The 108,107-nt window shown below is 61.5% G+C and carries 125 protein-coding genes, 4 tRNA genes and 3 pseudogenes (1 of these 132 cut by a window edge); 43 read left to right on the forward strand and 89 right to left on the reverse strand.

Annotated elements, in window-relative coordinates; translation table 11 throughout:
• Window positions 1–62 precede the first annotated feature (62 nt).
• The 4 genes from nusG to JQ587_RS09110 form a co-directional block, all read right to left on the reverse strand.
• On the reverse strand, window positions 63–617 hold the full coding sequence (nusG, locus tag JQ587_RS09095) for a transcription termination/antitermination protein NusG (RefSeq protein ID WP_092228471.1): 555 nt from the start codon (window positions 615–617) through the stop codon (window positions 63–65).
• Window positions 617–808, reverse strand: a complete 192-nt coding sequence (secE, locus tag JQ587_RS09100) for a preprotein translocase subunit SecE (RefSeq protein ID WP_007611620.1) — start codon at window positions 806–808, stop codon at window positions 617–619. The genes nusG and secE overlap by 1 nt, the downstream gene beginning before the upstream one ends.
• A 407-nt stretch (window positions 809–1,215) precedes the next feature.
• Window positions 1,216–1,674, reverse strand: coding sequence for a hypothetical protein (locus JQ587_RS09105; protein WP_212425069.1), 459 nt, complete (start codon window positions 1,672–1,674; stop codon window positions 1,216–1,218).
• A 309-nt stretch (window positions 1,675–1,983) separates the two neighbouring features.
• Window positions 1,984–2,059: transfer RNA gene (locus JQ587_RS09110), tRNA-Trp, on the reverse strand.
• A gap of 160 nt (window positions 2,060–2,219) precedes the next feature.
• Between JQ587_RS09110 and JQ587_RS09115 the strand changes: the two genes are divergently transcribed.
• Complete coding sequence (locus tag JQ587_RS09115) at window positions 2,220–3,440, forward strand: serine hydrolase domain-containing protein (RefSeq protein ID WP_212425070.1); 1,221 nt, start codon at window positions 2,220–2,222, stop codon at window positions 3,438–3,440.
• A 96-nt stretch (window positions 3,441–3,536) separates the two neighbouring features.
• Here JQ587_RS09115 and JQ587_RS09120 read toward each other — a convergent pair whose 3' ends face one another.
• Both JQ587_RS09120 and JQ587_RS09125 read right to left on the reverse strand, forming a co-directional pair.
• Window positions 3,537–4,304: an SDR family NAD(P)-dependent oxidoreductase gene (locus tag JQ587_RS09120; protein ID WP_212301611.1), complete on the reverse strand. Its 768-nt coding sequence runs from the start codon at window positions 4,302–4,304 to the stop codon at window positions 3,537–3,539.
• Between the two features lie 94 nt (window positions 4,305–4,398).
• On the reverse strand, window positions 4,399–5,097 hold the full coding sequence (locus JQ587_RS09125) for a histidine phosphatase family protein (RefSeq protein WP_212425071.1): 699 nt from the start codon (window positions 5,095–5,097) through the stop codon (window positions 4,399–4,401).
• A 133-nt stretch (window positions 5,098–5,230) separates the two neighbouring features.
• Between JQ587_RS09125 and JQ587_RS09130 the strand changes: the two genes are divergently transcribed.
• Window positions 5,231–6,016 carry an SDR family NAD(P)-dependent oxidoreductase gene (locus JQ587_RS09130; protein ID WP_212425072.1) on the forward strand — a complete coding sequence of 262 codons (786 nt, stop codon included), beginning with the start codon at window positions 5,231–5,233 and terminating at the stop codon, window positions 6,014–6,016.
• Window positions 6,017–6,868: 852 nt separating this feature from the next.
• Window positions 6,869–8,056, forward strand: coding sequence for an acetylornithine deacetylase (argE, locus tag JQ587_RS09135; protein ID WP_212425073.1), 1,188 nt, complete (start codon window positions 6,869–6,871; stop codon window positions 8,054–8,056).
• A 67-nt stretch (window positions 8,057–8,123) separates the two neighbouring features.
• On the opposite strand, the gene JQ587_RS09140 is transcribed toward argE, so the two are convergent.
• The 4 genes from JQ587_RS09140 to JQ587_RS09155 all read right to left on the reverse strand — a co-directional run bounded on the left by JQ587_RS09140 (window position 8,124) and on the right by JQ587_RS09155 (window position 11,672).
• Window positions 8,124–8,750, reverse strand: coding sequence for a LysE family translocator (locus JQ587_RS09140; protein WP_212425074.1), 627 nt, complete (start codon window positions 8,748–8,750; stop codon window positions 8,124–8,126).
• On the reverse strand, window positions 8,747–9,112 hold the full coding sequence (locus tag JQ587_RS09145) for an NIPSNAP family protein (protein ID WP_212425075.1): 366 nt from the start codon (window positions 9,110–9,112) through the stop codon (window positions 8,747–8,749). Before JQ587_RS09145 ends, JQ587_RS09140 begins: the two co-directional genes overlap by 4 nt.
• Before the next feature lie 124 nt (window positions 9,113–9,236).
• On the reverse strand, window positions 9,237–10,295 hold the full coding sequence (locus tag JQ587_RS09150) for a phosphotransferase family protein (protein ID WP_212425076.1): 1,059 nt from the start codon (window positions 10,293–10,295) through the stop codon (window positions 9,237–9,239).
• 141 nt (window positions 10,296–10,436) lie between these two features.
• Window positions 10,437–11,672: an acyl-CoA dehydrogenase family protein gene (locus JQ587_RS09155; RefSeq protein ID WP_212425077.1), complete on the reverse strand. Its 1,236-nt coding sequence runs from the start codon at window positions 11,670–11,672 to the stop codon at window positions 10,437–10,439.
• Window positions 11,673–11,890: 218 nt separating this feature from the next.
• Here JQ587_RS09155 and JQ587_RS09160 point away from each other — a divergent pair, with 218 nt between their 5' ends.
• Window positions 11,891–12,562, forward strand: a complete 672-nt coding sequence (locus JQ587_RS09160) for a TetR/AcrR family transcriptional regulator (RefSeq protein ID WP_212301619.1) — start codon at window positions 11,891–11,893, stop codon at window positions 12,560–12,562.
• Between the two features lie 131 nt (window positions 12,563–12,693).
• Here the strand turns inward: JQ587_RS09160 and JQ587_RS09165 are convergent, their stop codons facing one another.
• From JQ587_RS09165 to JQ587_RS09190, 6 genes are all read right to left on the reverse strand, one after another.
• Window positions 12,694–12,909 carry a hypothetical protein gene (locus tag JQ587_RS09165; protein ID WP_128966853.1) on the reverse strand — a complete coding sequence of 72 codons (216 nt, stop codon included), beginning with the start codon at window positions 12,907–12,909 and terminating at the stop codon, window positions 12,694–12,696.
• A 218-nt stretch (window positions 12,910–13,127) separates the two neighbouring features.
• Window positions 13,128–14,357, reverse strand: a complete 1,230-nt coding sequence (locus JQ587_RS09170) for a CaiB/BaiF CoA transferase family protein (RefSeq protein WP_212425078.1) — start codon at window positions 14,355–14,357, stop codon at window positions 13,128–13,130.
• A gap of 172 nt (window positions 14,358–14,529) precedes the next feature.
• Entirely contained in the window at window positions 14,530–15,735 is a 1,206-nt protein-coding gene (locus JQ587_RS09175) for an MFS transporter (protein WP_212425079.1), read from the reverse strand.
• Between the two features lie 144 nt (window positions 15,736–15,879).
• Complete coding sequence (locus JQ587_RS09180; protein ID WP_212425080.1) at window positions 15,880–16,707, reverse strand: 3-oxoadipate:acetyl-CoA acetyltransferase; 828 nt, start codon at window positions 16,705–16,707, stop codon at window positions 15,880–15,882.
• A 112-nt stretch (window positions 16,708–16,819) separates the two neighbouring features.
• On the reverse strand, window positions 16,820–18,208 hold the full coding sequence (locus JQ587_RS09185) for an MFS transporter (protein WP_212425081.1): 1,389 nt from the start codon (window positions 18,206–18,208) through the stop codon (window positions 16,820–16,822).
• 263 nt (window positions 18,209–18,471) lie between these two features.
• On the reverse strand, window positions 18,472–19,200 hold the full coding sequence (locus JQ587_RS09190) for an NUDIX hydrolase (protein WP_212425082.1): 729 nt from the start codon (window positions 19,198–19,200) through the stop codon (window positions 18,472–18,474).
• A 103-nt stretch (window positions 19,201–19,303) separates the two neighbouring features.
• On the opposite strand from JQ587_RS09190, the gene JQ587_RS09195 reads away from it, so the two are divergent.
• Together JQ587_RS09195 and JQ587_RS09200 are read left to right on the forward strand one after the other, a co-directional pair.
• A complete protein-coding gene (locus JQ587_RS09195; protein WP_212425083.1) occupies window positions 19,304–20,347 on the forward strand; it encodes an SPFH domain-containing protein in 1,044 nt (347 codons plus the stop codon).
• Complete coding sequence (locus tag JQ587_RS09200; RefSeq protein ID WP_212301626.1) at window positions 20,331–21,266, forward strand: diacylglycerol kinase catalytic domain-containing protein; 936 nt, start codon at window positions 20,331–20,333, stop codon at window positions 21,264–21,266. Before JQ587_RS09195 ends, JQ587_RS09200 begins: the two co-directional genes overlap by 17 nt.
• A 5-nt stretch (window positions 21,267–21,271) precedes the next feature.
• On the opposite strand, the gene JQ587_RS09205 is transcribed toward JQ587_RS09200, so the two are convergent.
• The 4 genes from JQ587_RS09205 to gmd all read right to left on the reverse strand — a co-directional run bounded on the left by JQ587_RS09205 (window position 21,272) and on the right by gmd (window position 23,749).
• The gene (locus JQ587_RS09205) at window positions 21,272–21,475 is read right to left on the reverse strand and encodes a hypothetical protein (RefSeq protein WP_212301824.1); all 204 of its coding nucleotides are present in this window, start codon (window positions 21,473–21,475) and stop codon (window positions 21,272–21,274) included.
• 26 nt (window positions 21,476–21,501) lie between these two features.
• Window positions 21,502–21,675, reverse strand: coding sequence for a DUF2231 domain-containing protein (locus tag JQ587_RS09210; protein WP_212425345.1), 174 nt, complete (start codon window positions 21,673–21,675; stop codon window positions 21,502–21,504).
• Between the two features lie 63 nt (window positions 21,676–21,738).
• Window positions 21,739–22,698, reverse strand: a complete 960-nt coding sequence (gene fcl / locus JQ587_RS09215; RefSeq protein WP_283815606.1) for a GDP-L-fucose synthase — start codon at window positions 22,696–22,698, stop codon at window positions 21,739–21,741.
• Entirely contained in the window at window positions 22,679–23,749 is a 1,071-nt protein-coding gene (gene gmd / locus JQ587_RS09220) for a GDP-mannose 4,6-dehydratase (protein ID WP_212425084.1), read from the reverse strand. Before gmd ends, fcl begins: the two co-directional genes overlap by 20 nt.
• Before the next feature lie 241 nt (window positions 23,750–23,990).
• On the opposite strand from gmd, the gene JQ587_RS09225 reads away from it, so the two are divergent.
• Both JQ587_RS09225 and JQ587_RS09230 read left to right on the forward strand, forming a co-directional pair.
• Window positions 23,991–25,124, forward strand: a complete 1,134-nt coding sequence (locus JQ587_RS09225; RefSeq protein ID WP_212425085.1) for a lysophospholipid acyltransferase family protein — start codon at window positions 23,991–23,993, stop codon at window positions 25,122–25,124.
• A 20-nt stretch (window positions 25,125–25,144) separates the two neighbouring features.
• Window positions 25,145–26,329 (forward strand): TCR/Tet family MFS transporter, encoded by a 1,185-nt coding sequence (locus tag JQ587_RS09230; protein ID WP_212425086.1) that lies wholly within the window; start codon window positions 25,145–25,147, stop codon window positions 26,327–26,329.
• Between the two features lie 50 nt (window positions 26,330–26,379).
• Here JQ587_RS09230 and JQ587_RS09235 read toward each other — a convergent pair whose 3' ends face one another.
• From JQ587_RS09235 to xylB, 4 genes are all read right to left on the reverse strand, one after another.
• The gene (locus JQ587_RS09235; RefSeq protein ID WP_212301630.1) at window positions 26,380–27,327 is read right to left on the reverse strand and encodes an ABC transporter substrate-binding protein; all 948 of its coding nucleotides are present in this window, start codon (window positions 27,325–27,327) and stop codon (window positions 26,380–26,382) included.
• 95 nt (window positions 27,328–27,422) lie between these two features.
• Window positions 27,423–28,463, reverse strand: a complete 1,041-nt coding sequence (locus JQ587_RS09240) for an ABC transporter permease subunit (protein WP_212301631.1) — start codon at window positions 28,461–28,463, stop codon at window positions 27,423–27,425.
• Window positions 28,456–29,979 (reverse strand): sugar ABC transporter ATP-binding protein, encoded by a 1,524-nt coding sequence (locus tag JQ587_RS09245; RefSeq protein ID WP_212425087.1) that lies wholly within the window; start codon window positions 29,977–29,979, stop codon window positions 28,456–28,458. The genes JQ587_RS09240 and JQ587_RS09245 overlap by 8 nt, the downstream gene beginning before the upstream one ends.
• Before the next feature lie 103 nt (window positions 29,980–30,082).
• Window positions 30,083–31,528: a xylulokinase gene (xylB, locus tag JQ587_RS09250; protein WP_212425088.1), complete on the reverse strand. Its 1,446-nt coding sequence runs from the start codon at window positions 31,526–31,528 to the stop codon at window positions 30,083–30,085.
• 248 nt (window positions 31,529–31,776) lie between these two features.
• Here xylB and JQ587_RS09255 point away from each other — a divergent pair, with 248 nt between their 5' ends.
• On the forward strand, window positions 31,777–34,152 hold the full coding sequence (locus JQ587_RS09255) for a glucose/quinate/shikimate family membrane-bound PQQ-dependent dehydrogenase (protein ID WP_212425089.1): 2,376 nt from the start codon (window positions 31,777–31,779) through the stop codon (window positions 34,150–34,152).
• 11 nt (window positions 34,153–34,163) lie between these two features.
• Here JQ587_RS09255 and JQ587_RS09260 read toward each other — a convergent pair whose 3' ends face one another.
• From JQ587_RS09260 to JQ587_RS09275, 4 genes are all read right to left on the reverse strand, one after another.
• Window positions 34,164–35,417 carry an acyl-CoA dehydrogenase family protein gene (locus JQ587_RS09260; RefSeq protein ID WP_212301634.1) on the reverse strand — a complete coding sequence of 418 codons (1,254 nt, stop codon included), beginning with the start codon at window positions 35,415–35,417 and terminating at the stop codon, window positions 34,164–34,166.
• A 111-nt stretch (window positions 35,418–35,528) separates the two neighbouring features.
• Window positions 35,529–36,485: a helix-turn-helix domain-containing protein gene (locus JQ587_RS09265; protein WP_212425090.1), complete on the reverse strand. Its 957-nt coding sequence runs from the start codon at window positions 36,483–36,485 to the stop codon at window positions 35,529–35,531.
• 231 nt (window positions 36,486–36,716) lie between these two features.
• A tRNA-Gly gene (locus tag JQ587_RS09270) sits at window positions 36,717–36,790 on the reverse strand.
• A 344-nt stretch (window positions 36,791–37,134) separates the two neighbouring features.
• Window positions 37,135–39,528: an ATP-binding protein gene (locus tag JQ587_RS09275; protein WP_212425091.1), complete on the reverse strand. Its 2,394-nt coding sequence runs from the start codon at window positions 39,526–39,528 to the stop codon at window positions 37,135–37,137.
• Between the two features lie 335 nt (window positions 39,529–39,863).
• Between JQ587_RS09275 and JQ587_RS09280 the strand changes: the two genes are divergently transcribed.
• Window positions 39,864–40,577: a substrate-binding periplasmic protein gene (locus tag JQ587_RS09280; protein ID WP_212301637.1), complete on the forward strand. Its 714-nt coding sequence runs from the start codon at window positions 39,864–39,866 to the stop codon at window positions 40,575–40,577.
• Window positions 40,578–40,587: 10 nt separating this feature from the next.
• Here JQ587_RS09280 and JQ587_RS09285 read toward each other — a convergent pair whose 3' ends face one another.
• Window positions 40,588–40,791 carry a hypothetical protein gene (locus JQ587_RS09285; RefSeq protein ID WP_212425092.1) on the reverse strand — a complete coding sequence of 68 codons (204 nt, stop codon included), beginning with the start codon at window positions 40,789–40,791 and terminating at the stop codon, window positions 40,588–40,590.
• A 28-nt stretch (window positions 40,792–40,819) separates the two neighbouring features.
• On the reverse strand, window positions 40,820–41,005 hold the full coding sequence (locus JQ587_RS09290; RefSeq protein ID WP_212425093.1) for a hypothetical protein: 186 nt from the start codon (window positions 41,003–41,005) through the stop codon (window positions 40,820–40,822).
• Between the two features lie 203 nt (window positions 41,006–41,208).
• Between JQ587_RS09290 and JQ587_RS09295 the strand changes: the two genes are divergently transcribed.
• On the forward strand, window positions 41,209–41,595 hold the full coding sequence (locus JQ587_RS09295) for a YciI family protein (RefSeq protein WP_212301640.1): 387 nt from the start codon (window positions 41,209–41,211) through the stop codon (window positions 41,593–41,595).
• Window positions 41,596–41,604: 9 nt separating this feature from the next.
• Here the strand turns inward: JQ587_RS09295 and JQ587_RS09300 are convergent, their stop codons facing one another.
• A complete protein-coding gene (locus tag JQ587_RS09300; protein WP_212301641.1) occupies window positions 41,605–42,195 on the reverse strand; it encodes a TMEM175 family protein in 591 nt (196 codons plus the stop codon).
• A 125-nt stretch (window positions 42,196–42,320) separates the two neighbouring features.
• On the opposite strand from JQ587_RS09300, the gene JQ587_RS09305 reads away from it, so the two are divergent.
• The gene (locus JQ587_RS09305; protein WP_212301642.1) at window positions 42,321–44,378 is read left to right on the forward strand and encodes an ATP-dependent helicase; all 2,058 of its coding nucleotides are present in this window, start codon (window positions 42,321–42,323) and stop codon (window positions 44,376–44,378) included.
• Between the two features lie 95 nt (window positions 44,379–44,473).
• On the forward strand, window positions 44,474–45,505 hold the full coding sequence (locus JQ587_RS09310) for an LLM class flavin-dependent oxidoreductase (protein ID WP_212425094.1): 1,032 nt from the start codon (window positions 44,474–44,476) through the stop codon (window positions 45,503–45,505).
• A gap of 25 nt (window positions 45,506–45,530) precedes the next feature.
• Here JQ587_RS09310 and JQ587_RS36650 read toward each other — a convergent pair.
• Together JQ587_RS36650 and JQ587_RS09315 are read right to left on the reverse strand one after the other, a co-directional pair.
• A pseudogene (locus JQ587_RS36650) lies at window positions 45,531–45,768 on the reverse strand (GIY-YIG nuclease family protein).
• A gap of 94 nt (window positions 45,769–45,862) precedes the next feature.
• Window positions 45,863–45,948, reverse strand: a tRNA-Tyr gene (locus tag JQ587_RS09315).
• Window positions 45,949–46,155: 207 nt separating this feature from the next.
• Here JQ587_RS09315 and rlmB point away from each other — a divergent pair.
• Window positions 46,156–46,986, forward strand: a complete 831-nt coding sequence (gene rlmB / locus JQ587_RS09320) for a 23S rRNA (guanosine(2251)-2'-O)-methyltransferase RlmB (protein ID WP_212425095.1) — start codon at window positions 46,156–46,158, stop codon at window positions 46,984–46,986.
• A 358-nt stretch (window positions 46,987–47,344) separates the two neighbouring features.
• On the opposite strand, the gene JQ587_RS09325 is transcribed toward rlmB, so the two are convergent.
• Both JQ587_RS09325 and JQ587_RS09330 read right to left on the reverse strand, forming a co-directional pair.
• Complete coding sequence (locus JQ587_RS09325; RefSeq protein WP_212301645.1) at window positions 47,345–47,830, reverse strand: hypothetical protein; 486 nt, start codon at window positions 47,828–47,830, stop codon at window positions 47,345–47,347.
• Window positions 47,831–47,873: 43 nt separating this feature from the next.
• Window positions 47,874–48,359 (reverse strand): hypothetical protein, encoded by a 486-nt coding sequence (locus JQ587_RS09330; RefSeq protein ID WP_212301646.1) that lies wholly within the window; start codon window positions 48,357–48,359, stop codon window positions 47,874–47,876.
• A 269-nt stretch (window positions 48,360–48,628) separates the two neighbouring features.
• Between JQ587_RS09330 and JQ587_RS09335 the strand changes: the two genes are divergently transcribed.
• The gene (locus tag JQ587_RS09335) at window positions 48,629–49,063 is read left to right on the forward strand and encodes a hypothetical protein (protein ID WP_212301647.1); all 435 of its coding nucleotides are present in this window, start codon (window positions 48,629–48,631) and stop codon (window positions 49,061–49,063) included.
• 164 nt (window positions 49,064–49,227) lie between these two features.
• Window positions 49,228–49,302, forward strand: a tRNA-Thr gene (locus JQ587_RS09340).
• A 141-nt stretch (window positions 49,303–49,443) separates the two neighbouring features.
• Here JQ587_RS09340 and JQ587_RS37140 read toward each other — a convergent pair.
• The 3 genes and pseudogenes from JQ587_RS37140 to JQ587_RS09355 all read right to left on the reverse strand — a co-directional run.
• Window positions 49,444–49,968: pseudogene (locus tag JQ587_RS37140) on the reverse strand (tyrosine-type recombinase/integrase); the annotation flags it as partial.
• A 281-nt stretch (window positions 49,969–50,249) separates the two neighbouring features.
• Complete coding sequence (locus tag JQ587_RS09350; RefSeq protein ID WP_212425096.1) at window positions 50,250–50,633, reverse strand: hypothetical protein; 384 nt, start codon at window positions 50,631–50,633, stop codon at window positions 50,250–50,252.
• 316 nt (window positions 50,634–50,949) lie between these two features.
• Complete coding sequence (locus JQ587_RS09355) at window positions 50,950–51,486, reverse strand: hypothetical protein (RefSeq protein ID WP_212425097.1); 537 nt, start codon at window positions 51,484–51,486, stop codon at window positions 50,950–50,952.
• Window positions 51,487–51,625: 139 nt separating this feature from the next.
• Between JQ587_RS09355 and JQ587_RS09360 the strand changes: the two genes are divergently transcribed.
• Together JQ587_RS09360 and JQ587_RS09365 are read left to right on the forward strand one after the other, a co-directional pair.
• Window positions 51,626–52,390, forward strand: a complete 765-nt coding sequence (locus JQ587_RS09360) for a ribbon-helix-helix domain-containing protein (protein WP_212425098.1) — start codon at window positions 51,626–51,628, stop codon at window positions 52,388–52,390.
• 97 nt (window positions 52,391–52,487) lie between these two features.
• Entirely contained in the window at window positions 52,488–53,831 is a 1,344-nt protein-coding gene (locus tag JQ587_RS09365) for a MobA/MobL family protein (protein ID WP_212425099.1), read from the forward strand.
• Here JQ587_RS09365 and JQ587_RS09370 read toward each other — a convergent pair.
• Window positions 53,825–55,318, reverse strand: coding sequence for a type IV secretory system conjugative DNA transfer family protein (locus JQ587_RS09370; protein ID WP_212425100.1), 1,494 nt, complete (start codon window positions 55,316–55,318; stop codon window positions 53,825–53,827). The two genes, JQ587_RS09365 and JQ587_RS09370, sit on opposite strands and share 7 nt — an antisense overlap.
• 62 nt (window positions 55,319–55,380) lie before the next feature.
• On the opposite strand from JQ587_RS09370, the gene JQ587_RS09375 reads away from it, so the two are divergent.
• Window positions 55,381–56,304, forward strand: a complete 924-nt coding sequence (locus JQ587_RS09375) for an ArdC family protein (protein ID WP_212425101.1) — start codon at window positions 55,381–55,383, stop codon at window positions 56,302–56,304.
• A gap of 47 nt (window positions 56,305–56,351) precedes the next feature.
• Window positions 56,352–56,582 carry a hypothetical protein gene (locus JQ587_RS09380; RefSeq protein WP_212425102.1) on the forward strand — a complete coding sequence of 77 codons (231 nt, stop codon included), beginning with the start codon at window positions 56,352–56,354 and terminating at the stop codon, window positions 56,580–56,582.
• A gap of 332 nt (window positions 56,583–56,914) precedes the next feature.
• On the opposite strand, the gene JQ587_RS09385 is transcribed toward JQ587_RS09380, so the two are convergent.
• The 19 genes from JQ587_RS09385 to JQ587_RS09475 form a co-directional block, all read right to left on the reverse strand.
• Window positions 56,915–57,112 carry a hypothetical protein gene (locus JQ587_RS09385; RefSeq protein WP_212425103.1) on the reverse strand — a complete coding sequence of 66 codons (198 nt, stop codon included), beginning with the start codon at window positions 57,110–57,112 and terminating at the stop codon, window positions 56,915–56,917.
• 144 nt (window positions 57,113–57,256) lie between these two features.
• The gene (locus JQ587_RS09390; RefSeq protein WP_212425104.1) at window positions 57,257–57,664 is read right to left on the reverse strand and encodes a DUF5675 family protein; all 408 of its coding nucleotides are present in this window, start codon (window positions 57,662–57,664) and stop codon (window positions 57,257–57,259) included.
• Window positions 57,640–57,918 carry a hypothetical protein gene (locus JQ587_RS09395; protein ID WP_212425105.1) on the reverse strand — a complete coding sequence of 93 codons (279 nt, stop codon included), beginning with the start codon at window positions 57,916–57,918 and terminating at the stop codon, window positions 57,640–57,642. Before JQ587_RS09395 ends, JQ587_RS09390 begins: the two co-directional genes overlap by 25 nt.
• A gap of 8 nt (window positions 57,919–57,926) precedes the next feature.
• Complete coding sequence (locus JQ587_RS09400; protein WP_212425106.1) at window positions 57,927–60,506, reverse strand: serine-rich family protein; 2,580 nt, start codon at window positions 60,504–60,506, stop codon at window positions 57,927–57,929.
• Window positions 60,503–60,871 carry a hypothetical protein gene (locus JQ587_RS09405; protein ID WP_212425107.1) on the reverse strand — a complete coding sequence of 123 codons (369 nt, stop codon included), beginning with the start codon at window positions 60,869–60,871 and terminating at the stop codon, window positions 60,503–60,505. The genes JQ587_RS09400 and JQ587_RS09405 overlap by 4 nt, the downstream gene beginning before the upstream one ends.
• A gap of 53 nt (window positions 60,872–60,924) precedes the next feature.
• The gene (locus JQ587_RS09410; RefSeq protein ID WP_212425108.1) at window positions 60,925–62,385 is read right to left on the reverse strand and encodes a glycine zipper 2TM domain-containing protein; all 1,461 of its coding nucleotides are present in this window, start codon (window positions 62,383–62,385) and stop codon (window positions 60,925–60,927) included.
• Entirely contained in the window at window positions 62,385–63,629 is a 1,245-nt protein-coding gene (locus JQ587_RS09415) for a hypothetical protein (protein WP_212425109.1), read from the reverse strand. The genes JQ587_RS09410 and JQ587_RS09415 overlap by 1 nt, the downstream gene beginning before the upstream one ends.
• Complete coding sequence (locus tag JQ587_RS09420) at window positions 63,629–64,426, reverse strand: hypothetical protein (protein WP_212425110.1); 798 nt, start codon at window positions 64,424–64,426, stop codon at window positions 63,629–63,631. Before JQ587_RS09420 ends, JQ587_RS09415 begins: the two co-directional genes overlap by 1 nt.
• A complete protein-coding gene (locus tag JQ587_RS09425) occupies window positions 64,427–64,855 on the reverse strand; it encodes a GNAT family N-acetyltransferase (RefSeq protein ID WP_212425111.1) in 429 nt (142 codons plus the stop codon).
• Entirely contained in the window at window positions 64,855–65,733 is an 879-nt protein-coding gene (locus tag JQ587_RS09430) for a hypothetical protein (RefSeq protein ID WP_212425112.1), read from the reverse strand. Before JQ587_RS09430 ends, JQ587_RS09425 begins: the two co-directional genes overlap by 1 nt.
• 4 nt (window positions 65,734–65,737) lie before the next feature.
• Entirely contained in the window at window positions 65,738–67,630 is a 1,893-nt protein-coding gene (locus tag JQ587_RS09435; protein WP_212425113.1) for a hypothetical protein, read from the reverse strand.
• On the reverse strand, window positions 67,567–68,205 hold the full coding sequence (locus tag JQ587_RS09440) for a phage adaptor protein (RefSeq protein WP_212425114.1): 639 nt from the start codon (window positions 68,203–68,205) through the stop codon (window positions 67,567–67,569). Before JQ587_RS09440 ends, JQ587_RS09435 begins: the two co-directional genes overlap by 64 nt.
• A 45-nt stretch (window positions 68,206–68,250) precedes the next feature.
• A complete protein-coding gene (locus tag JQ587_RS09445) occupies window positions 68,251–68,637 on the reverse strand; it encodes a hypothetical protein (RefSeq protein ID WP_212425115.1) in 387 nt (128 codons plus the stop codon).
• Window positions 68,638–68,641: 4 nt separating this feature from the next.
• A complete protein-coding gene (locus tag JQ587_RS09450; protein ID WP_212425116.1) occupies window positions 68,642–69,757 on the reverse strand; it encodes a phage capsid family protein in 1,116 nt (371 codons plus the stop codon).
• A gap of 26 nt (window positions 69,758–69,783) precedes the next feature.
• A complete protein-coding gene (locus JQ587_RS09455) occupies window positions 69,784–70,548 on the reverse strand; it encodes a hypothetical protein (RefSeq protein WP_212425117.1) in 765 nt (254 codons plus the stop codon).
• A 28-nt stretch (window positions 70,549–70,576) separates the two neighbouring features.
• Window positions 70,577–72,409, reverse strand: a complete 1,833-nt coding sequence (locus JQ587_RS09460; protein ID WP_491524938.1) for a portal protein — start codon at window positions 72,407–72,409, stop codon at window positions 70,577–70,579.
• 6 nt (window positions 72,410–72,415) lie between these two features.
• Complete coding sequence (locus JQ587_RS09465; protein WP_212425119.1) at window positions 72,416–72,733, reverse strand: hypothetical protein; 318 nt, start codon at window positions 72,731–72,733, stop codon at window positions 72,416–72,418.
• Window positions 72,734–72,793: 60 nt separating this feature from the next.
• A complete protein-coding gene (locus tag JQ587_RS09470) occupies window positions 72,794–74,065 on the reverse strand; it encodes a PBSX family phage terminase large subunit (protein ID WP_212425120.1) in 1,272 nt (423 codons plus the stop codon).
• On the reverse strand, window positions 74,062–74,424 hold the full coding sequence (locus JQ587_RS09475) for a DUF5681 domain-containing protein (RefSeq protein ID WP_212425121.1): 363 nt from the start codon (window positions 74,422–74,424) through the stop codon (window positions 74,062–74,064). The genes JQ587_RS09470 and JQ587_RS09475 overlap by 4 nt, the downstream gene beginning before the upstream one ends.
• Window positions 74,425–74,595: 171 nt before the next feature.
• Here JQ587_RS09475 and JQ587_RS09480 point away from each other — a divergent pair, with 171 nt between their 5' ends.
• Complete coding sequence (locus JQ587_RS09480) at window positions 74,596–75,126, forward strand: helix-turn-helix domain-containing protein (RefSeq protein ID WP_212425122.1); 531 nt, start codon at window positions 74,596–74,598, stop codon at window positions 75,124–75,126.
• Between the two features lie 962 nt (window positions 75,127–76,088).
• Here JQ587_RS09480 and JQ587_RS09485 read toward each other — a convergent pair.
• The 5 genes from JQ587_RS09485 to JQ587_RS09505 all read right to left on the reverse strand — a co-directional run bounded on the left by JQ587_RS09485 (window position 76,089) and on the right by JQ587_RS09505 (window position 77,871).
• The gene (locus tag JQ587_RS09485; RefSeq protein ID WP_212425123.1) at window positions 76,089–76,556 is read right to left on the reverse strand and encodes a hypothetical protein; all 468 of its coding nucleotides are present in this window, start codon (window positions 76,554–76,556) and stop codon (window positions 76,089–76,091) included.
• On the reverse strand, window positions 76,556–76,834 hold the full coding sequence (locus JQ587_RS09490) for a hypothetical protein (RefSeq protein ID WP_212425124.1): 279 nt from the start codon (window positions 76,832–76,834) through the stop codon (window positions 76,556–76,558). Before JQ587_RS09490 ends, JQ587_RS09485 begins: the two co-directional genes overlap by 1 nt.
• Window positions 76,835–76,921: 87 nt before the next feature.
• Window positions 76,922–77,152, reverse strand: coding sequence for a hypothetical protein (locus JQ587_RS09495; RefSeq protein ID WP_212425125.1), 231 nt, complete (start codon window positions 77,150–77,152; stop codon window positions 76,922–76,924).
• Window positions 77,149–77,463, reverse strand: a complete 315-nt coding sequence (locus tag JQ587_RS09500) for a hypothetical protein (protein ID WP_212425126.1) — start codon at window positions 77,461–77,463, stop codon at window positions 77,149–77,151. The genes JQ587_RS09495 and JQ587_RS09500 overlap by 4 nt, the downstream gene beginning before the upstream one ends.
• Complete coding sequence (locus JQ587_RS09505) at window positions 77,464–77,871, reverse strand: hypothetical protein (RefSeq protein WP_212425127.1); 408 nt, start codon at window positions 77,869–77,871, stop codon at window positions 77,464–77,466.
• 263 nt (window positions 77,872–78,134) lie between these two features.
• On the opposite strand from JQ587_RS09505, the gene JQ587_RS09510 reads away from it, so the two are divergent.
• From JQ587_RS09510 to JQ587_RS09530, 5 genes are read left to right on the forward strand one after another with little or no spacing between them, the layout of a single operon-like run.
• Window positions 78,135–78,353 (forward strand): hypothetical protein, encoded by a 219-nt coding sequence (locus JQ587_RS09510; RefSeq protein WP_212425128.1) that lies wholly within the window; start codon window positions 78,135–78,137, stop codon window positions 78,351–78,353.
• 15 nt (window positions 78,354–78,368) lie between these two features.
• The gene (locus JQ587_RS09515) at window positions 78,369–78,977 is read left to right on the forward strand and encodes a phage replication initiation protein, NGO0469 family (protein WP_212425129.1); all 609 of its coding nucleotides are present in this window, start codon (window positions 78,369–78,371) and stop codon (window positions 78,975–78,977) included.
• 21 nt (window positions 78,978–78,998) lie between these two features.
• The gene (locus JQ587_RS09520) at window positions 78,999–79,502 is read left to right on the forward strand and encodes a hypothetical protein (protein WP_212425130.1); all 504 of its coding nucleotides are present in this window, start codon (window positions 78,999–79,001) and stop codon (window positions 79,500–79,502) included.
• Entirely contained in the window at window positions 79,502–79,693 is a 192-nt protein-coding gene (locus JQ587_RS09525) for a hypothetical protein (RefSeq protein WP_212425131.1), read from the forward strand. The genes JQ587_RS09520 and JQ587_RS09525 overlap by 1 nt, the downstream gene beginning before the upstream one ends.
• A gap of 13 nt (window positions 79,694–79,706) precedes the next feature.
• Window positions 79,707–79,952 carry a hypothetical protein gene (locus JQ587_RS09530; protein WP_212425132.1) on the forward strand — a complete coding sequence of 82 codons (246 nt, stop codon included), beginning with the start codon at window positions 79,707–79,709 and terminating at the stop codon, window positions 79,950–79,952.
• Here the strand turns inward: JQ587_RS09530 and JQ587_RS09535 are convergent.
• The 9 genes from JQ587_RS09535 to JQ587_RS09570 all read right to left on the reverse strand — a co-directional run bounded on the left by JQ587_RS09535 (window position 79,928) and on the right by JQ587_RS09570 (window position 84,822).
• On the reverse strand, window positions 79,928–80,428 hold the full coding sequence (locus JQ587_RS09535) for a hypothetical protein (protein WP_212425133.1): 501 nt from the start codon (window positions 80,426–80,428) through the stop codon (window positions 79,928–79,930). The two genes, JQ587_RS09530 and JQ587_RS09535, sit on opposite strands and share 25 nt — an antisense overlap.
• A gap of 21 nt (window positions 80,429–80,449) precedes the next feature.
• Window positions 80,450–80,842 carry a RuvC family protein gene (locus JQ587_RS09540; protein ID WP_212425134.1) on the reverse strand — a complete coding sequence of 131 codons (393 nt, stop codon included), beginning with the start codon at window positions 80,840–80,842 and terminating at the stop codon, window positions 80,450–80,452.
• Window positions 80,843–81,112: 270 nt separating this feature from the next.
• Window positions 81,113–81,235: a hypothetical protein gene (locus JQ587_RS36880; protein ID WP_283810509.1), complete on the reverse strand. Its 123-nt coding sequence runs from the start codon at window positions 81,233–81,235 to the stop codon at window positions 81,113–81,115.
• A gap of 255 nt (window positions 81,236–81,490) precedes the next feature.
• Window positions 81,491–81,871 carry a hypothetical protein gene (locus JQ587_RS09545; protein ID WP_212425135.1) on the reverse strand — a complete coding sequence of 127 codons (381 nt, stop codon included), beginning with the start codon at window positions 81,869–81,871 and terminating at the stop codon, window positions 81,491–81,493.
• 61 nt (window positions 81,872–81,932) lie between these two features.
• Window positions 81,933–82,160 carry a hypothetical protein gene (locus JQ587_RS09550; protein ID WP_212425136.1) on the reverse strand — a complete coding sequence of 76 codons (228 nt, stop codon included), beginning with the start codon at window positions 82,158–82,160 and terminating at the stop codon, window positions 81,933–81,935.
• Window positions 82,161–82,468: 308 nt separating this feature from the next.
• A complete protein-coding gene (locus tag JQ587_RS37145) occupies window positions 82,469–82,903 on the reverse strand; it encodes an HNH endonuclease (RefSeq protein WP_212425137.1) in 435 nt (144 codons plus the stop codon).
• Complete coding sequence (locus tag JQ587_RS09560; RefSeq protein WP_212425138.1) at window positions 82,904–83,152, reverse strand: hypothetical protein; 249 nt, start codon at window positions 83,150–83,152, stop codon at window positions 82,904–82,906.
• A 55-nt stretch (window positions 83,153–83,207) separates the two neighbouring features.
• Window positions 83,208–84,062 carry a hypothetical protein gene (locus JQ587_RS09565; protein WP_212425139.1) on the reverse strand — a complete coding sequence of 285 codons (855 nt, stop codon included), beginning with the start codon at window positions 84,060–84,062 and terminating at the stop codon, window positions 83,208–83,210.
• A 382-nt stretch (window positions 84,063–84,444) separates the two neighbouring features.
• A complete protein-coding gene (locus JQ587_RS09570) occupies window positions 84,445–84,822 on the reverse strand; it encodes a hypothetical protein (RefSeq protein ID WP_212425140.1) in 378 nt (125 codons plus the stop codon).
• A 102-nt stretch (window positions 84,823–84,924) separates the two neighbouring features.
• On the opposite strand from JQ587_RS09570, the gene JQ587_RS09575 reads away from it, so the two are divergent.
• The 5 genes from JQ587_RS09575 (at window position 84,925) to JQ587_RS09595 (ending at window position 87,210) form a co-directional block, all read left to right on the forward strand.
• The gene (locus JQ587_RS09575; RefSeq protein ID WP_212425141.1) at window positions 84,925–85,113 is read left to right on the forward strand and encodes a hypothetical protein; all 189 of its coding nucleotides are present in this window, start codon (window positions 84,925–84,927) and stop codon (window positions 85,111–85,113) included.
• Complete coding sequence (locus JQ587_RS09580; RefSeq protein WP_212425142.1) at window positions 85,103–85,318, forward strand: hypothetical protein; 216 nt, start codon at window positions 85,103–85,105, stop codon at window positions 85,316–85,318. Before JQ587_RS09575 ends, JQ587_RS09580 begins: the two co-directional genes overlap by 11 nt.
• A gap of 228 nt (window positions 85,319–85,546) precedes the next feature.
• On the forward strand, window positions 85,547–85,837 hold the full coding sequence (locus tag JQ587_RS09585; RefSeq protein ID WP_212425143.1) for a hypothetical protein: 291 nt from the start codon (window positions 85,547–85,549) through the stop codon (window positions 85,835–85,837).
• Window positions 85,838–86,213: 376 nt separating this feature from the next.
• On the forward strand, window positions 86,214–86,519 hold the full coding sequence (locus tag JQ587_RS09590; protein ID WP_212425144.1) for a hypothetical protein: 306 nt from the start codon (window positions 86,214–86,216) through the stop codon (window positions 86,517–86,519).
• A 487-nt stretch (window positions 86,520–87,006) separates the two neighbouring features.
• Entirely contained in the window at window positions 87,007–87,210 is a 204-nt protein-coding gene (locus JQ587_RS09595) for a hypothetical protein (RefSeq protein WP_212425145.1), read from the forward strand.
• Here the strand turns inward: JQ587_RS09595 and JQ587_RS09600 are convergent.
• Window positions 87,207–87,506, reverse strand: a complete 300-nt coding sequence (locus tag JQ587_RS09600; protein WP_212425146.1) for an H-NS family nucleoid-associated regulatory protein — start codon at window positions 87,504–87,506, stop codon at window positions 87,207–87,209. The two genes, JQ587_RS09595 and JQ587_RS09600, sit on opposite strands and share 4 nt — an antisense overlap.
• Before the next feature lie 83 nt (window positions 87,507–87,589).
• Here JQ587_RS09600 and JQ587_RS09605 point away from each other — a divergent pair, with 83 nt between their 5' ends.
• The gene (locus JQ587_RS09605) at window positions 87,590–88,231 is read left to right on the forward strand and encodes a hypothetical protein (RefSeq protein ID WP_212425147.1); all 642 of its coding nucleotides are present in this window, start codon (window positions 87,590–87,592) and stop codon (window positions 88,229–88,231) included.
• 9 nt (window positions 88,232–88,240) lie between these two features.
• Here the strand turns inward: JQ587_RS09605 and JQ587_RS09610 are convergent, their stop codons facing one another.
• Together JQ587_RS09610 and JQ587_RS09615 are read right to left on the reverse strand one after the other, a co-directional pair.
• On the reverse strand, window positions 88,241–88,435 hold the full coding sequence (locus JQ587_RS09610; RefSeq protein WP_212425148.1) for a hypothetical protein: 195 nt from the start codon (window positions 88,433–88,435) through the stop codon (window positions 88,241–88,243).
• A complete protein-coding gene (locus tag JQ587_RS09615; protein ID WP_212425149.1) occupies window positions 88,432–88,788 on the reverse strand; it encodes an H-NS family nucleoid-associated regulatory protein in 357 nt (118 codons plus the stop codon). Before JQ587_RS09615 ends, JQ587_RS09610 begins: the two co-directional genes overlap by 4 nt.
• Before the next feature lie 213 nt (window positions 88,789–89,001).
• Here JQ587_RS09615 and JQ587_RS09620 point away from each other — a divergent pair, with 213 nt between their 5' ends.
• Genes JQ587_RS09620 through JQ587_RS09635 form a run of 4 tightly spaced genes read left to right on the forward strand, consistent with a single transcriptional unit; the run spans window position 89,002 to window position 90,363 of the window.
• Window positions 89,002–89,295, forward strand: coding sequence for a hypothetical protein (locus JQ587_RS09620; protein ID WP_212425150.1), 294 nt, complete (start codon window positions 89,002–89,004; stop codon window positions 89,293–89,295).
• Between the two features lie 15 nt (window positions 89,296–89,310).
• Window positions 89,311–89,622 carry a hypothetical protein gene (locus JQ587_RS09625; protein ID WP_212425151.1) on the forward strand — a complete coding sequence of 104 codons (312 nt, stop codon included), beginning with the start codon at window positions 89,311–89,313 and terminating at the stop codon, window positions 89,620–89,622.
• A gap of 1 nt (window position 89,623) precedes the next feature.
• Window positions 89,624–90,022 carry a hypothetical protein gene (locus tag JQ587_RS09630; protein WP_212425152.1) on the forward strand — a complete coding sequence of 133 codons (399 nt, stop codon included), beginning with the start codon at window positions 89,624–89,626 and terminating at the stop codon, window positions 90,020–90,022.
• Window positions 90,019–90,363 carry a hypothetical protein gene (locus JQ587_RS09635; RefSeq protein ID WP_212425153.1) on the forward strand — a complete coding sequence of 115 codons (345 nt, stop codon included), beginning with the start codon at window positions 90,019–90,021 and terminating at the stop codon, window positions 90,361–90,363. The genes JQ587_RS09630 and JQ587_RS09635 overlap by 4 nt, the downstream gene beginning before the upstream one ends.
• Window positions 90,364–90,389: 26 nt before the next feature.
• On the opposite strand, the gene JQ587_RS09640 is transcribed toward JQ587_RS09635, so the two are convergent.
• From JQ587_RS09640 to JQ587_RS09670, 7 genes and pseudogenes are all read right to left on the reverse strand, one after another.
• Window positions 90,390–90,914, reverse strand: coding sequence for a hypothetical protein (locus JQ587_RS09640; protein WP_212425154.1), 525 nt, complete (start codon window positions 90,912–90,914; stop codon window positions 90,390–90,392).
• A gap of 7 nt (window positions 90,915–90,921) precedes the next feature.
• Complete coding sequence (locus JQ587_RS09645; RefSeq protein ID WP_212425155.1) at window positions 90,922–91,128, reverse strand: hypothetical protein; 207 nt, start codon at window positions 91,126–91,128, stop codon at window positions 90,922–90,924.
• Between the two features lie 740 nt (window positions 91,129–91,868).
• Window positions 91,869–91,973: pseudogene (locus tag JQ587_RS37150) on the reverse strand (PEPxxWA-CTERM sorting domain-containing protein); the annotation flags it as partial.
• Window positions 91,974–92,799: 826 nt separating this feature from the next.
• Window positions 92,800–93,489, reverse strand: coding sequence for a class I SAM-dependent methyltransferase (locus JQ587_RS09655; RefSeq protein ID WP_212301649.1), 690 nt, complete (start codon window positions 93,487–93,489; stop codon window positions 92,800–92,802).
• Between the two features lie 80 nt (window positions 93,490–93,569).
• Window positions 93,570–94,289 (reverse strand): class I SAM-dependent methyltransferase, encoded by a 720-nt coding sequence (locus JQ587_RS09660; protein ID WP_212301650.1) that lies wholly within the window; start codon window positions 94,287–94,289, stop codon window positions 93,570–93,572.
• A gap of 270 nt (window positions 94,290–94,559) precedes the next feature.
• Complete coding sequence (locus JQ587_RS09665) at window positions 94,560–96,257, reverse strand: methyl-accepting chemotaxis protein (RefSeq protein ID WP_212425156.1); 1,698 nt, start codon at window positions 96,255–96,257, stop codon at window positions 94,560–94,562.
• A 313-nt stretch (window positions 96,258–96,570) separates the two neighbouring features.
• Window positions 96,571–96,735: a hypothetical protein gene (locus tag JQ587_RS09670; RefSeq protein ID WP_212301652.1), complete on the reverse strand. Its 165-nt coding sequence runs from the start codon at window positions 96,733–96,735 to the stop codon at window positions 96,571–96,573.
• Between the two features lie 105 nt (window positions 96,736–96,840).
• On the opposite strand from JQ587_RS09670, the gene JQ587_RS09675 reads away from it, so the two are divergent.
• Complete coding sequence (locus JQ587_RS09675) at window positions 96,841–97,233, forward strand: hypothetical protein (RefSeq protein ID WP_212301653.1); 393 nt, start codon at window positions 96,841–96,843, stop codon at window positions 97,231–97,233.
• A 287-nt stretch (window positions 97,234–97,520) separates the two neighbouring features.
• The gene (locus tag JQ587_RS09680; RefSeq protein WP_212301654.1) at window positions 97,521–97,775 is read left to right on the forward strand and encodes a hypothetical protein; all 255 of its coding nucleotides are present in this window, start codon (window positions 97,521–97,523) and stop codon (window positions 97,773–97,775) included.
• Window positions 97,776–97,854: 79 nt separating this feature from the next.
• Here the strand turns inward: JQ587_RS09680 and JQ587_RS09685 are convergent, their stop codons facing one another.
• The 4 genes from JQ587_RS09685 to JQ587_RS09700 all read right to left on the reverse strand — a co-directional run bounded on the left by JQ587_RS09685 (window position 97,855) and on the right by JQ587_RS09700 (window position 100,379).
• A complete protein-coding gene (locus tag JQ587_RS09685) occupies window positions 97,855–98,097 on the reverse strand; it encodes a DUF6719 family protein (protein ID WP_212301655.1) in 243 nt (80 codons plus the stop codon).
• A gap of 245 nt (window positions 98,098–98,342) precedes the next feature.
• Entirely contained in the window at window positions 98,343–99,050 is a 708-nt protein-coding gene (locus JQ587_RS09690; protein WP_212301656.1) for an outer membrane protein, read from the reverse strand.
• 287 nt (window positions 99,051–99,337) lie between these two features.
• The gene (locus tag JQ587_RS09695; RefSeq protein ID WP_349629493.1) at window positions 99,338–99,733 is read right to left on the reverse strand and encodes a hypothetical protein; all 396 of its coding nucleotides are present in this window, start codon (window positions 99,731–99,733) and stop codon (window positions 99,338–99,340) included.
• A 223-nt stretch (window positions 99,734–99,956) separates the two neighbouring features.
• Entirely contained in the window at window positions 99,957–100,379 is a 423-nt protein-coding gene (locus tag JQ587_RS09700) for a His-rich protein BRANT (protein WP_212425158.1), read from the reverse strand.
• Between the two features lie 250 nt (window positions 100,380–100,629).
• Here JQ587_RS09700 and JQ587_RS09705 point away from each other — a divergent pair, with 250 nt between their 5' ends.
• A complete protein-coding gene (locus JQ587_RS09705; protein WP_212301659.1) occupies window positions 100,630–101,172 on the forward strand; it encodes a tetratricopeptide repeat protein in 543 nt (180 codons plus the stop codon).
• A gap of 107 nt (window positions 101,173–101,279) precedes the next feature.
• The gene (locus JQ587_RS09710) at window positions 101,280–102,665 is read left to right on the forward strand and encodes a serine hydrolase domain-containing protein (protein ID WP_212425159.1); all 1,386 of its coding nucleotides are present in this window, start codon (window positions 101,280–101,282) and stop codon (window positions 102,663–102,665) included.
• Here the strand turns inward: JQ587_RS09710 and JQ587_RS09715 are convergent.
• A complete protein-coding gene (locus tag JQ587_RS09715) occupies window positions 102,655–104,214 on the reverse strand; it encodes a S10 family peptidase (RefSeq protein WP_212425160.1) in 1,560 nt (519 codons plus the stop codon). The genes JQ587_RS09710 and JQ587_RS09715 overlap by 11 nt on opposite strands.
• Window positions 104,215–104,447: 233 nt before the next feature.
• On the opposite strand from JQ587_RS09715, the gene JQ587_RS09720 reads away from it, so the two are divergent.
• The 3 genes from JQ587_RS09720 (at window position 104,448) to JQ587_RS09730 (ending at window position 106,481) form a co-directional block, all read left to right on the forward strand.
• Window positions 104,448–105,227, forward strand: a complete 780-nt coding sequence (locus JQ587_RS09720) for an NAD kinase (RefSeq protein ID WP_212425161.1) — start codon at window positions 104,448–104,450, stop codon at window positions 105,225–105,227.
• A gap of 99 nt (window positions 105,228–105,326) precedes the next feature.
• The gene (locus JQ587_RS09725) at window positions 105,327–105,872 is read left to right on the forward strand and encodes a response regulator (protein WP_008133731.1); all 546 of its coding nucleotides are present in this window, start codon (window positions 105,327–105,329) and stop codon (window positions 105,870–105,872) included.
• Window positions 105,873–105,902: 30 nt separating this feature from the next.
• Window positions 105,903–106,481 carry an Hpt domain-containing protein gene (locus tag JQ587_RS09730; protein WP_212425162.1) on the forward strand — a complete coding sequence of 193 codons (579 nt, stop codon included), beginning with the start codon at window positions 105,903–105,905 and terminating at the stop codon, window positions 106,479–106,481.
• 112 nt (window positions 106,482–106,593) lie between these two features.
• Here the strand turns inward: JQ587_RS09730 and JQ587_RS09735 are convergent, their stop codons facing one another.
• Complete coding sequence (locus tag JQ587_RS09735) at window positions 106,594–107,769, reverse strand: DUF2336 domain-containing protein (RefSeq protein WP_212301664.1); 1,176 nt, start codon at window positions 107,767–107,769, stop codon at window positions 106,594–106,596.
• Between the two features lie 150 nt (window positions 107,770–107,919).
• Window positions 107,920–108,107, reverse strand: partial view of a lytic transglycosylase domain-containing protein gene (locus JQ587_RS09740; protein WP_212425163.1) — the 3' portion only. 826 nt of this gene lie beyond the right edge of the window; only the last 188 of its 1,014 coding nucleotides appear in the window; its start codon lies beyond the right edge, outside the window; it ends in the stop codon at window positions 107,920–107,922.

The raw sequence follows: 108,107 nt of genomic DNA on the forward strand, positions 1-108,107 counted from the left end.
CGCCCTCTCCCTCCCACGGCCTCTCTTTGCCGGAAGCCTCATCGGCCTCCCGCGTGACCCGGTCAGACCTTTTCGACCTGACCGAATTCCAGCTCGACCGGCGTTGCGCGGCCGAAGATCGACACCGCGACCTTCACGCGCGAGCGCGCTTCGTCGATTTCCTCGACCACACCCGAGAACGAGGCGAACGGGCCGTCGGCCACGCGCACGTTCTCGCCGATCTCGAACGACACCGACGCCTTCGGCCGTTCCACGCCCTCCTGCACCTGGTGCAGGATGCGCATGGCCTCGTTCTCCGAGATCGGCATCGGCTTGTTCTCGGCGCCGAGGAAGCCCGTGACCTTCGGCGTGTTCTTGATCAGATGAAACGCCTCGTCGGTCAGCTTCATCTTCACCAGCACGTAGCCCGGGAAGAACTTGCGCTCGGCGTCGATCTTGCGGCCGCGGCGCACCTCCGTGACCTTCTCGGTCGGAACCAGCACCAGCTCGAACAGCTCCTCGAGCCCACGCTGCTTGGCCTGCTCGCGGATCGATTCGGCGACCTTCTTCTCGAAGTTCGAATAGGCGTGGACGATGTACCAGCGCTTGTCGGACAGTTGAGCCGTTGCTGTAGCCATCAGTGAATGCCCAAAAGGAAGGTGATGAGGTAGCGGATGATCTGGTCGGCGGCGAAGAAGAAGATCGAGGCCACGGCGACCATCACGAACACCATGATGGTGGTGATCGTGGTCTCACGACGGGTCGGCCAGGTGACCTTGGCGGTCTCCGAGCGCACTTCCTGCAAGAACTTGAACGGGCTGACTGCCATCGTTTGAGGTCCAACGTCCGTCGCCAGACGCCATTTAAAGATTTCAGGGATCCGAACAGCCGCCTGTGGCCCAGCCCTCTGTCTCGAAGGATGAGCCGGAAAACCGGGCTCTGATGTTCGGGGGATTTCAAAGCCGCGCCGGAAATCCGCGTCTAACGGGCCGGCTGCGAGTGCCGGGTATCTACTGCGGATGGGGCCAAAGGTCAAGGTGCGGGCAACCGGCCCCTGAACCGCCCGGCTCCGCGGTACCCCCGCGAGAGCCGATCCGGATCAAGGGCTTATCCGCCCCGGATGAAGCACCAGACGAGCGTCGAACCCGCCGCTCGAATCCGGGTGCCTCACCGGCGCCAGCCGCCAAGGCCGGCGCGGTGCTGGGTGCGACCAAAGCCTACAGGCGCGTTTGACGACTACTGGATCGGAGCTATGAGATTCCCGACGATATGGCAGGTGCCGCCTGTGACGGAGAAATTGTCGAACGCCGCGAATTGTATGAAGGGAAATCTCCCCTGTCCCACGAGGAAGCGGACCGGATGGTTCGTTGAGAAAACAATGTTGAGGGAATTGTATACGTAGGGAAGGGGCAAATACAAAGGAAGTCGACGCTGTAACCCAAAGCCACCAGCCGTAGTCGAAACCTGCAGCAATAATTGCACAAGCTGTTTGTCGGAGTTGCCGTAACAGGCGACATTGGTGATCTCGAGTAGCTTATCGGGCGGCGTCTGAGAGAACGAAGCCCGGCAGCCTGTATTGACGTCGCAACTGACAAACGTCGTCTCGTCGTAATAATTTCCGTAGATCGTCGCAGCGGCATTCGCCTTGGTTCCGAGCACCATGGCAAGAGCGAATAGCCAAATACCAAGCTTCATTTGAACCTCCGAAATCATTCGTTGTTGAAAAGGAACGGAAGGGTTACGTCGATATCTTCATGCCCGCCGCGAGCTAAGGCCGCGCTTCAGGGGTCTACAATCGGCGAATTTGCAGGATCCGTTTCATGATCACCCCCTAGCGACCCCCGCGATTGTTGAAGGCCTCTGTTTCGGGATCATGTCGCCCGCGCGCAGGAATGGTTTCGTGGCCCCTCCGCTCGCGGCGACCACCGCAACGTCTCGCGCAGGGCGCAACGAGGATTGCTGCACCAACAATGCTGGTATCAAATCAATGGGATAAAGCGACGCTGGCAGGAGTGGCAGGGCTCGAACCTGCGACCCCCGGTTTTGGAGACCGGTGCTCTACCAATTGAGCTACACTCCTACGGACCCGCGTCGCCACGAGTCAGGGCGCTTTCAAGCACAGGGGACGGCCCGATTGCAAGGACGGATTGCAGGGGTGAAGCGCGCTGGCCTCGCTTGTTCGTACTGCTGCTTCTGGGCCACTCTCCGTTCCCGATAATCAAGAACAACCGGGAGTGCCCATGACTGCCGCAGCCGCCCAAGCCGCAACCGCGTCGAAAACCCCGCCCCTCCCCGAGGCCAAGCCGGAAACGCTGGGCTTGTCGCGCCCCCGCCTGCAGGCGATGTCGGATGCGTTCAAGCGCGAGATCGACAAGGGAACCGTCCCCGGCGTCACCGTGCTGATCGCCCGGCGCGGCCAGGTCGGCTGGTTCGAGGCGCTCGGCAGGCAGAGCCCCGCGGGCGCGACGCCGATGGCACTTGATTCGATCTTCCGGCTCTTCTCGATGACCAAGCCGATCGTCTCGGTCGGCACCATGGCGCTGGTCGAGGACGGCCACCTCCTTCTCGGCGATCCCGTCGCCAAGTTCATCCCCGAGTTCGCCGACCAGAAAGTCGGTCTCGTCAGTGGCGGCAAGCTCGAGCTGGTTCCCCCGAAGCGGCCGATGACGGTGCAGGACCTGCTCCGCCACACGTCCGGTTTGACGTATGAGCACCAGGGCAGCGGCCCCGTGCACAAGATCTATCAGGACTCTCGCGTCCGCAGCCGCAAGATCACCAACGCCGAGCACGCCGCGCTGGTCGCGAGCTTCCCTCTGGTCTGCCATCCCGGCGACGAATTCAACTACAGCCGCTCCACCGACATTCTCGGCCGCATCATCGAGGTCATCAGCGGCACGTCGCTCGGCGAGTTCCTCGCCGAGCGCATCCTCGCGCCGCTGCAGATGACCGAGACCGGCTTCTCGACCTCCGAGGCCAATGCCAGCAGGCTCGCCCAGCCGTTCGAAGTCGATCCCTGGACCGGCGACAAGGTCGCGCTGTTCAACATGCTCGAGCAGCCGGTGATGGAGTCCGGCGGCGGCGGTCTGGTCTCGACCACGATGGACTATGCCCGCTTCGCGCTGATGCTGCGCAACGGCGGCACGCTCGACGGCAACAGGATCATCGGCCGCAAGACACTGGAGCTGATGGCGTCCGATCACCTCGGGCCGCACGTTATGACCAACGGCACGCTGCTATCGCCCGGCCACGGCTTCGGTCTCGGCTTCGCCGTGCGCCGCGACGCCGGTATCGCGCCCTTCCCCGGCAGCGTCGGCACCTATTTCTGGAGCGGCATCGCCGGCACGTTCTTCTGGATCGATCCGAAGGAGGATCTGGTCGCGGTGTTCATGAGCCAGGGCCCGGGACAACGCGATTTTACGCGGACGCTGGTAAGGGATCTGGTCTACGCGGCGGTGGATTGAGGCGAAGGTCATTCCGGGGCGGTCCGTAGGACCGAACCCGGAATCTCGAGATCCCGGGTTCGCGCTAAGCGCGCCCCGGGATGACGCTCTATCGCCTCAACTAATCGTCGCGCCGCCGTCGATCACCATGGTCTGGCCGGTCATGAAGTCGCCGGCCTTCGAACCCAGGAACACGGCTGCGCCTGCGATCTCGTCGGGGATGCCGATGCGCAAGAGCGGCGAGCGCGCGGTCGAGGCTTTCAGGTTCTCCGGATTGTCCCACAGCGCTTTCGCAAAATCGGTCTTGATCAGGCCGGGCGCGATGCAGTTCACGCGGATGTTGTGCTTGCCATATTCGCAGGCGAGGTTGCGCGCGAGCTGCATGTCGGCGGCTTTCGAAATTGCGTAAGCGCCGAGGATGGTCGACCCCTTCAGGCCACCGATCGAGGAGACGATGATGACCGAGCCATCCTTTCGCTCGATCATCTGCGGCACCACCATCGAGATCAGCCAGTTGTTGGCGACGATATTGTTGTCCAGAATCTTCCTGAACTGATCGTCGGAGATGCCGGCGAGCGGACCGTAATACGGGTTCGACGCGGCGTTGCAGACCAGCACATCGATCTTGCCGAAGGCCCGGTTGCTCTCGTCGACGAGATCTTGCAGATTCTCCTTCGACGAGATGTTGGCCGCGATCGCGACCGCAGTGCTGTGCCCGAACTTGTCGTTGATGCCCTTCGCCACCTCTTCGCACACGTCGGCCTTGCGCGAGGAGATCACGACCTTGGCGCCGTGCTCGGCCATGCGCTCCGCGATCGCGAGCCCGATGCCGCGCGTCGAGCCGGTGATAACGGCAACTTTGCCCTTCATGTCGAACAAGGTCATGTTTCTCTCCCGATTGATCTTCGTATTCAATGTCGTTACGTGGCGATGCGAAGCATCGTCCGGTCCTACGGACCGTCCTGGAATGACAGCTCGCTCAAGCGAGCTTCTTGACTTCCGGCCCCGCCGGCTGATGCATCGCCGCGTGCGCATCATCGGCGATCCACGGCTGCTGATTGACCATCGGCAGGCGCCAGACCTTGCGCTCAGACGCTTCGAAATAATCGAGCCGCGTAACCGAGCAATTGTCGATGTCGAAGGACAGGCCCCGCTCCGGCTGGCCGTCGAGCGCGAGACCGAGCGCAGCCTTGATCGTGCCGCCATGCGCGACAGCGATCACGTCCTGCCCTGCGGCTTCGACATTGATCCGCTCGATGGTTCGGCGAGTGCGATTGTAGAGATCCATAAAACTTTCACCGCCGGGCGCTGGCACGTTGATGTCGGCGAACCAGCTTGAGCCCGGTGGGCGGCCGGCGAGGAACGCGGCGCGGCTCGTGCCTTGCCACTCGCCGAGATGCTGTTCGGCGAGATCCGCTTCCCATTTCATCGTAGCGGGTCTTGGAAATCCCGCCTCCCAGATCGCCTCGGCCGTCTGATGCGTGCGCATCAGATTGCTCGAATACCAGACCGCCTTGCGCGGCAGCACCTTGGCAACAGCGTTGAACACGTAGGTGTCGCTGGTGTCGCAGGCGAGATCGCTCTGCCCGTAGATATTGCCGCCGTCGTTGCGCACCGGCGCATGACGAACCCACCACCAGCGCGTCGTGGTCACATTCGGCTTGTCTGCGGTTGCCATTGAAGCCCTTCCATCCCGTGTGATGTCGCTGTACGTGAGTAGCGAACGTGTCTCAAGACACTTTGCCGTTTGAAATTCTGTTTGAAATTCCGTCGCGCGGCAAGCGCCGCGCGCGTACCAAAGGGAGAAACGCATGGGCCGCCTGCAAGGCAAATCCGCCATCATCACCGGCGCAGGCAGCGGCATCGGCCGCGCGGCTGCCTTGCTCTTCACCAGGGAAGGCGCCAAGCTGATCGCCGTCGATCGCACCGAAGCGGTGAAGGAGACCGTAGACGAGGTCAAGAAGGCCGGTGGTGTTGCGGAGGCGATGATCGCCGACGCGGGCTCCGAGACGGACGTTGCCGCCGTCATCGACAAGGCGGTGAAGACGCACGGCCGGCTCGATGTGATCTGGGCCAACGCCGGCGTCTCCGGCGGGCTCGTTCCGCTCGGCGAGCAGACTGTGGAACAATGGCAGGAAGTGCTGCGCGTCAATCTGATCGGACCGTTCCTCGCGGTGAAGCATGCGATGCCGCACATGGTGAAGCAGCAGTCCGGCGCGATCGTGCTGACCGCGTCCGTCGCTGGCCTCAAGGCCGGCGCGAGCGGACATCCCTATGCCGCGAGCAAGGCCGGCGTGATCTCCCTGGTGCAGACCACGGCCTACTCGCTCACCGGCACCGGCGTGCGCATCAACGCGGTCTGCCCCGGCCTGATCGAGACCGGCATGACCAAGCCGATCTTCGACCGCGCCAAGGAGCGCGGCACCCAAGACAAGATCGGCCAGCTCAATCCGCTGAAGCGCCCCGGCCAGCCGCACGAGCTCGCCGCGATGGGTTTGTTCCTGGCAAGCGATGAGGCGTCGTATGTGAATGGGCAGGCGTTCCCGGTGGACGGCGGCCTCACGGCGTCGATGCCGTATACGGGAAAGCCGGTTTGACGCTTCTCTCGTGTCCCGGACGCGACGCAGCGCGTAGCGGTGCGGCGCGGAGCCGGGACCCAGGAGGCCGCACGGCATATTGATAGATGGGCCCCGGCTCTGCAGCGCACCGTCGAAGAGACGCTGCGCTGCGTCCGGGGCACGAGACCTTTGCTCAACGATAGACACACCTTCGCGTCCTCGCGGCTCATTTCGCCCGAGCGTTGCCTGGTCGCTTCGCCCCCAACTGAAAGAGGGCGCAGGGAAGGCCGGGTGCCCGGCCGGCACCCGCGGTCCACTGTGCTTGGGTTGCGCTACAAGAGGCTGCACAGCGGCATACAGGTGAAGCCGAAACATCCGGCCTTCCCTGCGCAGTGGGGTGACGGCTTATGTCGTGATCTCCCCGGGGAGCGATGCACTATTGCCCCCGTCGCCTTGCAGATGGCTGATACGAGGGCCCGGTTGGGCCATACGCATCACCACAAGACTTGACGCACAGACTCCGGGCGCCAGGACCACACGATTTTGCCGTACGCAGTCACACCGGTCGTGTGCGCGATGGTTTCGCTCACGGTCGCCCGCCCTGCAAAACCGTTCGCGCCGACGTGACCACGTCCACCGCCGCCCGGCCCGCGTCGTGACGATCGCGATACGCCCCTCTTCCATGGGCCGGGTTGCGCGACACATACGCCGTTTCCGAATTTCGGTAAAACGGAATATTTTTAGGTGTGCGGATTGACGAAGATGTTGGGTATTTTGCCCGTCAGGCAACACAAGCTCTCGTAGCAGGAGTTCATTTGCCCAACAGACCGTCACATTGGTATGGTTCATGCAAGCAACCTCAGCCTCTGCAATCTCCGACAAGAAGTGACAATGCCCAATCCGATCTTTCCGAGTTCCCGCGCCGATCGCATCCGCCATCTCCTCGCCGATCTCGTCGGCTTCGACACCATCAGCGATCGCACCAATCTGCCTCTGATCGCGCATATCGAGAGCTACCTCGCCTTCCTCGGCGTCAAGGGTGAGCGCGTCGTCGATGAGACCGGGCAGAAGGCCTCGCTCTGGGTCACGATCGGACCGGAAGATCGGCCGGGTCTCGTGCTGTCGGGCCATACCGATGTCGTGCCGGTCGCCGGTCAGGACTGGAGCCATGATCCGTTCAAGCTGGTCGAACGCGACGGCAAGCTCTACGGCCGCGGCACCACCGACATGAAGGGGTTCGTCGCGGTGTGCCTCGCCATGGTGCCGGAAATGCTCGAGGCGAAGCTGACGACGCCGATTCATCTGGCGATCTCCTATGACGAGGAGATCGGCTGCGTCGGCGTGCGGCCGATGCTCGCCGAGGTCGCGAAGAAAAAGGTCAGGCCGCTCGGCGCTTTCATCGGCGAGCCGACCGAGATGAAGGTCATCATCGGCCACAAGGGCAAGCACGGCGTGCGCGCGACGTTCCGCGGCCTCGCCCGTCACTCCTCGATCGCGCCCGATGGCGTCAACGCCATCGAATATGCCGCCGAGATGATCACCGAGATCCGCCGCCGCGCGGTGAAGCTCGCAGGCGAGGCCGAGCGCAACAGTCTCTACGACGTGCCGCACACGACGCTGCTGACCAGCATCGTGCATGGCGGCGCGGCGCTGAACATCGTGCCGGACACCTGCACCGTGGATTTCGAATGCCGCGGCATCGGCATCACCGAGTCCAAGGAGGTGACCGATGCGATCGTCGCCTGGGCCAAGGCCGAGCTCGAGCCGGCGATGAAAGCGAAGAGCCCCGAATGCGGCATCGATTTCGAGGAGATCCTCGATTATCCCGCCCTCGACACCGCGGCTGACGCGACGATCGTCACGCTGGCAAAGCAGCTCGCGGGGCGCAACGGCCACGCCAAGGTCGCCTTCGGCACCGAAGCGAGCCTGTTCGCCAGCATGGCCGATATCCCCGCGGTCGTGATCGGCCCTGGCTCGATCGCGCAGGCGCACACGCCGGATGAGTTCGTCGCGGTGGCGGAGTTGGAGAAATGCGCGGGGTTTGTGGCGAAACTGATCTCGCATTGCGCGAAAAATTGAAATCGCAGGGCGGACTGCGCTGCGCCAATCCGCCCTACAAATCCGAGCTGCGGGAGCGCGCTGTGCCTTAGCGCTCCTGCAACGCCAGCCGGACGCCTACTGCGCAATAAATGGTGCCAACCACCTTGCCCTGCCATTTCACCACGGCCGGATGACGGCGCAGGAGATTGCCGAGACGGCCGGCGCCGACGGCGAAGACAACGGTGCTGAGCAGGCCGAGCAGAACGAAGACGATGCCGAGGATGGCAAGCTGCACTGTGATCGAACCGTGCTCCGGCCTCACGAATTGCGGCAGGAAGGCGAGGAAGAACAGCGCGGTCTTCGGATTGAGCACTTCAGTCAGCACAGCCTGCCGGAAGGCGCGGCGCGCGCTGATGGCCGGCGCACCGCCGTTCAGCGCGATCGGCGCCTTGTCGATCATGGCGCGAACGCCGAGATAGATCAGGAAGCCGGCGCCAACATATTTGACGATGCTGAACAGCAGCGCCGACGTCGCGATGATCGCCGACAGGCCGACAATCGCCATGCTGGTGTGGATCACGTCACCTGCAGCGATGCCAGCGCCGGTGGCGATGCCGACCCTCGTTCCCGAGCTTGCCGCTCGCGCCATGGTGAGCAACGTTGCCGGGCCAGGAACGAAGACGAAGCCGAGAACGATCAGGACATAGGTGATAAGGGTAGCGTAACCGATCATGCGCGCGGCTCCGAGGCGAATTCGTGCGACAGGCTGCGCGACGGCGAATAGTCCACCGGCACCAGCAGGCGATCCTCGATCTGGCCGACCATCAGGCCGTGCTCCGCGTGGGTCACACGCTTGATCTCGCTCCACTCGGCGTCAGCCATGAAAGCCGTCCACGCCGATGTCTTGGTCGCCTCGTCTGGCCACTCCAGCAAATAGGCGAACTCTGTCCGATCGCCGAATTTCGTTTCCCACATCGCCACGATCTGGAAGCCGTATCTGGTTCGCATGATGCGGGCCGCGTGATCGCGGAAGCGGACGTGGAATGCGGCCTTGTTCTTCTCGAAAATCTCGTAAATGCGCAGTTGCTGGACCATGATTGTTCTCCGTGCAAAGGAGATATGGTCAAGCTCGGTGGCTGAACAAGCTGCCGGCGCTGTCCTGGTCTGCGAGAAGCGAAGCAACGAAAAAGCGCGGTTGTCAGCCGCGCCCTTGTCTCGTCTACACCGCGCCCGCCTTCTGCGCGTAGTCCCATGACGCCTTCGACAGCGGCACGGTGCGCTTGGCGGATTCCAGCGCCTTGGCGTTGGCGGCGGTGCCGTCGCGGACGCGGCCGGCGATTCCCTGCGTGATGCCGGCGAGACGGAACAGATTGTAGGAAAAATACCAGTTGAGATCAGGCACCGTCATCTTGGTGACGTTGCAATAGATCTGCGCGGCTTCCTCCACGCTCGGGATGTTGAGAGCCTTGAGGTCGGCGCCTTCGAGGCCCGGCATGATCCACTGCATCAGGAGATAGGTGAAGTCGGCCATGGGATCGCCGAGCGTCGACAGCTCCCAATCCAGCACGGCCTGCACGCGCGGTTCCGTCGCATGGAAAATCATGTTGTCGAGGCGGTAGTCGCCGTGGACGATCGAGACGCGCGCCTGCTCCGGCACCGTCTTGGGCAGCCATTCGGCGACCTTCTCGAACTCCGGAATGTGCTGGGTCTCGGACGCCCGATACTGCTTGGTCCAGCGGTCGATCTGCCGCGCGAAATAATTGCCGGGCTTGCCGAAATCACCAAGGCCGATCGCGATGGGATCGTACATGTGGAGTTTCGCCAGCGTCTCGATCTTGCTGGTGAAGATCTTGCGCCGCGCGTCGTTGTCCTGGCTCGGCAGCGTCGGATCCCAGAATACGCGGCCCTCCTCCATCGACATGATGTAGAAGGCGGCGCCGATGATGCCGTCGTCCTGGCATAGCGCATAGGCGTGCGCGACCGGAAAACCCTGCTTTCCAAGCGCTGCAATGACGCGATATTCGCGATCGACCGCATGCGCCGAGGGCAGCAATTTGCCGAACGGTTTTCTGCGCATCACGTAGGAGCGCTTCGGCGTGTTGAGCCGGTAGGTCGGGTTGGACTGGCCGCCCTTGAACTGCAGCACGACCAGCGGACCCTCGAAGCCTTCGACGTTGTCGCGCATCCACGCTTCGAGCCGCAGCTCGTCGAAGCGATGACGCTCCTCGACCGGCTTGGTGCCCGAGAACTCTTCGTCTTTCCTGACGCCGTCAGCCACGATGACGCTCCCTCTTTTTTCTTTGTCCGTCATTCCGGGGCGCGCAAAGCGCGAACCCGGAATCTCGAGATTCCGGGTTCGATGCTTGCGCATCGCCCCGGAATGACGATGAGGAGAGCACGCTCGCGCTCTCCGCCGTCATCAATGCTTGGGAGAATTGGCATACTTCCGAACTTCGAGCCTTGCAATGGCGCGATTGTGCACCTCGTCCGGACCGTCGGCGAGACGCAGCGTGCGGATGTGAGCGTAGTCCTTGGCAAGGCCGGCGTCGTCCGAAACGCCCGCGCCGCCAAACGCCTGGATCGCTTCGTCGATGATCTTCAGCGCCATGTTGGGGGCTGCGACCTTGATCATGGCGATCTCGGCCTGCGCGATCTTGTTGCCGACCTTGTCCATCATGTCGGCGGCCTTGAGGCAGAGCAGCCGCGTCATCTCGATGTTGGTGCGGGCTTCACCGATGCGCTGCTCCCACACCGAATGTTCGACGATCCTCTTGCCGAAGGCGGTGCGCGAGGAGAGCCGCTTCACCATCTTCTCCAGTGCCTCCTCGGCCTTGCCGATGGTGCGCATGCAGTGGTGAATACGGCCCGGTCCGAGGCGTCCCTGCGCGATCTCGAAGCCGCGGCCTTCGCCGAGCAGGATGTTCTCCTTCGGCACGCGCACGTTCTCGAGCAGTACCTGGGCGTGGCCGTGCGGCGCGTCGTCGAAGCCGAACACGGGGAGCATCTTCTCGACCTTGATGCCGGGCGTGTCGAGCGGAACCAGGATCTGCGACTGCTGCTGGTGCTTGGCGGCATTGAAATCGGTCTTGCCCATCAGGATCGCGATCTTGCAGCGGGGATCGCCGACGCCGGACGACCACCATTTGCGGCCGTTGATGACGTAGTGGTCGCCGTCCTTCTCGATGCGGGTCTCGATGTTAGTAGCGTCGGACGAGGCCACCGCCGGTTCCGTCATCAGGAAGGCGGAGCGGATCTCCCCGTCCATCAACGGACGCAGCCATTTGCGCTTCTGCTCCTTGGAGCCGTAGCGGATGAACACTTCCATGTTGCCGGTGTCGGGCGCGGAACAATTGAAGACTTCGGACGCCCAGGTGATGCGGCCCATCTCTTCCGACAGCAGCGCGTATTCGAGGTTGCTCAATCCCGCGCCGCGGAATTCGTCATCCTCATGCTCGCTCGGCGGCATGAACATGTTCCAGAGGCCCTCGGCCTTCGCCTTCTTCTTGAGGTCCTCGAGGATCGGGATCACCTTCCAGCGCTCGCCGCTGTGATCCTGCTCGTTATAGATCGGCACCGCCGGACGCACATGCTTGGCCATGAAGGACTGCACGCGGTCGAGCCATTCCTTCTGCCTGGGCGACATATCGAAATCCATGGGACGCTCCTCGTCTCTCTCTCTTTGCGATCTCGTTTTGCGCCGGACTGTCCTCCCACATTGCGCGGCCCGCAAGCGCGAATGCGTGCGCCTTGCGAGCCCTCGACATCGCCTCGCGCGTTGCGAACGAGTTGCGATTGCGGATTGACTTTCTCCGGCCTTCAAACGATAGTTTCATACAAGTGTTTGAATTGCAACTCCCTCCCCTGAGGGCATCCATGGCCAGCGATCATACGAGGTCTGCCATTCTCGCCGCCGCCGAACGGCTCTACGCCGATCGCGGCTTCGGCGACGTCACGCTCCGCGACATCGTCGCGGAGGCCAACGTCAATTTGGCCGCGGTGAATTATCATTTCGGCTCGAAGGACGAGCTGATCGCGGAATTATTTGTCTCGCGCTCGATCGCGACCAACCGCGAGCGTTTGCGCGAATTGAAAGCGGCCGAAGAGCAAGGCGGCGGCCGCGCGCCGATCGAGGTGATCTTGCGTGCACTTGTGGGCCCGACGCTGCGCGGCTGCCTGGGGCCGGAAAACCAGCGCTCCACCGCGGCGCGCTTTATGATCCGGGCCTCCATCGAATCCGTGCCGCCGATCCGCCGCATCAAGAACCGCGAGATCGACCATCTGCGAAAATTCGCAGGCGCGATGCGAAGGGCCCTGCCCGATCGCAGCGACGTCGATATCTACTGGGGCTTGAACTTCGCGCTCGCGATGGCGCACCACACCATCCGCGAAAGCGAACGCCTGACGAAGTTGTCGGAAGGCCAATGCGATCTCGACGACGTCGAGGACGTGGTCGCGCGTGTCGTCAGCGTCGCGACGATGGCACTGAGGGCGGGCAAGGCCGAGGCCAGGGCCCCGGCCCGCGCGCTCGCACGCGACGCGCGCTGAACGTCAAACCATCGCGGTGCAGGCGAACCCGATGGCGGGCCGGTCCATTCGGGGATGCAGACGAAGATGCGCGCCGGCGGCTGGAGGAGCAGCCGGCATGCTTCGCCAAAGCTCGAAGTGTGGTTGCGGGGCTAGCCCCGCTGCGGCATCTCCTCGGCCTCTTCCTTGGCCAGTAGCAGCAGCATCTCGATGCCCATGTCGCCTTCCTGCGGCGAGCGGATGAACTTGATCTCCTCGGCACTTTGCCGCAGCGCGGCAATGATGGCGACCGCCTGGTTGGCCGTTGCCGCCTCTGTCGCCAGAATTGCCTTCTGGTCCTTCGCCTGGAACCCGATCGTGTAGGACATCCATTTCCCTCCCGAACTCAGTGGAGAGATCGAATCAGAGTCGGGCGCGAAGCGAAAGCCTGTGCGACTACGGACCGTGTTTATCTGGGGATTGTGCGCAAGCCCCACACAAGGCCGCATCATCGTCATGCTTCCGTCACCAGTCGATGCGCAGTGAACCGGCTCTGTTCGGGCTTCGTTGTGTCAGCCCCGCCTGCGAGGAGAGGGCGAAGACAGGGCTAGACGATCCCCTGCTTCTTCAGCTCCTCGATCTTCCCCGCATCAAAGCCGAGCTTGCCGCCAAGAATCTCCTGCGTGTGCTCGCCGAGCAGCGGCGGTGCGCGGTAGGTCTTGACCGGGGTCTCCGAGAAGGTCAGCGCGTTCCGGATCAGCGACAGATTGGGTTCGAAGGGATGGTCAACCTTCACCCGCATACCGCGCGACTGAACGTGCGGATCGGAAAACACCTGCTCGAAATTGTTGATCGGACCGGAGGGCACGCCCGCCTCCTCCAGCTTCTCCAGCCAATAGGCCACCGGCTGCTTCAGGAACAGGCCGGCAAAGATCGCCATGATCTCCTTGCCGTGCACGACGCGGTCGTTGTTCTTGACGAAGCGCGGGTCACTGGCGAGTTCCGGCTGGCCGAGCACGGCGCAGGTGCGCTGGAACTGGCCGTCATTGCCGACCACCAGCATCAGTTCGCCATCGGTGCAGCGGAACACGCCGGCCGGCATGCCGCCATTGCCCCAGGTGCCGCGGCGCGGCGGCGTCTTGCCGTTGACGAGGTAGATCTGCAGCCAGTGCGACAGCGAGGCGATGACGGTGTCGAACAGGCAGACGTCGATGTGCTGGCCCTCCCCGCCATTGACGTCGCGATGATAGAGCGCCGACAGAAGCCCGATCGAGGTGTTCATGCCGGTCATGTAGTCGACGATGGACGGGCCGACCTTCATCGGTCCTTCGCCGGGCTCGCCGTCGATATGGCCGGTGACGCTCATCAGGCCGCCCATCGCCTGCAGGATGGCGTCATAGCCGGCCCGCGGCGCGTAGGGACCGGTCTGGCCGAAGCCGGTCACCGAGCAATAGATGATCCTGGGGTTGATCGCCTTGATGGTCTCGTAGTCGAGGCCGTAGCGCTTGAGATCGCCGACCTTGTAGTTCTCCATGAAGACGTCGGCGTCTTTCGCCAACTCGCGAATGATCGCCTGCCCTTCGGGCTTGGCAATGTTGACGGTGACCGACTTCTTGTTGCGGTTGGCGCAAAGATAGAACGAATTGTTGTTGTTCGCCTTGCCCTCCGGATCGGTCAGATAAGGCGGGCCGAAGGCGCGCGCATCGTCTCCGGTGCCGGGCCGCTCGATCTTGATCACCTCGGCGCCGAGATCGCCCAGCATCTGGGCCGACAACGGCCCGGCGAGCACACGCGTGAGGTCAAGGATCTTGATGCCTGAGAGCGGCAGGGCCGACATGTCGATTTCCTCCAGGGAACTGGGTCTTAGAGCTGATTTTGGCGCAGCGGCGAGATCGCGGGCCGCGCTCCCTGCGGATACACCATATTGGCGGCCCGAGCACTGCGCTCTGGGCAATACGGCCATCTCTCACCAGCCGCCGGCGTCCAATTTCCGCATCGCGAATAACCGCTCAGGCCGCACGGGCGACCACAACGCCCGGACGACGCCGTCCGAGCAGGATCAGGATCAGCACCGTCGCGCAGGAAAACACCAGCGTCAGCCCAAGTGCGCCGCGGCTGCCGAACTGGGTGAGCAGGCCGGCCAGCAGCGGAGGCGAGATCGCAGAGGCCAGATTGAGCGGCAATGCGATCATCGACATCGCCTTGGCGAATTCGGCCTGATCGTAGAAGACGAGCGGGATCGTCGCCCGCGCGACGGCCATCGCGCCGCTGCCGGCGCCGTAGAGCAGGATGAAGACCGCAACCGCCCAGGTCGCGCCCTCGCTCAGCATCAGCAGCACCATGGCGACGGGAAGCGCCGTGCCTGCGACGAGCCCGGTCGTGATCCCGTCCCATCGGCCGCCACCGAGGAAGTCGAGACCGCGGGCGCTGACCTGGATCACGCCCAGCATCGAGCCGAAGGCAAGGGCCTGCGCGGGCGCGAGGCCCTCCGCTCGCAACAGCTCGATCAAAATGGCGCCAATGCCGAAATTGACGAAGGCGTTCATCGTTATCACGCAGACGACGAGACCGAAGGTGCTCTTTGGAATCGCAGGCGGCGGCGCAGCCTTGACGGCTCCGCCACGATCGTCAGTCGCAGTTTTCCGGCGCGGCGCAACAAACGCATAGAGCGGAAGGTTGATGGCGAGCATCATCGCCGCATAGACGAGACAGGTCCCGCGCCAGCCGAGCCAATCACTGAGGAACGACGTGGTCGGCCAGAAGATGCTGCTGGAGAGTCCGGTCACGAGCATCAACCCGCCGATGGCATTCTTGGCGCCCCGTCCGGCCACCTCGTTGAGCATGATATACGCGCCGGTCGACAGCGTGGCGCTGCCGCCGATGCCGAGAATGACCCAGCCGGCAAAATAGAGCATCGGCTCGCGCGCGAAACACAGAACGACGTAGCCCGGCGCGGAAACCACAGTGCCGACCATCATCACTCTGCGCGCGCCGTGCCGCGCAAAGGCCTTGGCGAGCCAGGGGGCGCACAGACCCATGGTGACATAGAGCACCGAACTGCCGGCGAACACCGCCGGCAAGCTCAGGCCAAGGTCGGCCCCGAGGTCGCGGCCGACCACGGCCGGAAGGCCGATCGTACCCCATCCAATGAGTTGGGTGATTGCAAGCACCAGCAGGACCCCGATGAGCCTGCTGTCAGATTTCAAGAACCGCATTCCAGTCGTCGCCTGCCCGGCAGGCGCCGATCACGCCTGTGAGCCTGTCTTACCCGGAGACTCGGCGCACGGGAACGCCGACCGCCGAATGGCAGAAGGCAGCCAGGAGCATGTCAGGCAGATGTCAGGTGCAGACGGTCGTCCCTACCCCACGATCCCGAGCAAGGATCGCGCCTCGGCTGCAGTCGCCGCGCGCCGGCCGTGGCGCGCGAGAGCCTCACAGGCGACGGTCACGAGCTCCGCATTGCTGGCAGCGAGGCGCGTCTTGTCGATCCGGATGTTGTCCTCGAGCCCGGTGCGAACTGCGTCGGCGCCCCGCGCCAGCGCCCAATCCATGACCTCGGCCTGGTGGCGTCCGATGCCGGCTGCGGTCCATGTCGCTTTCGGGATCAGCCGCTTGAGCTCTGCCAGCAGGATGTCGAGCACATGCTCGTCGGCCGGCATCGCGTTCTTGACGCCCATGACGAATTGCACGTGCGGGCGCGCGTCCATCAACCCCGCCTCGATCAGGCGGCGGGCGCCGTGCAGATGCGACAGATCGAAGATCTCGATTTCCGGACGAATGCCATTTGCCTTCATGCCGGTGGCGAGAGTCTCGACCAGGGCAGCGCTGTTTTCATAGACGATGGTCGGAAAGTTCACCGAGCCGGTGGAGAGCGACGCCATGTCGGGCTTCAGATAGAGCGACGATCCACGCGCCGAGGGATCGCGGCCGCGCCCGCCGGTCGAGAACTGCACGATCATGCCAGGACAATGCTTCCTGATGCCCTGCTGCACCAGGGCAAAGCGTTCCGGGTCGGATGACGGCGTCTCGTCGTCGTTGCGGACATGGATATGCGCGAGCGCGGCACCGGCCTCGAAGGCTTGTTGCGTCGATTCGATCTGCTCGGCCGGCAAGATCGGCACCGCGGGATTGTCCTTCTTGCGTGGAACGGAGCCGGTGATTGCGACGGCAACAACAGCGGGATTCATCCTGCAACCTCATCATGATCGCGCTCACGCGCTTAAAACTTCAATCGACAGTCACACTATATAGTGAAGCGTTGCCGCTGCGAACATCATCGCAGCGGCCTCTCTCCTGACGTCAGGTCCGAACCGCGGCAGCAGCGCCCGCCGCGCCCGCACGCTGCCGCTCATAGTCGGCCCGCGCCATCGGAACGGCGGTGGGGTTGCCGAGATCGTCGATGCTGATCCGATAGGTCTCCCGGGCCGTGAGGGCCGCCAGCGCCGCGATGACGGTGATGCCGAAGGCGATCGCCCCCACCGTCAACGGAATGTTGGCCGAGCCGGGAGGCGCCACGGTCGCAAACAGGGCCGGAAGCAACGCGGTGATGGTCGTTCCGATGTTCTGCGAGATCGCCATCGCCGACACGCGGGTGCGCGTCGGGAACAGTTCCGGATAGAAGCTCGGGAAGATCGCGTTGTAGCCCTGATAGACGACGCCCCACATCAAGAGCGAGACCAGGATCGCCAGCGGCACGTTCCTGATGCTGATGGCATAGAGATAGAGGAAGGCGAGCACGCCGGACAGGAGCGCACCCACGATGATCGGAGGTTTGCGGCCGATCTTGTCGGACAGACTGCCGACGAAGGGAATGACGAACACGGCCACCATATTTCCGAGAACCGGGATCCACAGATAGACGTCCTTGGCAAAGCCGATGCCGTAAGCCGGCTGGACCGCGTAGGCCGCGCCGAAGATGGTCGCAACCACCGGGATGACGTTCATCAGCGCCATGCAGATGACCCGGAGCATGTCGGGCCAGCTCAGCTTGATGGCCTGAACGATGGGCGCCCGCGGCGTTTCGCCCCGCTCGCCCTCTCGCGCAAATGCCGGGGTCTCGTCGACTTCGCGGCGAATGATGTAGCCCGCGACGATGACGAAGAAGCTGAGCAGGAAGGGAATCCGCCAGCCCCAGCTGTTGAAGGCGTCGGTCGGCATATAGGCCGCCAGCGGCAGGAAGACGGCTGCCGCCAGAATTTGTCCGGCCTGCACGCCCTGGAGGGCGAAGCTTGCATAGAAGCCGCGGCGACCGAACGGCGCGTGCTCCAGGATCATGGAGCTTGCGCCGGAGATTTCACCGGCCACGGCGAAGCCCTGCACCAGGCGAAGGACGACCAAGAGAACCGGCGCGAGGATGCCGACCTGTTGGTAGGTCGGCAGGATGCCCACTGCCATGGTGGAGAGGCCCATCAAGAACATGCAGACGATGAGGACGGTCTTGCGTCCATGGGTGTCGCCCCAATGTCCGAGGACGAAGGCGCCGATGGGCCGGGCCACATAGCCAACGCCGTAAGTCGCCAGCGATGCAACGATGGCGACCGTGGGATTGTCCGACGGGAAAAAGATCTGCGGGAAGATCAGCGACGCAGCGGTCGCATAGATGAAGAAGTCATAATATTCGAGGGCCGACCCGATCCAGCCGCTCGCAGCGGCCTTCCTCGACTGGCTCACGTGATGGATTCCGGTCATCCTGGGTTTCCTCCGAACTGGTTTGCTGGCGTCCCGTGGGCGGGCTTCTTGGAGAAACTGGGCAGCATTCGCCGCGCGCTGTACGGGGTCTCCGCAAGCGTTTGTCACTGCCGACAGGTGTTTGATTGACGCGACAATAGGCTTTCGCCGGGCTAACACAATTACCCAGTTATGCGATAAACCTAACATGATGTTATCTAGGGCAAAGCCCCCGGACTGCGCTCATACGCGCTGACCGAGGGTCCGGCACGCCGCCGCGCAAATCACACCGGCGGATTGAACGTCCGCACGAAATACACGGGCTCCCTGCCCTTCTTCAGACGATAGAGCTGAGCCGGACGGTTCGGGCCGCGCCGCATCTTCGCGACCGGCTCGATCATGTCGGCCGACAGAATGCGGGTGCGGAAAGCGCTCTTCTCAAGAGAACGGTCAAGCACGATCTCGTAGACGCGCTGCAAATCGGGCAGCGTGAATTCCGCGGGCATCAGGAACGCGGGCAGCGAGGTGTATTCGACCTTGTTACGCAGCCGCTGGATTGCGCTGGCCAGGATGTCGCCGTGATCGAAGGCGAGTTTCTCCTTGAGCCTGCCGCCGCCGATCGGAAACCACCGCGCATCGTTCGTCAGTGCGCTTGCATCCGCCTGGATCAGCGCGAAATAGGCGTGGGTCGCCGACCAGCCGCGCGGATCGCGCGCAGCGCTTCCCCAGCTTCCGAGTTGCTCCAGATAAGGGCTGATGACGCCGGTCTTCTCCTTGAGCTTGCGTGCCGCGCAGGCTGCGAGATCGCGATCCTTCGCGACATCGACGAAGCCACCGGGCAGCGCCAAGCTTAGCGGAAATGGTTCGCCCTCGCCGGCCGGACGCTGCACCAGCAATACCTGAAGCCTGTCGTCGCGAATCGCAAAGATCACGACATCGACCGTGGTCAGGGGCCGCGGGAAGTCCAATTGTCCCGCTTTTCCAAGCGCTTCGGCCCGAGCTTCACCCGCCATCGGCGACCTCCCCTGTTCGGCCTTGACAGTAGCATACTTAGTTGTACAGTCCAACTTACTTAGTTGTTCAGACCAACTTATAAGCTAACGACAGGAGTAAGCCATGTTTGGTCTCAGGTTCATCAAGGCGCAGCCCACCACCTACGTGATGAAGTACCGCGCCGGCGCTGTCGTCGCCGAGGGCACCGGCCTCTCCACGTTCTACTACGGCCCGGTGACCACGCTCGTCGCCGTCCCCGTCGGCAGCCGCGACGCCGCCTTCATCTTCCAGCAGATCGCGCGCGACTTTCAGACCCTGACCGTGCAGGGCCACGTCACCTATCGCGTCAGCGAGCCGAAGAAGGCGGCATCGATGCTCAACTTCACACTGAAGTCCGACGGCAAGACCTACGAGACCGACGATCCCGAGAAGTTGCCGGAGCGCATTCTCGGCACGGTCGAGGTGCTGGCGCAGCAGGCCATCAAGGAGCTGACGCTGAAGGATGCGCTGCAGGCTTCCGACCGCATCGCCGACATCATTGCGGGCGGCTTGCGCGGGCGCGCCGACATCGAAGCGCTCGGCCTCGAAATCCTCGGCGTATCGATCCGCGGCATCAAGCCGACGCCTGATACCGCCAAGGCGCTGGAGGCGCAGGCCCGCGAAGCGATCCTGAAGACTGCGGACGAGGCGATCTTCGCGCGGCGCAATTTCGCCGTCGAGCAGGAACGCGCCATTCGCGAGAGCGAGCTCGACACCGAGATCGCGGTGGAGCAGAAGAAGCGCTCGATCCGCGAGACCCAGATGGACGCCGAGGCCAGCGTCGCCGCCAAGCGCAACGAGCTGCGCCAGGCCGGCATGGCCGCGGATATCGTGCTGGAAGGCAAGCGCAAGGATTTTGTCGGCCTCAACGCCGAGAACACCCGGACGCTGGCCGATGCCGAGGCCTATCGCGTCGGCGCGCTGATGAAGATCTTCGAGGGCGTCGACACCCGCGTGATCCAGGCGCTCGCTGCGGCCGGCATGCAGCCGGGCCAGCTGATCGCGCAGGCCTTCTCCGGCATCGCCGAGAAGGCCGAGAAGATCGGCCAGCTCAACGTCTCGCCGGACCTGCTCAGCCAGTTGATCGACAAGCCGAAGCCGGAGGCCGCCAATGCCCGCCGCCAATGACCGCAAGATCGTGCTGGTGACGCGCAAGACCAGGCTGGAGGACCTGGTCGCGCGTTACCTGACGGCCGCGCAGGCGCGCTTCTATGTCGAGCATCTCGGCGCCGACTTCTCCGACTATGAGCGCGAGCACGAGGTCTATCAGGCGCAGCGGCACGCGACGCTGCAGGTGCTGGAGCAATGGGGACGCTATCAAGTCATCGAGCGCGGCTTCCTGCCCAACTTCATCTTCGCGCCCGACGACATCGTGGTCGCGCTCGGCCAGGACGGCGTCGTCGCCAATACGATGAAATATCTCGACGACCATCCGCTGATCGGGCTCAACCCGGACCCTGCGCGCTATGACGGCATCCTGCTGCCCTTCGCACCGCACGACCTCGCGAAGCTGCTGCCGGAGGTCGCCACCGAGAAACGTGGCAGCCAGGCTGTGACCATGGCGGAAGCGCGGCTCAGCGATGGGCAGGTGCTTCATGCCGTGAACGACCTCTTCATCGGCGCCCGCACGCATGTCTCCGCGATCTACGAGATTGCGGCCGGCGGGACGACGGAGCGACAATCCTCGAGCGGGTTGATCGTCTCAACCGGGCTCGGATCGACCGCCTGGTTCAAAAGCATCGTGACCGGCTCGCTCGCGATCGCCGGCAGTTTGGGCTTGCCGCCTCCGCTGGACGGCTATGATGCCCTGCCCTGGGACGCACCCGAGCTGCGTTTCGCCGTGCGCGAGCCCTTCCCGAGCCGTCACTCGCAAACCAATCTCGTCTGCGGCCGGCTCGCTTCCGAGGAGCAGCTGCGCATCCGCTCGCTGATGGCGGAAAACGGCGTCATCTTCAGCGACGGCGTCGAGGCCGACCGCCTCGACTTCAACGCGGGCGCCGAAGTGACGATCGGACTTGCCAAGCGGCGTGGGCGACTGATCGTGTGAGGCTGCTAGCTTCCGAGCGCGTTCTCGCCTGCCTTGCGGCCGGGCACGCTGACATGCACCTCATGTCCCTGACGAAGCGCCAGCGAGGCGGCGGCAACCGCCGATTCGAATGCCGATTCCTTGGTGGCATATTTGCCGTTGACGTTGCCGTCGTGCAGCACGCCCCACTCGTCCTGGACCGGTACGATCGCGTATTGGGCAAGACCCATCATCCCTCTCCTGTCGCTGCGTAACCCTATCGTTGAGTCACCTGCGCATGCGCCGCCGTCACCCGCCACACCGTGTTGCCGCTGTCGTCAGCGACCAGCAGCGCGCCGATGAAGCCGGCGATCGTGATCGGCACCGGCATCGGATGAATGGGATGGCCCGCGATCTGCGCTGTCGAACGCACGCGCACGATGTCTTGCACGATTGGCCTCGTGTGGCATGTCACCCTGCCCCAGCGGCCAACTCGTGCTTGCGGTGATGGTTCCTAGGATTGCGCCGGAACCGGCGTAGCCGCCTGATACGCTTCGTAGGCGCGCTTCAGGCCGTCCTCGAGCGAGGTCGTCGCGCGCCAGCCGAGCTTGTCGAGCCGACTGACATCGAGCAGCTTGCGCGGCGTACCGTCGGGACGCGAGGTGTCATAGGAGATCTCGCCGCGATAGCCGACGATCTCGGCGACCACGCGGGCGAACTCGGCGATGGCGATGTCCTTGCCGGTGCCGATATTGATCAGCTCCGCACCCGAGTAGGTCTTCATCAAGTGCACGCAGGCATCCGCCATGTCGTCGACATAGAGGAATTCGCGCCGCGGCGTGCCGGTGCCCCAGACCGCAACGGTCTTCGCGCCCGCCAGTTTCGCTTCGTGAAAGCGGCGGATCAAGGCGGCGACCACGTGGCTCAATTCGGGATGATAATTGTCACCGGGGCCGTAGAGATTGGTCGGCATCACGCTGATGAAGTCGCTGCCATATTGGCTGCGATAGGCTTCCGCCATCTTGATGCCGGCGATCTTGGCAATCGCATAAGGCTCGTTGGTCGGCTCCAGCGGACCGGTGAGCACGGCATCCTCGCGCAGCGGCTGCGGTGCGAGCTTCGGATAGATGCAGGACGAGCCGAGGAACATCAGCTTCTCGGCACCATTTTGATGCGCAGCGTGTATCACGTTCGACGCAATCGCGATGTTGTCGTAGATGAATTCGGCGCGCAGCGTGTTGTTGGCGACGATGCCGCCGACTTTTGCCGCGGCGAGAAAGATCACTTGCGGCCGCACGCGCGCGAACCAGTCGAACACGGCGGCCTGGTTGCAGAGATCGACCTCGCGCCGGTCGACGGTGACGAGATTCACACTCTCCCGTGCCAGCCGGCGCACGATCGCGCTGCCGACCATGCCGCGATGACCGGCGACGTAGACGCTCTTGCCCTTCAGCTCAAACGGTACGCTTGCCATTCGCGATGTCCCGTTTGGCATCCGCCAGATCGTTCGTCATCATCTCTTCGACGAGCTGCCCAAAGGTCCGCTTCGGCTTCCAGCCGAGCACCTGGCGCGCCTTGCTGGCGTCGCCCACGAGGAGGTCGACCTCGGTCGGGCGGAAATAGGTCGGATCGATCTTCACCACCGTCTTGCCGCTCCTGGCATCGACGCCGGTCTCGTTCACGCCTGCACCGCGCCATTCGACGCGGCGGCCGACCTGCGCAAACGCCAACTCGACCATCTCGCGCACCGAATGCATCTCGCCGGTGGCGAGCACGAAATCGTCGGGCTTGCCGGCCTGCAGGATCATGTGCATGCCCTCGACATAATCCCGTGCGTGGCCCCAGTCGCGCTTGGCCTCGAGATTGCCGAGATAGAGCGTGTCCTCGAGTCCCACCTCGATCCGCGCCACGCCGCGCGTGATCTTGCGCGTCACAAACGTCTCGCCGCGGATCGGGCTCTCATGGTTGAACAGGATGCCGTTGCTCGCGAACATGCCATAGGCTTCGCGGTAGTTCACCGTGATCCAGTAGCCGTAAAGCTTGGCGACGCCGTAAGGCGAGCGCGGATAGAACGGCGTCGTCTCCTTCTGCGGAATCTCCTGCACGAGGCCGTAAAGCTCGGAGGTCGAGGCCTGGTAGAACCGCGTCTCCTTCTCCATGCCGAGGATGCGGATCGCTTCCAGGAGCCGTAGCACGCCGATCGCGTCGGCATTGGCGGTGTATTCCGGACTCTCGAAACTGACCGCGACGTGACTTTGCGCCGCGAGATTGTAGATCTCGGTCGGCCGGATCTGCTGCACCAGGCGGATCAGATTGGTCGAATCCGTCATGTCGCCGTAATGCATCAGGAACGGCACGTTGCCGACATGCGGGTCCTGGTAGAGGTGATCGACGCGTGCGGTGTTGAACGAGGACGAGCGCCGCTTGATCCCGTGCACGACATAGCCGAGCGACAGCAAATGCTCGGCGAGATAAGCCCCGTCCTGGCCCGTCACACCGGTGATCAGAGCGACCCGCTCAGCCATATCCGCAAATGCTCCCAAAAATGCTCCACGGGCAGCCGGCTTCCAGCTCCCGGCCGAGACCTGTCCTTGTCTGACATATCGTTCGCCGGGGTCAACCCACTACGGCGCTAAACCGTTCTTTTTCCGAGGATTCCAGCCGCGAGCCCGAGACCACCGACGATGGCTGAAGGCCAACCTTGAGAAGCTGGTAACTCTTGTGTGGTGTGATTTTCCCGCAATATCTGGCGGGGTTGGGGTTCGCATGACGTTCCGGGAAACAGCAGCAGGCATCGACCCGCGCGAGGCTAATCCGCCGCCCTTTCGCCGTGAGCACGGCGACATTCAGACCGCGGTCGTGAATCTTGTCGACCGCCTGGCCCCCATCGTGCCCGTCGCGCGTCAGGTGGATGTCGCGCGCGAAATCGCAGGTTTGATCGCGCGCATGCCGAGCACGATGGGCAGCAACATGTTCCTGCGCCAGAGCATCATTCGCCGTAGCACCGCGACATCAGATCATGTGATCGACGGTTTGGCGGCCTGGATCACCGTCCTGTTCGACCTTGCCAATCTGCAGCAGGATCGCGGCAGGGCCATGAGCCTCGAAGCCAGGATTCCGAAAAAGGCTCTCGATCGTCTCGCACGGGCGCTCTCGCGATCACGCAACGGCTGCATCATCGCCGTGCCTCACATCGGCAGCCTCGAACTGTTCGCGGCACATCTCAAGGACCGTGGCTTCAACGTCGGCTTCGTCTATTCGATCGGCCGCCAGCCGACACCGACCGAACGGTGGATCTACGCCGGCCGGAGCGCGACTGCTGCTACGCCGATCGCGTTCGCACGACGCAACACCGGAGCCGAGATCTCGCGGATCCTCCAGAACAAGGGCGTCGTCTTCATGGTCGTCGACGTCTACCCCAGCGCCAAATACGCAGGGATCACCGTCAAGACCCACGATTCCGACTTCCGCTACCCACCCGGACCGGCGCGCTATGCGCGGACGGGCACGCTGGTCCTGCCAGGCTTTGCGTCCCGCCGCGATGCGACAGGCTTTTCGATGAACATCCTCGCCCCGATCGAATACCGGACATGGATGCCCGTTGAGGCCGCCGCGTCCGAATTCACACAGGAGATCGCGGCTCAGGTCGATGGCTTCACGGCGGAGCAGCCTGCCGCCTATTGGCTCTGGCATCCGATCCCCAACGATCCCTATTTCGCCATCGCGCAGCGGCAGCGCCCGGATCTCCTGACCGCGATGGCGCCTGAAGATGACGAGGCCGTCGCTCTCGCGGTGGAGGCCGCTGACGCCAAATGGGCGGCATCTGATTTGACCGATCCGATCCGCTGGATGGAGGCTCCGCCTCTTGCAGCGTCCGCGCTGGCGGAAACTGTCGGCTGACTGACAGGCCGCAATATCCCATGAGCCGGCCGCTTGTCGCGATCCTCGCCTGCGCCGCCCTCGAGGCATCGGGCATCGCGCTGATCTTCCCGTCGCTGCCAAATCTGCTGCGTGCCATGGCCGGCACAAATAACGTATCCGCGCTTTACGGGACGCTACTGGCCCTGCACGCACTCACGCAATTCGTCGTCACGCCGGTGCTCGGCGTCATGTCGGACCGGCTCGGCCGCCGGCCGGTGCTGTTGCTCGCCCTTGCCGGATCGACCGTCGACTATCTGATCATGGCCTTCACGCCATATCCGTGGCTGCTCTTCGTCAGCCGCACCATTGCCGGTCTCACGGCGGCGGGCGTGGCGATGATCACCGCCACCATCGCGGACATCACACCGGAGGCGGAGCGCGCTCGCCGCTTCGGCCTGTTCCACGCCTGCTTCGGCGCCGGCTTCGTCATCGGTCCTGTCATCGGTGGTATGCTCGGCGACATTTCACTACGTGCGCCGTTCCTTGCCGCTGCTGCGGTGAGCAGCGTAAACGTCCTGCTTGTCCTGTTCGTTCTCCCGGAGACACACCGCACCGAGCGCAAGCCGTTCGCATGGCGGACGCTGAACCCATTTGCGCCGCTGCGCTGGGCCCTGACGTTTCGTACGCTGATCCCGCTGCTGTCCGTGTTCCTGCTCGTCAGCCTCGTCGGCCAGACCTACAGCACGGTCTGGGTGCTTTTCGTCACGGATCGTTTCCACTGGACCGCGACCGATATCGGCGTTTCGCTCGGCGTCTTCGGCGCATTGGTGACCCTGGTGCAGGCCTTCGCCATTGCTCCGCTCACGAGAAGGCTCGGCGAACGCGGCACGCTTCTTCTGGGCATCGGCTGCGAGGCCGTCGCGCTCTTTATCCTCGCCTTCGCGCAGGCAGGCTGGATCGCCTTCGCGCTGATCCCGCTGATCGCGTTCGGCGGCATCAGCGCGCCGGCACTTCGCGCGCTACAGTCGAAAGCTGTCGATGGCGAACGCCAGGGCCAATTGCAGGGCGTCGTCGCAAGCTTCGTCAGCCTGGCTGCCATCTTCGGCCCGCTCGCCTTCGGCGGCGTTTACGCCCTGTCGCGGCCGGGTTGGTCCGGCCTCGTATGGGTCATCGGTGCCGCGATTTTCGCAGTCACGGTACCGATGGTGTTGGCCGTGCCGAAGCGAGCGGTCGAGCAAGGATGAGTGAGTTGACGGCGATCCCATCAGAGGATCGCCGCCCACGATAACCCGTTCTACTGCGAACGATCCGAGGTCCAGCCCTTGTAATCCTTGATGTTGTCGCGGGTCACGAGCTTCGACGGCAGCAGTTCGACGGTCGAGGCCGGCTTCTGTCCGTTGAGAATGCCGACGCCGACCTGCACGGCGCGCCGCGCCATGAAGAACGGGTCTTGCGAGGCTGACGCCTGGATCTGCGGCGATGCCGGATCCTTGAGCGAGGCCTCGATGTCAGGCGCACCGTCGACCGCCGTGATGATGATGCCGCTGCGGTTTTGCTGCTTCGCCGCAAGATCCGTTCCGATCGCTTGCGGATCATTGATGGCGAAGATGGCGTCGATCTTGGAAAAACGGGTCAGATAGCCTTGTGCAACGGTGAGCCCACCTTCGCGCGAGCCTTTGCCGTCCTGGTCGCTGGACAGCACCTTGATCCCCGCATTCTTCGCAAAGACGTTCTTGCAGCCGGTGACGCGGTCGATCACGGCCGAGACCTGCGGGCCGTTTTCGATGATGACATCGCCCTTACCTCCCAGCTTGTCGACGATGTACTGGCAGGAGATCTCGCCGGCCTGGACGTTGTTGGTGGTCACGGTGGCATCGGCGCCTTCAGCCGCGGTGTCGACAGCAACGACGACAATGCCCGCCGCCTGCGCCTTCTTGATCGCCGGCCCGATCGCCTTGGGATCGCCGGGGTTCAACAGGATCAGGTCGACGCCGGCAGCGATGAAATTGTCGATCTGGGTCACTTGCTTGCCGAGATCGTATTCAAAACCGACGGTGGTGATCTTCACATTGGGATTGGTCTTCTTGGCCTCGAACTCGGCGCCCTTCGACAGTGCGACGAAAAATGGATTGCCCATCGAGCCGAGCGAGACGCCGATCGACTTGAGCTCCTTGGCAGAGGACGGCACGGTGGTCAGGGCCAGCGCCATCGCGGCGCCGGCAAGCGAGATCGTCTTCAACATTGGCTTCCTCCCTGGTCTGTCTTCATCCCCGGGCACGGCAGACCAGTTGCCGTAGCCGAATTTCACGTCGCACACTCACATGCGCGCCAACCTACTTAGGTTCTGGCAGAACCTTGCAGCCGATAACGATCCAGCGCGACCGCGCCGATGATCACCAGGCCTTTGATGACGTATTGCCAGATGTCGGAGACGCCGACGAGGATCAGGCCGTTCGAGAGCGCGGCGATGATCAGCGCGCCGATCAGCGTCCCCCAGATCGATCCGATGCCACCGACGAAAGACGTGCCGCCGAGAATGACTGCGGTAATGGCGTCGAGCTCGTAGCTTTGTCCGAGTTGCAGGCCGTTGGCCGCATAGAGCCGCGCCGCCTGCATGGCGCCGCCCAACCCGGCCAGCAGTCCCGACACGCCATAGACGAAGATCACGACGGCCCAGACCTTGATGCCGGCAAGCCGCGCCGCACTCTCATTGCCGCCCACCGCATAGATATGCACGCCGAGCACGGTCCGGCGCAGCACCAGCCAAGAGACCAGGATGACGAGCAGAGCGATCACCGAGAGCCATGGGATCGACGCCACGCCGGGCACGAGCGTCAGCGATCCGTTGCCGATGAAGGCATAGGGAATGGACGGATTGAACACCGTGGTATCGGCGCCGAGCAGCCGCGCCAGGCCGCGCACGGCAGTCAGCGAGCCCAGCGTGACGATGAAGGGTGGCAGGCGCAGCAGCGCGATCAGCGCACCATTGACGATTCCGAAGCCGAGGCCGGTGAGAACCGCGGCCGGCAGCCACAGCGCGCCCAGCTCGGGCAGTTTCGACATCGTCAGGCCGGCCATTGCCGACGCCGCCAGGATCGAGCCGACCGAAAGATCGATGCCCCCGGTAAGGATGACGAAAGTCATGCCCGCGGCGAGCACGGTGTTGACGGCAGCCTGCTGCAGGACAATGCCGAGATTCTGTCCGGTGAAGAAACGGCCGTCCGACAGGAAATGGAAGCCGAGGCTGAGGATCAGCAGCACGGGCAGCATGCCGAGCGCGCTGATCAGCATCCTCACCCGCTGGCGCTTCGTCTCTGCGGCGCCCCCGTTTGTCATCGTCGGAGCGGGTCTGGCCTCCGAGGCAGCATTGTCAGGCATCGATGTGCTCCGTCCCTGTGGCAAGCGCCATGATGTCTTCCTGCGTCAGCGGCGAGTTCGGTCCGCGCGTGACCTCGCCGGCGATCTGCCCGGCCCGCATCACGAGGACGCGGTCGCAGATTCCGATGATTTCGGGCAGATCAGACGAGATGACAAGGATCGCGGTGCCGGCCTTGGCGAGATTGTCGATGATCGAATAGATCTCCGACTTTGCGCCGACGTCAACGCCGCGCGTCGGCTCGTCGAGGATCAAAACCTTTGGCGCAATGGCGAGAAGCCGCGACAACAGCACCTTCTGCTGGTTGCCGCCGGAGAGGCCACCTGCGGGGACACCGACATTTGCGGCACGGATGCTGAGCCCCGTGAAGGCCCTGTCGGCGCGCTCGCGCGCCTTGTCGCGATCCAGGAACCAGCGGAGCGTCGCGTCACGACCGAGCACGGCGAGATTGATGTTGTCCAGGCACGACATGTCGAGAAACAGGCCCAGCGCCTTCCTGTCCTCGGTCAGATAGGCAATGCCCGCCTCGAGCGCCTCGCCGGGCGTGCGAATGTCGATCGGTTGGCCTTCAAGTTCGAGACGGCCCGAGATTTTTGGCGCCGCACCGATGATGAGGTGCGCAAGCTCGGTGCGGCCGGCTCCGATCAGGCCGGCAAGCCCCACCACCTCGCCCGCGTGCACCCTGAGCGAGCAGCCCTTGACGCGTTGCCCGTCAGCCATGTCGATGGCGGTGAGCACGGGGTGCCCCTTCCCTGCCTCGGGATCATGATCCTTCTTGTAGAAGGAGGAGACGTCGCGCCCGACCATCATGCGGACGATGGCGTCGGCGCGGATGTCCTGCTTGTCGAGCGAACCGACCAGGCGGCCGTCGCGCAGCACGGTGACGCGATCACCGAGCGCATAGACCTCATCCATGCGGTGCGAGATATAGATGATGGCAAGCCCCTCGGCGCGGAGCTGACGGATCAGCGCAAACAGCCGCTCGCTTTCGCCGGCCGACAGCGCGGTCGTCGGCTCGTCCATGATCAGGATTTTCGATCGCGCGTGCAGCGCACGCGCGATCTCGACGAGCTGACGCTGGCCCATGGACAGATGCGCCACCAATGTCGACGGCAGGAAATCCGCGCCCAGCCGCTCCAGGATCGGACCGACACCTTCACGCATGGTGCCCCGCGCCAGCAAACCTGAACGCGAGATCTCGCGCCCGAGATAAATATTCTCCGCAACGCTCAGATTGGGGGCCAAAGACAGTTCCTGATAGATGATCGAGATGCCCGCGGCACGGCCGCCAAGCGGGCCTTCGATCCGTGCCGGCTTGCCTTCGATGCGGATCTCGCCGCCAGGATCGGGCCGGTAGGCACCCGACAGGATCTTCATCAGGGTCGATTTGCCGGCGCCGTTCTCGCCCATCAAGGCATGGATCTCGCCGGCATAGACCGTCAGATCAACGGCGCGCAGCGCCTTGATGCCGAAGAAGGATTTTGAAACTCCCCGCATCTCGAGGATCGGATCGTTCATCGTGCCTCCCGGCACATTGCGTTTCCCCTCCACGTCTCTTTTTTCAGACGCGGTTCGCGCATTAAACAAAAGGCCGTCGCACAGGGCAACAGCGAAAGCGATGCTAGAGGCTCGGCCGGTACAACCCACGCCAGGCGGGAAGTCGTTCGGCATAGGCTTCGGCCAGCCCGCGATCGGGCGCGAAAGTCTCGACGCGTTGCGGCGGCGTACAGACGGCTTCGATTGCCTCGCCGGTGACAGCAAGCCGCCCCAATCTCGCCGCACCGAACGCCGCTCCGGTTTCACCGTCGGCAAAGCGATGAATCGGAAGATTGAGGACATTGGCCAGCACCGACAGCCAGAACCGGGACCGCGAGCCTCCGCCGATGACATCGGCTTCCGCCACCACGATGCCGGCATCGCCCAGCGCGTCGCGGCAATCCGCAAGCGCGAAGGCAACGCCCTCGAGCACCGCCTGAACAATCGCCGTGCGGTCCGTGCCGTGGCTCAGACCATCGAGCATGCCGCGCACGACGGGATCGTCGTGCGGCGTCCGCTCGCCCGCAAGATAAGGCAGGAAGCTCACCGCAGAGGGCGCCTGCGGGCGGGAGCCCAGCGGCACCAGTAGCTCGGCTTCAGTGACGCCGAACAATCGTGCGGCCCAGGCCAGGCATGACGCCGCCGAGAGGATCGCGCCGGCTTGAATCCACATGCCGGGAATCGCGTGGCAGAACGTGTGGACCACGCGATCCGGGTTGGCGGCAATGTGGTTGGTCGGCGCCAACAACGCGCCCGAAGTTCCCAGCGAGATAAACGCAGTTCCAGGCCTGATCGCGCCGATTCCGATGGCGCCCGCCGGATTGTCTCCGGCGCCGCCCGCGATCATCGGACGCCTCGCCATACCCCAGCGCTGTGCGAATTCGCTCCGGAGCGTTGCCGCCGGCGCGCATCCTTCGACCAGACGGGGCATGTGCGCGCGCGACAGGCCAGTTGCAGCCAATGCGGCATCCGACCAATCCCGGCGCGCGGCGTCCAGCCACAGCGATCCCGATGCGTCCGAGACGTCCTCGATCGCCTCGCCTGTCAGCACCAGCCGCAGATACGCCTTCGGCATCAGGACGCGCTTAGTCGCCGCGAAAATCTCCGGCTCATGTGTCGCGATCCAGAGCAGTTTTGGCGCCGTGAAGCCGGGCATCGCCTTGTTGCCGGTCGTCGCGCGCAAGGCAGGCCAGCGCTGCTCCAGGATGCGGCACTCCGCGGCGGATCGCCCGTCGTTCCAGAGGATGCAGGGCCGCAACGGCCTGTCGCTCGCATCGAGCAACACCGCGCCATGCATCTGGCCGGACAATCCGATGCCTTCAACCGCCGCCAGCTCTTTTCCGTGCGATGCCTTCAAAGCGTCCAGCGTAGCAAAGGTCGCTTCGAGCCACTGCGCGGGATCCTGCTCGAAAAAGCCAGGCTGCGGCGAGGCTATCGTCAGAGCCCTGCTCTCGCTTGCAATCACGCGCTGGGCGTCGTCGACGAGGACCGTCTTGACTGCGGAAGTGCCGAGGTCGATGCCAAGATACATGGCGGATGTGGTTCCCGTGGGTTCAGCGGCCGCTGCGAACGTGGCCCGCAACTGCGATCGCGTCCAATGAGCGCACGATCGCGGACAAGGTACTATCACATCAGATCGCAACATTTTGCGCGCGGATATTGCAACCGGCGCGGCGGTTGCAGGTTGCCAGCTGTGGTTGATTGGACCACAGTGATGGAAAGCGAGCACCGTCTGTCGCGTTTGCACAGGCTTGGTCCCCTTGCCGCGCCGGAGCAGCCATGCAGCGATCCAGGGCCGTCTTTATCACGGGTTTCGTCTACGCCGTGATCGGCCTGGTGCTCGCGGGCGGCGGCCTCTGGCTTGCGGCATTGGGGGGATCCATCTTCTACGTCGTTCTCGGTGTCGGCATCCTTGCCACCGGCGCATTGTTGCTGGCGCAGTGCCGCTCAGCGCTATGGCTGTTTGCGATCGTGCTGGTCGGCACGCTGGGATGGGCCGTCTCAGAAGTGCAATTCGACTGGTGGCCGCTCGCATCGCGCGGCGACATTGTCGTCCCCATGGCGCTCTGGTTGCTGACGCCGGTGATCGTTCGCGGGTTGGTGCGAGACCAGCCGGCCTCCTACCGCAGCGCGACACTGCCGCTCTGGATCGGCGTCGCCGCGTCGTCCGTCGCCCTTATCATCGCGCTGATGTCGAGCTACCACGACATCAACGGCACGATCGCCCAGCAGGCGGCGGCCGTGCCGCAAAGCGACGCCGATCCTCAGCCGGATGCCGATTGGCGCGCCTATGGACGAACGCAATTCGGACAGCGCTATTCGCCGCTGAAGCAGATCACGCCCGACAATATCGGCAAGCTCCAGGTCGCCTGGACTTTCCGCACCGGCGACGTGCCGACGCCGGAGGATTCCGGCGAGACGACGTTCGAGGTCACGCCGATCAAGGTGCGCGACACGCTCTATCTCTGCTCGCAGCACCAGGTGCTGTTTGCGCTCGACGCCAGGACCGGCAAGGAACGTTGGCGATACGATCCCAAGCTGGTGTTCAACAAGACGTTCCAGCACATGACCTGCCGCGGGGTCTCCTACCACGAGACCGCGGCCGGCGCCGTCGACAGCAGTGGCACTCCCGCGCCCGCCGAATGTCCCCGACGGATCTTCCTGCCCGTCAACGACGGCCGCATGATCGCCGTCGATGCCGACAGCGGCAAGCTCTGCGAGAATTTTGGCGATCACGGCAGCCTCGACCTGCAGCAAGGCATGGGGATCAAGACGGCGGGCTTCTTCGAGCCGACGTCACCGCCGGTCGTCAGCGACAAGATTCTGGTCGTCGCCGCCGCAGTGATCGACAATTACGGAGTCGACGTGCCCTCGGGCGTGATCCGCGGCTTCGACGTCTACACCGGCAGGCTGGTTTGGGTCTGGGACTCCGGCGCGGCGGACGAGAACGAGCTGCCGTCGCCGACGCGGCACTACACCAACGGTTCGCCGAATTCGTGGATTGCGGCCTCGTTCGACCCGAAATTGAACCTCGTCTACATCCCCACCGGCAATAACGGGCCCGACATCTGGGGCGGCAATCGCAATGCGCTGGTCGAGCGCTATTCCAGCTCGATCGTCGCGCTCGACGTCAACACCGGCAAGCGCGTCTGGTCGTACCAGACGGTGCATCACGACCTCTGGGACATGGACGTTCCCTCGCAGCCGAGCCTCGTCGATGTGAGCACGGCCAAGGGCGTCGTTCCTGCGATCATTCAACCGACCAAGGTGGGCAACATCTTCGTGCTCGATCGCAGGACCGGCGAGCTGATCGTGCCGGCGCCGGAGCGGGCCGTGCCGCAAGGGGCCGCGCCCGGCGACCGTACCGCGCCGACACAACCTTTCTCCGAGCTGACATTCCGCCCCGAGGCGAAACTGACCGGCGCGGACATGTGGGGCGGCACGCTCTTCGACCAGTTGCTGTGCCGGATCATGTTCCACAGGCTGCGCTATGAGGGCACGTTCACGCCGCCATCGTTGCAGGGCACGCTCGTCTTTCCCGGCAATCTCGGCATGTTCGAGTGGGGCGGCATCGCGGTCGATCCGGTGAGACAGATCGCCATCGCCAACCCGATGTCGCTGCCCTTCGCTTCAAGGCTCATGCCGCGCGGACCCCAAAATCCTCCGGCGCCGACGGCCGAGAAGCCGGTCGGCAGCGAGGTCGGGACGCAGCCGATGTATGGCACGCCATTCGGGGTGGAGATCTGGAGCTTCCTCTCGCCGCTCTCCGTGCCGTGCTACCGGCCGCCCTGGGGCTCGATGGCGGCGATCGATCTGAAGACGATGAAGATCATCTGGCAGCATCCGAACGGCACCATCCGGGATACCACGCCACTGCCGCTGCCTTTCAGGATGGGCGTGCCGATGCTGGGGGGGCCGATCACGACCGCGGGCGGCGTCGCGTTCTACACCGGGACCTACGAATACACGATCCGCGCTTACGACGTGCGCAACGGCAAGGTGCTCTGGGAGGACCGCTTGCCGGCCGGCGCCCAATCGACGCCGATGAGCTACGAGGTGGACGGCAAGCAATATGTCGTCACCGCGGCCGGCGGCCACGGCTCGTTCGGCACCAAGCGCGGCGACTACGTCATCGCCTACGCCTTGAAGGATTGAGCCAGGAACGATCAGCCCGCGAACGTCCCATAGGGCGCCGTCAGCGAGTTGTAGGACGGGCTCTTGATGATGCTGTGCAGGTTTCTGCGGCGTGCGCCCATGTTGCCACCATCGTAGAGCGGGAAGCACATGGCATCATTCATCAACTCGGCCAGCGGGTGCATGTCGGTATAGCTGTCGACGCCGACCAGCCGCATCGCATCATAGACGACCTCGACGCAGGTCTCGGAGCAGAACACCTTTGTCATCACGGCGAGCTCGTGCTCCCTGCCCCTGGACAGATCGTATTGCTGGCAGGCTTTCCAGGTCATGTAGCGGCATGCCTCGATCTTCATTTTCATGTCCGCGAGCATGTATCCGACTGTCGAATACTCGATGATCGGGTGCGGTCCGGAGCGGGCGTCCTTCCTGGCGAATTCGACGGCGTGCTCGAAAGCGGCGCGCATCACGCCGACGCAGGCCGCGCCGATCAGCGCGGCGGTCCAGGCGAAGTTCGTCGAAACGATTTCGATGCCGTCGCCCGGCTTGCCGAGAATGTTGCCGGCGGGAACGCGCACGTTTTCGAACGTCATGCGCGGGGAAATCGTCGCCCGGTGCCCCGACGTATCCAGAAGCCCCGTCACCTTCACCCCTGGCGCGCTGCCGGGGACCATGATCACGGCCAGCGAGTCCTGGGCGCCCTTGTTCGGATCGGTTCGGCAGACCACGGCGTAGAGATGGCAGTTCTTGCCGTCCCAGCCGGTGCCGTTCGTGGTGTAGTGCTTTTCACCATTGATGACCCAATCATCGCCCTCCCTGATCGCGAAGGTCTTGACGCCAAATCGCGGATCTGGCGCATCGAAATTGGCGCCACCCGTCACCTCGGTGAAGGCCAGCGCACCGAGCAACGATCCGTCCGCGACGAAGTCGGGAAGGAAACGCCGCTTTTGCTCCTCCGTGCCGAACATGCTGACGGGCTTGAGGCACAGCCCGGTTCCAAGCATCGCGCTCGGCACGTTGACGTCGACGACGCACAGCTCTTCCGCGGCAAGCGCAAAATCGAGCGTCGGGATGTCCGTGCCGCCGAACTCCTTCGGGATCAGCCCTTTGACGAAACCTGCATCGACACCCTGCTTGTGAAACGGCCTGATCGCATAGAACCGTTCATCCGGCTTGGCGTATTTCCGGATCGTCGGCCGCACATCCTTGAGCACTCCTCTTGCAAACGCGCGCGCGCCGTCGCGAAGCGCAATTTGATCTTCGCTGAGCCTGAAATCGATACCCATGGCCGCTTCTCCCCGTGGAATGACCGCTGCGCAATTCTGACATTGCGGGCGTGACCATTCTTGGCGAGATGCGACCAAATAGTTGGTCTGGAGTGCACTCTGGAAGCGAGGCTAATCCGGCTGTTGCCTGTGCCGATAAGCGCGCGGCGAGGATCCGAAGCGCTGACGGAAGCTCTTGTTGAAATGCGAGATGTCGCCAAAGCCCCAACGGAACGCCACATCGGAAATGCGCCCGTCCGCCGACGCGCCGAGATCGTCCGCGCAGCGGAGCAGCCTGCGCTCCAGGACGACCTGCCCGAACGACTTGTCACTCTCCTCGAACAGCCTGTGAAGATAGCGGATCGAAATTCCAAAATGCGACGCAACAGACGTCGCCGACAGCTGCGGATCGGCCAGATTGGTTTCGACGAACTTCATGATGGTAAGGTGGAGCCCGCGCCGGATGGATTGACGCCGCGCCGTTCGCGCTTCCTCGGTTGCGCCGAGCGACAGCGCCGTCAGATTGACGAGATCGCCCGCCAGCGGCTCGAGCGCTTCCGGCGGCAGATCCGCGACGCGCAGGGCAAGGGACTTCAGAAAGTCGACCGTGATCTGACCGAGCGCCTGACGGCTGGACACGCAGATGCCCGTCGAGCAGTCGGGCGCCCGCAACAGCGGCCGCAACATGTGCCGCGGAATGCGAAACGAGAGCACGTTCCAGTCGTCGATGAAATCCAGGAAGTAAGGCCGGGTCGAGTCGACCACGGCAAACTCGTTCGGTCCGACAATCGTTTCGCGGCCTTCCGTCTCGTACCGGCATCGGCCGGCCAATTGAAGATTGACGAAATAAACCTCGTGCGGCGACTTCCTGATTTCCGAGTCCCCCCGGATGACATGGTGGGCCTTCGACTGAACCGTCGTCACGTTGATGGTGGACAGCGGATGGGCCGTGACGCGGCTGGGAAACCGGCGCGAATTCTGGCCACGCGGCCGCTCGGGTCTCAGCGTAACAAAGGCCTCACAGAGCACCTCGCGCCAATAGGCAAACTGCTCGTGCTCGGGCAACTCCTCGGTGTTCCAGATCTTCATCAGGCCACCTCCCGCAGACGCCATCGTCTGCCCGATCATGCAATACTAGCGCCACTCCGATCCGGATGCGACGAACTCCTTGCTGTGGGTGGCAGGATAAGGGACCCGACCATTGCCCCCGGGGCTGCCGTTGTCCACGCAGGGATCGTCGAGCAATCAGGTGAGATGGGAATTGCTTGTCGAAGCTCGTCGGATCGGGCCGCGCCCGACCGGCTAAGAGATTGGAGGGATTGGAGCGGGTGAAGGGAATCGAACCCTCGTATTCAGCTTGGAAGGCTGCTGCTCTACCATTGAGCTACACCCGCGACAGGGGCTCCCTAACACGGCCGGGCGGCGGTCTCAACTGCTCCGGACCGGTCTTTCCCGCCTCGTCGAGGGACTTGTTCCCGCCTCCGGGCACGCCCCCTTAACGGCGCGGCGATTTAGCCCTATATTGAGGGTCCCGAAACCAACGAAAGGAGGTGATCCAGTGTCTTATCTCAAGCGCTGTCACCTCGCTGGGATCGCCCGCTAGGCTTTGACCAAAGGCTTGGCATCGGGGCGCTCTCAGCCCTGGACCAGCGAGCAAGAAATCGGGCGCGACGGGCGACTGCCCGCCGCGCCTTTGCTTTGGCAGGGCCCTTTTTTTTCGCGGCATCACGCGGACCGCTCAGAGCGATCCGTCGGCGGCGAACATCTCGCGAATCTTCTGCGACAGGTCAGCCTTTCGGTACGGCTTCCGGAGCAGCGCCACGCCGGGATCGAGATGTCCCTCGTGGACGATGGCATTGTCGGTATAGCCGGAGGTGTAGAGCACCCGCACGCCCGGCCGGCGGAGCCGCACCGCCTCGGCCAATTCCCGCCCGTTCATGCCGCCGGGCATGATGATGTCGGTGAACAGGAGGTCGAAGCTCGCGCCCTGGTCGACCAGCGCAAGCGCGCTCGCGCCATCGCCGGCAGTCAAGGTGCGATAGCCAAGGCTGCCGAGCTGGGCGATGACATAGCCCTGCACGAGCGGGTCGTCCTCGACCACGAGGATGGTCTCGCGCCCGTGCGCCGGCGCTGGCGCCTGCACCGGGGCGGTCCTCACCGCCGCCACGCCTGCTGATCGCGGCAGAAACAGCCGTACCACCGTGCCGCGACCCTCCTCGCTCTCGATCGCGACCGTGCCGCCGGTCTGCTTGACGAAGCCGTAGACCATGCTCAGCCCCAGCCCGGTGCCGCGGCCGACCCCCTTGGTGGTGAAGAACGGCTCGAATACGCGGTCGCGGACGTCGGCCGGAATGCCGTGGCCGGCGTCGGCGACGGCGACCATGACATAGGAGCCTGCATCGCTATCGCCAGTGCCTTCGAGCTCCCGGTTTGCGGTCTCGAGCGTGAGCCTACCGCCATCCGGCATCGCATCACGCGCATTGACCGCGAGATTGACGATCGCCGACGAAAGCTGCGACGGATCGGCCATGGCCGGCCACGCATCATCCGCGAGCCGGGTCACGATCTCGACATGTTCGCCGAGGATCGGCCGCAACAGCTTCGCGGTCTCGACCACAAGAGCGTTGACGTCGATCTCGCGCGGCTCCAGCGGCTGGCGCCGCGCGAAGGTCAGAAGCTGCGACGTGATCTCGGCACCGCGCGAGGCCGCATCGTCGATCAGCTGGGCGATCGCGGCGAGCTCAGGCTGGTCTGCAAGCCCTTCCTGAATGATCTCGATGGTGCCGGTGATGACGGTGAGCACGTTGTTGAAGTCGTGCGCGACCCCGCCGGTGAGCTGGCCGATCGCATCCATTTTCTGGGACTGGCGAAGCCGCTCCTCGGTCTCGTGCTGCGCCGTGAGATCGGTGGCCGAGCCGCGATAGCCCATGAAACGCCCGTCCTCGGCAAAGATCGGCTGGCCGCTGACGCTGAAATGATGCAGGCGTCCCGCCGCATCGCGGCCGCGATACTCGAACTTCCGGAACGGTTCGTGGCGATCCAGCATCGCCATGTGCGCGCGCCATTTCTCTTGTTCCGCATCGCGATCGAAGGCGGCATCGGTGCGACGCTTGCCGATCATGGCCTTGTCCATGCCGAATGCGCTGACCCGGTCGGAGATGTAGGTGAACCGATGATCCGGCCCGGTCTCCCAGAACCAGTCGGATGCGGTCTCGGCATAGTCGCGGAAGCGCTGCTCGCTCGCGCGCGCATCCTCTTCGGCGCGACGGCGGATCTTCAGATCACGTTCGAGATTCGCATTGGCCTCGCGCAGCTCGCCATAGGCATGACCGAGATTGACGCACATCGCGTTGAACGCGTCGACCACCTTGTCCAGCTCGTCGGGATCGTAGGACGGTCGCCGCTCCAGATGCAAAGGCGGCGTCGGTCGCGCCAGACTGTATCTGCTGACGAACTCGGCGATGGCGACCAGATGCCGCGTCACCAGAATGTGGACCACGTAGATGATGAACAGCGAGACGACGAATGTCTTTGCTGCCTGGCTTGCCAGGATGACCAGGGCCCGGTTCAGCAATTGCTGATAGACATCGCTCAGCGTCGCCTCGACATGCAGCACGCCGATGGTGCGCACGGCGCCCTGCGCGGTGGTGGTCAGGGGATAGTCGCGCGTCACGACCGAGCGGCTGCTTCGGCCGCCGACGGCGACACGGATGGGATTGGGGCGATCGGCAATTTCGCGGACCTCGGCGGCACGCATACCGGGCAATCGCAGGATACCATCGAGCTGGAGCTTGAGCTGGTTCTGGTCGAGATTCCACAGGCTTTCGCCGAGGCTGTCCGTGGTGCTGCGGCCGATCTCCTCGAGTCGCGTCGCGATCACGCCGACTTCGCGATCGTAGTCCAGATAAAGCTGGAGCGCGGTCAATGTCAGCGTCACGATCGAGGAGAACAGCAACACGGCGGCCAGCAGGCGCGGCCCGATGCCGCTCCGCGACCAGTTGAAGATCCGCGACAGCAGCGCCCCCAGCATCGGGGACGTGAACGCGGTTCCGATGCCGCTCAAATCCTGCTTCGCAGCGGCGGGCGCAACAGCGCGGCTGCGATCGGGATTCTCGTCACCTGCGTTGCCCATGCACCCCGTCCCGGAAAATGGCGACACCTCTCTTCGGCCTGCCGGTCGCAGCTGCGCGCAACACGACGGTTTTGATTCTTCCTCAGCACGCCATGCGCGCAGCAATCCTGTCGGCCCTTGGGCGATCTGAGGTCGGTGGGGTCATATCTTGCGCCCAGCAGCAGGATTCTCGCGCAAGCTACCACTTCGCATGCTAGAATGACACCGGTGAAATCCGGAGTCGCCTGCGTGGCCGGCGAAGAGTGAGCATGATGACTCCGCGCCCTTGCCATCTCCGGTAGATCGCGCGGATACCAAAACCCAATGGTAGCAGGAACCGAGCAGAGAGGCGCCCCATGTGGCGGATAGTCGTCGTCTGCCTGTCGCTGTTCGCAGCCGGCTCGACCCACGCGCAGTCGGTGATCCGGCTGGCGCGGATCGCCGATATCCCGGATCAATATGTCGGCGGCGAGATGCTGCGGGCCGTCTATGCCAAGCTGAACATCAAGCTCGAATTCGAGGACGTCCCCGGCAAGCGGGCGCTGGCGCTGTCGAGTGCCGGCGAGGTGGACGGCGAAATCCAGCGGATCGGAACGCTGTCGCGCGAATACCCGACGCTGCTTCAGGTGACGCCCGCGATCAATTACATCGAACCCGCCGTGTTCGCCACAAAGCTTCATTTCGACGTGGACGGCTGGAATTCGATCAGAAACTACAGCATCGGCATCGTCCGCGGCGTCGGCTCGTCGGAGGCAGGCACGCGCGGCATGGACCACGTCACCGCGACCACGAGCCTCGAGAGCATGATCAAGATGCTCGATGCCGATCGTTTCGACGTGATGGTCACCGACCTCTTCAGCGGACTGGTCGCCGTTCGCAAGCTCAATCTGCAGGCCAGGATTTATCCGCTCTCCCCGCCGCTCGAGCGCATCCGCATCTATCATTACCTGCACGAGCGCCACCGCGACCTCGTGCCGAAGGTTGGACAAGTGATCGCGCAGATGGAAGCGAGCGGCGAACTGGCGGCGCTGCGCGAGACCCTCGTCAAACAGGTTCTGAGCGCACCCTGACAGGGCCGGCTCAGAGCGTGCGAAGCCGCTCCCGCACGGCGACGGCGGCGATCAGCACGCCGACGCACCAGGCCACGACCGCCCGGTGGGGGTCACCGCCCAGAAGCACGGTGAGGATGCTCGTGAGCAGGCAGGGTGCGATCGCCTTGCCGGTTCGGCTGGCGAGCGAGAGCAGGAACGGCAGCGCTGCGATCGCAAATTGCAGGATATTCATTCTTGCGCGCCGTTTCGCCCGGCGAAACTCAAAAGCCGAAAATCGCGAACATGGAGGGGCGCTTGCCGCGGCGGCTCTCCACGATGCGCTCGCCGCCAGTCTCGACGGAACTGCCGTAGTAGCGGTGATGGCCCGCCTGGTCGTGCAGATCAGTGGGCTCCGACTTCCCTGCCCGCCGTGCATCGCAGATGATCTTGATGGTCTGACCCGACATTGCCGCCTCCGATGAGCCTCAACTGTTCTTGTGGCCATCAGTCGCCCCTTCTCCGGACGGCGTTCATCCCCGAAGGCGGCAATCGGGTTTCAGGACGGTTTCATCGCACATTTGCGACGCAATATTTTAGTCTCCGGGATTGTCGGTATCCGCGGCGGTCATACGTCCTTCGGGCTGCGCGCCCAAGAACAAACGAGGTGAAGATGCTTTACGCGATCCTGGCCTACCACGTGGAGAACGAGCTTTTGTCGTGGACGCCGCAGGAGGACGCCGCGGTCGTGGCGAAGGTCATCGAGGTGCAGGCGCCCCTCAGGGCAAGCGGACACCTTGGGCCGGCCGCTCGTCTGGACGACACGAGAAAGGCGCACACCTTGCGTGGCCCCGGCGCGGGCATCGTGCTGGACGGGCCGTTTGCCGAGACCAAGGAGCAGCTTTTGGGCTTTCACCTCGTCGAATACGACACGGATGACGAGGCAATCGCGGCGGCGCGGAAGCTGCGCGAGGTCAATCCGTCGGCGGTCTACGAAATTCGACCGGTCAAGCTTTACGTGCCGGCCGATGGGTTCGGCGCGACAAAGACGGGCAAATAAGCACGTGGTCTACGCATCCTGCTCGCCCGGTGTCCCGTAAAAGCGCCGGATCAGGAGCCCGCCGAAGGCAATGAACCACAGGAACGGCGCGACGTGCGGCGCGAATGCCGCCACGATCGTACCCGGAATGAATACGAGCAGCGGAAACAGCGAGGCCATGGTCTCACGCCGCCGGCCGCCCAGGATCGTCCACCACAGCCAGGCATTGAGACCTGCAATCGCGGTGAGGTGCAGGCCGTAGAGCACGGCAACGGCGCTGCTCATGGCATAATTGGTGTAGAGCCCGTTGGTCACCGGCAGCAGCACGATCGAAAGCAGGAAGAACAGATTGAGGATCACCACGCCACGACTGCCGACAGGCTGACGCGCGAGCCGGCGGTGATGACTGATCCAGAACAGGCCCGCGATGATGAAGCTGAGCGCAAAACCCGCAAGCTTGCCGGAGTAAGCCTGCGCGAGATCGCTCCAGTCGGGCGCGCTGGTGAACACCGTCGCCTTGGGCAGGTCGTAAGCGAGTAATGTCATCGCGACACCAAAAATGGTGTTGCTGAGCGATTCCAACCGTCGCATCTCGAACTGGTCGGGCTTGGGCTCAGTCATGCCGGCGCACTTTTGGGGCTGGAACTTTGGGCCATGTTTTCCCTAGGTGTTAAATCCGGTTCCGTCCAGCCGCATTGCGATTCGCCCGGGGATCGTTGATTCTGCCGGTTTCACCGGGGCGATTCGTGACGACCTATCTGGACACGCTCAATGCGGAGCAGCGCCGCGCCGTGGAGCATGGCGTGGCCGATGGCGCGACCGTGGGCGCCCCCCTGCTCGTCATTGCCGGCGCCGGCTCCGGCAAGACCAACACGCTTGCCCATCGTGTCGCGCATCTGATCGTCGCAGGCGCCGATCCGCGCCGGATCCTGTTGATGACGTTTTCCCGCCGCGCCGCGGCCGAGATGGCCGGACGCGTGGAACGCATCGCCCGAAAAGTGCTGGGCGAGAACAACGCCGCGATCATGCGCGACGCCCTCACCTGGGCCGGCACCTTTCACGGCATCGGCGCGCGTCTCCTGCGCGAATATGCCGAACGGATCGGCGTCGATCCCGCCTTCACCATCCACGACCGCGAGGATTCGGCCGACCTGATGAACCTGGTGCGGCACGAGCGCGGCCTGTCCAAGACCGAGAGCCGCTTTCCGGCCAAGGGCACGTGCCTGTCGATCTACTCCCGCTGCGTCAATGCCGAGATGGAGATCGAGAAGGTGCTCGGGGCGCACTATCCCTGGTGCGCTGGCTGGGCGGCCGAGCTGAAAGGACTGTTTGCAGCCTATGTCGAGGCCAAGCAGGCCCAGCACGTCCTCGATTACGACGATCTCCTGCTGTACTGGTCGCAGATGATGAGCGATGCGCTGATCGCGGACGAGATCGGCGGTCGCTTCGATCATGTGCTGGTCGACGAATATCAGGACACCAACCGCCTGCAATCCTCGATCCTGCTGGCGCTGAAGCCCGACGGGCGCGGGCTCACCGTCGTCGGCGACGATGCGCAGTCGATCTATTCGTTCCGCGCCGCCACGGTTCGCAACATCCTGGACTTCCCGCAGAGCTTCTCGCCGCGCGCCGAGCTCATCACGCTCGACCGCAATTACCGCTCGACGCAAGCCGTGCTGGCGGCGGCCAATGGCGTCATCGGTCTCGCACGCGAGCGCTTCACCAAGAACCTCTGGACCGACCGCAGCTCCGGGCAGAAGCCGCAGCTCGTCACCGTGCATGACGAAGCGGACCAGGCGCGCTACATCGTCGAGCAGGTGCTGGCAAACCGCGAGCAAGGCGCGCTCTTGAAGCACCAGGCGGTGCTGTTCCGCACCTCCTCGCATTCGGGCCCGCTCGAGATCGAGCTCACCCGCCGCAACATTCCCTTCGTGAAATTCGGCGGACTGAAGTTCCTCGATGCCGCGCACGTCAAGGACATGCTGGCCTTGCTGCGCTTTGCCGAAAACCCGCGCGACCGCGTCGCCGGCTTCCGCATCCTGCATCTTTTGCCCGGCATCGGCCCCGCGACCGCACAGCGCGTGCTGGACCAGATGGCCGAGAGCACCGATCCGCTGCACGCGCTCGGCCAGCTTCCGACCCCGTCCCGCACGGGTGACGACTGGACCGACTTCGTCCGCACCGTCGAGAATCTGCGCTATTCGGAATGGCCGGCGGACCTCGAGCGCGCCCGTCTCTGGTACGAGCCGCATCTCGATCGCATCCACGAGGATTCCGAAACACGCCGCGCCGACCTGATGCAACTCGAGCAGATCGCGAGCGGCTATTCCTCGCGCGAGAAATTTTTGACCGAGCTCACGCTCGATCCGCCGGATGCGACCAGCGACAAATCCGGTCCCCCGCTCCGTGACGAGGACTATCTGATCCTCTCCACCATCCACTCCGCCAAGGGCCAGGAGTGGAAATCCGTGTTCGTGCTCAACGTCGTCGACGGCTGCATGCCATCGGATCTCGGCGCAGGCACCAGCGCCGAGCTCGAGGAAGAGCGCCGCCTGCTCTATGTCGCGATGACCCGCGCCAAGGACGATCTGCATCTCGTGGTGCCGCAGCGGTTCTTCGTCCACGGCCAGGCCACCAAGGGCGACCGCCACGTCTACGCCTCGCGCACCCGCTTCATCCCGGAGCAGCTGGTCTATCTGTTCGACCGCACCGCCTGGCCGAAGGCCGCCGCGGGCGCGGCCCGCACCGCCGCGCAAGGACCGAAGATCGACATCGGGGCGCGGATGCGGGGGATGTGGCGGTAGATCGAGCAAACGGAAACCGAGCATTTCCGAAAGCAGCCTTGTCGCTTGGCCGCGGTCCATTAACTCTGGCCGATCCTCCCACAGAGACCTGATCGATGACCGCACCGCTTCAATTCGGACTGGATACCTTTGGCGACGTCACCAGGGACGCCGCCGGCAACATGCTTCCGCATGCCCAGGTGATCCGCAACGTCGTCGAGGAGGCGGTGCTGGCCGATGAGCTCGGCCTCGACTTCATTGGGCTCGGCGAACATCACCGCGCCGATTTCGCGATCTCCTCGCCCGAGACCGTGCTCGCCGCGATCGCGGCGCGCACCAGGCGCATCCATCTCGGCTCGGCGGTCACGGTGTTGAGCTCGGACGATCCGATCCGCGTGTTCCAGCGCTTCGCCACGCTGGATGCGCTCTCGAACGGGCGGGCCGAGGTGATCCTCGGCCGCGGGTCGTTCACGGAATCTTTCCCGCTGTTCGGCTTCGACCTGCGCAAATACGAAGAGCTGTTCGAGGAGAAGCTCGACCTGTTCGCCACATTGCTGTCGCAGAAACCGGTGACGTGGCAGGGCAAGCTGCGCCCGCCACTGAAAGATCAGTTGGTCTATCCGCCGGTCGCGAACGGCACGCTGAAGACCTGGATCGGGGTCGGCGGCAGCCCGCAATCGGTGGTGCGCGCCGCGCACTACGATTTGCCCCTGATGCTCGCTATCATCGGCGGCGATCCCGAGCGCTTTGCGCCCTACGTCGATCTCTATCACCGCGCCTTCAAGGAGTTTGGCCGTCCCGCGCAGCCGATCGGCGTGCACTCCCCCGGCTACGTCGCCGAAACCGATGAGCAGGCGCGCGAGGAGCTGTGGCCCGACTACAAGGCCATAAGCGATCGCATCGGCCGCGAGCGCGGCTGGCCGCCGATGGGCCGTGACGAGTTCGTCAGCGAGGCCGAGCACGGCTCGCTCTATGTCGGCTCGCCGGAAACAGTCGCGCGCAAGATCGCCAAGACCGCGAAGGCGCTGGGCATCACGCGCTTCCAGCTGAAATATTCGGCGGGACCGCTGCCGCACGAGAAGCTGATGAAGAGCATCGAGCTCTACGGGCGAAAGGTGGTGCCGATGGTGCGGGAGATGATGGGGTGAGGCGGCAGTCCGTCCTTGCTTTCGTTCACCAGAGCCTTTTCTTCGCGAAGGCGTGGCCTGAACCGGACTTCAGATACCGTTCGAAAGCTCGCGCCTTTTCGATTTCTGAGAATGCCACATATGTCACCAGTCGCCAGGGAGTGTATTTGGAAGTATGTGGCGACTTACCAGCGATCCGCGAGACGTTGTTTGAGGTCTGTCGTCAGACCGATATAGCGCTGACCGCCGAAAGCTTCGCTCTCCAGAAGATAAACATAGTGCATGGATGCCGCCCTCCTTCGCCAAGGCTTCGGAGGGCATCCTGCTTCGCGCTTCGGCAGGCTGCAATCCTGCGAAGCGCGTCAGCGCGAAGCAGGATGGTGGGGGAGGCAGGACTCGAACCTGCGAAGCCATGAGGCGGCTGATTTACAGTCAGCTCCCTTTGCCACTCGGGACACTCCCCCGCTCGACGGCAGCACAATCGGGCCGGACCTTGCCGGCGGACCGAAGACGGCCATGGAACGTGAAGGCCGCGACAGCCCGGATGGGGGCGCGACCGGGCGCGTTTATGGGCGAAGCGGTGGGGCAAAGTCAACCGAGGCGAACAGCTAAAATCGCCCACGAAGCCACCCAAATTGCCATATTCCGGGACCCGTGACACAAGCGAGCCCATGAAGGACAAAAAATTCTCCCCGAGAGGCTCCCGCGGAGGGGCTAAGCCTTTCAACAGGCCCGGGAAATCAGCCGGCCGGCCGGCTTGGCGCGACCGCGATTCGCACCCCGACGGGCCCGTCATCCTCTATGGCTGGCACACCGTCACCATGGCGCTCGCCAACCCGCAGCGCCGGATCCGCAAGCTGACGCTGACCGAGAACGCCGCCCGGCGCCTGGCAGACGAGAACATCGAAACCCGCATCGCGCCCGAGATCGTCCGCCCCCAGGAGATCGACCGCCTGCTGTCGCCCGACGCCGTGCATCAGGGCCTGCTCGCGGAGGCCGATCCCCTGCCCTCGCCCGACATCGAGGATTTGGCCCTGGAAGGCATGGTGCTGGTGCTCGACCAGATCACCGATCCGCACAATGTCGGCGCGATCCTGCGGTCCGCCGCGGCGTTCGCGGTGAAGGCGATCGTCACCACCGCGCGCCACAGCCCGGAAGCGACCGGCGTGCTCGCCAAGGCGGCCTCCGGCGCGCTGGAGCTCGTGCCGATGGTCACGGTGCAAAACCTCGCGCGCGCGCTGACCACACTGAACGAACTCGGCTTCCAGACGGTTGGGCTGGACAGCGAAGGCAGCGAGGACCTTTCCGACGTCGCGCTGCGCGAGCCGCTCGCGCTGGTGCTGGGCGCCGAAGGCAAGGGTCTGCGGCAATTGACCCGCGAGACCTGCAGCGTCGTGGCGCGGCTCGACATGCCCGGCGAGATCAAGAGCCTCAACGTTTCGAATGCCGCCGCGCTCTCGCTCTATGTCGGCGCGAGCCGGCTTGGCTTGATGAAGCGGTAGAGCGTTTTTCGAGCGACGTGGATTCCGGTTCGCGTCAAGAAAGCGCGTCAAATAAGAATCTAGAGCCCCGTTTCGATTCCATCGGAACGGATAAGACTCTAGGCGTCGCCGCGCACATCCCGACGATGCCATCGTGCGCCTGTTTTGCCCGACGGGTCAAGCAAATTTCTGGTTTTTGGAAAAAATCGGACCGGAACAACGAGCCGATGCGCGATGATCACTCATCTCGATCTCGCTGCGCTTCAAGTCCTTGATTTCGCTGTCCGCGGCTACTGTGCATGGGGTTGTTTTGGAGACAAAACAAAGCGCCCGTCCGCATTGCGCGGACGGGCGCTTCATCAGCTCAACCGATCAGAGATCAGTAGTAGCGGCGCAGCACGCGGTGGCCGCCGTAATACGGCGCGGGCGCGTAGCGATGGGCGTAACCATAGCGCGGGGCATAGCCGTAATGCGTGCGCGGCAGATAGCCGTAACGCGGGCCGTAGCCGTAGCGATACGGACGGTAGTACGGGCGGTGATGATAGGCGGCCGCGCGATAGCCATAGCCGTAGCCATAATTGGCGGGCGCGACGACCGCGTCTTCCTGGTAGGTCGGGGTCGGTGCGAAGGCGCCCGGACCGGTGTAGGTCGGGCCCTGGTTGACGTAGTAATACTGCGTGGTCGGCTCGGCGAGGCGCTCATAGCCATAACCGGCGCCGTAACCATAACCGCCGCAACCGGTGTTGCAGCCGGAATAGACCGGCGCAACCGGCTGGCACGGGTTGAAGCCGCAGGCCATGGCGGGCGCGCTGCCCACGAACATCACGGCAGCCGCCGCGACCAGTCCCGAAATCATCTGACGCATTACTCTCTCCTGTTGATTTCCGTCTTTTGGATTTTGACGTTTTCTAACCCGGCGGCTTGCCGGGCATTTCTGTATGCGGCCGTGGTGGCGGGCGCCGCGGATGGTCGTTGATTTCCGGCGCAAGGATCACCGGCGGCGGATTGAGCGGCACGTCCATCTGCGGCGGCAACGGTGCAGACGAGGCGCCCCAGCTCTGGTGATACCCCTCTGCCGGCTGCGGCAATTTCCGGTTCGCAGGCGGCTCGACTTCGAGGCGGCCATAGCCGGGCTGCAGGCCCATGCTGGGATAATAATGGCCGACATCGGAGGGCTGACGTTCGGCTACGTAACGTCCGCCATAGATCGTGGGCTGCACCTGGACGTTCTTACCCAGGCCCCAGACACCTTCGACGACGGTGTAGGACGCATCGATATTGTTGATGATGATGGGCACGCCGGGACGGCCGGGCACGACGATATCGAAACCGCCGCCGGCAAAGGCCGTCGCAGGCAGTCCGATCAGAAAGGCTGCAAGCGCGGATGCGCGCATGGAAGGATCTCGGTTGTCTGGAACACAACCTATCGGATCGCAGCGGAGAGAGGGTTAAGGACAGCTCACCAAATTCCGGTAAGCCTAACGCGTAAGGAGCGCGCGCTGCTCAAATGCAGCGACGCGCACTAGCGAAGCGTTAACGGCCACACCTCAGTTCCAGATTGCTCACGGCCGTTTGACCGAGGCCTGCGGAAAATCAGCCTGTTCCTTCGGAACCACCTCCGCTCACGACATTTAGTCCCCGTCAATTCGAAGGGAGACACCTAATGACGAAGATGAAGCTCCTCGGCGCTGCCGCGATTGCGGCGACCATCGTGACCGGCTCCGCAATGGCACAAACGGCCGTCACCAATTCCAGCCGCTGCGCAGCGCAACCCTCCAACGTCAACTGCCAAAACCTCGGAGCCAACGGCTATCGCCATCACCGGGTGAGCTACCGCCAGAGCAACGGCGACTGGAACAGGACCCACACCGGATTCTGGCCGACTGATGTTGCGGGCGATGTCGCCGGCGCCGCGATCGGCACCGCTGGTGCGATTGCAACCGCCCCGTTCCGCGCCATGGACAACAGCTACGCCTACGATAACTCCTGGGATAATCGCGGCTGGGACACCCGCAGCTACGCCGAGCGCAACGGGTTTGTCTGTACGCCAGGGACCTGGTTCAAGGGTGGCGACGGCCGCCGGCACATCTGCCAGTAGGCCAATTTAACCGGCATTCGCGCGAACAGGCGGCCTCCAGGGCCGCCTGTTTCATGCCCACGAGGGCGCGCGGGTTCTGGCACTTTCCAACCAGGTCTGGTATTGCGACGCGCGGGCGGGCAGCCCGGCGCATGCCGGCCCCTGCCCGCACCCTCAAGGGCGTCGCCGGCTTAGCTCAGCGGTAGAGCAGCGGTTTTGTAAACCGAAGGTCGGGGGTTCAATCCCCTCAGCCGGCACCACGATATCAGGTAGTTAGCTGACATCGTCCACTGAGGTGTCCCCGAACTGTCCCCGCGTCCCTGAAGAGCTTGCCAGAAGGCTTCGATGGCAGCGGTGGCCTCTTTCTGGAACAGCGGATCAAACTCAGCGTAGCGTTCCGTGACGCCCTTTCCGTGGCCGAGCTGGCCTTGGACCTCCCACTTCGGAACGCCCTTAGAACGCATCCAGCGGCCCAGGGTGTGGCGCCATGAGTAGAGCGTCACTTCGAGGTCCAGCTTGGCCCGCGCCCTCGCCTTCCTCCATGCCGTCCGGACCGACTTAACGGCCCTGCCATCAAACTCAATCACCGGCCCGCTGTCCTTCTTGATGGGCAGGAGGATGGCTTTAACGAAGGGCGGCATCTTCACCACCGGCCGCCGCTTCTTGTTCTGCTTCCGGCCAGGCTTGTTGAGGTAGATGAGTTCGGCCTCAAAGTTCAGCTGGACCCAATCCATTTGCAGGATGGCGGCAGGCCGGGCCGTGGTCGCGATGAGGAGCACGTTCATAAGCCAGACGTGGTCCCGCAGCTCCCCGAGCAGCCTCCGCCCCTCCTCGATGCTCACAGGCCGTCCCATGGGCTCCTGCTCACCAACTTCCAACAGGGTGAACGGCGGGACTGAGGGGATCTCCCCTTTCTTCCACGCCATGCGGACCGCAGCGCGGCCTGTGGAGACGATGTTGTTGATGGTCTGGGCGGCGAGGCCCTGCTCCAACAAAGCGGTTTTAAACCGCTCCTGCTCGGTGAAGGAGCAAGCCTCCTCCACGGTCTTTTCGCCGAACTGGTTGAGCCAGTGGTCACAGTGGCCCCGGGTCGTCGGCGGGTGCGAGGTGTGCTGCCCGCGCTTGTCCCAATAGCGGGCGATGACTTCCGCGATTTTGACGGGCTCGACCGTCTCCTCCGGCTGCGTCTGCAGCACGTACCAGTCGTTCAGTCGCTGCTTGGCTTCCTCAAAATCCGACGTGCCGAGAGAGACGCGCTGGGTCCCGCTTCCCTCGCGCCAGCAGCGATACCAGGCAGAGGAGCCTTTGCGCTGTCCGAGGAAGTATTGTCCGAGCTGGAATTGTCGCTTGGCGTATCGTCCCACGGGCGCGTCCCCTTGATAATCACATCGGCCAGCTCGATGCCCATGTATCGGACACCGTCTGCGCCAAACTGCTTTGACAAAATCCGCTTCTTCCCCGTCCACCGTTTGATGGTGGAGAGGTCAATCTTCAAAATCTCGGCCGCCTGCTTCGGCATGTAATTCCGGTACAGGGCAAAGCCGTATTCCAGCGCAACCTTCTCGCGGAGCATCTGATACTCGTCGGGCAAGAGAGTTCTCCAATGGATGTAGGCCGGTTTCATGGTTAGACAATGGCATCGGCGGCAAGTTTTGCCGAGAACCATTAAGCCCTGCGCGGGCTTAATGGTCTTCCATGCCTCGGTCGCCGTTTCTTCCGGTTGGGATGGTAGTTATTGGCGCGGGGACGAACAGCCCGCGCCAAAGCGCTTTGACGGGCAGGACGGGGCGCCCTGTTCTGGTAGGCTGACCAGAGCGCCCCGATGATGCCGCTGACGGCGCGGAAGAGCATGGTCAACAAGAACAAGTAGACCTGCACCGCCAGCTTCAGGATGCTTTCGATAAGGCTCACCACCACGCGGGCCGCTCTTGGTATTCACGGCGACCGTGGTAGTAGATCTCCATCGGCTTCCCCTTGCGCAGCGCATACACGTGAAGCCCACTCACATATCTCCCTGCGTTCGAGTCGAAGTACCGCAAGAGGTAGTAGGCGATGGGCTCACCATTCGCCTTGGAGTACCCGAGCTTGTGAAGCGTTGCGGGGATGCTCCCTGCGGTCGTCGAAAACCAGGGACGGTACTCACGGAAAATCCCGAAAGCGTTCGGCTCCCTAGCGGTCTGGATGACCTTGAGCCGGACCTTCCGCTCAGCCTGAACCTCCCGCTTCCTGCCGTGACTGCCGAAATCTTGGAGGACGATACCCCGTTCCACTGCGGTCACGGCCAGCAAACGGGAGACTGCAGGCAGCTTTTGCTGGATCGTCGAAAGCAAGCGGTTTTGCCTCTTCAACGTGACGTTCTCTCGCTCCAGCTTGTCCCGTTCGTTTGCCAACCGTAAAGCCATCCCCCGCAGTTCGCGGTCTCCAGGCGTCAAAGTCCCAACCATCTTCCTTCTCCTGCTTTGGCCCAGGGTTGGCCTCAACCCCTACAAGGCACGAACGTCACGCTAGTGACCCGGAGAAATCTGGATAGGGCACATTTTTTCTATACCATCCGCCTGACGACCTCGATTCGCAGAATCACAGATGACCTCGTCTCAGGCAAAAACCGGCGATAAGTCGCCCGTTCAGTTCAATCTGAAAGGGCCGAAGAAGTTCTTCGATGATCTTGACTCGCTCCAAGAAGAGCTTGGCGTAACCAGCCGGACCGAGCTCATCAAATTGGCGGTTAAGGAGCTGTCAGAGAATGTGCGGGTGCGTTCGGAGAAGGTTCTCAAAGAAGTTGGCCTGCATTCCGTCTCGTCCGAAGAAAGCCGGGAATTCAAGCTCTGGACCGCCGACGCCTTTGCCAATTCCAAAAGGCTTGCCTTACTCGTTGACGACTTGACTTTTCTGAAGAGCGCGCCGAACGCCAAGTTATTCAGGCATCGGATCACAGCGGGGTTAACGACGCAGATCTTCATTCCCCATTCCGAACGACCAAACCTGCCCCAGTCCTACCTTCCCGAAGCTACTGGCATCATCAACAGCACACTTAAAGGTCTGTGGGACCAAGTCCGCGCACCAAACAGCGGCGGGTTAGAGATTCTGGGTTATAGAACGCAGCCCGCGCTCACGGGGTGCTGGACTGACACAGCTTGCGCGGTTGCGCATCGGAATGGTTGGGGCGACACCTTCTGCAAACTCATCTTCATCTACAACCGTAGGACCGTGTCTGGGTCGGGTTATTTTGAGTTCACCAAGACGCTAAACCTTGTCCGGCAGCATTGCTTGCAGCTCGCCAACTCAAATTTCCTCGAACTGGCTCAGCCAATGCCCGCTGTCGCCACCAAAAGACCTCGTAAGCGGTAGTCGCATTTTTGCAGCATCTGTTATCGGTGCCACTGGAGTAGGAGACCATATGAGTTGCGGATGACCGCAACTCTAAAGCTCCGCATAATGTGGCAGCATGGCGATACCGTTCATTCTTCATCGTCACGTGAGCAAGAAGGAGCAGAAGCAGCCGTACACGGCCGCTGCTCACGTGCGTTACATCTCCCGTCAGTCGGCGACGGTATATCGCTATGCCGAACGGATGCCGTTGCAGTGGCATGCCGCCCAACGCTTCCTGAACGAGCGTGAGGACCGCATCCGGAAAGACGGCCGGGTCATCGATAAGCTGACCATCGCGTTACCCCGCGAGATGAACATGGACCAGGCCGTCGATACGGTCCGTAAGTTCGGCTTCCATCTCAGCCAAGGGCGGGCCCCGTTCTATTTCACGATTCAGAATTGGGGGCAGGAAAACCCCCACTGCCATTTCATTTTCGTCGATGCAGACGTGGAGAGTGGCCGGCGCGTCTTTAAGACCACGGATTGGGGCAGCACCGACCGCATCAAGGACCTCTGGGAAGACGTCTGCAACGACGAACTAAGGTCTCTCGGCATCGACGCGAGGATTAGCTTTTCAGAAGCGGCTGAGCTGAAGGCGGCAAAGATGGAAGCCGAACGCTATGAGGAAGAGCAGAGCCCGATTCCCGACAGCGAAGTGCCCCTAGATGCCCCGTTAAACGAGTTCGGCGCCCCGGACGAAGAGCCTATCCCTGCGGTGGAAGAATCCGCAGCAGAGGATGCCCTGGAGGGCGACGAGGATATGGCTGACGATCTCACCGTACCAGAGCGCGTTGCCCGCATTGAAAGCGTCCGCATCGAGGCTGTAAGGCTCCAGCACCTAATGGGCCAGCGGGAGGTCCTGTGGGAGCAGTTCAGCCAGGCGCGGAAGGGGGTCGAGAAGGCCAACCTCGCCGTCGCCGACGCCATCGTGGCCAAGCAGTTCACCGACCAGAACGTCTACCAGGCAAAGCTAGCCCTCCAGCATTACCAGCGCGACGACGGCAAGCTGAAAGGCTGGCGCGTTCCCATCCTGGGCTGGAAGACCCGCACCCGGCACCAGGCCGAGGAAGCCGAGCGGCAGTTCAAGGCCGCCGAGTTCAGGCACGCCATCAAGGAGCACGCTTATAACTCTGCCGTAGACCACCAGACCGCGCAGGAGCTTAGGGCCTTCGAGTTGGAGAGGAAGGCCACCCAGCTCGAAATCCAGCTCCGTTGCCTGGGTACGGATGAAGAGCTCAACGAGGCCATGAAGCAGTTTGACGAGCAGTTGGCCAAGGATATCTGGGCGCTCCAGACGAACGAGCTGGAAGAGGCTTACGCCCGCGGTGAGATTTCCCGGGCGCAATACCGGGAGATTCTGCACCTGTCTGGCCGGGATCAGGACTTGGCCGACTTAGACGCTGGCCAGGAGCTTCAGTGATAGGCGACCCCCTTGTTGCTCAGGCTAAAGGGCTTGCTGGCCCGAAGAGCCAGATTGCCGAGGATGACCACGCACTCTTCGTACTTCAGTCTGCGGAGTTCGTCGGCCTTCATTAGGCGCCTCGCCTGCTCGTTGGCGCCCTTGCTTTGACCATGCGCGCTTTCGGACTTGCTACCGCTCTCGATGGTCTTATCACCCAAAATCCGGCTCATCTCCTCGTAGAAGGTGATTTCGTTCGAGCCGCCGAAGATGATGATGTTGGACCCCGCAATCAGCGTATCCGCCTGGGGAAAGATATCCCGTATATCCTTGAGGCTCAGGTAGCACAGCATGGTGCTGACACCCGCCTTCCGAAGCTCGTTATTGGCATCGAGCAGCGCGTTGCAGTTGCCGATGGTGCGGGCTTCATCGACGACGATGCGGAGGGGCTTGGGAAACTGCACCCCTTGGCTAATCAGGTGGTTGTGCATCCGCCGCCGCGTATTAACGGCGTTGCCGATAATCAGCCGGGCCACAGCCCCTTCATCCGTGCCTAAGCCCGTCTTGATGAACACGGCCACCGGGAAGTCGGATTCATAAACGTCCTCCCACGTCCAGCCGCGGTTGATTTCACCATTAGGAAGGATCTGCCCCGTCTCGGACACATGCTTGACAGCTTCTCGCAGCCACACTTTGAGCTTGCGCGTCATCGTCGTCGAGAAGCTGCCCTGCTCTCTCTCGCCGGCATCGTCGAAAGCATTGATGGCCTGTCTCACGAGGCTATCGCCGTGCTTCTTCATATCCTCGAACATCGCCTTTCGGCCTTTCGCATTGGTTGTTAGGCGCTCGACAACCCGATGCAGCGTTGTCTCGTTTGGCTTCTCCTTAATCATGTAACTGATGGTTCCAGCCAAGAGGATGCGAGCGAACTCTTGAAAGTGTGCTTCGCGGGTATGGGCATCATCAGGGAAGACGAGCTGGCACAGTTGGTCCACGTCCCTGTCGAAGTCATACCGTGATGAAGGCTTGAGGATATTCAGCACATCGTATTGCTGCCCGGAGGGCGGGTTTACCAAATCGATGCGAATGATTGAGTATCCGGCATTCTTCAGCGTCTCGCGCGTGCCAGGCTCGATATCACCGGCCGGGTCGCAGATGACGAGATCGGGCTGGACCTGACGACCCGCCTGCTCACGCACCGTCGCAATGACGGTTTGCGTTTTCCCCTGCCCCTTTGGGGCAATCAGCAGCAGCGACGCATCCTTGTCAGTGAACACCCGCTTACGGTTGAAGATGGCGCACAGCCATCCTTGAGGCGTGAGGTGTCCCTTCTCTTTCAGCTGTTTTGCTGCAGCCCAATCAGCATCGCCGTGCGTGGTTAGGCTCTTACGCCCTTTGACGAGCTTGTAGACCCACTTCGCAAATTTCCACTTCACGCGAATGATGGTCACCGTGAATCGGATGACGTACACTACAAGCGCGAGCGGACCTTTAAGCATCTTCATCATCTTAAAGCTCCAACAGCGAAACACCAACATCGTCACGTTTCACCCCACGCAGGAGGACTCTCATGCGCACGGCAGACCTGTATTCAAAAGTCACTGACAGCATCATCAAGCAGTTGGAGGCAGGGGTAATCCCCTGGACGAAACCATGGGCCATCGAAAAGAAGGCGGGTATCGCCTACGTCCCCACGAACGTTGCAACGGGCCGTCCCTACTCCGGGATCAACACGTTGCTTCTGTGGGCCGAGGCCATGGAGCGAGGCTTTCACTCGCATTCCTGGATGACCTTCAAGCAAGCGAACGACATCGGTGCGCACGTCCGCAAGGGCGAGCACGGCACAACGGTGGTGTTCACCAAGTGGACGGAAAAGCCGGATGAAGAAACCGGCGAAACCAAGAAGCGAAGCCTTCTGAAAACGTACACGGTCTTCCATGTCGAGCAGTTGGAGAAACTACCTCCAGCCTATCAAGCGACCGTGGAGCCACCTCCTGAGACGGAGGTCTATGAAGGGGCTTTAAAGCTCACCCGCGAATGCGGCGTGGACATCCAATACTCCGGCACGAAGGCGGCTTATTACCCTCAACGTGACCAGATCGTTCTCCCGCCCTACTCCTGGTTTGAAGCCCCGGAGGAGTTCTACGGGGTGGCCTTTCACGAGATCATCCACTCCACCGGGCACAAGGACCGCCTCAACCGCAATCTCTCGACCAGGTTCGGCTCCAACGCCTACGCCTTCGAGGAGCTGGTTGCGGAGCTTGGCAGTGCCTTCCTCTGTGCTCACTCCGGCATCGCTGCCCGCCACCGCTCGGCCTCATACGTCGAGAGCTGGCTCAAGGTACTGAAAGAGGACAGGAGGGCCATCTTCCAGGCCGCCTCATACGCTTCTCAGGCTGCGGATTGGGTTCGGAAGCAAGCCGAGCCCGAGCTGGAGCCTGAAACGCAACGCCAGATCTCCGAAAGGGAGATGGGCGACTCGATAGCCTACTGACCCCACCCCAGTCCGAAAGGTCCGGGGTTTTTCTTTTGGAGAGACCAATGGCGATCAAAGTATCCCGGGCATTCTACGCCGGGACCTTGGCTGAGTACCTAGTGTGGGCAGCAAGGGTTAAGGAGCCCTACTGCACCATGCTAAGAGAGGAGCGTGAGATCACGAGGAAGGAAGCCTCAGACCTGGGATATGCAATCCTTGACGCGAGACCCTTCACCGCGGACAGCAAGCACTTCCTCACTTGCCTCTTCTACGCGATTATGGATGACCCCGGCTGAGCCGGGGTTTTTCATTTGCAGGCAGCTACCATCGCTAGGTCCAGGTCCACGAAGTTGTCCGTGGTTTCCGCGCTATCATTGCTGTTGGTCCCCTTCGCGTTTTGGAAGTACGCGATACAGCCCGCGCTGTTCGAGGTAGCGCACCCGGTCAGTATGGCTCCAGCCACGAGCACGAGCGACGGCTTCAGAAGCATCATGAATGCGCTCCAGGTCGCCCTGCGCCTGCGTTCCCCTTTGAAGCTCTGCTCCCACGGCCGCCGATGTAACCGGCACGAGGAAAGGCTTGATGGCCTCCCAAACTGCTGCGATGACTGCGGCAAGCCATGCAGGCATTACTGGACAATAGTGGGGCTGGCAGTCGTACCGAGGCTGGCTTTGATGCTGGTGATTTGCGCGCCGAGAATGTTGCTGACGTTTTGCGTGCCGGGGACCATGCCGAGTACGGTGATGGTGCCGCCAATTACGAAGGCCAGCACAAACTTGCCGACGTTGCCCTTGATGAGGCTCCAGAGAGCGACGAATGCTTCCAATACTTTACCCTTTCATTGCTCAAAGGGTGCGCCGAGCTAGGCAGGCTGTCAAAGAAAAAGAGGCCGCTGAGGTCCGTGGGGAGAGGAAGCGGCCCTTCACCGTCTTACGTCGCTCGTTACAACAGGAGCAGCGCTGCGGTGCTGTTAAGCTGGCACGGCCGCATGAATCTGTAAATCAAATCCCGCTTGGCCAATGGTCCAGCGCATCTTCAAGATGGCATCGGCGCTGCTTACGAGCTTGCCTTGCATCACACCCATGCCAACCAGGATGCAGCCACGGGTGTCTTCATCGGTGTTTCCGGCATGGAAGAGGATGGCCGAGCGTCCGGGCACATTCAGCACTTCCCAGACCCGCTTGATTTTGACGGGCTCACTTCCCCAGCCATGAAGACCGCACTGATACTCCCCCGCCGGGATGTATTCCTTGGCGTCTTCCAGCGTCCAGAGCGGGAAAGGCAGACCGGGGATATCGAGGCGACCGATTACAGCGTTGCCGATGGTCGTGAGGCGCGTGAGGAGGACGTTCATCACTGCGGCAGCAAGTGCAGCCATTTGGCTATGAACATGATGCCGCTGACCACGAGGGAGACTATGCTAACAAGCTTTGTCCAGACCCAAAGGCCGCCTTCGACGAATGAGCGTGCCTTAAGGGAGTCCTTTTCTAACTGCTCGACCCGACCGGGAAGGTTCTGCAGGCCGAGGATAGTTTGGGCCATGGTCGCGACGCTCACCTGCAGCTGGGTGATGATGGGACGCTGTTCGCGCAGCTCGGTCAATATCTCGACAACCAGGGGGTCACGGGCCATCAGGGCACCTACGGGCACGTCGGTGACGCGTAGATCGCGCCGTTAGGGCTCACGCACAGGGACCGACTTGTAGCTCCCGCCAGGCTGGTGCTGATGGTTCCGCCGATGGTCATGTTCAGGGACGTGCTGACGGCGGTGGACGTCAGTCGCAGGGCCTCGGTGCCGCCAGCGCAACCTCCGACCTGATTGGATGCGGGACGATAGAACCCGTTGTTAGCCGCATTCACCTGGATCGTGTTGGCCGAGCACGTACCCGCGTTCGTGCCCATGATACGGCTGCCGGATACACCGTTGGCGCCGATGACGTTGCCGGTGAATGACGTTTCCAAAGTGGTCGAGTTGTACGTAATCCCCGTGGCCCCACCCGTCGCCGTACCGGTGTTGTACTGCACCTGGTTGGCAGATCCGCCGGGGGACGCTGTTGCCGAGATATTGGTAAGGCCTGAGCCGTCCCCTATAAACAGACCCGCGCTCAGGTTTCCGGTTACGCTCACATTTTGTGTGACGCTGACGTTGATGAGCTTACTAGGCCCTGTTGTGGCCGAGATATTCCCCACGGTCAGGCTGGTCGCGATGGTGGCGCTGGTGAATAGTCCAGCGCTGGCGCTAACCGTGTTCTGGTTCAGGAACTCAAAATATTGGTTCGAGGAGCCAAAATTCAGGAAGACAGTGCGGCCATCAGTGTCTGACCAGCGGAAGCTATCGCGGGCTCCGGGGGTCATATCGTCATCATTGCCCCAACCAAACGTGTTGCTGACGTTGGCGCTTGAGGTCACACTGATGCAGCGGTCCCCCGAGAAATTGCGGCAGTGATTGCGCACAATACGGTTGCCGTACCCGGCCGAGACAGCCAAACCAATCATCTGGGACTGATTATCAAAGATGTTGCCCTCGAAGTTGTTGTTCAAGGGTTTGATAGTCCCATTTACAACAGGGTTGATGGCGTAGCCGGGAGGATTGCTGAAATAGCCGTTTTTGAAGTCCCCGTTCGAGCACCCCTTGCATTCAAATGCCGTACCCGGACGATAGACGATAGCCACCTGCTCATTCGCGCCAACCTCATCGGTAGAACTGGATACGTTGCTAGAGGTCAGGGTAATGGTATCGCTGGGGTCGCTTACACTACTGATTGCAAAGGTAGCCGTGTTACTCGGGTATGTTGTGCTGGTGATACGGGCTAGATGGCTTGTAGTCACGCCAGACAGGTCCGTTCCGGAAGGGTAGTAGACCTGCATCGTATCGGTGCCGGTGCGACGGATAGAGGCTACGCCAGTCGGCGAGAGGATAGATTGCTCTCCGATGTAATCGATAACCTGGAGGCCATTGTAGCTGGCCTTAATCCCGTCACGGATAATCAACCCGTCGTTTTTGTAGTGCTCGAAGATGCTATCGCCGAGATCAAGGACGACGCCCGCCGGAACCGTGGCGTCGGTGTAACCAAGGTCGTTTGTGACATCGACCAGCGGGCCGCCAGGAGATGGCTCCATGAGTGTCGCATCACAATAGTTTTTGCCAGTGAACTTCGCGCTGATAAAGCCAACCTCGTTATCGACGACGATGCAGTTCGCCTGCGCCAGATTTCCCCAACTCCCTAGGTAGTTGTTCGCAAACGTGACCTGAATGGTTCCCGATACGGCGCTATTCCCGACAAAGAGCTTGATTGCGGAGTGCGCGGACGAGAGCAGTGTATTGGCATAGGCAAGCATGCGCACCATCGTCTTGTGCGCCATAGTGTTGTTCTCCTCGGTGTACGAAAGGCAGTCGTCGTGGGCACGGCAGGTGTTGTTCCAAGCCCGTCCATCCTCTTGCCAACCGCTGAAGTGGATGCCGTCCTGTCCGCTTGCAGGGCCACCCGAAATGAGCGCGATGTTGTTGTCGTGGATGTAGCATCGCTTGGTGTTGCGGCATTGCAATGTATAGCTTCCGCCCGGCGCAGTTGTGCTTACGTTCAGTCCGGAAATATCGACGTCATTGGCATTGCCAATGGAGACCATCTTTTTAGATTGACCGCCATTGTATGTGTAGTCTAGCCGACTTCCTGGCAGGCCGTGAACGGCAATACTTGTGGCACTTGTAGAAGTGCAGCCATCAGAGTTACACGCGGTCGTAAAAAGCGCCTGTTCGCTGGAATTGATGTTGTGGGTCAGGACACCTTCGATTTCTACGGTAGTGTTGCTGCTTATATAAATCGGATGTTCAGCATTCAGGGTAGTGCTCGTACCCATAACTAGATTGCCTGGATATTGAACAACCACGCCAAATGGCTGGGCTGCGGGTGTGCTTGCAAGCGCATGCGCCGCGTATGCAGCGCGAAGGTTCTCTACGTGAGGCTGGCCATCCGCGATGGCGCCCATCGAAGTCACGGGTATCTTCCAGCCGAGAAGGTCACGCAACATCGTCTGCGATGTTGGAACGCTACCTGATACATCGATTAACAAGCCGCTTCCATCCATCCCGGCAAGAGAGCCGCTGATGGTGCCGCCGCCCCCGGCGGAACCTACGCGCTGAAAGAGGTTGCCGGTCGATGCATGACCATCAGTAGCCGCGAGGGCCAGGATAAAGGCGAAGAGCCAACCTAGGAGCTTCATTTCGGCTGCGTCACTTTCACGGACCATGTACCGGATGAAGCATCAAATCCCACATACGAGAGGCCAGTCGGGAATTGCCAGGCGGCGTTGCTAGAAACCGCACCAGCGGGGTCAGGCGTGAAACCAGTGAAGCTGCTTGGTGTCGAGGTGTAATCCGTCGAGACCTTCATCGTACCGCTACCACTACCGGTGACTTCAACCAGCGTGCTGCGGTTTGGATCGGTCTTGAAAAACGTGGGCGTGGAGCTATCGACCGTGGCAGATCGCGTTATTGCCGTGCCGTTATTGTTGGTGTCGACCACCGTCGCGCTTAGACAAAAGACAGGAGCGAGAAGGCTCGTTGTCGCCAGTAATAGCTTTTTCAATCACCTACCCTTCCGTTGATGAATTAGAACGCACATCCGATTCATGCGTCAAATTATTTTCGTTTCGCCAACGCTTGCAGCGTGGTTTCGAGCTTGCCTTGCGCAATCTTGTTGGCCGCACTTCTTACAACTGTGCCGCCAACGAGAGCCGTCCCGCCGGTCTTCAGGCCCATGGCGATACCAAGCAAACTATCCAGGCCAAGAGAGCCGACCACAGACGACTTGTCCGGCCGCTCCAGATTGATGCCGAATTTCCCAGCCAGGCGCAGCACCTGCTCAGCCTTGTTTGGGAAGGCGAAGGCCTCCAGCAACTTCTTCTCGTCCGTAGAAAAGCCTGCGAGTTGCTTCTCGTTGCCGGGCTTAAACCAGCTGGCGACGGTGGAGCGGACCTTATTGGTGTCGCCGTGAGCGAACTCCAGCGCCTTCTGGACTTTGTCGAAGCGTGCATAGTTGCTGTACTGGCGACGGAAGTCGTTGAAGGTCTGGATGTTGGTAGGGTCGCCCGCGGTCAGGCTATCTTTGCCAAGACCACTCACCCAATCGTCCAGCTTACCGACTGCGTCTTTAAGTACGTAGGCGTCCTCCGGCGACCCCTGCCGGAACGCCTTGCTGATGAGGCTGCTGCCCACCTGTCGAATCTGGTGCAGTTGCTCCAGGCTCAGATTGCCCGCTTGATAGCTCGACAGGTCGGCAAGGAAGGCCTTCGTCTTTGGGTAAAGCTCGTCGGCGCTGGCGCCGGTCAAGTTCACGCTCTTCTTCACCGAGTCGATGATGTCCTGTGTGCCCTTTGCAACTGCGGGCGCTGAAATCACTGTGCCGTTGCGGTTAGCGGCTTCGAGTGTGCTGAGAGCTTGCGCTTTGAGGTCATCACCCACCTGTCCCCACTGTTCCGCGCTTTTGCGGCCGATACCGGCGGCAATATTCTTGACACCATCCTTCACGCCGGATGCTGCGGCCTTCGTGGCATTCGTAGCTCCTGTGGCAATCTCCGGCGAGTAACTTCCTGCCAGGCCCCCTGCAATCGAGCCAACGACACGGCCTGTGTTGCCGCCAACAGCCTCGCCCACATCGCCTCCGGCCGCCGAGCCTATGCCGCTGGCTGCTCCGCGTGCGGTGGTCCCTGCCAGCTCGGCCAAGGAACCCGTTCCGCCCGTCAGAAGACCGCTCGAAATCCCTTCCCCAGCCGCGCGGGCGTATCGTTCAAGATTGGTACGGGCTACCGGGTCCTTGGTCCCCAATACTTTGTCCACTCCGGCATTCAGCACTCCGCCGCCAGCCATGAAGTCTGAGAACGTGCGGTCTCCTCCCGTCACCTTCTCGGCACCGGTCGCCAAAAGAGCGCCGGCAGCATCAATCGCGTTGGGAATGCCCTTTACAACACCGGTCAGCACCTGGTTGGCGACACCACCAACGGTGTTCCGTGGCTGAGCTTGCTGCGGCGGTTCCTCCGCATCGAGGAATGCCGAAGCCGAGGGCATCTTGTCAGGCGAGTCGAGGAAGTCCGCCGCCTTCACTATTCATACCCAATCGCCCGAAGCTGCTCTTCGGCCTGTTGGCGGGTAATCTTCCCAGCCTTGTACTGAGCCTTGATTTCATTTGGGTCAGGCGCAGCAGCTTCAGTCGGCGTCTTGTCTGAGATTGACTGCCAGGCTGGCCCTGCACCGACCTGCATCCCCTCAATCGCACGCTGGCGGTTGGCGGCCTTCTGTTCGAGGACCTTCTGGGTGTCGCCCGGCATCGGGAAGTACTGCTTGTTGGCGTTGTCGAACTCCGAAGACGAGATGGCGGCGCCAGATTCGCGGCGCAGAACAGCATTCACGAAGTTTCGGCGAGCCTGGTCGAACTGCTGGCCCTGTTCGCTCAGGAGGAAGTTCCCCCAATCGTGATTGGTCAACGTGTTTGTGGCCACGTTGGGCATATAACCTTTTGAGAATAGGTCATTCAGCTGCGTATTGGCGTCTTCCATTCTCTTGCCGAACACAGCGGCATTTGATTGGTCTGTAGTGATCTTAACCGGTTTGGCTGGGGCTGCGCCGTTGTTGCCATCTGGAGCCGAAGCTGCAGCTGCGTTAGCGTTATGCTCACCAGCCGAGGCATCAAAGTTGCGACGTTGCGCGTTCTCCGTTGCAATCTCCGCCGTCAGCTTATCGTTCTTCAGCTGCGCCGCTGTGGTCTCAAGTCGCTGGGCCGAACGGGCGGCATACGCCTCTGGCGCGTACGCCTTCAGATAGGCATCCACCGGCACCGGGTTCGGGTCCATAACGAGGTTGCCGTTCGCATCCCGGCCGTACGCCTGGATTACATCCACTCCGTTGATGTTGGCGACCTTAGCGCTCTCCACCGGCACGCCGATGCGCTGCCCCAGCATCTGTTGCGTGGCCGGGTTGGAGGCCAGCCAGTTCTTGATACCGCTCTCGTCACCGAGCTGGGCTTGCTCGATGCCTTGAGCAAGCTGAGTGCCGGTCTGCGTCGCCTCCTGGTGAGAGGCCAGCATGTTTTGGACCTGCGCTTGGTGCTGCTTAAGCTGGATCTCGTAGTTGGCCAGCTCCCGTAGGCGCTGGTTATCAATTTCTCGCTGAGATTGGGCCTGTCCCTTCTTCGTGAGGGCCAGTCCGCCCACAACACCCTTCAGGATTGCCGATAGCGGAGAGTTGGGAGTAAAGCCGCTGGCGATCGAGGATAGACTATTGGCCTGGTCGTCGTACTGATTGGCCTGATTGAGGATGTCAGCGATGTTGGATGTGCTTATGTCAGCCATCACTTTGCCGCTCCCGCTGCGAGGGCTGCCAAACCGCCCTTGGCGCCAATGACACCGAAGCCCATGGGACCGGCGGCCAGCGTGGCCAAAGAGGCGAGGCTTGCGAGGTTGCCAAAGTTCTGCGCCCTAGTCTGGGCTCCTAATTGCTGTTGCTGAATGGCACCGTTGTAGATAGCCAAGTTGCGGTTTTGCTGTAGGCCCGCATCAGCCAGCTGGAAGTTCTGCCCTGAATTAATTCCCTGCAGCATCTGGCCAATCTGCGTATCTAGGCGGCCAGTAGCCAAGGAGTAAAGGTTGGTTGCGTTGGAAAGCGCAGTCTGCTGCGCTTGTGCTTTGATGCCCGACATATCGCGGCTGATTTGCTGGAGCGAGTCCGCGTAGTCCTTGCCCCGCACGTCACGGAGTGCAGTACCGGCAGAGCTGTCAGCTTGACCATAGCGGGCCAAAGCATCTTCTTCTTGGCTGGTTCGGTCAGCCAGCGCTTGGTTGGCTCCCGTCGTTTGCGTCTTCTGGTAATCGTCGAGATACTGCTGCAGCCACGGAATCTGAGACGGGTCAAAGTTGTTCGTCAGCTTATTGATATAGTCCAAGCTCTGGGACTCGATCTGCTTCAGCTTGTCCTGATACGCTTGCTGCTCAGCAGTGAGCGGTAGCGCTGACGTAACGAGCGTCTTTGTCCCATCCGGGTTGGTGACGTAGTTGCTCTGCGTACCCGTCACCTCATCGCGTGTGTTGACGTAATCAACGGCCGGCGGCGGTGTGGGAGCTGCGGGGGTCGAACCGAACAGGCTGCTCACTCAATGGAGCCTCCTGTTGAAGGTTGCCTTGGTGAAGACCAGTTTGCCCGTGGCGTTCATGTTGGAATCATAGAACTGCTTCGCGCCGAGCTGCAAAACATTTTTGATGATGTTGGCGTTCTCCGGCTCCATGAATATGAAGTCGCCGTAGATGAAGAAGATCAGTTCCAGCTGCTGAAGAACAGCCTTCGACATCCAGCGCTTCCGGTACTCGGGGTGAATGACGAAGCCTCGGATCATCGGGCCTTCGGCTTGCGGCTCTATCGCGAGCCAGCCAATCGGCTTCGCATCCATCAGCAACACGTAACTGTCCATGCCGGCCAAGCGTCTAACAAGCTCAGGGCCCTCGGGAGCATCGACGACGGACGGCAGCCAGGCTCCCACAGCTGCGGCGGTCTGGAGTGGGTTCAGCGGGAGCCAGTGGCGCATCAGAACACCACTACACTCAGGCGACCAGTGTCGTTCACCCCGCCCGCACCTTGGCAGCGAACCATGAAACCGGTCGTGGTCGGTGAGCTGATTTGGTCCGTCACCTCAAACCAAGACTCGGAGGATGGGATGCGGAGGCAAGTACCGACAATGACGTAGTTGGCGTCTGGCATGGGGGTACTAAAGCTAATACCCCAGACGCCCTGTGATACGCGCGTGCAAGAAGCGATGTTGTACTGCTTCCTGACGCTGCACCCGTTGCCGTCAATGTTCGCCGCCGCTTTTGCCACCTGCATATTGGTGCTCGAAATCGTCCCTACAGTAACGTTGGTAACCGTAACATTGGTCGTGCTCACCGGCAGGTTCACCACGATCCCGGAGCTGGTCTGGCTGACGAGGAATGGCACGTCGCTAGTGCTGATGGCCCGGAATGTCGGCACCGTGTTAGATCCAAACAGGGGACCCGCGAGGAAAGTATTCGAGGTTTGTGTGTTCAGAGTAATTGAAATGGTCCCGCTGGACGTAACAGGGCTTCCGGCGACACTGAAGATGCTCGGAGCCTGCAGGCCCACACTTGTAGGCGTCACCTCCGCCCAGTAAGCCTGCGCGCCATCGTTTGTAAGGAACAACCCCGCGTTTCCAGTGACGGATGGCGGGGTGCGCGATTCAATATCATTCAGGCCCTCGAAGGCCTTGTTGAGATTGCCATCCACTTTGGCAGAGGAAATCGCGCGGTGCGCGGCGCTATCGTCCTGAAATTCCGTGATGTTGGCGGAGTGGTTTGACGGCGTGTAGGCGCCGGACGGGCGTTCCCATACTGCGGCGAAGCTGGTTGAACTGAGAAGCGCGAGTCCAAGGGCTACTTTACGGAAATCCACATCATCATCTTCCTATTGGTCTTATCCCGAGAATGGATCTCGGTCCCTCCGTATCGAAGTGTCTCACCAAAACGGAGAAGCTGTCAGCCAAAAACTTATCGGACACGACCGGGTTCTGCGTGTTGCCATCCCATGTGGCTTCATCCCACATCGCGTCATCCCACATCGAACCCATCTCCTGCATTTGAGCTGTGGTCGTGACCACATCCTGTTCATTGAAGTTGATGTAGCGGTCGATGGTGATGGTGCCGCCCGCAGTCTGCTCCACCAGAATCTCAAAGGCACGGTTGCCCCAGCGACCCGCAATCTGCACCCACGGAATCCACCATTTGCAGTCGATGGCGTTGCCATCGTCGCTATAGGCGATCGGTGCGTCATCGTCCGTACCGTTGGCGTAGGCATAGAGGTTAGTGGCCCTGGACACGAGAAGGCGGCCGTCTGTCGTGCCTAGGAAGCCAAGCGCATCAGCGAAATAGCCCGTCAGAATAACCCACCCTGCCCCCTGCTTGTTCAGAATGAAGGCCAGCAGGCCATCGTCATCGAGTTTGAAGCCATACAAGCCGTCATGTGGATAGTAGAAGCTCCGGGCCTTCCTATACTCGGCGTCACCAGACAAAAGCGTTTTAATCTTCGCCTGGACGGTCGGGTCGATATCACCCCCGAGGTCATCGAGGACTTCCGCCTGTTCGGTCTGGAAGACCTTCCGCAGAGAGCGGATGCCGGCGGGTGTGACGAAGAGTGTGTCGGTGGGCAGACGCTGCACCAACTTTTGATGAACCGTGCCCACCGGAATGGTCTTAGCCCAGACGAAGCCCCCGACCGTCATCGGGTCATCGCCCGTATAGAGCACCAGATAACTCCGACCGTGGAAGCAGGCGGAGCCATCTATGACTGACATCGAAACCAGCTCGTCGAACTGTGGCACCTTGTTGCGCAGATTGATGAAGGGGATGTCCTGTGTGGCTCCTGTCCCTGTGTAGAAATACCAGGAGTTTTCGTTGTTAGCCGCTGCCTGGAAGCAGACCTTCATGCCGTCCTGCCCGCGGAACTGCTTGGCCTTGAGAACCCCTGCAGAGAGACCCCACAAGCGGTCAAGGTGAGCGAAGAGGAAGCTGAAGGTTGGCGGCTTGGCGAAATATTCGACTTTGTTGATGGTCTCCACAACGGCAGGGAAAGGTGTGCCGGTCACGTTGACGGTTAATGTGTTGGTCCCAGCATTATAGGAGGTCGATGAGATTGTGGCCGAGATGACGCCAGAGGTGGCGAACGTGACTTTGATTGCGCGGCCATTGGGGTAGTCACTCGCAGCGCGGCTGCCGCCAGGCTTCAACGTGATTTGAGAGGTCGTTACCTGAGTTGCTGATGTGGCCAGGATATCGGTCACGTACTCACCGAGGTCGGTGCAGGTCGAGCCGTCCCACGCGAAGCAGCTATCTACTCCATTATAGAAGACCAGCTTGTCATTGAACGGTACCGCCCCGACCGTGCCGCTGGTATTAAGGCCGGTCTTGATGCTGGTGTAGGCGCCCGTACCTTCATCCAAGGTCCGCAGGCTGCCGTCGCTGAAATACTGGATGACCTGAAGGGTGCCATCGCTCTTGCGATACTCGAATGGTTCTCCAACCGCGCTAATGCCGACAAACGCATTGCCCTTACGGGATAGTCCAAATCGCTTCGCACCGCTGCCGGCCTTGTTGGTGTTGGGGATGATGTTCTCGATAAGCCTTGCCTGCTTGTCCTTGACGACTAGCGTCGGGCTAAGAGCAGTGTTCAGGAGAGCGCGCGGAAAGAGCGTCAGCAGACGCCCATCAAACAAGCCGATTCGTGTGGCGCTCAAAGCATGTAGCTTTTCACTGGTTTGCTCTTCTTCGGCGCATGGGCATCGAACCAGCGCCACATACGGTCCTCGGCTCGGTCCATTTCCTGCTGGTTGAAGGTCAGCTCGGCACCGACGACCTTGTCCCGCTCATCGTAGGCCATCAACTTCAAGGTGCCCCAAGTCAGCACGTCATGGTGAATCGGCTGTAGCTTGATATCTGCTTCCGTGCTGTCATTGGTCAGGATGCTGGCGTTCGGCGTGAACCGCACCCGGAGGGTGGTGTCGTTCTGCGGCCAGGAGCAAAGCTGGTCGAAGCCGAGCACATAGAACTCGCTGGGATTGCCGGTGGAGGTGAATTCGGGGTCCTTCTGTTCCACAGCGGCAATATCGGTCGGGTCGAGGAAGCGCTTTCCGACCGTATCGTAGACACTGAGGATGTGGAGCGGCTGAGTTACGAACTCGCCATGCCCATCCGTGATAGCCACGTCCTCCGTTTCCTGGACGAACCACGGATACCGCTCCGCAACCTTCTCATATACGTCCCGGTAGGCCATGTTCATGTAGGTCTCGACCCGGGCCAGGTCGCCTGGTCCCGTCGTACCCACCAGCGCCAGGCTGCGGATGTTGGTGATGAGCTGGGCTGCGGTAGGCACGTTCTTTCTTTCAATTAGTTAGGGGCGTTACCCCGCCCCTATGGGCTACGGCTTCAGGTCGCAGTGAACACGCACGACGTCGCCAGATACGATTGTGCTGCTGGCCATGTCGCCATTGGACACCGAGATCGTGAGCCCAGACCGAGTGATACGCAGCGGCTTGATGGCGCCGTTGGCGTCTTCGGCCGTGTGTGTGCATCCCAAGATGTTCGAGGCACCTTTAGGCGCAGGAACGTCGAAGGTGAAGCTGCCAGCCGACGCTGCGGCAGCATTCGCTGTAGCCCGGGTATACGTTGACTGAGGCGAAACCCCTTTGGGCTTCACCGCGCTGCGAACATTGATCGTAGAACTCGTGTCGGCCGCAAAGGCGGGAGCCATGAGGCTCCCTACCAATGCAGTCAACATGAGCAAGCGTTTGATTTGCTTGTTCATGGCGCTACTCCACCGCTGCGGTGTAGTGGTGGATGGTGCCGAAGGCCTGCGATGTCCCGGAGGTGTTTTCGCAGAGCTGCTTGGCGCCAATCACATAGGAGAAGCCAGCCTCGACCTTTTGGCCGTGGTCCTTCTCCATGATGGTGATGACACCGCGGTCTTCAGGTGCGGACACCTTCTTGATCGCAGTGCCAGGCGTCAGCGGCACCTTACCGAAGCCGAGACCCAGGGCATTCTGTCCGAATAGGAAGTTGTGCGCGATCTGGATGCCGCCAGCGCCGGCAGTTGCTTCCAACATGCTGTCGTTGTTCAGCTCGTAGATCATCACACCTTCATACTCACCGATGTAATCGGAGCCGCCGATGAGGTCGAACTCAGGACGATCCTTGTAGATGATCTGGTTCAGGAAGTCGGGATCATCCTTCAGGTCGCGGATCGCCAGCGGGTGGGCTACATAGATCCACTTGCGGGCGGGAGCACCGCCCTCACCAGTCTTGATCTGGTACGGGTTCATGCGCAGGCCGCCGGACACGTACTTGCGCTTTGCCTGGAGCGCCAAGTTCTTGATGTCGGACAGCTTCAGCTTGTCGTCGGTGTTATCGACGTTCGCCTTTGCAGTCGCCGCGGTAGCGTTCCAGTTGGCATAATCGGAACCGTACCGGTAACGCTCCTGCACGCGGCCGTTGCTGGTGTTGAGGAATTCCGAGAGGATAACGTCTTCGGTCTTCTCACCCACACTGCGCTTCATCTCGAACGTATCGTTCTCCCAAAGGTCGAACGTCGCCCGGTTCTGGCTCATGGTATAACCATTAATCAGAATCGGCACACGCTTGAGACCGATGGTGATGCTGTCAGTGGTTTTCACCAACTGCGCACCCGTGTCTTCCATCACAGTGGTGTCGGCCACCCATGAACTGAGCGGGACGCCAGCGGAGAACGGGAACTTGAAGGTGTCACCTTCACCCTTCTCGAAGAACTTCACGTTGATGATGTTGTTTTCACCGCTGCCCATAAGGCGCTTGAAGCGGTTGTCCTCTTTGTAACCCCGGAAGACACTATCAGCCACGTTTACGGGCTTGAGCGAACTGCCGGTTGCTACGTTTTCGGTAAATGTCGTCACTTACCTCACTTTCGTTGCGTTGTTGTTTAAACGCCGTCGTAGAAGCTCGTCCCGGGCTGACGCTGTTTGGGCGTCGGCGGGGCCTCGCTGCTGTTCATGGGCGTCCGTTCTTTTTTCGGCTGAGGAGGTTTGGCCGCACCCTTCTTCAAGGCGCGGTGAGCTTTCAGAGGAGAGCCACCATAAGCTTGCAATTCCTCATACTCAGAGAAGATTTCCTTACCGCGACGGATTGCGTAGGCCACCACCTTGTTGGCTGGGACATCTCCGAGGGCTTGCACCTCGTCCTTGTCAGCACCAATCAGCCAGTTGAAGGCATCAAAGTACTTTTGAGTATCTTCGCCATACGCTTCGTCCATTGCCAGCTTCAATTCGCCCGGCTTTTCTCGGTCGAACTGCTCAACCAGGCGCTGCGCATTGGCTTGCACCGGGTTGGCTGGCGGAGGCTCTTGGTTCAGGACGCTGCGCAGTGCGCTTACGTCAACACCTTGAGCTGCGGCAGCTTCTTCAATGGCTTCGTCGGTCAACAGTCCCTTGTCTTTGAGGGCCCTGAGGGTCCTCGTGACAGTGGCAAGTTGCCCGTTCGAGATATTTGCTTTATCCCGCCATTGCTTCAGCTCCGCATTCTCCTGCGGTTTTGGTTCTTCCTTCTGCTCTTCACCATTTGCTTCCGGTTTTGGTTGTTCAGTGCCCTCCTCGCCGTTGACGCCCTCAGCAGGCGTTTCAGGATCGTCGATTACTGTGTCCTCGCCGTTGGCGTTCGGTTGCAGTTGGTCCTCATCAGTCGTCGTCATTGTTCGCTACTTCCGTGGTTGTAGTGCTCTACGCCGCTATTGGCGCCCCGAGCTGGGGGGTGTTCGTCGGCACGAGGCCTCCTACTGAATTCTTTGCTGCAGCTTCGGCAGCGGCGTTTGCGGCGGCCAGCTTCTGCGGCACGCCGTCTGTTACTTCCTGCATAAGTTTTGAGGTTTGGGGCACGCCAAGCAGCTCTAGGAAGCCGGGCGTGAGGTTCTGCAAGCCACCAATGCTCGGCAGCGCCTGGATGACCATGTCGCGGGCGACCTCCTGCTGTGAGGCCACGTCTGGCACCTCTTCTACATAAGTGTCGTAAACGGGTGTCTTGATGTCATACTTGAGAACAGGTCTGCCATTTTTGTCTTTCACTGGATTACCTTGGGCATCCAGTTCGGGCTGGTTCAGAACCAGTTGCTTCACCTCGCCAGCATCATCCATGACCCAGAAGGCGGTCTGCTCCGTGAAGACGGACTGGATGAGGTAGAGAAGCTTTTCGGCCCAGCGTTTCTTCGCGGCCAACGCATTGTCGATGACCATGGCCATGTTGCGTGACGAGCCGAGCTGACGCTTTTGAATGGCGATGCCGCTGTTGGCGTTTGTCTCGATGCCCAGGCTCTCGTCATAGATGCCGAGGGCGGCCTGAATGTCTTTGTCGTCACTGTCCAACGCGGCAAGGTGCTGGGCTATGGCCTGTTCGTGGCGGTTAATGTTGAGCTGCTTGCCGGCCTTCACGACCAGCACACCATCTGGTCGGGCAGCTTCGTCTCGCACGGATTGGGCGTCCGCTGCATCGCCATCCATGATGACCTGGTGGGCCGCCATCAGCCACGTCAGGCGGGTCTTGGTCTTGTTGTAGCGGCGTTGCGGGTCGATGGCGTTGCGAACCAAGCCAAATGGGGCGCCCGTGTCGTTGTCACGGAAGCATACCGTGGGCGTGAGCAGGAACAGGCCCTTGGCCGGATTGAGCTGGTAGCTGTCCTCGAGCACCTCGAGCAGCACGTTGCCGGTGAAGTAGACGAAGACAATCTTGTAGCCCTGCTTCTCCGTGATGTTCTTGTACTGAGGCCGAGCGGCGATGGCTTTGGCCTCCGCCTTATCAAAGGTCGTCACCAGTCGGTTAGAGCGGTCGATGACCTCGTAGTATTTGGCCGGGATGCGCATTGACCACTCAACGACGAACACCATCTGGGTCTCATCGTTCATGTAGCCGCCGCAGGTCGTGACTGGGCAATAAGCTTCTCCACCGAAGGGCATCGCAAATCCCCACTGCGCGGCGTCTACGTCAGCATCGCTCCACTTCTGCTTGACCAAGTCCTTCGGCATCCAGCAGCCCTTGCCAACGAAGCGCTGCTCGGTCAGGCCGGGCGTACGGTCAGCCAGGTCGGGAATGGTCAGCAACGGGTCGGAGCGGCCCTCACGGATAACGCCGTCTTGCACATCGAACTCATGCCAGCCGAGCCCGCATACACGGGCATCATGGCCAACATGGCTGAGGATATGTGTGGAGTTGTTCTTGTCCTGGACGAACATCGCGAGGTCGCTCAGTGCCTCAGCGGTGTCCTTTTCCTTCTTGTCGTAGGAGCGCGCTCGGAACGTGACCTTGGTGCGGGTCTGCACCTCCATGCCGGCGACATTGTTCAGGCGCGGCAGGATCTTGTTGAAGGTCAGGGGCTGGATGCCCATGGCCTCAATCGACTCAATCTCCTGCGGTGTCCAATGCTTGAGGCCGCCCTCGTAGAAGCCGTAAGCCTGCTTCGCCTGCCTGTACCATCCCTGATACGTCGGGTTGCAGATGGCAGCCTCGAACTGGCTCTTAGCTTTCTCTAAGAATTCCTTCTCGCGGGCGGTGTACTCTGCGATGGGTGGCTACTTCGTCGAAACGACAACCATGCCGTCGAACTCAATCGGCTTGCCGTCAATCATCTCGACCTCGACCATGTGATTACCGGACTCTTCGCCGGTATCCTTGTCGGTCTGCGGCGCCTTGCCTGCGGGAATGAGGGTGAGGCCGGACTTTTCGTTCAGCGCCTTGGTGTAGAGGTCCAGCGCCTTGCCAGTCATGCCGCTCTTCTTGGCCTTCGCCACCTTTGCGGCGATATCTTCTTCACGCTCCTTGGCACGTTCAGCCTTCAGGCGCTCCATGCGCTGGTCTTGGGTTTCCATTTGTTGTTTGTCGGTAGCCATCTCCATGTCTTTCGTTGTTGCTGAATCATAAGGCCGAACTTTTTTCGCTGGCAAATGATTTTAGCAGGCGACCATGCGGCGTGGTGTGTGATTGTCGTTCGCTGATAGACGTGGCGAGAGGCCGCCGGTCATGTTGATGTACACGGCGAGATATCTCGCGGCGGCCACTCCATGGCTCGTCCAATCGTGTCGGAAATTCCAGATTCCGGTCTTCTCATTCCGCTCCCGTCGGTGTCCACGCAGCGCGGCCAGCAAGCCCTTGCACTTCTCTGCATCGACGACGAGCTGCGGAAAGATTACGCGGATGTTGTTCATGTCCTTGTCGAGAGATGGCGTGCGCTCCAATAGCTCCACCTGCAGGCCCTGGTCCTCGAATAGCTCAGCATCAGTCTTGCCCGTGTGTGAATTCACCCGGGCGCCGTCATGAGGAATGATGACCTTGGCGTATCGGTAAGGCTTGGCCAGCATGACGTTGCTGATGACATCTGGCAGCGTGGCATTGTTGTCCTCCCAATAGTCGATGAGGTTGTAGGTGCTGCCGGTACCCGCTTGGGCGAAGATGATGGCGTGCGGGTCCCCTCGCCCACTGGCAGCGTGACCTAAGTCGAAGATAGCATAGACAGGCTTATTGGGGTCATGCGGCACCAAGCCGATGCGCTCGCCCATCGCCTCGATCTCTCGCCGGAAGATGGCACCCTCTGCGAATGTGCGCGGCTTGCCCAGCCAGACATTCTCGTAGCCGACCGGGTCATACTTGAGCATGTCCAGCCGCTCCTGCTCCAGCACGGCCGGAAACCACGGATTGTCATAGAAGTTGACCTCGACGACGTGGGCATTGGTTGGCTGGCGGATGACAAAGCGTTGGTACGTGGGATCGTCCTCAAGGTCCGGGTTGAACGTCACCCAGATTTCGGAGCCATCCTTACGCACGGTGGGCGTCAGGTTCTTCCAGCTTCCTTCCGACACCGCCTGGGCTTCCTCGACCCAGCAGATGTCTGCACCTTCCAGCGACTTGACGGCGGCGGCGTCCTGCTTGGACAGGCCTTTGAAGATGAATTCGGAGCCGATGTTGTTGGTGATGCTGTACTTGCCAACGTCATACGGGAGATTGAACAGCTCGATTTGGTCCTTGAGGAGCTGGTGAACGCTCTCCTCGATGCTGTTCTGGAATTCACGGGCGCAGACCACCCGGAGCGGCTTACGGGCAGCCAGGTGGACCAGAGCGCGGGCAACCGACCAGCTCTTCCCCGAACCACGGCCACCATGGAAGACCTTGTAGCGATGCGGCTCAAAGAGCCCGGCGAACTTCTCGGGGATCTCGATGCGGTTCAAGCATCAGAGCTTCCCTTGGGCCGGACGAGGACGACTTCAAGCCTGTTCTCAACCTGGACGGGGTTGTTCGGGTCACCGCCCTCTATCTTGTCCGGCACCTTCCCCCAGCCGCGCTCGATGATGAACTGAGCCCAGGCCTTGTCCCCCTGCAGCGCCTGAAGCAGCCCGACGATGAAGACGGCGTCGATGGCCTTCTTGTCCTCGCCGCACTGCGCCCGGATGGCGTCGGCGATGGGCTGTGGCAGCACGGTGTCCCCGTCAAGCAGAGCACGAACCCGGGCTTCGAGGTTGGGAATGCCAGGAGGACGGCCAGCCGGATTGCCCGACTCCCCCGCCTGGAACGGCTTGCCGACCGGCATCCCGTCCGGTCGCATCGCCGCTGCTCGTCCTCTGTTCACCCGCTGATGGTAACCCGAACAGCGGTATCTGGAAACCGTCATCACAGACCGACACGAGGTAAGCTGCGCAAAAAGCGTCTGACCAGACAGAGTTAAAAGATATCTATATACTTACAGCAGATTCGATGATTAATGGCCGGCATGAACACATCGACCATCGACATCGACGACGACTACGTCACCGACCGGACCCGCGTCCGAGCGAAGTGGGGCATCGCTGCCGCGCCCGGCTTCGGCACCTTCCCCGTCGTGATGATGGCGAACCAGGCCAAGCTGGGTCTCGACGTCTACGAGTTCAATGTGCTCATGCACCTCGTCGCCCATTGGCACGCCGCCGACCGCGCACCCTTCCCGCATTCCCGGACGATCGCCAAGCGCATGGGGCTGGGCATCCGCAAGATCCAGCGGTGCCTGAAGTCCTTGCAAGACAAGGGCTTGATCGAACGCATCGAGAAGAAGACCCGCGAGGACCGCCTCGCCTACGACCTCCGGCCGCTGGTGGCGAAACTGGACCCGTTGGCCCGGGAATGGCTGGCGCTGCGCAGCGCGCGGGACGCCCAGGCGCCCACGCTCCAGGACCTCCTGCGCGAAGAGGACGAATGGGATGACGACCTCGACGACGATGATGAGGAGGAGGAAGACGAGGAGGATTTGCCCTTCTGAGGTGCAGAAGGCTGTTCATTTCTCGCCTTAAGGCCGTCCCTTGGTTGTGATTCGGAATTGCCCTTTGGTATTTACGAGATTGTGGACTTCACCCGATTCGTTCCCGCGCCCCTTCATTACAGGTTTGGGTGCTGAACTATCAGGCCCCAAGGGGCGGCGGCCTAATCCGCTAGTCAGGTGAAGAAAGGAGGGCAGCGTGAAGCTGCTCTGTCCGATCCACATGCCGGTCCGGGTGACCTCTTACAAGAGGTTCCGGTTCGGACGCTGGGAGCAGGTTTGCTCTCACTGTAGAGGACTCCCAAGCCGGTAGGACGGCTCAGGAGTCCATAGTTCTACAAGATGGGGGGTCGCCTACGGGCGGCCCCTCTGGCATTTCCGGGGGTCTCCCGGAAATCTCGAACCCGACCTGGTAAAAGAGGGTCGGTTGTAATTGAGTTGGAGTTCAATGGCAGCGCTCTCGCCAGAGCCTCGCCGGGGTATGGTTACCATCCGGTTAAGACGGCCCATGTGCTTCCTCTACCCTTGCTCCCAACTTGTGAATCGCTGGGTTTTGTCAACTTGTTCTAGGGACAATTTTCCCCACCTTCAAGGCCTTGCCAAGGGGGTCTAAGCCCTTTCAAGGCAGGTATGAGACAATTATCCAAAGAATGAACGTACGGAAAAGTACCAATTTGGGAGCTGTACAGCTTTGTACGGATGCTCACTTTAAGGCTCTACTGGCCACCGTCACAGAACCGGCAACTCCAGAACCACTCGCCGTCGTAGCAAGGCCCGGAGTCCACACACTGGCCTTGCTCCGCGATGAACCACACGCCCAATCCAATCATCGATAGCGCTGCTACCGTCAGTAGGGCCTCTTTCATTGCAGCGCGTCCCTCACCTGAAAAAACGTCCAGGCGCAAGCTAGTGCGAACACGCCAATCCAAATGGCGCGGTCAATCATTTGCTCGATAGTCATTTCCTCACTTTCTCTTTTGTTGGTATTTCAACTCTTTGAGCCTTCTTTCAGCGGATGCAATAACGTCGACAAGATGCCATTCCCGCTGTCTGTCTGGGCGTTTTGTGTCCATCAACCTCCAGCTATCGCGCCGCTTGATCTTCTTCAGCCATTTGGTGCTTACGCCCATCAACTGCCCGACATCGAAGAACGTTATCCCTTGCTGACACCGAGCCAGGGACTTCAGCATATCCACTGCCGTCTCAGCTTGAGCCACCACTCTCGCATGTTCAGCGACAGTATCCACGGTTAGGACCGCTTCTAATGCGGGAGCAGAGTCCCGCACCACAATGACATCCAGCTCTGCTATCGGTTGGTCTAACCCCGAACGAATTGCGCGCGATTTGTGAAACGCAAACCAAGCCTCTGCGGCGCCAGGCGGAAGCGAGTCACGCGGACCAGCCTCCACCCGGTTCGATACGACCGCAGCCATCAGCGCTTCTTCCGCTGGTCGCCGCCAGCCAGCTGAGCGACATACCGCATCGCCCGGCGACGAGACGCGAAGGGCCCGCCGACCTCAACGAAGTCAGACGGCTTGACCTTCTTGTGCTTGTTGTACGATGCGTACTGCTCGATCACGGTCTTGCTCAGGCCGTTGAACAGCCGCTCCAGCGTACCGATGACGCGGACACGCAGCGGGCGATACACGGGGCCGCGGGGGGTCTTGAACTGGCCTACATACCAGCTCAGGTTCTCGGGTTGTTTCTTCATGGGGGTTTTTCCTTCTCGTTGGTTTTGGGTGTGTTGGCGTTACCAACCTTATGGTTGGCCCGTCCACCGATGCCACCGGTAGCGGCCCTACCCGCTCGCATTGGCCAGCTCGACGTAGCCGCGCGGGTCATTGGCGGGATGCAGGTAGCCCTTGTCACGCAGCCGACTGAGCAGCTTGTGTGCCGAAGTCGTTCCGAGCGTTTGAACGGTACGGGCGTCGATGCCGCCGTACTTCCTCAGGTACGCGACGACGCGGGCCTGGACGTTGAGCTGATGTTCGGTCGGCTGCAGGCCGAAGAATGAGAGGACGCGGCTCATTCATTGATGCCTCCCACCTTCACGTAACCAGAGCCAGCGCACTGACCACAAGGCTCACAGGCCACCCTCCAAAAGCCGCGCTGGTACTTCTTGACCTCGTCCTTTCGGATCGTCGCTTCTTCCCTGTGAATGGCGCCGGAGGTCTTGGTTGTTTCCTTCTTGGCCGTGCAAATCTCGCCATCACCTTGGCATTTCTTGCACACATCGAGACGTTCGGAGTTCGCGTTTTCGAGCGGGACGTCTTTCAGCTTGAAGGGCATCCTCGGAAACATGTGCTCGTCGAGCTGCGGGAGTTGAGAGCGCTTAGCCATTCATCGGGCGCTCCCATCTAAGCCTTGGCCTTCGAGAACGTCGATTTCGATGCAGGCGATTCGTTCAGACGCAAACATCACGGCATCCGCCTTCTCTCGTGTCTTATGAACGCAGGAGAACATTTCATCTCGCCCATCGCCCGGCAGGTAAACATTCAACCAGCCCTTGATGCGCTTGGGCTCTCTCCACTCCGCCACGAGGTCATGCTCGTATTCTTTGGAGGCGTACTCACGCCCGTCCGGGTTCAACCATTTGTGGGTATTGGTTTCCGGCTCCTCATCAATGTACGCGAGGATAGGATATTCATCGTCGGGATTGAAAGGATTGCGCTTGTCCATTGCGACGAACGCCTTTGCGCCTGAACGTGTGCGGTAGAACTTACCGGCTTCGATCTTCAGCTTTTCCAAGTCCCTCGCTTTCTATTGGTTGACGATTGCGTGCGCCATCACAGCGCCCATGCCAAACCAGCCGCACATGGCGAAGCAAGCGATAATCAAAGTGTTCTTGATAGTCATTGTTCGATCTCCTGTTGTTACTGTCATGCTGAGTCACACCAAGAATCTCGTCAACAAAATTCTGGTGGCAAATTTGCCACGACGATTCGTCACGTTTTTTGTTGATGTATACGACTTCTCGACTCATCCTGTTCTCACAACAGGAGTGAATGACTATGCAAATACAGACGAGAGGACGCGCCGCATCGGTGCTTCCTGATTTCAAGGAAGCAGAGCACAGGCGCCGCATCGGCGAGCTTGCGCGCTTGATTGATGATCTTTCCGGTGAGATGGGCTCCGCGGCATTCCGCGATGCCATGCGCTTGCACGGATACGACGTTGATGCCGACCTGGGCATGTTGCTCCGGCGCGGCGTTGATAGAACCACCAACTAAGAGAAAGAGAGGACATTGAAACCACAGAAATCCGCGGGCAATTTCGCGCCCGTACCGACGGGCCCTCAGCCGGCCATCCTGTACTCCCTGATTGACCTCGGCACTCAGCAAGGCACCTATCAGGGTAAACCTGCCAACCCCAAGCGCAAGATTGCGATGCGCTTCGAGCTGCACGGCGAAGACACCAAGCTTGACGACGGTCGTCCGATGTCAATCGGGAAGACCTTCACCCTCAGCTCCAGCGCCAAAGGCAACCTACGTCCCTTCATGGAAGGCTGGCGCGGCAAGTCCTTCTCCGATGAAGAGTTCGAAGCCTTCGACCTCCAGAACATGCTTGGCAAGGCCGCCATCCTCACCATCGTCGAAGACGGCGAATACCGTGTCATCAACGGCATCAGCCGCCTTATCGCGGGCATGAAGGCGCCGGAGATGTTCAACAAGCAGGTCTACCTCAGCCTTGAGCCCGAGGAATTCGACCCCGCTGTGTTCGATGCCCTGAGCGACAAGATGAAGGATATCATCCGACAGTCGCCCGAGTACCAGGCGCTGAATGGCAAGGCGATCGACAGCGCGGTCAAAGCCACTGGCGGCGATGCGCCGTTCGACGATGAAATTCCTTTTTGATAAGTAATTGATTTCATTGAAATGGAAAAATCCTGCATCGCATGTCAACGCCGCCTGCCTCTGGAGTGCTTCTACAAGCACCCAGACACGGCGGACGGTCGCTTAGGCAAGTGCAAAGATTGCCAGAAGGCAAACGTCAAAGCAGCTCGCGAGCGCAATCCCGCGCATTATCGGGCCTATGAACAACGTCGCGCCAAGCTCGACCATCGTATTGCAGCGGCCAAAGCATACGCAGCTGCAAATCCCGATGTCATCAAGCGCTTACAGGCCAAGAGCAATACCCTCCACTTCATCAACCGCGAAGCCCGCATCATACTGGGCAACGCTGTAAGAGACGGTCGCATTGCTCGTCCGTTCCGGTGTGAGGTCTGTCAACAGGCAGTGCCGATGAAGACGCTGCACGGGCACCACGAGGACTATACCAAACCTCTATGGGCCGCCTGGTGCTGCAGCCGATGCCACAGAAACATCCACAAGGGTGTCGTGACACTCGGCCTTTTCCACGAACTGCGAAAGACTGCCTAGTGGACGCCAACACGCCCCAAGACGCAGACGCCGCCGAACTGGCGGCGCTGTGTCAGGCGGTCGAAGATGATCGGAAAGCCTTCGTCAAACACATGGAGGCCGCGATGGCGCTATGGATGAAGCTCGGGCAAAGCCGAGCCGCCCGAGACGCATTCAAGGCCGCTTACCGAGCCAAATATCATTTGAGCTAACGAAAGAAACGACATGGCCAACAAGGTCAAACGCACTATCAGCATCTCGGCCGAGAGCGACTATGAAATCCACCGGCTGGCTAAGCTGTGGGGGGTTAAAGTCACTAAGGCCCGCGAACGCTGCTACCACTACGTCGCCGCTCGGCTTGGAAATTTCCAGCCCGGAAGCACATATATCAAAGATGAGGCGGCTCTCCGCCAGGCTGAGGCCAAGGTTGAAATGCTCAAAGCGCCTCAGCGAAATTGCTCGGCGGCATAGATGTCATCGTACGGCCCGTGCTCAGTCATGAAATCCCACCAGAACATGACCATCTGGTCCATGACGACTTGATAATCCTGCCAAACGACATCACCGCGATGCTCGACCTCAACCGAGAGGTAAGTCTGCTCTGTGGGAGCTTCGCCGTTTGCTGACCACATCACCTTTGCGACTTCCGACTTCGCAATAGTCTTGCGGTTGAAGTGCTTTGAACCGTTGGCAAGTGCTTGGAGAGTAGAAAAGGAATAAGCATTCTCATCGAGCCATTTCTTGAAGTCATCGATGGTCTCAATCCTGAGACGCTGCTTGGCCCTCTCGTCCTTCTTCAGCCAATCCCCCCAAATCCACTCCGCTAGATGGTACGAGCTGAGCGCGCAGTTAATGGCGGCACTTGCCGACGTATTGTCTCGGCAGAATGCCTGATAGTCATCAATGACCTTGTTGTAGAAATCGCGGGAATTCAGGATGTTGAACACGGATTACCCCGAGCTAGCCCCCTAACTAAATAGGCCACAGTCCATAGCATAAGCCCCTGCCCAAGCGGCATCGGCTTCATCTTCACCGAGGTCTTTGCCCCAGCGCGCTTTTGCGGCGGCCTGCATCTCAGGCTTCTTGGCGTTGCCTTTGCCGGTGGCGTGGATTTTCAGTTTGCTGAGATGGACCGCCGACCATGGCAGCCCCGCCAACTCGCAGGCGAGTACGGCAGCGCCGAGCATGGGGAAGAGAGCTTTGACGCTGCTGAATTGTCCGGAGAATGGCTCTTCGATACAGACGCCGATGCAATCCGGTCCGGCGAAGTGCTTGATGAGCCCGTGTACCCCGACCGTCCGGCTGCCAATGTTGCCTTCAAACCGAAGTGCCTGGGCATCGAGTCCTCCATCCAGATACACCCTACTTACGCCGAGGGTTGTCCCTAGATCCAAGCCGAGCACGAATTTGCGACCCAATCAAAGAGCTTTGATCGGTTTTCCGACAACGTACACAGGAAGCTTGCGCGGGGCCTTGCGGAGGAGCGCTTTAATCTCGCCCACGAGTTTGGCTGGCACGCGAACGGGTACGGTTCGTTCGTTGTAAAGGCTCGGCCGTCCTGGCCGACGCCGCTTTACAGGCTGGGATGTTTGCATGGCCTTAATCGTGAGCCCATCGCAAGCGAGCGTCAATCAAAACCGGTAGAAGGCGAGCACGGACAGAACGATGGTCAAGGCGGCACAGATCGCCAGCGCGCCTTTAGCGCTGAGGCTCAGGCCAAGGAATTTAACATGCAGCTCGGGATGGTCAGACATAGGCGCAGCTCTCCATTTAAGTTTGGATTCTGCGTCGCCAACCAAGATTCATAAGACCCGAAATTGTAAGACTCGCAAGCGAATTGATTCACGCTTGAGCCATCTAAAAATTTGACCGGCGTTAACGCGACTCACAATTACCGCGCTGAGTGGCTGATTTTCTTGAGGATTTTGTCCGTATATTCGGGGAAATCCGTCAACCGAAAAAGTTTTACAAAGGCGTCACGTGAAGCAGATCACATCCCCTCATCGGGCTCAGTCGTCGCCCGCTAACAGGACACCTTCCTTCTGGAAGTCCCGGTCGGTCCGGTAATAGCTTTCGATGAAATCGTCATCGTTGCCGGCGAAGAAGCTGTACATCCCATATTCGTCCAGGTCCTTGAAATAAAAGCCGACCCGGCTCTCCACGAAATGGTCGAGGTGGAAGGCGATGAGGTGAGCGGTCTCGAAGACCCTCTCCCCATGCTTGGCGTGCCACAGCGGCTGGTCCCGCTCACGCCAATGGTATTCCCGCATCCCCGTCTTGATGTGCTCGTAAAGGCGCTTGTCCTTCTCCAGCCGCTCATTGGCGGCCGTCGCCTTCTCCTGGTTCTTCGAACGCTGCCACAGGTACCACCCGCCAGCGATGACCAGCACAATAAGCCATGACTCCATGGTGCTTCCCCCCGGCTCATTATCGCCGGGAGGTGGCGGCGGCTCAATACTGCGGCCGCTTCAGCAGCTCGGGCAGCCGGGATATCGCCTTAGCAATTCGTCTCGCCTCATCGCGGGAGAGGAATTGGCTGGCGTACTGGTAGCCGTGGCTGTGCAGGTCCTCGCGGTGCATGACGCCGCAGATGTAGAACCCAGTCGCATCGAAGACGCGGAAGCCATCCTTGTCCTCTTCCATCGTCCACGGCGCCGGAAAGCGTCGAAGGTTGTCCATCTACCACTTTCGACCACCCAGAACCCGCGGCCTAACCTCGCGCGGGACCGCGCTCTTCATCTCATCGCGCTGCACACAGAGCTGATCCACCTTGGCCTGCATCCGGGCCAGGAGCGCTTCGGCCGAGGCCGTCCCTATCCCGGCACGTTGAAGCTGGAGGATTTCCTTGCGCTGCCGACCTATTTGCGTGCGCATGCGCTCGATTTCCGAGCGGAGATATTCGAGTGTGGGCATGTCCGGACCTGGGAAAATTCCCAAGTAGAATGGGGGTAAAACGTGAACAAACGCAAGCCGCTATATTTAGCGGGTCAGGGTATCCAGTAATACTTTCGGCGGTTCGCTATCCCATGGACTCCCGAAAGAGCCACGCCCGTCTCAGCGGCAATCTTCCGAAAGGAGTATCCCTGTTCCCGAAGGGCGCGAATTTCCCGCACCTCTGACGCGCAGAGCCTGGTAGTGCCGCTCCGCCCTTTCCTCATTTTGTCGGCCATGTTCTCCGCGGGAGTGCCGACGCTTAAATGCCGAGGGTTGACGCAAAAGCCATTGTCGCAGGAATGCATCACCAGCATGCCGGGCGGGATTGGCCCGTTGACGATCTCACAGCTCAGCCGGTGCGCCGGGATGTTCCAGAGACGCCCATACCTGCCGTCTAAGATTGGGCCAGACCAGAGCCAGCATTGCTCGGGGCCTCCTTTGACTACGTGGCTCCAGAACTCTTCAAGCCGAGCTTCATTCCATTCCAATCACCCCACTTTCTGTTGAGTTAGCTTTTGAAGCAGCCGGTGCCGCTCCATTACGTTGCCGCCCATAGCCAGCCTCACGTCGTCGATGAAGGCCGATACGCTGGGTAGCTTCTCCCTTCCGATGACCGCCCACTTCGCCGCCTTGCGGATGGCGAACAGCGGGTAGTCCCCCAGGGCTTCGCACCATCCCGCCACCTGAAGTTTGAGCTTGGCATCATCCCCGGTGAAGACGTTCATCACTGCGAACATGCTACCGATGGCGACTTCCAGTTCGGGTCCGCGCTCCCTTGCAGGCTGCAGGATCTCAGAAAGGGATTTCACCCGCTGGGATAGCTGGGACCGTTCCGCCTCCGTCAACGCGGGCATCGCCGGGGCCTTGCCCCCCACTGACGCCACCACCAGGCTGTGCTGTTCCATTGCGTGCAACCAAGCTGTGACGCATGGCGCCAGCGAGGCCCCTGTCAAGGCTATTGCCAGCCGCTCGGCTTCCGCCGCGGTTCGCGGAGCGGCGACAGTGAGAGCGCCAGGTTGCGAACCAGTCGGCTTTGCGACCGCCGTGGACGGCGTTGCCGCTGGTCCAGTAATCGGAGAACTCCTCCCACTCCCTGCTGATACGATTGACGTCCCACCCGAACTGCTCGTTCGCCCAGCTTCCCCATTCGCTGGGAGCGAGTCCGTCGAACGGTGTTGCGCCGTTTCGCAGAAACTCTTCAAGACGGATTGCAGGTGTTGATCCACGACGGGAGGCTTTCGTTGGTTGGGGAGATACAGAGGGGACTATTTCATTAGTATTGCTTGAGTCAGTATTACTAGTTGCGGGTTTACCGTCGCGGTTTTCCCGCCGCGGGATAGCCGTATCGGATAATCCGCTGCGGTCCACCAATACCTGGTAGTCGTAGGTAGCGAATTTGCCACCGTCCCCCCGACGAGCTTCGCGCTTGAGCCAGCCAGCATCCAGCAGCTCCTTCAATGCAGAGTGCAAGGCATCCTTGCCATCGGCGCTTTCAGCAACGAGCGCGCTTTCATAGAACGCCCACCCCTCCGGCTTACTAAACATGATGGCGTAGAGGCCTTTAGACTTCATGCTGAGCTTGCGGTCCTGGAGCAGCTCATTGGGTACCTGGGTGAATGGTGCGGTTTGTTTGGTGAGCTTATTCATGCGTCGCGCCACCCCGCCTTACCCACAAGGCGAAATTCATTGCAATGAGTGCCGAATGGGTGACCGCCACGAGGATCATTCAGGGAGAACACACAGGCGCCTATTCCGCCTACGTGATCCCGCCTGTAGTCGCCGCAGTAGCATTCATCCTCTGGATGGTGTTCTGGAGAGATTGGTTTGTATTCGCGTAAGACGGCTACACAGGTGTAGCCTGACTTTGTATGGCAGGAGCAGATGAGTTTCGTGACATCCATGCACCTTCTTTCCGTTGTTAAGCGATGCACCAAAAGAAATCGCTGGGCGTTGAGGGTGCATGCTCACCGCCCACCGCAAAGCTTGCGGAGAGAAGTCGTATACAGCAAGCACTCTGCCGAAAATTATTTCAGCTCTGTTTCCGGCGCGAGTTCACCAACTCAATCGCGCGCTCTTCCAGCTTCGTCATCACCAATATCGCCCCAGCGAAGGCAACCAGTCCCGCGATGCTGTGCCCGATCCATTGCGGCTCACCATCTTCGTCAAAGTTGACCCAGCTGCGCGGAATCCACCAAAGCATTGCCTCAACGCCCTTGTATATCATGTAGCCCACGCCGATCATCGCCGCGACAATCGAGGCATAGCGCAGCATTTTCGCAAAGCCTGCCTCCGCTCTTACCTCGACCCACTGCGCAGGCTGCCAAAGCAAGACGTAGAACTGGTAGGCGGTGCTGACGCCTATCCCGACACTAATTATTGCTGCGAGTGTGAGCAGTACCAGGCGCATGTGACTATCCTCCCCCGATCTTTCGACTTTACGACGAATGACCGGCGGCGCAAGATTCGTCGCACCAACCAAACATCTTCAACCTTTTCTGCGGAGACGCTTATGGCGATCGACGATGCACGCCCCTGCCCATGTGGCAGCGGCTTATCTTCCCGCTGGTCAAATGATGCCCGCGGTATCCCCCTCGCGAGGGTCTGCCCGAAGTGTGAGGACGAAAAGCTTTCCCACTACCGGCCGGAAGTGCTGACGGACAACAACTACTATGCCGATGAGGATATCGATGGCGACTAAGATGCATCGCCACTGGTATCGCTGCAACGGCGACCACCTGATGCAGTGGACCCGGGAAACGCCGGAGCCGGAGAACTCGCCTTGCCCGACCTGCGGCCTCCTGTTCTTCCCCTGGGCAAGCGAGGACATGACGACCGCCAAGTTCATAGAAGACAACGGCATCGTCGATATACCTGCGCCGCCGCAGCTCGACCTCTTCGGATAGCGAAAGCTCGTCAGTGCGATTTCTCCCACGAAGCAGCAGGATAGGCACGCTGGCGCGGAGAGTGGGTTCATAGAATCCGCGTTGAGAGCTGATGACCTTGCAAGGTGCTGACGACTTCCCCCTCTTCGGAGGGGGACTTTCTTATGCGCTCTCACGCCCTCTCAAGCTCGTTGCGGTATACGATTTTCGCCCGCAAGATTCTCGCACACTCACCAGCGAGACATCATCATGCAGAGCATCACGTTTGAGCGCGTGAGCAATCACGCGACCTATACCCATTTCATCGAGATGAATGGCGACATCATCGCGCTCACCAATCTCGAAAAGCGGCAGACCCGCGTCGGCGTCGTGTTCGGCGAAGAATTCCCGAACGACTACCAGAGGCTGGCAATCGCGCATCTCGCGAACGTCGCCACGAGCCTGGACCCGACTGTGGAGCTTGTCTTCAAGGAAGGGACATCACCCTTCCCCGGCAACATCACGACAAAGCATCCGTTCGCGGACCTCTGCTCAACGTGAACATCGAGCTTGGGGTGCTGGCCAGGCGGTGCAGCTTCCTTCGATGGGAAACCCCAACCCAACCGCGCTTCTCCTCCCGGCGCGGACTACTTGGCCCTTGACGGTGAATCCGTTGAGGGCCATTCTTTTTGGGCACTGCGGCGCTGAAAGTAGAAGCGCACAGTTTGGTGGGCGTCTTGGCTATATAACGGTGCACCGTAATAGCGACCCAATGGCTGACGAACGTGCAGCTTAATGACGACAGCCGGAGTAACGCCCGGCCAGTGCATAGGTTACGCAAGACGGTTGCTGGAGCGTTCGTGATTGGCCTGCCAGCGTAAAGATTCCACGCTCGGCCTATTTTGCCCCCTCGGGGGCTTTTTGATTCAGGTGCATCATGCCAAAGCACGTTTCCTTCGCCTATGACGACGTGAGAAGGCCCACCCTCACCATCTACGAGGACGGGACCTACAAGGAGCACCGGTCCTTCACGAGGGCCAGGGTTGCCAGGGTGAAGCTCTATCCTAATCCCGACCGTGGACCGACGAACGCCCAGCTCGACCTCGTGAAGAAACTTGCAGCCGCCGCCGTCGCGATGACGCCAGATTGCGCTATTGAGTTTGGTCCGAAGGCATCGCCGTGGACCTATGAAGGTTTTGCCCGGCTTTTCGGGGACGAGTTTGTAGAGGGATATGCGAGATGATTGCCCGTTTCGTCCGCGCTCACGAGCGCATGTTTCTACGGGCCGCCAAGTCCCCGCTGTTGAGCTGGCTGCCAGTGCTGCCCCTATGGGCCCTGACGACCATCCAAGTCGCGTTGTGGGTGGGCTTGGGTCTGACCCTCTACGCCCAGTACCGGGTCGGAGGCCTCTGAAAAATTTTTCGCGGCAGGCTTGAACCAGAACGCCCGCTCCCTAGTTTTATCGGCAGCCGCCTTGCACGCTGCATAAGCGGTCACACCCCAGACTGAACTCGGAGTGAGTTAGCTGGGGTGCGGTGCCGTCACCGTCGGTATAGAGTTTTCTCTTAGGCCGGAGCCCGGCCGAGTTGCGATTAGTGTTTTCTTACTCGTTGGAGACGGCGCCTTCGAGGATCAACCTTCAGCTTTGCTGGGGGGTGCTCCTCGATGTTCTTGTATCCCCTTGACATCGTTGGCCCTTCAGCAAGCTGTCACCTCGAATGGAGACCGCTTTGACTAAGGACCACAATTTTCTGCACCGCCTCTACCTTGCGGCGGCCACCGTGACCGGCTTCGGCGGGTTCGCGATGACCGCTGCCATCCTCTCCGGTGACCTGAGCAACTTGCAGCAGCTCGTTGCCGTCTATGCCCACGCGTTCGAGGTCGGCGCCGCCGCCCTCATGATCTACGCGGTCGGCAAGAACAGGGAGGACTAAGCCGCTTTAAAAGCATCAAGAGATTTCCCGCTCTCCGCCATCTCGGCCTTCAGCCAGGTTGGTTCAGCACCGCGGCCCGCCCAGGTCTTGGACGGGTCGCGGAGGCTGCGATACTTGACTGCGGCCGAGGGTGGTCTCTTGCCCTCGCCCGGCTTGAACCCAAGGGCCTTGATCTCGGACTCCAACTGGAGGCGCCGAGCGTCTTTGGCCGCCGCCAGCAAGGCGGTGATCTGCGGGTACGCCTCGATCATCTCGTCCAGTGTGAGGGCTTTGAATGATGCGACTATGCTGGCCATGCAAACTCCCGCTGTATCGAAAGCTACGCTATGCTTTGCGCCGAAGACGGCCAACCGGCTTGGCGGGGCATAGAGGTGCAGCTTTGAGCGAACCGGAAAAGAAGATTAAAGCGCGGGTTCAGAAGACCAAGCGGGTGTTCGTTCACAACGACCTATCCCATGCCGCGATGTACTTTGCCGACAACATCCAGGAGAAACTGGACAGGGGTAGCAGAGACGCCATCATGTTCGACGGCATGGCCTGCGCGGTGATGGTGGCATTCACGTTCGAGGCCAACGTCAACTTCATGGGCTACGAGCTGGAGAAGGCCGGGAAGCTACCGAATTGGGATGAGCGCGAGGGCTTTGCGAAGAAGCTGAAGAAGGTGTTCGGCGCACTCAGCATCCCGGTGGAGCTGGACAAGCGGCCGTTGAAGTCCATGGAGCGGATGAAGGTGCTGCGGGACACCCTGGCCCACGGTAAGCCGGTCTATGCCGAGTATGACCAGGTTGAGATTGGCTACCATGAGGAGCTGGACCGCGGTGCCGAGCTGCTGGCGGGTTGGGAGCCGGAATGCACATCCGATTCCGTGTTTGAGGCACGCGCTGACCTCGAAGAGCTTTGGAAGGTGATGGTGGAGAAATCCGGCCTGGATATCTGGGACACGATGACGACCGGTGAAGGCGGCCTCACATTCATCGAGCATGTGGACCCGAGTACACCGTCAACGCATCCAAAAACGTGACAGGCAATTTCAAGGCTGAAGTGAGCGGGTGATGAGTAAGAACTTCAAAGCCGCCACACGGTCAACGAAGGTAAACTCGATGCCGTTATCTCTGTAGGCAATTTCGTAATCGCGGTCCCACCCTCTAGCCCTCTCACAGAGGCCATCAAGATCTTCGGGCGCCTCAACGAATACCTGATAGCGCTGCGGGAACGCCTTCATCATTTTATCAAGAACGCGTCTGGCTTCAGTTTCAGCGCCTTCATCTCCTCCCGCATCCAGCGCGGCATCGAGCCCCTGCCCGTCCAGGTCAGCTTGCGGTCCTTCTTACTGCGATGGGTGGGCTTCGGCTTCGCCCTTGTTTTCCTGATGCCCGCAGCTTTCTGTTCCTCGACTTCGAGGCGCCGCAGCTCGTGCGCCATCATCTCGTCATGAGCTTTACGGGCCTTATCGTATACACGATGCATGGCTTCGAGCGTGTACTTCATGTCATTGACGCCAAGGCCCATGAAGCCCAGGATGACCTTGCGGCCTAATTCATGCTCGGGAGGCGGACTGAACGGCTTCTGCTTCTTCATCAGGCACCTTTAACGAAGCCCAGACCTTAAAGCGCGCTTGCCGAGAATGGAAGGGTGTGAGAGCTTTGGGCCAACCGTTCCTTTCGAGGAGGCCAGGGGTTTGTGCTCTTTCCTTAAGCAAGAACAGCACCGCCCCACTTTTATTTTTCCGAATTTGATTGACGGCCTTTTTCCTTCGGCGCACGATTCAGTGGCTTAAGGAAAGAAACTCACGTGAACTACATCGACTGCGGTTATAAGAACTACGCCGAGCTTGCGCGCTCAGCTCCCCAACATCAAGACGCGCCCGCCGAGACTTACACAGTCTGGCGCGATGCACCCGAGGATGAATACCTCGCACGGGCAATCCAAACCAATCTCATTAGCTTTGATAACTATGAGCAGGCCGTCGCCTTTATCGGCAACTGTGATGCTTACCGTGGAGATGTGTTGAGCATCGAGAAAGACGGCAAGACGCTTTTTGATGCCATGTGGGCCGAGACTATTGGCCGGTATTTGAACGCATAAGAGAAAGTGAGGGCTTTGAAACATATCGACGCACGCACCCTATTCACTGACTGGACGATGCAGAACGGCGGGATGATGAAAGGAGGTTATGGCTTTCTATCCCCAAGCGCGAAGGCCGAGATTGAGTATTACGCTGGCCGAGTGAATGCGCTGATTGATACCACTGACGATTTAGTAAAGGCTCTTAATGCGATTGGAGCTGCCCATACCCAGCATAACCTTCTTTCAACCGCCACTGATGAAGAGCGCCGGGCTTTCATTGACCGTGTCATTACAGCCTGGAATGATTACGCCATTCCGGCCCTCGCCAAAGCGGAGGGCTGTTGATGTGGCGCTCCCCGAATACCAATCCCGAGAGCTGACCGCCGAGGACAGGCTCTACATTTTCAACCGGGCCACGGCTGGCATGAGCGGTGCCTTAGAGCGTTGGGCTAAGCGTGCCAAGTCTCCAATGACTGACGAGGAAGTTGCAGAAGCACTGGCCTTCGAAATCGGACAGGGCGGAGGATGTGGCCCGGACAGGCCATCCTACGACTACAACAGCAGCGGCCTGCGTATTTGGGGAGGCTGGCCTTACCCCGACATCACTAAGGAAAAACCCCTTTGGTCAGGTGCGGCCACGATCGCCATGGCCCGCCAGGTCTACGTCATCAAGACGCCAGAAGAGTTTCGCGAACCGAGCTTGTTCGACTTCGCGCAAGAGCAACAACAGAATGTACAAGCATGAACACCCCAAACACCATAGCGCCGAGCCGGACTGAGTTGCCGGGCGGATACGGCATCGAGCACTTTGAAAAAGTGAACGGCCTGGGCATCACCGAGCGACGGGTATGCTTGGTATCGCCAGATGGATGTGCCGTTGCTGACCTCAATACGACCGGCGCCCACCTACACGCATTCGTCGCAGCGATGAACCGCCCATCCCCACAGCAAGCCCCGGTGCGAAGTGTGGAGGTGCAGGAGTGTTTTGAGTCAATCGATGGTGGATTCGCACTCACCAACAATCGTGCCCGCACGCTCCTCGCCTACATCGCCACCCTTGAGGCCCAGCCCCCAGCCGCACCGTGATACACCGTCGCGTGCAACTCTGAACGTCACGGAGCGCTAAGTTCGCCTATAAGCTTCCATAGCTTCGCGTTTACATCTTTCAGCTCGTCGGCCGTCGATTTGATATCGGTAGCTTTAAGTCGCTTTCCCTTCTTGGAATGAAACAGCGGCGTAAGAGCAACGTCCGCTTCCGGCGTATCGGTGTTGTAGCTAACAATCATGCGCTGGTGGGCGACGAGATTACGGACGCCCCGGTGCGTGTTCAATTCCTTGTACACCTCTTTCCAGAGGGCGGTTTCTTTTGGCCTATCGGCGTGCTGGATCATGAAGTCAACGAGCTTTGACTTCCTGTCGAAGCTCCCTTGAGAGGCAAACATTTCCTTCGCGGCATCGACAGGCACCGGCCCGCTCACGATGCAGAAGATGACGGCCAGAAGGTTTTCCGCGTTCGATAGTTCAATCACGGCACGCCCTGCCTGTTCGTAAACCTCGCGCTTCTCCTCTTCACCTGGAGGCGGAGGTATCAGGGCCCGAGTGAGGGCTTCCACCAAGGGGCTTTGCTTTTCTGCCATTTACGTCTCAGTGCTTGAGGATAAGTCCGATGACGGCGAGGCCGAAGCCCATGCACCACTGCCAGTACTTCAGCCAGAAGTCGGCAACGAGGTGCGCGGCCTTCGATGACCAGTGCTTCTCGTAGTGGCCCTGGATAAACACCAGCGAGCTGCCAGGGTCATTCTGGGGCGGGACATACTCGCCGTCCCACCAGCGTTTCAAATGGGCTTTCATGCGAATCACTCCGTTTTTTAGACGGAGACCATCTATCATCCTCGGATTCACCGAAGTGCAAGGTTCAGAATCCTATCCACCGATGAAACTTTGCGTTGAGGGAAAGCGGTGAAAAAGCTGATTTCGCTTGACCACTCACGCCTTGACGGCGATTCGCAAATCACTGCCCATTGGGCAGGGAGAATCCTATGCCGACGTTCCTTAAACGCTTTGACCGTGATTGCTGGCTGATGGTCAGTGCGGCCGTTGCCGGATGGGCCATGGCCTTGCACATCATGTGGATGGTCTCGCACCGAGTGTGCAGCTGATTTATTGAACGCCCCGCCTTCGGCGCTATCCCCACCCCCACCGCCCTGGGGGCGTTGAAGGGTGTGCGGACAGACACGGGCGATGCGGCTGGTACCGAGGATGGGCGCCTACACCATCCCCATGAAGCCGAGGAGAATGGAATTCTCCATTTCAGACCGACTGTCCCCCAACTGTCCCCGACTATGCGCCACCCGGTGCATTCCAGCGCCCTCTGCTGCCGATGCCGGAGCGGCTAAGAGCTTGATAGGACTGCGGTGGCCGAGGTGTGTCGTGGTTTTGTAAACCGAAGGTCGGGGGTTCAATCCCCTCAGCCGGCACCAATGTGCTACTTCAGCCGGCCTCACTACACGCATCGAGGCCGCCCGACGGCACCCCTCACGAAGAAGGGCCGCTCAACGGCGCTCCTCGATCTGATGCTGATGCCCGTCGGATCAGCTGACCGTCAGTACCGATCTTGATTTGCGGCGATAAGCCATGAAGCCCACGCCCGCGAACCCAAGCATCATCATTGCCCAAGTGGAAGGCTCAGGCACAGCCGCAACCACCGGGAAGCTTGCGGTCCAGTGTCCGGCGGTCGGGAAGCCGGCATAGGGCGCACCGTGGTTGAGTGCGTTATACTGATCTTTCACGGCGCCCGAGACCGGATTGTCGGCGAGGATCGACACAAACGTGCTAAAATTCGGATCGCTGCTGTCGGAAGCAAAAATCGCGAAACCCTGATTATTGTCGTGGAAAACAAACTGCCCGTTCGCGGGATTTACGTAGGCCGCAAAATCGAATCCCGTCGCGCTGACGGTGAAAGTGTTCAACGTTATTCCGGGATAGGCTACCTGGATATTGGTCACATCGAGCATCGGAATCAGGCCCGCGAGCACGTCGCTCAATGGGACATCGAAGGTGGCGAGGGACGGCTGGCCCAAATGCGGGCCAAAACCCTGGCTCGTCGTTGTCCAAGTGTAGGTGACCATCGGAGCAGCGTGCGCCCCTGAGATTGAGCCAAGCCCGGCAATCGCGAGGGCGCCGATAGCTATGGTGAGAAGTTTTTGAACCTTCATTCACTTCCTCCATTTAATTTTATTTAATTGATATTAGGCTACGCTTACTTTCTTATTCAGGCAATGCCTTTTTGGCATGACGGCGCCGAAGCCCCTCACCGTAAAAATCAACAACAAGATCAACAAATTATACAGCCTTTAATGCCCCATCGCCTCCAGCACTTAAATGCGCATTCTTAGCTTGAAGCCCTCGCACACTGCCATGTGTGCAGATGCTCGACGACTGTCGCGCCGATCTCGCCCCACACATGCTTCGACTGCTCGAAAAGTTCGCGGCGATGACGACCGAGCGGCCCGTCAGACGGAATCAGCGCCAGCCTCGAGCAAGCCGCCAGAGCCCGAGGCTCTTGTCGCGCCAGCCGCCGTCGCCCTCGTCGCAGCGTTCGTTGATCAGCTCCCGCGGCGACGGCCAGTTGAACGGCGGCATCGTCATGTTGAGCGCGCGCCAGTCGCCGTCCTCGCAATCGCGATTGTCGTCCCACTCGGGAAATGTCGTGGCCAGCAGGAATTGCGCGCCGCTCGCGCGAAAGCGGGCAATGGCGCGCACGATGTTCTGAAAGCTCAGATGCACGAGGCAATCGCGGCACAGGATCACGTCGCACCTCGGCAGCGGATCGCGCGTGACGTCGGCAACGAGAAAGCGGCCACGCACTTCGCCCCGCGCCGCGCGCGCCGTGTTGGCCGCGATCAGCGACGGCACGATGTCGATCCCGGTATACTCGACGCCGGCCTTCATGCTGCCGATCCAACCGGCATCGCCACAGGGCGCATCGAGCAGCGAACGCGCGCCGAGCCGCTGCAACAAGCCGGGCAACGCTTCGCGGATCGCAGCAGTGGCGCGATTTTCCGAGCCGAGGCCCGAGACCGAGGTTGCAGCTCCCCACAAATTCGTCCGCTCGATCCGCTCGAAGCGCGCAGCGAGATCGAGACCGGCAAAATTCTCGCGGTCGGCAATGAACCGTTCATGGGCGAGCACGGCGGGACGATGGGCGATCATCGGATGGGACTCGCGTCAAGATTCCGTCGCGGCTCACCATACAGACGTGGCGTCGCGTCCGACATCATCAGCCTCCTGCCTCAAGCCGGCTTCTGCCACTCCATGATGAGGAAGAAGGGCACGCGTCGATGATAGGCAATTCTGTCGGGATTGCCGACTGTGGGCTGCGGTTCGGCGAACAAGCGCAGCTGGAGGCCGCGATCGAGCAGCAGTGTCATATAGGTGCTGAGTGGACGATGCCAGTTCTGGACACGGATGCCGCTCCAGCTGACCCAGATCGGCCGCTCGTCCATGTAGTGGTCGATGGCGAAGCGCGGGGCGCCGTTGCCGTCACGCGTCCAGCCGTCGGGCTGGCCCGCGGTGTTGAAGCTGGTCAGATTGGCGATCAGCAGCGTGCCGCCCAGCCTCAGCGCCGCCGCCATTTTGCCGATCGCCGCGGCGAGATCGGGCATGTCGATCAGGCTGAGATAGCTGACGACGAGATCGAACTCCGCTTCGACCTCCATCGTCTCGGCACGGCCGAGCCGGTAATCGCCATCAGGGTCGAGCTCCCTGGCACGCGCGAGCAGCGCCTCGGTCGGATCGATGCCGGTGGTGCGGATGCCAGCGCGCTGCATGACGCGGCAGAAGCGCCCTTCCCCACAGCCGACATCGAGCGCATTGCGGAAACCGCGGCCTTCGACACGCGCCCGCATCGGTGCATCCAGCACGAAACGGCGGCCATAGTCGCCGTGCTCGCCCTGCTCGACAATCCATGCAGACGCGGAGGCGGCCCAGCCGTCACTGACGTCACCGCTCATAGCCTGGCCTTCAGGACTGGATATTCGTCGCGCAAAAAGCGCGGGATGGCTACTGACCACAAATTGGATCGGAGTTCAACATGAGGTAGCATGCACGTTGCATGCCTCCCTCCACCAGCCGGGATAACGCCAAGATCATCGCCGGAGCGGTCGCAGCTGTCGTCGCGACGGTTTTTCTTTTCGCGATCGCGATGGCGCTTCTGCTGCCGCAATAGGACCTGCGGCGCGCCGGCGGCGCAAGGCCGCCGGATTCTCGTACGTCGCGCGGGCTCAGGCCGCACGCACCGTCTGCAGGAATTTTCCGACTTCGTCCTTCAGCCGGGTGCTGTCGGTGGCCAGCATCTTCGCGGTCGAGAGCACTTGCGAGGACGCCGAACCGGTCTCGGCCGCGCCGCGCTGCACGTCGGTGATGTTGGTCGAGACCTGCTGGGTGCCGTGCGCGGCCTGCTGCACGTTGCGCGAGATTTCCTGGGTCGCAGCCCCCTGCTCCTCGACGGCTGCGGCAATGGTCGAGGACACTTCCGACAGCCGCTCGATGGTCGCGGAGATGTCGCGGATCGCCGTCACTGATTCCTGGGTGGCATTCTGGATGCCGGAAATCTGCTGGCTGATCTCGCCGGTCGCTTTCGCGGTCTGCTCGGCCAGCGTCTTGACCTCCGAGGCGACGACGGCGAAGCCGCGGCCGGCTTCGCCGGCCCGCGCCGCCTCGATGGTCGCGTTCAGTGCCAGCAGATTGGTCTGGCCCGCGATCGTGTTGATCAGCTCGACGACGTCGCCGATGCGCGTCGCCGCGATCGAGAGCTCGCTGACCCGCTCGGTCGTGGTGCGCGCCTGGTTGACGGCCTCGCTCGCCATCCGCGCGGATTCCTGCACCTGCCGGCTGATCTCGTTGACCGAAGACGACAATTCTTCCGTGGCGGTCGCGACCGACTGGACGTTGCCCGTGGCCTCACCCGAGGCAACCGCGACCACCGAGGTCAACTCCTGCGCGCGCTGCGCGGTGGTGGCCAGCGTCGAGGACGACGCTTCGAGCTCGGTGGAGGCAGATCCGACAGTGTCGATGATCTCGCCGACCGCACGCTCAAAACCATCAGCCAGGTTGAACATGTCGCGGCGGCGCTGCTCGGCAGCGTGCTTCTCGGCTTCCACTTGCGCCGCCTTGAGCCGCTCCACTTCGAGCGCGTTGGTCTTGAACACCTCGACCGTCCTCGCCATCTCGCCGATCTCGTCGCGGCGATCCTTCTCGGGCACCTCGGTCTTGAGGTCATTGCGTGCCAAACCCTCCATGGCGAGCTTGAGCCGGGCAATCGGCTTCGACATCGCCACAAGGCCGATGAAGAGCGCGATCGCGATGCCGACGATCAGGCCGCCGGCGCTGACGCTCATCACGGTCCAGATTGCAGACTTTGCGTCACGCTCGATGGCTTCCTTGCGCTTGGTCACGGCCTTGGACGTATCGGCTGTGAACTTGGCAATGCGCTCAAGAGCCGCATCGATCAGCGGGTCACACTCCTTGTGAGCACGATCGGCGACCTTGGCATTTTCCTCCGGGCTGCTCGCGGCTGCGCCGGCCTGGAGCACCGGATCACAACCTGCGAAGGCGGCCGTCAGCTGCGCGCCGACGCTCTTCGTCTCGCCGGCCCGCGCCGGATCGTCCTGCTCCGCAGCGTTCAGAAACTGGCCGACTTCATTGCGGTTCTGGTTCGCGACCTTGAGGCGATTGGCGTTGCCTGCTTCGGTCGTCTCGGTAAACACCGCATAGAGCGCCGCATGATAGGTCTCGATGCGGCGCTGAGTGCGCGTGAGGTTGAGGGCCGCTGACTGCATGGCGGTAAGCTCGCTGAAGCCGTCGACGGTCGCGGACAGCTCGCGGATGCCGAAGGCCGCGACGGCGACCAGGGCAACGCCCATCGTGGTCACGATCAGCGCAACCTTCAACACGATCTTCAAATTGTTCAAAAAGCTCATCTCAGCTGCCTAACCAATCACCCGGTTCCAGAACCGGAACAGTCCGGCGGTCGCATTGGAACCGCGTGACGGTTAAGATTTGATAGTAGGTGTCATTAATCAGGTTACGGAAAACCACCCACGCCAAGGCCGCCCCGTAAGCCTCGCGTAAGCTTCAGCTGTCCTTCGAGGCGCGCCGGGCCGCTGCTCCTATCAGAGAGCCTCCTCGGAAACAGATTGCCGACATCAGACAAATCGACAATCGCCAGCATCGGTCTGGAGTGGGGTCGCACCCTTGTATGCAAACCCCATCCGCGCCAGCGCTAGCGATTGGTCAGGGCGGGGAAATCTCCTGGCCGTCGTTCGGCCGGGTATGGGCGCGCACCAGATCTTCGACGAATGCAATCACCTCCGCCCGCTTGTCGGGCGGCAGCGAGAGAAAAGCACGCACGAGCCGTAAGCCCTGTGCTTCATCCGGCGGGTCGACCTTGGAGTCCATTCATCCAATGTCGGGCGTTCGGGAAAAATATGCAATCCCTCCCAGACAGTCTGCTTGATTCGGCGCCCGGGCTTTGATGGAATAGCTCCAACAGGGTGGTGGACGATGAAGTGGATCAGGGAGCGCGACGCGCTGATCGCGCAGACACTGGCCTTCGTGCAATCCGTGTCCGGAAGGAAGGACGATTTTCGTCAGCCGGATACCGTTGCGGTTGCGCCAGTCCTGGCCGCAGAGATCGTCTCCGTCCAGGCCGTGGCGGTCACGATCGAACCGCCACACGCCGAACCGCCGCAGCAGACTGCCCCGCCGGCCCAGCCCTTGCTCGCCTCCCCGTCAAGGAACGGCGACTTCCGCAGCGAGATGCAGGTCCGCATCGCCAATTTCAGAAAGCATCAGGAGCGCTTCGAGCGCGAGCGCGAGGAATATTGCGCGGCGACGTTGACCAAGCTACGCGCCGCCATTCGCGATCCGGAGCCGCGGCCACCGGCCCTGAAGTAAGACCTACAGCCAGGACCATACCAGCCAGAGATTGGCTGCGCAGGCGCCGAACAGTGCCAGCGTCAGTGGCAGTAGCATGTGCCCGCAGCAGGTTTTCAGGTCGGTCGTCATGGCCGGAAACATCTGCTGATTCCGCCAAACGAGTCCCAAAGTATCTTTTTTCGCGGATTCAGGACTCGTTAAGGACTCAGGGCCCGGCTACCCGGCACCTCCGATCACGCCCCCCGTGATCGACCCGGAACCCTCGCCCCGTTACGCCGTTAATGCGCTTTCCGGGAGCGGGAAGCATGCCCTACGCCCTGTTCTGCAACGACAGCCAGATCAGCAAAGCCTATCCGAGCGAAGCCGACGTCTGGAAACTCGCGCAGCGGAGCGGCCTGGTCGTAGACGTCGGCACCGACGAGGAGCGGCAGGGTCCGCGCCGGGTGCTCGACAACGACTATGAGATCAAATCGTGCCGGGCCGCCCAAGGCGAAGACCCCGCCAAGAACAAGGCGGATGCCGAACGGGAGTCCAGAATGGAGCTTCAGCTCAACTCGTGAGGCCCGGCCGAAGAGCGGAAGCTAAGCCAGGTCGCATAGTCCTTTCGGAAAACCGCTTCGCGCTCTCCCAGATCATGCCTCAAGGCGTCGCGGTCGCCAGCGAGGCCTGCTCACCCGCGAGCGCCACGCAAGCCTTGCGACGGTGCAGCCCGCGGATCGCCCCGGTCACCTTTAGCACCTTGCCGGACGGACAGGAGACGTCCTTCACGAAGGCGACCTCGTAAGGTGCCAACATCAGAGGCTCGGATTTGAGGATTGTTTGAGCAGAGCACGGCAGGGCGACGAAGCACGAGACCACCACCACCGACGCCAAGATACGCATATTCGTTGTCCCACCAGCCCGGCAATTCAGTAATAACGCTATCCGAAGCGCGAGTTCCGTAAGTCGCAAAAATTATTTTTGCTTTACCCGCTCCCCGTGACACGCGTGAGAAGGCGCGCGCCAGACTGTTTGTCTGCAAATGACGCGCCAGATGGTTCACGCAATACAAACGGGGGGCCGGGCAAACGAAAGGCCGGCGCGAGGCCGGCCTTTGCGAGATCGTGGTTGTGCTTGTTCTCGGCGGGTCAATAGCGCGAGGCCGCCGGACCGCCCCAGCCGAAGCGGTAGTTCACACCGACCTTGACGGTATGCTCGTCATCCCGACCGCGGACGCCGACAATGTCGGCCGGACCGGAGGTGAAGGTGGTGCTGCCGAAATTATAGTACTGGTACTCGGCCTTGGCCGACCAGTTCGGAGCGAACATGTATTCGAGGCCGGCGCCGACGGTATAGCCGTCCTTGCTGTTGCCGGTGGCGGTAAAGGTCTGCGGCACGCCGGCGACGTTGACCCCGAGGCCGCCATTGCGCCAGGCGTAACCGCCCTTGGCATAGAGGAGCGTCGGGCCCCAGGTGTAGCCGATGCGGCCGGTCACCGACCCGATCTGGTCGGTATTGGACGTCACCTGCGTGCCCAGCGGGAACGTAGCACCGTTGTTGTTGGTCGGCAGCCAGGAATACTGCGCCTCGATACCCACCACCCAATTGGGGGCGAACTGATAGTCGAAGCCGCCCTGCACGCCGCCCATGAAGCGGGCGTCGCTGGACTGGAAGGTGTTGTCGCCGGCAAAGGCGCCGCCGACATGGCCGCCGATATAGAAACCGGTCCAGTTGTAGATCACCTGCGGCGGCGTGTAGGCCGGCGCCTTGGCGTAGGTGCGCGGCTGCATGTCGGCTGCTGCGGCCGGCCCGGCCAGCGCAAGCAGAGCGACAGCGCCCAGCAAGATCTTCTTCATGATCGTCCCCGTTCTTTCATTAACGACACTCAGGAAACAACGTGGCGTGAATTGGGTTGCTTCGCGGCGATGCCGGAACGTTGATCGTTCGTTACTGTGACGGGGCGGCAACAACGCGATTTTGTTCCGTCACGTCGACTTGCGGCGATCGATCCTGTCGTTCGCGCAAATTCAGCTGTAACGATTTGTCGCAAGGCAAAACCGCCCCGTTCAAAGCTCGCCAAAATGTGATCCAGCGGCTCCGGCGGCTGCTGTCCTAGCACGGCCCGATGAAAGCGGGCTTTGCGCTACCTCGCCATCTTTTCCAGTTCTGGAAAGGGTGCGTAAACCGCGCCTGCACAGAGCTCATTGGTGCGATCGACGACGCGGTCGCCGCGGCCATTGACGAAGACGACAGCGCGCTCGCGCATCACCTTATAGCTGCCGTCGGTCTCGCGCGGCGTGAAGTGCAGGCAGCTGATATAGAACTGTCGCCCGCCGACCTCGCGCAACACCGGATCGGCCATGCTGGCATCGCGCACCCCGACCGGATTGTTCAAGTAGGTGCGCATCAGGGCCAGCGTGTCGCCACGGAAATTGTCGGGAAACGGCTGCGGCCCGCCGGCCTGGCCCCCGTCCACCAGAGATGGACGGTCGCCATCGCTGCCGAAACAGGCCGTAAGCACCAAGGGCAGCACCAAGATCGCCGCGCGTTTAGCCAATCGCCCCAAGGAATCAAATTCTCCGGCAAGACAGTTTCGGAGACGTTCTAGCTCCAAGGTTGCACAAAGGGAATTCGCTTCCGCAAACGGCGCACCGGCCCGCCGCCAGTGCCTCGCGCTCTCGCGCGGGGCATGACGAAACGGGCCGGGCCTGAACTCCGCACGAGGCGGCGGGCAATGGATGCCGCCCCCGCAGGATCAGTCGTTAGCTGCGCTTCTCGATCGTCACCGGCTTGCCGATGTCCGGCTGCGCCTTGAGCGACTTCTTGGCTGACAGATGCTTGTGGTGATGGCGATGCGTCCGCACGGTCTTGTGCTCGTCGGGCGTAATCGCGGCATTGGCGTTCATCGCCTTCGCCTTGGTATCGACCTTGGCATCGACCTTCACGTCCGGCTTGGCACCCGACTTGGCGCCGGAAGTTTTGGCGTCGGAAGTCTTGGCGTCGGAGGTCTTGGCGTCAGCCTTGACGCCGGTGTCGGGTTTGGCGGCGGTGGTCGACACCTTGCTCTGGGCCTGGTCCGCCTTGATCACCGGTGCAGTTGTCGTGGTCTTGCCGGCTTCAGCGGCGAAGGCCGGGGCTGCGATGACGGAGGCTGCGAGCAAGGCTGCGGAAATGGTCTTCAACATGATTGTCTCCTCTTGGAAAGATCTTGAGGCGGCGCCCTCTCGCCTACTCTTCGATCATGGGGAGAGCCTAGATCGCCTGCGCTGAACCCGTTCTGAAGCGCGTAGCAGGCTTCCGTTCATCTGGATGACAAGTTTGTCATCTTGCCGGGCAAGGCCGGACGGCCTGGGACCGGGAATGTTTTTACCGGCCGGGTGTTCCGGTCTTTGGGCAATCGTGTAGGATCGCCACGTTCCATTCGGGAGAACTTAGATGCGCAAACTTTCAATGCTTCTGGTACCGGGACTTGTCTCGATGGCGCTGGCGGCCGGACCGGCGCTGACGAGCGCCTATGCCGCCGGTAGCGACGATCCTTCGCCGCCGCCGAAGTCGGATAGCTCGGCCAAGAAGGGGAAGAAGAAGAGCTCTTCCGTCAGCGATCCGAAATTCCTCGCGGCCTATCGCACCGCCTACACCACCATCTACGACAAGAACGACTATACGAGCGCCATCGGCCAGCTGAAGCAGCTCAAGCGCGACGACGTCGCCGATGTCGCCAACCTGATCGGCTACTCCTATCGCAAGCTCGGCGACTACCAGTCGTCGAAGGCCTATTACGAGATCGCACTGAAGGACGATCCGAACCACGTCCGCACCTGGCAGTATTATGGCCTCTGGCAGCTCGAGCAGGGCAACCGCGAACAGGCTCAGTATCACCTGAACAAGATCGCCTCGCTCGCCGGCACCGACAGCTCCGAGTATCGCTCGCTCGCTGCCGCGCTCGACAAGCCGACCGGCGCGACGCTCGTCTACTGAGACATCGCACCTCGCATCAAGCGAACGGGCACAACCTTCTAGGTTGTGCCCGTTCTACTTTCTCGGCTAGCCTTCGCGCACCCATCCCCCTCGCGAACTGGTGCGCAATGGACACGTGGCTGCGATCCGCGATCGACTACATCGGCTCCTGGATTGAATTCCAGCAGACGACCTTCCAACAGCCCGGCGTCATGGTCGCTTTCGTTCATCGCGGCGAGGTCGTCGCCGAGCATGCGTTCGGGCTTGCCAATCTCGACACCGGCGAAAAGCTCACTCCGCGTCATCGCTTCCGCATCGCCTCGCACTCGAAGAGCTTTACGTCGGCCGGAATCATGAAGCTGCGCGAGCAGCGCAAGCTCCGGCTCGACGATCCCGTCGGCCAATATGTGAGCGGCTTGCATCCGCGCGTCGCCGAGACGACGATTGCGCAGGTGCTTTCGCACAGCGCCGGACTGACGCGCGACGGCGCCGATTCCGGCCAGTTCATCGACAGCCGTCCCTATCTCAACGCCAAGGAGCTGCTGGCCGAGTTGCAGCTGCCGACCGCGATCGCATCAGGCACGCGCTTCAAATACTCCAATCACGGCTTCGGCCTGATGGGCCTCGTCATCGAGGCGGTGACCAAGGAGCCCTACTCTGCCTGGATCAAGCGCGAGATCATCGCGCCCGCAGGCCTTCGCGAAACCGAGCCGAATGCGCCACTTCCCAGGGGCGCGCCGTTTGCGCGCGGCCATACGCGAAAACTGCCGCTAGGCGTGCGCTGCGTGATCCCCGGCGACAATCCGGCCCACGCGATGGCATCGGCCGCCGGCTTCGTGGCCACCGCCGCCGACACCGCGCGTTTCTTTGCCCAGCTCGCCCCCAACGCCAGAAAGAGCGTGCTGTCGGTCGCGAGCCGCCGCGAGATGACGCGACACCATTGGCGCGTCCCGCAGACGTTCGAGGGCTATTACGGCCTTGGCGTCAAGGCCGGCAAGACCGACGGCTGGGACTGGTTCGGCCATGGCGGCGGCTTCCAGGGCTATATATCGCGGACCTGCTCCATTCCTGCGTGCGAACTTGCGATCAGCATCCTCAGCAACTCCATCGATGGCGCAGCACCCTTCTGGATGGACGGCGCGATGCAGATTCTGCGCGTCTTCAAGGCACGCGGCGCGCCGGACCGGCGCGTGCGTGACTGGACCGGCCGCTGGTGGACGATCTGGGGCGCGACCGATCTGGTGCCCGCCGGCAACCGCGTGCTCGTCGCCAATCCGCAGCTCAACAATCCGTTCATGGATGCCGCCGAGATCGAGGTCACCGGCCGCGATGCCGGCAGGCTCGCTTGGGCAGCCGGCTATTCCAGCCATGGCGAGCCGGTGCGTCGCGCCCGCGACAAGCGCGGGAGGATCAACGGCATCTGGCTTGCCGGAGCCAACATCAAGCCTGCGAGCGCCGTGGCACGCGAGATCGCGCAGAGATACAAGCCGCGAAAACGACGGTCTACTCCCTGATCAATCCCTGGACCTCACCGCGAAGCGCCTGCCGCGAGCCATCGCGTGAATAGAACATATGGCCGCCGGGATAGACGACGAACTTCACGCGCTGCGCCGCGAAAGCAGGCAACTGGTCGAGCGCCCGCATTGTTCCGAAATAGGGTGTGGCGAGATCGAACAGGCCATGCGCGACCAGCACGTTCAGCTTTGCATCCGTGGCGAGGATCTGACGCAGCTCTGACAGCGATTGCGGCGGGTTGATGCCGCCGCCGAAGTCCCAATTGCGCTCGACGGCACCGTTGAGGACTTCATACGAGCCGTCCGGCCGCCAATTGAGTTTTCGCGTGATCACATCGACCGCAGCGCTCGTCAGCGGCGCCTGAAGCGCATCGCCCGAGGGGTCACCGAAGCGTGAGCTGCTCGAATCCGGATAGGGATCGAAGCCACGCACGGAAGCGTCATAGCGACCGGTCACCATGCCGTCCTTGCGATCGAGCTCGCGGCGGAATTCGCTGACATCGAAGCGGCCGGCGAGCCTGCGGCTCACCGCCTGGTCGATGCCGGTCAACTCCGCGACCTTGTCAGCCAGACGATTGGTGGCCTCCTTGTCCGCCTCGCCCTTGACGAGATCGGCCAGGAATTCGCCGCGCGCGTAGGCCTCCACATCGGCAAGATCGGCGCGCTTGACTGGCCCCTTGGCTTCGCGCGCGACTGCGACATAGCTCGGCAAGGTCGCGACATATTGCAGGAGGCTGGTGCCTGTGAACTCGCGGAAATCCAGCAACGGCGACACCAGGATCAATCCCCTGACGCCCACGCCGTGCTGAAGCTGCAACTGTCGCACGACCTTCGGTCCACGAATGCCGCCGTAGCTTTCGCCCGCGACGTATTTCGGCGAGGTCAGCCGGTTGTGCTTCTCGAGCCAGCGGCGGATCACGAGCGCAATCGAATTGACGTCACCATCGACCGAGTAGAACCGCTTGCGCGCATCCTCGCCGCTCGCGATGAGACGGCTATAGCCGGTGCCGACGGGATCGACGAAGACGAGATCGGTGAAATCGAGCCAGGTCTCCGCGTTGGGCTTCACCTCGGGCGAAGCCGATGGCGACAGCCTCTCGCCGTCGAGCGGCAACCGCCACGGCCCGACCGCGCCGAACTGAAGCCATGCCGAGGAGGCACCGGGCCCGCCGTTGAACAGGAAGGTCACCGGACGCGTAGCGCGATCGGCCCCGTCGAGCTCGTAGGACGTGGTGGCGATGTCGGCGAGCGGCTCACCCTTGTCGTCGAACACACGGATCGAGCCGGCGGTCGCGGCGAAGTTGAGCGTTCGGCCCGGCAGATCGAGCGTCTGCTTCGTGGTGGAGTCACCGGGCAGACGATGCTGCTCGGCGGCCGATGGCGAGGCCTGCGCCGCATTGCTGCCGCGCCCGCCCTTCTGTCCCGCAGGTGCGGCCGTCTCGTTGCGCGGCTGCGGCGGATCGTCCGCACGCGCCGGGCCCCCGAGCGCGAAAGCAGACACCGCCAGGAGCAGGCCCACCCGGCGCAGCATCGGCAAGCTCATGACCATGATTGTTCTCCTCGCCCCGTTCGTCGGCCGTTAGCCGCAGTTGTGGCCGGCAATTGCGACGGTTTGGGGGATCGGAGGCCCAGGAAGGGCTTTTCGGCCCGATCCGCCCGGCTTTACCCCTTCCCGACCGGCGCGTTTGCCTTGCCGGGCGGTCATCCTCGACAATAGAGGCCCAGGTCGTATAGACGACCTCGGCGGAACTTTCTCAAGCCAGCGACACCTGCCTGGAAGCCATGACCAAGCCATCGCGATACGACCGGATCGCCTTCGTCGCCAGCCCGAGCAGCGAAGCGCAGGCCGCCTTCAGGCAGCTCACCCAAAGCTACGGCAATTGCGAGCCGAACGAAGCCGACGTCCTGGTGGCGCTCGGCGGCGACGGGTTGATGCTCCAGACCCTGCACCAGCACATGCACACGGGAAAGCCGATCTACGGCATGCACCGCGGCACGGTCGGCTTCCTCATGAACGAATATTCGACGGTCGATTTGCGCGCCCGCCTCGAGGCTGCGCATGAGTCCGAAATCAATCCGCTCTTGATGCGCGCGACCGACGTGAACGACCGCGTCCATCTGCACCACGCCATCAACGAGGTCTATCTGTTCCGCCAGACCTACCAGGCGGCGCGCCTGCGCATCCTGATCGACGAGCGCGAGCGCATGCCTGAGCTGATCGCCGACGGGATCATTGTGGCGACGCCCGCCGGCTCGACGGCCTATAATCTCTCCGCCCAGGGGCCGATCCTGCCGATCAACGCCGCCCTCCTGGCACTGACACCGATCAGCGCCTTCCGGCCGCGGCGGTGGCGTGGTGCCCTGCTGCCCAACACCGCCTATGTGGTGATCGAGGTGCTGGAGGACGACAAGCGCCCGGTCGCGGCCGTCGCCGACCATGAGGAGGTCCGCAGGGTCCGGCGCGTCGAGGTGCTGTCCGACAAGAGCATCTCGATGCGCATGCTGTTCGACCCCGGTCACAGCCTGGAAGAGCGCATTCTGCGCGAGCAGTTCGGCTACTGAACACCTGCCCGGCGCTCCGCCGGAGGCACCGTTCGCAACGCTTCGTTAACTCCCGGCGCGATATGGTTAACGAAGGTTGACCGCTTTGGCCTGGGCGTCATGTTCCGCATCGACTTCAACAAGCTGCGCTTTCTAGTCTGCGACGACAATCCGCACATGCGCCGCATCCTGCGGACGCTGCTGCATTCGTTCGGCGCGCGCGAGGTCTATGAGGCCGAAGACGGCGCGACGGCGCTCGAAATGTACAGCCATTACGTGCCCGACATCGTCATCACCGACTGGGCGATGCCGATCTTCGACGGGCTCGAGCTCGCACAAATGATCCGGCAGCCGGAATCCAAGGGCAACCCCTACGCGCCGATCATCATGCTGACCGGGCATTCCGAGAAGCGCCGCGTCACCGTCGCGCGCGATGCCGGCGTCACCGAATTCCTGGCCAAGCCGATTTCGGCCAAGGGTCTCTACCAGCGGATTCTCAACGTGGTCGCCAGTCCCCGGCCCTTCATCAAGACCAAAACCTATTTCGGCCCCGACCGGCGCCGCAACACCAACTCCGCCTATATGGGCCCGGAGCGCCGCGTCGGCGAAAAGCACGAGGTGCTCCAGCAGCCCTCGCTGCTCGACAAGGCCCGCTCCTCCATCTAGCGCAACGTCCCTCACGACGAGGCAGGCATCATGGCGAAGAACAGCGCAAAGGACATCGAGGTCAAGGCTTTCGCCACGCATCACGTCATCACGCAGCCCAATCCGCTGCGCAAGGTGCTGCGTCGTGTCGAAGAGAAGGACATGGACGATCCGATTGGCCGCGCCGAGCAGGCGCTGGCGGGGCTCGCCAACGAGTTCAAGGCCTGGATGACGATCGAGGTCAACCGGCTGTCGGCCGCCTACGTCGCCATCCGCAACGAGGGCTTCACCAAAGAGCGGCGCGACGAGTTGTTCCACGCCGCGCACGACATCAAGGGCGACGCTGCCACATTCGGTTTTCCGGCTGCAGCGGGCGTTGCCGAGAGCCTGTGCCGCATCATCGAGCACGCGCCGGATCTCGAGAAGGTGCCGGCCGAGCTGTTCACGCACCACATCAACGCGATCCTCGCCATCGTGCAGGAGAACACCAAGCTCGACAGCATCAGTGTCTCCGCCGAGCTCAGCCGCCGTCTGCGCAAGGTCGCCGACGATTATCTCGCCGACGTCAACCGCGACCGCCCCGAACATCTTGAAGTGATCCTGGCGCCGAGCATCGCGCCAGCGGAATAGGTTCGGCTCTCTCCCCACATCATTGCGATCGCAATGACGGAGTTTGAGGCCAACGCCATCGATACGATTGGTATCGTAGGCTGCGCGCCTTTGCCCGCCCTACGGCGTCTCGCTACGCCGCGATCAGATCGTCGTACACCGGATCGATCGTGTCCTCAGCGACGAGTTCGTCGCAGAACAATCGCGCCTCTTCGCGCGCAGACTCGGTGGCAAAGCGACGCAGCAGGACCATGAGCGGCTCGGTGGCGCCCCGATCGGTCTCGCAATGGGTGAGCACACGCTCGACCATGCGGCGCCGCAGCCGGGCCGCGGTATCGTCGGTGTCGACAAAGCCTTGCTCGTGGCAGGCATCGAGCGCAACCTGGAAGGCGGCGAACGTCGTCTCGGGCAACCCGGCGCGGCGCAGCAGCGCATGCAGGCTGTTGCCGCCGCGGTCGTGCAGCAGCGCTGAGACGCGCGCGAGCGGCAGGTCGGCCAATTCGGCGAGCGCCGCATCGAACAGGTCGAGGTTGCTCGAGAGCAGCGCGCGCAGGATCAGGCCGGCAGTGAGCTGGCCGGTGATACGCAGATGCTTCACCAGGCCCTGCATATCGTCGCCGCGCGAGCGTGCCGCGATGTTCATGGTGGAGCGGTCACGCGCCTCCGTCGTCATGCGCTCGGCGCGATCGGCGCTCAACCAGTTCCGTGCTACGACGAATTGCGCCAACGTCTCGGAGAGCTTTGCCACCAGCGCGGCGCGTGTCGCCGCCGGAATGTCGTCCAGCACCAGCATCGCCTCGCGGATCGCGGCGAGATGGCCATGACGCTCGACGATTCGATTCCAGGAGAATGGTGCGAGCTCGGCATGGGGATTTTCGATCAGCTCAAGTGCGGCGGCCGCGCAGCCGACTTCGGCGATGGCGGCGCAGACCGAGACCGGCAGCGCGATGCGGCGGGAGACCGCGCATTGGACCTCGTCATTACCGGTCGCAACGATATCGACGAGATCAGCATCGACCAGCAGCGGCGAATGTTCGAGCACGGGGAGCGCCACGGTCGGCTGGTCCGCCGACAACGCCCGCACGATCGATGCCGGCGCATCGGCGCTGCGCGCAAAAGCCTCGGCCATGGCCTGGCGCACCAGCGGCGATGGATCGTCGAGCAACATCAGCAGCGCGCCTTCGGCGGCGAGGCGATCGTCATGGGAAAGGTCTGAGATCAGCCAGGCCCGGGCCAACGCCCGCGTTGCCTCCGCGCGCTCACCGGCTGGCGCGGTCCTGATCCAATTGATGAACTGCCGAACAATCATGGTGCTTCCGGCTTACGCAACGAAAAAACGAAACGGTGACGGCTTGTCACCTGCAACACAAAATAAACCACGACGCTTAACAAAGCGTTCACCATAACTGGCTGGTTTTGTTGATGATTTATTAAGAGCTGGAAGCCGCCCCGCAGCGGGCTAGCTCGAGAACGTGCCGCTGCGATCGCTGAAGAGATCGAGCGGCTGCGGCGGGCGCACATCAGGCGTCGCCGAGGCAACGGATGTCAGCGAGGCGTTGCTGCCCCACAATTTCTGCACCGTCGTCGAAACCGGCTGCGTGGCATCACCAGGCTGATAGATCGAACGAAACGCAGGTGTCGTCGGCG

The organism is Bradyrhizobium manausense (assembly GCF_018130615.1).
Classification (GTDB): Bacteria; Pseudomonadota; Alphaproteobacteria; order Rhizobiales; family Xanthobacteraceae; genus Bradyrhizobium; species Bradyrhizobium manausense_A.

Bases quoted from the DNA above. Each gene is read 5' to 3' on its own strand.
- nusG (WP_092228471.1), bottom strand. From the start codon at position 617: ATGGCTACAGCAACGGCTCAACTGTCCGACAAGCGCTGGTACATCGTC.
- secE (WP_007611620.1), bottom strand. From the start codon at position 808: ATGGCAGTCAGCCCGTTCAAGTTCTTGCAGGAAGTGCGCTCGGAGACC.
- JQ587_RS09105 (WP_212425069.1), bottom strand. From the start codon at position 1,674: ATGAAGCTTGGTATTTGGCTATTCGCTCTTGCCATGGTGCTCGGAACC.
- JQ587_RS09115 (WP_212425070.1), top strand. From the start codon at position 2,220: ATGACTGCCGCAGCCGCCCAAGCCGCAACCGCGTCGAAAACCCCGCCC.
- JQ587_RS09120 (WP_212301611.1), bottom strand. From the start codon at position 4,304: ATGACCTTGTTCGACATGAAGGGCAAAGTTGCCGTTATCACCGGCTCG.
- JQ587_RS09125 (WP_212425071.1), bottom strand. From the start codon at position 5,097: ATGGCAACCGCAGACAAGCCGAATGTGACCACGACGCGCTGGTGGTGG.
- JQ587_RS09130 (WP_212425072.1), top strand. From the start codon at position 5,231: ATGGGCCGCCTGCAAGGCAAATCCGCCATCATCACCGGCGCAGGCAGC.
- argE (WP_212425073.1), top strand. From the start codon at position 6,869: ATGCCCAATCCGATCTTTCCGAGTTCCCGCGCCGATCGCATCCGCCAT.
- JQ587_RS09140 (WP_212425074.1), bottom strand. From the start codon at position 8,750: ATGATCGGTTACGCTACCCTTATCACCTATGTCCTGATCGTTCTCGGC.
- JQ587_RS09145 (WP_212425075.1), bottom strand. From the start codon at position 9,112: ATGGTCCAGCAACTGCGCATTTACGAGATTTTCGAGAAGAACAAGGCC.
- JQ587_RS09155 (WP_212425077.1), bottom strand. From the start codon at position 11,672: ATGGATTTCGATATGTCGCCCAGGCAGAAGGAATGGCTCGACCGCGTG.
- JQ587_RS09160 (WP_212301619.1), top strand. From the start codon at position 11,891: ATGGCCAGCGATCATACGAGGTCTGCCATTCTCGCCGCCGCCGAACGG.
- JQ587_RS09165 (WP_128966853.1), bottom strand. From the start codon at position 12,909: ATGTCCTACACGATCGGGTTCCAGGCGAAGGACCAGAAGGCAATTCTG.
- JQ587_RS09170 (WP_212425078.1), bottom strand. From the start codon at position 14,357: ATGTCGGCCCTGCCGCTCTCAGGCATCAAGATCCTTGACCTCACGCGT.
- JQ587_RS09175 (WP_212425079.1), bottom strand. From the start codon at position 15,735: ATGCGGTTCTTGAAATCTGACAGCAGGCTCATCGGGGTCCTGCTGGTG.
- JQ587_RS09180 (WP_212425080.1), bottom strand. From the start codon at position 16,707: ATGAATCCCGCTGTTGTTGCCGTCGCAATCACCGGCTCCGTTCCACGC.
- JQ587_RS09185 (WP_212425081.1), bottom strand. From the start codon at position 18,208: ATGACCGGAATCCATCACGTGAGCCAGTCGAGGAAGGCCGCTGCGAGC.
- JQ587_RS09190 (WP_212425082.1), bottom strand. From the start codon at position 19,200: ATGGCGGGTGAAGCTCGGGCCGAAGCGCTTGGAAAAGCGGGACAATTG.
- JQ587_RS09195 (WP_212425083.1), top strand. From the start codon at position 19,304: ATGTTTGGTCTCAGGTTCATCAAGGCGCAGCCCACCACCTACGTGATG.
- JQ587_RS09200 (WP_212301626.1), top strand. From the start codon at position 20,331: ATGCCCGCCGCCAATGACCGCAAGATCGTGCTGGTGACGCGCAAGACC.
- JQ587_RS09205 (WP_212301824.1), bottom strand. From the start codon at position 21,475: ATGGGTCTTGCCCAATACGCGATCGTACCGGTCCAGGACGAGTGGGGC.
- fcl (WP_283815606.1), bottom strand. From the start codon at position 22,698: ATGGCAAGCGTACCGTTTGAGCTGAAGGGCAAGAGCGTCTACGTCGCC.
- gmd (WP_212425084.1), bottom strand. From the start codon at position 23,749: ATGGCTGAGCGGGTCGCTCTGATCACCGGTGTGACGGGCCAGGACGGG.
- JQ587_RS09225 (WP_212425085.1), top strand. From the start codon at position 23,991: ATGACGTTCCGGGAAACAGCAGCAGGCATCGACCCGCGCGAGGCTAAT.
- JQ587_RS09230 (WP_212425086.1), top strand. From the start codon at position 25,145: ATGAGCCGGCCGCTTGTCGCGATCCTCGCCTGCGCCGCCCTCGAGGCA.
- JQ587_RS09235 (WP_212301630.1), bottom strand. From the start codon at position 27,327: ATGTTGAAGACGATCTCGCTTGCCGGCGCCGCGATGGCGCTGGCCCTG.
- JQ587_RS09240 (WP_212301631.1), bottom strand. From the start codon at position 28,463: ATGCCTGACAATGCTGCCTCGGAGGCCAGACCCGCTCCGACGATGACA.
- JQ587_RS09245 (WP_212425087.1), bottom strand. From the start codon at position 29,979: ATGAACGATCCGATCCTCGAGATGCGGGGAGTTTCAAAATCCTTCTTC.
- xylB (WP_212425088.1), bottom strand. From the start codon at position 31,528: ATGTATCTTGGCATCGACCTCGGCACTTCCGCAGTCAAGACGGTCCTC.
- JQ587_RS09255 (WP_212425089.1), top strand. From the start codon at position 31,777: ATGCAGCGATCCAGGGCCGTCTTTATCACGGGTTTCGTCTACGCCGTG.
- JQ587_RS09260 (WP_212301634.1), bottom strand. From the start codon at position 35,417: ATGGGTATCGATTTCAGGCTCAGCGAAGATCAAATTGCGCTTCGCGAC.
- JQ587_RS09265 (WP_212425090.1), bottom strand. From the start codon at position 36,485: ATGAAGATCTGGAACACCGAGGAGTTGCCCGAGCACGAGCAGTTTGCC.
- JQ587_RS09275 (WP_212425091.1), bottom strand. From the start codon at position 39,528: ATGGGCAACGCAGGTGACGAGAATCCCGATCGCAGCCGCGCTGTTGCG.
- JQ587_RS09280 (WP_212301637.1), top strand. From the start codon at position 39,864: ATGTGGCGGATAGTCGTCGTCTGCCTGTCGCTGTTCGCAGCCGGCTCG.
- JQ587_RS09285 (WP_212425092.1), bottom strand. From the start codon at position 40,791: ATGAATATCCTGCAATTTGCGATCGCAGCGCTGCCGTTCCTGCTCTCG.
- JQ587_RS09290 (WP_212425093.1), bottom strand. From the start codon at position 41,005: ATGTCGGGTCAGACCATCAAGATCATCTGCGATGCACGGCGGGCAGGG.
- JQ587_RS09295 (WP_212301640.1), top strand. From the start codon at position 41,209: ATGCTTTACGCGATCCTGGCCTACCACGTGGAGAACGAGCTTTTGTCG.
- JQ587_RS09300 (WP_212301641.1), bottom strand. From the start codon at position 42,195: ATGACTGAGCCCAAGCCCGACCAGTTCGAGATGCGACGGTTGGAATCG.
- JQ587_RS09310 (WP_212425094.1), top strand. From the start codon at position 44,474: ATGACCGCACCGCTTCAATTCGGACTGGATACCTTTGGCGACGTCACC.
- rlmB (WP_212425095.1), top strand. From the start codon at position 46,156: ATGAAGGACAAAAAATTCTCCCCGAGAGGCTCCCGCGGAGGGGCTAAG.
- JQ587_RS09325 (WP_212301645.1), bottom strand. From the start codon at position 47,830: ATGCGTCAGATGATTTCGGGACTGGTCGCGGCGGCTGCCGTGATGTTC.
- JQ587_RS09330 (WP_212301646.1), bottom strand. From the start codon at position 48,359: ATGCGCGCATCCGCGCTTGCAGCCTTTCTGATCGGACTGCCTGCGACG.
- JQ587_RS09335 (WP_212301647.1), top strand. From the start codon at position 48,629: ATGACGAAGATGAAGCTCCTCGGCGCTGCCGCGATTGCGGCGACCATC.
- JQ587_RS09355 (WP_212425097.1), bottom strand. From the start codon at position 51,486: ATGGTTGGGACTTTGACGCCTGGAGACCGCGAACTGCGGGGGATGGCT.
- JQ587_RS09360 (WP_212425098.1), top strand. From the start codon at position 51,626: ATGACCTCGTCTCAGGCAAAAACCGGCGATAAGTCGCCCGTTCAGTTC.
- JQ587_RS09365 (WP_212425099.1), top strand. From the start codon at position 52,488: ATGGCGATACCGTTCATTCTTCATCGTCACGTGAGCAAGAAGGAGCAG.
- JQ587_RS09370 (WP_212425100.1), bottom strand. From the start codon at position 55,318: ATGATGAAGATGCTTAAAGGTCCGCTCGCGCTTGTAGTGTACGTCATC.
- JQ587_RS09375 (WP_212425101.1), top strand. From the start codon at position 55,381: ATGCGCACGGCAGACCTGTATTCAAAAGTCACTGACAGCATCATCAAG.
- JQ587_RS09380 (WP_212425102.1), top strand. From the start codon at position 56,352: ATGGCGATCAAAGTATCCCGGGCATTCTACGCCGGGACCTTGGCTGAG.
- JQ587_RS09390 (WP_212425104.1), bottom strand. From the start codon at position 57,664: ATGGCTGCACTTGCTGCCGCAGTGATGAACGTCCTCCTCACGCGCCTC.
- JQ587_RS09395 (WP_212425105.1), bottom strand. From the start codon at position 57,918: ATGGCCCGTGACCCCCTGGTTGTCGAGATATTGACCGAGCTGCGCGAA.
- JQ587_RS09400 (WP_212425106.1), bottom strand. From the start codon at position 60,506: ATGAAGCTCCTAGGTTGGCTCTTCGCCTTTATCCTGGCCCTCGCGGCT.
- JQ587_RS09415 (WP_212425109.1), bottom strand. From the start codon at position 63,629: ATGGCTGACATAAGCACATCCAACATCGCTGACATCCTCAATCAGGCC.
- JQ587_RS09425 (WP_212425111.1), bottom strand. From the start codon at position 64,855: ATGCGCCACTGGCTCCCGCTGAACCCACTCCAGACCGCCGCAGCTGTG.
- JQ587_RS09445 (WP_212425115.1), bottom strand. From the start codon at position 68,637: ATGAACAAGCAAATCAAACGCTTGCTCATGTTGACTGCATTGGTAGGG.
- JQ587_RS09455 (WP_212425117.1), bottom strand. From the start codon at position 70,548: ATGACGACGACTGATGAGGACCAACTGCAACCGAACGCCAACGGCGAG.
- JQ587_RS09465 (WP_212425119.1), bottom strand. From the start codon at position 72,733: ATGGCTACCGACAAACAACAAATGGAAACCCAAGACCAGCGCATGGAG.
- JQ587_RS09475 (WP_212425121.1), bottom strand. From the start codon at position 74,424: ATGCCGGTCGGCAAGCCGTTCCAGGCGGGGGAGTCGGGCAATCCGGCT.
- JQ587_RS09480 (WP_212425122.1), top strand. From the start codon at position 74,596: ATGGCCGGCATGAACACATCGACCATCGACATCGACGACGACTACGTC.
- JQ587_RS09485 (WP_212425123.1), bottom strand. From the start codon at position 76,556: ATGGCTGCGGTCGTATCGAACCGGGTGGAGGCTGGTCCGCGTGACTCG.
- JQ587_RS09490 (WP_212425124.1), bottom strand. From the start codon at position 76,834: ATGAAGAAACAACCCGAGAACCTGAGCTGGTATGTAGGCCAGTTCAAG.
- JQ587_RS09495 (WP_212425125.1), bottom strand. From the start codon at position 77,152: ATGAGCCGCGTCCTCTCATTCTTCGGCCTGCAGCCGACCGAACATCAG.
- JQ587_RS09500 (WP_212425126.1), bottom strand. From the start codon at position 77,463: ATGGCTAAGCGCTCTCAACTCCCGCAGCTCGACGAGCACATGTTTCCG.
- JQ587_RS09510 (WP_212425128.1), top strand. From the start codon at position 78,135: ATGCAAATACAGACGAGAGGACGCGCCGCATCGGTGCTTCCTGATTTC.
- JQ587_RS09520 (WP_212425130.1), top strand. From the start codon at position 78,999: ATGGAAAAATCCTGCATCGCATGTCAACGCCGCCTGCCTCTGGAGTGC.
- JQ587_RS09530 (WP_212425132.1), top strand. From the start codon at position 79,707: ATGGCCAACAAGGTCAAACGCACTATCAGCATCTCGGCCGAGAGCGAC.
- JQ587_RS36880 (WP_283810509.1), bottom strand. From the start codon at position 81,235: ATGTCTGACCATCCCGAGCTGCATGTTAAATTCCTTGGCCTGAGCCTC.
- JQ587_RS09550 (WP_212425136.1), bottom strand. From the start codon at position 82,160: ATGGACAACCTTCGACGCTTTCCGGCGCCGTGGACGATGGAAGAGGAC.
- JQ587_RS09560 (WP_212425138.1), bottom strand. From the start codon at position 83,152: ATGTTCGCAGTGATGAACGTCTTCACCGGGGATGATGCCAAGCTCAAA.
- JQ587_RS09565 (WP_212425139.1), bottom strand. From the start codon at position 84,062: ATGAATAAGCTCACCAAACAAACCGCACCATTCACCCAGGTACCCAAT.
- JQ587_RS09570 (WP_212425140.1), bottom strand. From the start codon at position 84,822: ATGCGCCTGGTACTGCTCACACTCGCAGCAATAATTAGTGTCGGGATA.
- JQ587_RS09575 (WP_212425141.1), top strand. From the start codon at position 84,925: ATGGCGATCGACGATGCACGCCCCTGCCCATGTGGCAGCGGCTTATCT.
- JQ587_RS09580 (WP_212425142.1), top strand. From the start codon at position 85,103: ATGGCGACTAAGATGCATCGCCACTGGTATCGCTGCAACGGCGACCAC.
- JQ587_RS09585 (WP_212425143.1), top strand. From the start codon at position 85,547: ATGCAGAGCATCACGTTTGAGCGCGTGAGCAATCACGCGACCTATACC.
- JQ587_RS09590 (WP_212425144.1), top strand. From the start codon at position 86,214: ATGCCAAAGCACGTTTCCTTCGCCTATGACGACGTGAGAAGGCCCACC.
- JQ587_RS09600 (WP_212425146.1), bottom strand. From the start codon at position 87,506: ATGGCCAGCATAGTCGCATCATTCAAAGCCCTCACACTGGACGAGATG.
- JQ587_RS09610 (WP_212425148.1), bottom strand. From the start codon at position 88,435: ATGATGAAGGCGTTCCCGCAGCGCTATCAGGTATTCGTTGAGGCGCCC.
- JQ587_RS09615 (WP_212425149.1), bottom strand. From the start codon at position 88,788: ATGAAGAAGCAGAAGCCGTTCAGTCCGCCTCCCGAGCATGAATTAGGC.
- JQ587_RS09635 (WP_212425153.1), top strand. From the start codon at position 90,019: ATGAACACCCCAAACACCATAGCGCCGAGCCGGACTGAGTTGCCGGGC.
- JQ587_RS09640 (WP_212425154.1), bottom strand. From the start codon at position 90,914: ATGGCAGAAAAGCAAAGCCCCTTGGTGGAAGCCCTCACTCGGGCCCTG.
- JQ587_RS09645 (WP_212425155.1), bottom strand. From the start codon at position 91,128: ATGAAAGCCCATTTGAAACGCTGGTGGGACGGCGAGTATGTCCCGCCC.
- JQ587_RS09655 (WP_212301649.1), bottom strand. From the start codon at position 93,489: ATGATCGCCCATCGTCCCGCCGTGCTCGCCCATGAACGGTTCATTGCC.
- JQ587_RS09660 (WP_212301650.1), bottom strand. From the start codon at position 94,289: ATGAGCGGTGACGTCAGTGACGGCTGGGCCGCCTCCGCGTCTGCATGG.
- JQ587_RS09665 (WP_212425156.1), bottom strand. From the start codon at position 96,257: ATGAGCTTTTTGAACAATTTGAAGATCGTGTTGAAGGTTGCGCTGATC.
- JQ587_RS09670 (WP_212301652.1), bottom strand. From the start codon at position 96,735: ATGGACTCCAAGGTCGACCCGCCGGATGAAGCACAGGGCTTACGGCTC.
- JQ587_RS09675 (WP_212301653.1), top strand. From the start codon at position 96,841: ATGAAGTGGATCAGGGAGCGCGACGCGCTGATCGCGCAGACACTGGCC.
- JQ587_RS09680 (WP_212301654.1), top strand. From the start codon at position 97,521: ATGCCCTACGCCCTGTTCTGCAACGACAGCCAGATCAGCAAAGCCTAT.
- JQ587_RS09685 (WP_212301655.1), bottom strand. From the start codon at position 98,097: ATGCGTATCTTGGCGTCGGTGGTGGTGGTCTCGTGCTTCGTCGCCCTG.
- JQ587_RS09690 (WP_212301656.1), bottom strand. From the start codon at position 99,050: ATGAAGAAGATCTTGCTGGGCGCTGTCGCTCTGCTTGCGCTGGCCGGG.
- JQ587_RS09700 (WP_212425158.1), bottom strand. From the start codon at position 100,379: ATGTTGAAGACCATTTCCGCAGCCTTGCTCGCAGCCTCCGTCATCGCA.
- JQ587_RS09705 (WP_212301659.1), top strand. From the start codon at position 100,630: ATGCGCAAACTTTCAATGCTTCTGGTACCGGGACTTGTCTCGATGGCG.
- JQ587_RS09710 (WP_212425159.1), top strand. From the start codon at position 101,280: ATGGACACGTGGCTGCGATCCGCGATCGACTACATCGGCTCCTGGATT.
- JQ587_RS09715 (WP_212425160.1), bottom strand. From the start codon at position 104,214: ATGGTCATGAGCTTGCCGATGCTGCGCCGGGTGGGCCTGCTCCTGGCG.
- JQ587_RS09720 (WP_212425161.1), top strand. From the start codon at position 104,448: ATGACCAAGCCATCGCGATACGACCGGATCGCCTTCGTCGCCAGCCCG.
- JQ587_RS09725 (WP_008133731.1), top strand. From the start codon at position 105,327: ATGTTCCGCATCGACTTCAACAAGCTGCGCTTTCTAGTCTGCGACGAC.
- JQ587_RS09730 (WP_212425162.1), top strand. From the start codon at position 105,903: ATGGCGAAGAACAGCGCAAAGGACATCGAGGTCAAGGCTTTCGCCACG.
- JQ587_RS09735 (WP_212301664.1), bottom strand. From the start codon at position 107,769: ATGATTGTTCGGCAGTTCATCAATTGGATCAGGACCGCGCCAGCCGGT.